Origin of the sequence: Paenibacillus sp. OSY-SE, from assembly GCF_000283315.1 — a bacterium.
Classification (GTDB): domain Bacteria; phylum Bacillota; class Bacilli; order Paenibacillales; family Paenibacillaceae; genus Paenibacillus_B; species Paenibacillus_B profundus.
This window is the reverse complement of record NZ_ALKF01000202.1, coordinates 115,344-205,553: the sequence shown is the minus strand read 5'-3', so window position 1 is coordinate 205,553 and position 90,210 is coordinate 115,344. Positions and strand designations below refer to the sequence as shown.

Annotated in this window: 80 protein-coding genes, 2 tRNA genes, 9 pseudogenes and 1 other annotated feature (1 of these 92 cut by a window edge); of the genes and pseudogenes, 25 read left to right on the top strand and 66 right to left on the bottom strand. The window is 45.8% G+C overall.

Going from position 1 to position 90,210, the window contains the following annotated elements; all coding sequences use genetic code 11:
• Nucleotides 1-122: 122 nt before the first annotated feature.
• The 4 genes and pseudogenes from A372_RS0128830 to A372_RS39690 all read right to left on the bottom strand — a co-directional run.
• Entirely contained in the window at nucleotides 123-326 is a 204-nt protein-coding gene (locus tag A372_RS0128830) for a hypothetical protein (RefSeq protein ID WP_019424409.1), read from the bottom strand.
• 80 nt (nucleotides 327-406) lie between these two features.
• Nucleotides 407-715 (bottom strand): hypothetical protein, encoded by a 309-nt coding sequence (locus A372_RS0128825; RefSeq protein ID WP_157259779.1) that lies wholly within the window; start codon nucleotides 713-715, stop codon nucleotides 407-409.
• Between the two features lie 630 nt (nucleotides 716-1,345).
• A complete protein-coding gene (locus tag A372_RS0128810) occupies nucleotides 1,346-1,996 on the bottom strand; it encodes a Vat family streptogramin A O-acetyltransferase (RefSeq protein WP_019424405.1) in 651 nt (216 codons plus the stop codon).
• 491 nt (nucleotides 1,997-2,487) lie between these two features.
• Nucleotides 2,488-2,667: pseudogene (locus tag A372_RS39690) on the bottom strand (IS110 family transposase); the annotation flags it as partial.
• A 389-nt stretch (nucleotides 2,668-3,056) separates the two neighbouring features.
• On the opposite strand from A372_RS39690, the gene A372_RS0128805 reads away from it, so the two are divergent.
• On the top strand, nucleotides 3,057-3,761 hold the full coding sequence (locus A372_RS0128805) for an ABC transporter ATP-binding protein (protein ID WP_019424404.1): 705 nt from the start codon (nucleotides 3,057-3,059) through the stop codon (nucleotides 3,759-3,761).
• 2 nt (nucleotides 3,762-3,763) lie between these two features.
• Nucleotides 3,764-6,088, top strand: a complete 2,325-nt coding sequence (locus tag A372_RS0128800) for an ABC transporter permease (protein ID WP_026011346.1) — start codon at nucleotides 3,764-3,766, stop codon at nucleotides 6,086-6,088.
• A gap of 146 nt (nucleotides 6,089-6,234) precedes the next feature.
• Here the strand turns inward: A372_RS0128800 and A372_RS0128795 are convergent, their stop codons facing one another.
• The 6 genes from A372_RS0128795 to A372_RS0128765 form a co-directional block, all read right to left on the bottom strand.
• Nucleotides 6,235-6,834: an acyl-CoA-like ligand-binding transcription factor gene (locus A372_RS0128795; protein WP_019424402.1), complete on the bottom strand. Its 600-nt coding sequence runs from the start codon at nucleotides 6,832-6,834 to the stop codon at nucleotides 6,235-6,237.
• 372 nt (nucleotides 6,835-7,206) lie between these two features.
• On the bottom strand, nucleotides 7,207-8,709 hold the full coding sequence (locus tag A372_RS0128785; RefSeq protein ID WP_019424400.1) for an MFS transporter: 1,503 nt from the start codon (nucleotides 8,707-8,709) through the stop codon (nucleotides 7,207-7,209).
• Between the two features lie 1,100 nt (nucleotides 8,710-9,809).
• Nucleotides 9,810-10,841, bottom strand: a complete 1,032-nt coding sequence (locus tag A372_RS34935) for a permease prefix domain 1-containing protein (protein ID WP_051004554.1) — start codon at nucleotides 10,839-10,841, stop codon at nucleotides 9,810-9,812.
• 9 nt (nucleotides 10,842-10,850) lie between these two features.
• Entirely contained in the window at nucleotides 10,851-11,174 is a 324-nt protein-coding gene (locus tag A372_RS0128775; RefSeq protein WP_019424399.1) for a PadR family transcriptional regulator, read from the bottom strand.
• 102 nt (nucleotides 11,175-11,276) lie between these two features.
• The gene (locus A372_RS34930; RefSeq protein WP_019424398.1) at nucleotides 11,277-11,978 is read right to left on the bottom strand and encodes a CPCC family cysteine-rich protein; all 702 of its coding nucleotides are present in this window, start codon (nucleotides 11,976-11,978) and stop codon (nucleotides 11,277-11,279) included.
• A gap of 183 nt (nucleotides 11,979-12,161) precedes the next feature.
• Nucleotides 12,162-12,731 (bottom strand): SF0329 family protein, encoded by a 570-nt coding sequence (locus A372_RS0128765; RefSeq protein WP_019424397.1) that lies wholly within the window; start codon nucleotides 12,729-12,731, stop codon nucleotides 12,162-12,164.
• A 702-nt stretch (nucleotides 12,732-13,433) separates the two neighbouring features.
• Here A372_RS0128765 and A372_RS0128760 point away from each other — a divergent pair.
• Nucleotides 13,434-13,907 carry an NTF2 fold immunity protein gene (locus A372_RS0128760; protein WP_019424396.1) on the top strand — a complete coding sequence of 158 codons (474 nt, stop codon included), beginning with the start codon at nucleotides 13,434-13,436 and terminating at the stop codon, nucleotides 13,905-13,907.
• A 534-nt stretch (nucleotides 13,908-14,441) separates the two neighbouring features.
• On the top strand, nucleotides 14,442-14,663 hold the full coding sequence (locus A372_RS38070) for a hypothetical protein (RefSeq protein ID WP_019424395.1): 222 nt from the start codon (nucleotides 14,442-14,444) through the stop codon (nucleotides 14,661-14,663).
• Between the two features lie 250 nt (nucleotides 14,664-14,913).
• Here A372_RS38070 and A372_RS0128750 read toward each other — a convergent pair whose 3' ends face one another.
• From A372_RS0128750 to A372_RS0128725, 6 genes are all read right to left on the bottom strand, one after another.
• Entirely contained in the window at nucleotides 14,914-15,837 is a 924-nt protein-coding gene (locus tag A372_RS0128750; protein ID WP_019424394.1) for a response regulator, read from the bottom strand.
• Complete coding sequence (locus tag A372_RS0128745; protein WP_019424393.1) at nucleotides 15,815-17,107, bottom strand: sensor histidine kinase; 1,293 nt, start codon at nucleotides 17,105-17,107, stop codon at nucleotides 15,815-15,817. The genes A372_RS0128750 and A372_RS0128745 overlap by 23 nt, the downstream gene beginning before the upstream one ends.
• Before the next feature lie 96 nt (nucleotides 17,108-17,203).
• Nucleotides 17,204-17,854, bottom strand: coding sequence for an amino acid ABC transporter permease (locus tag A372_RS0128740; protein ID WP_019424392.1), 651 nt, complete (start codon nucleotides 17,852-17,854; stop codon nucleotides 17,204-17,206).
• Nucleotides 17,854-18,525, bottom strand: coding sequence for an amino acid ABC transporter permease (locus A372_RS0128735; RefSeq protein WP_019424391.1), 672 nt, complete (start codon nucleotides 18,523-18,525; stop codon nucleotides 17,854-17,856). Before A372_RS0128735 ends, A372_RS0128740 begins: the two co-directional genes overlap by 1 nt.
• 85 nt (nucleotides 18,526-18,610) lie before the next feature.
• Complete coding sequence (locus A372_RS0128730) at nucleotides 18,611-19,417, bottom strand: glutamate ABC transporter substrate-binding protein (protein WP_019424390.1); 807 nt, start codon at nucleotides 19,415-19,417, stop codon at nucleotides 18,611-18,613.
• Nucleotides 19,418-19,476: 59 nt separating this feature from the next.
• Complete coding sequence (locus tag A372_RS0128725) at nucleotides 19,477-20,205, bottom strand: amino acid ABC transporter ATP-binding protein (RefSeq protein WP_019424389.1); 729 nt, start codon at nucleotides 20,203-20,205, stop codon at nucleotides 19,477-19,479.
• A 255-nt stretch (nucleotides 20,206-20,460) separates the two neighbouring features.
• Here A372_RS0128725 and A372_RS39360 point away from each other — a divergent pair.
• Nucleotides 20,461-20,682, top strand: a pseudogene (locus A372_RS39360) (transposase); the annotation flags it as partial.
• A 169-nt stretch (nucleotides 20,683-20,851) separates the two neighbouring features.
• Here A372_RS39360 and A372_RS0128715 read toward each other — a convergent pair.
• The 6 genes from A372_RS0128715 to A372_RS0128695 all read right to left on the bottom strand — a co-directional run bounded on the left by A372_RS0128715 (nucleotide 20,852) and on the right by A372_RS0128695 (nucleotide 25,055).
• Entirely contained in the window at nucleotides 20,852-22,147 is a 1,296-nt protein-coding gene (locus A372_RS0128715) for a sensor histidine kinase (protein WP_019424387.1), read from the bottom strand.
• Nucleotides 22,140-22,835 (bottom strand): response regulator transcription factor, encoded by a 696-nt coding sequence (locus tag A372_RS0128710; RefSeq protein WP_019424386.1) that lies wholly within the window; start codon nucleotides 22,833-22,835, stop codon nucleotides 22,140-22,142. The genes A372_RS0128715 and A372_RS0128710 overlap by 8 nt, the downstream gene beginning before the upstream one ends.
• A gap of 112 nt (nucleotides 22,836-22,947) precedes the next feature.
• Nucleotides 22,948-23,640, bottom strand: a complete 693-nt coding sequence (locus A372_RS35670) for a WD40/YVTN/BNR-like repeat-containing protein (protein WP_019424385.1) — start codon at nucleotides 23,638-23,640, stop codon at nucleotides 22,948-22,950.
• A gap of 139 nt (nucleotides 23,641-23,779) precedes the next feature.
• A complete protein-coding gene (locus tag A372_RS39170; RefSeq protein WP_272943484.1) occupies nucleotides 23,780-23,911 on the bottom strand; it encodes a hypothetical protein in 132 nt (43 codons plus the stop codon).
• Complete coding sequence (locus tag A372_RS0128700) at nucleotides 23,908-24,687, bottom strand: alpha/beta fold hydrolase (RefSeq protein WP_019424384.1); 780 nt, start codon at nucleotides 24,685-24,687, stop codon at nucleotides 23,908-23,910. The genes A372_RS39170 and A372_RS0128700 overlap by 4 nt, the downstream gene beginning before the upstream one ends.
• Complete coding sequence (locus A372_RS0128695; RefSeq protein ID WP_019424383.1) at nucleotides 24,684-25,055, bottom strand: hypothetical protein; 372 nt, start codon at nucleotides 25,053-25,055, stop codon at nucleotides 24,684-24,686. Before A372_RS0128695 ends, A372_RS0128700 begins: the two co-directional genes overlap by 4 nt.
• Nucleotides 25,056-25,179: 124 nt before the next feature.
• Between A372_RS0128695 and A372_RS36770 the strand changes: the two are divergent.
• A pseudogene (locus A372_RS36770) lies at nucleotides 25,180-25,448 on the top strand (YitT family protein); the annotation flags it as partial.
• Here A372_RS36770 and A372_RS36765 read toward each other — a convergent pair.
• Nucleotides 25,442-25,750: a hypothetical protein gene (locus A372_RS36765; protein ID WP_443146853.1), complete on the bottom strand. Its 309-nt coding sequence runs from the start codon at nucleotides 25,748-25,750 to the stop codon at nucleotides 25,442-25,444. The pseudogene A372_RS36770 and the gene A372_RS36765 sit on opposite strands and share 7 nt — an antisense overlap.
• Before the next feature lie 141 nt (nucleotides 25,751-25,891).
• On the bottom strand, nucleotides 25,892-26,557 hold the full coding sequence (locus A372_RS0128685) for an MBL fold metallo-hydrolase (protein WP_019424382.1): 666 nt from the start codon (nucleotides 26,555-26,557) through the stop codon (nucleotides 25,892-25,894).
• A 241-nt stretch (nucleotides 26,558-26,798) separates the two neighbouring features.
• Here A372_RS0128685 and A372_RS36760 point away from each other — a divergent pair.
• Nucleotides 26,799-27,095, top strand: a pseudogene (locus tag A372_RS36760) (Tn3 family transposase); the annotation flags it as partial.
• A gap of 274 nt (nucleotides 27,096-27,369) precedes the next feature.
• Here A372_RS36760 and A372_RS0128680 read toward each other — a convergent pair.
• The 4 genes from A372_RS0128680 to A372_RS0128665 form a co-directional block, all read right to left on the bottom strand.
• Complete coding sequence (locus A372_RS0128680) at nucleotides 27,370-27,948, bottom strand: type 1 glutamine amidotransferase family protein (protein ID WP_019424381.1); 579 nt, start codon at nucleotides 27,946-27,948, stop codon at nucleotides 27,370-27,372.
• Between the two features lie 65 nt (nucleotides 27,949-28,013).
• Nucleotides 28,014-28,952, bottom strand: a complete 939-nt coding sequence (locus tag A372_RS0128675; RefSeq protein WP_019424380.1) for a helix-turn-helix transcriptional regulator — start codon at nucleotides 28,950-28,952, stop codon at nucleotides 28,014-28,016.
• Between the two features lie 240 nt (nucleotides 28,953-29,192).
• Entirely contained in the window at nucleotides 29,193-29,963 is a 771-nt protein-coding gene (locus tag A372_RS35665; RefSeq protein WP_019424379.1) for a DUF4362 domain-containing protein, read from the bottom strand.
• A 691-nt stretch (nucleotides 29,964-30,654) separates the two neighbouring features.
• Nucleotides 30,655-33,270 carry an adenosylcobalamin-dependent ribonucleoside-diphosphate reductase gene (locus A372_RS0128665; RefSeq protein WP_019424378.1) on the bottom strand — a complete coding sequence of 872 codons (2,616 nt, stop codon included), beginning with the start codon at nucleotides 33,268-33,270 and terminating at the stop codon, nucleotides 30,655-30,657.
• A 321-nt stretch (nucleotides 33,271-33,591) separates the two neighbouring features.
• Here A372_RS0128665 and A372_RS0128660 point away from each other — a divergent pair, with 321 nt between their 5' ends.
• From A372_RS0128660 to A372_RS0128650, 4 genes and pseudogenes are all read left to right on the top strand, one after another.
• On the top strand, nucleotides 33,592-35,583 hold the full coding sequence (locus A372_RS0128660; protein ID WP_019424377.1) for a DEAD/DEAH box helicase: 1,992 nt from the start codon (nucleotides 33,592-33,594) through the stop codon (nucleotides 35,581-35,583).
• A gap of 3 nt (nucleotides 35,584-35,586) precedes the next feature.
• Nucleotides 35,587-35,796: pseudogene (locus A372_RS39355) on the top strand (YqhG family protein); the annotation flags it as partial.
• A 210-nt stretch (nucleotides 35,797-36,006) separates the two neighbouring features.
• Complete coding sequence (locus A372_RS39350; RefSeq protein WP_337485158.1) at nucleotides 36,007-36,717, top strand: YqhG family protein; 711 nt, start codon at nucleotides 36,007-36,009, stop codon at nucleotides 36,715-36,717.
• A 289-nt stretch (nucleotides 36,718-37,006) separates the two neighbouring features.
• Nucleotides 37,007-38,191 carry a hypothetical protein gene (locus A372_RS0128650; protein WP_019424375.1) on the top strand — a complete coding sequence of 395 codons (1,185 nt, stop codon included), beginning with the start codon at nucleotides 37,007-37,009 and terminating at the stop codon, nucleotides 38,189-38,191.
• 161 nt (nucleotides 38,192-38,352) lie between these two features.
• Here A372_RS0128650 and A372_RS0128645 read toward each other — a convergent pair whose 3' ends face one another.
• Entirely contained in the window at nucleotides 38,353-38,643 is a 291-nt protein-coding gene (locus A372_RS0128645; protein ID WP_019424374.1) for a YqzE family protein, read from the bottom strand.
• 164 nt (nucleotides 38,644-38,807) lie between these two features.
• Here A372_RS0128645 and A372_RS34915 point away from each other — a divergent pair, with 164 nt between their 5' ends.
• Nucleotides 38,808-39,602, top strand: a complete 795-nt coding sequence (locus A372_RS34915) for an N-acetylmuramoyl-L-alanine amidase family protein (protein WP_019424373.1) — start codon at nucleotides 38,808-38,810, stop codon at nucleotides 39,600-39,602.
• Between the two features lie 76 nt (nucleotides 39,603-39,678).
• Here A372_RS34915 and A372_RS0128635 read toward each other — a convergent pair whose 3' ends face one another.
• From A372_RS0128635 to A372_RS34910, 4 genes are all read right to left on the bottom strand, one after another.
• Nucleotides 39,679-40,566, bottom strand: coding sequence for a divergent polysaccharide deacetylase family protein (locus A372_RS0128635; RefSeq protein WP_019424372.1), 888 nt, complete (start codon nucleotides 40,564-40,566; stop codon nucleotides 39,679-39,681).
• 260 nt (nucleotides 40,567-40,826) lie between these two features.
• On the bottom strand, nucleotides 40,827-41,231 hold the full coding sequence (locus A372_RS0128630) for a hypothetical protein (RefSeq protein ID WP_019424371.1): 405 nt from the start codon (nucleotides 41,229-41,231) through the stop codon (nucleotides 40,827-40,829).
• Between the two features lie 324 nt (nucleotides 41,232-41,555).
• Nucleotides 41,556-42,143 (bottom strand): DUF421 domain-containing protein, encoded by a 588-nt coding sequence (locus tag A372_RS0128625; protein ID WP_019424370.1) that lies wholly within the window; start codon nucleotides 42,141-42,143, stop codon nucleotides 41,556-41,558.
• A gap of 176 nt (nucleotides 42,144-42,319) precedes the next feature.
• Nucleotides 42,320-42,739, bottom strand: a complete 420-nt coding sequence (locus A372_RS34910; protein ID WP_019424369.1) for a YmaF family protein — start codon at nucleotides 42,737-42,739, stop codon at nucleotides 42,320-42,322.
• Between the two features lie 357 nt (nucleotides 42,740-43,096).
• Between A372_RS34910 and A372_RS34905 the strand changes: the two genes are divergently transcribed.
• The 3 genes from A372_RS34905 (at nucleotide 43,097) to A372_RS0128605 (ending at nucleotide 45,621) form a co-directional block, all read left to right on the top strand.
• Nucleotides 43,097-43,627 (top strand): hypothetical protein, encoded by a 531-nt coding sequence (locus A372_RS34905; protein ID WP_019424368.1) that lies wholly within the window; start codon nucleotides 43,097-43,099, stop codon nucleotides 43,625-43,627.
• A 194-nt stretch (nucleotides 43,628-43,821) separates the two neighbouring features.
• A complete protein-coding gene (locus A372_RS0128610; RefSeq protein ID WP_019424367.1) occupies nucleotides 43,822-45,009 on the top strand; it encodes a sensor histidine kinase in 1,188 nt (395 codons plus the stop codon).
• Between the two features lie 6 nt (nucleotides 45,010-45,015).
• Entirely contained in the window at nucleotides 45,016-45,621 is a 606-nt protein-coding gene (locus A372_RS0128605; protein WP_019424366.1) for a response regulator transcription factor, read from the top strand.
• Nucleotides 45,622-45,716: 95 nt separating this feature from the next.
• On the opposite strand, the gene A372_RS0128600 is transcribed toward A372_RS0128605, so the two are convergent.
• From A372_RS0128600 to A372_RS37735, 4 genes are all read right to left on the bottom strand, one after another.
• Nucleotides 45,717-47,606 carry a TolB family protein gene (locus A372_RS0128600; RefSeq protein WP_019424365.1) on the bottom strand — a complete coding sequence of 630 codons (1,890 nt, stop codon included), beginning with the start codon at nucleotides 47,604-47,606 and terminating at the stop codon, nucleotides 45,717-45,719.
• A gap of 2 nt (nucleotides 47,607-47,608) precedes the next feature.
• Nucleotides 47,609-48,109, bottom strand: a complete 501-nt coding sequence (locus tag A372_RS0128595; RefSeq protein ID WP_019424364.1) for an RNA polymerase sigma factor — start codon at nucleotides 48,107-48,109, stop codon at nucleotides 47,609-47,611.
• A gap of 675 nt (nucleotides 48,110-48,784) precedes the next feature.
• Nucleotides 48,785-50,467: a glutamine--tRNA ligase/YqeY domain fusion protein gene (locus tag A372_RS0128585; RefSeq protein WP_019424362.1), complete on the bottom strand. Its 1,683-nt coding sequence runs from the start codon at nucleotides 50,465-50,467 to the stop codon at nucleotides 48,785-48,787.
• Nucleotides 50,468-50,547: 80 nt separating this feature from the next.
• Nucleotides 50,548-50,801: a binding site (T-box leader), on the bottom strand.
• Nucleotides 50,802-50,927: 126 nt separating this feature from the next.
• On the bottom strand, nucleotides 50,928-51,071 hold the full coding sequence (locus tag A372_RS37735; RefSeq protein ID WP_157259776.1) for a hypothetical protein: 144 nt from the start codon (nucleotides 51,069-51,071) through the stop codon (nucleotides 50,928-50,930).
• A 405-nt stretch (nucleotides 51,072-51,476) separates the two neighbouring features.
• Here A372_RS37735 and A372_RS0128575 point away from each other — a divergent pair, with 405 nt between their 5' ends.
• Together A372_RS0128575 and A372_RS0128570 are read left to right on the top strand one after the other, a co-directional pair.
• Complete coding sequence (locus A372_RS0128575; RefSeq protein WP_019424360.1) at nucleotides 51,477-52,493, top strand: MBL fold metallo-hydrolase; 1,017 nt, start codon at nucleotides 51,477-51,479, stop codon at nucleotides 52,491-52,493.
• A 5-nt stretch (nucleotides 52,494-52,498) separates the two neighbouring features.
• Nucleotides 52,499-52,735 (top strand): DUF3006 domain-containing protein, encoded by a 237-nt coding sequence (locus tag A372_RS0128570; RefSeq protein WP_019424359.1) that lies wholly within the window; start codon nucleotides 52,499-52,501, stop codon nucleotides 52,733-52,735.
• A gap of 219 nt (nucleotides 52,736-52,954) precedes the next feature.
• On the opposite strand, the gene A372_RS0128565 is transcribed toward A372_RS0128570, so the two are convergent.
• The 6 genes from A372_RS0128565 to A372_RS0128540 all read right to left on the bottom strand — a co-directional run bounded on the left by A372_RS0128565 (nucleotide 52,955) and on the right by A372_RS0128540 (nucleotide 58,668).
• On the bottom strand, nucleotides 52,955-53,983 hold the full coding sequence (locus A372_RS0128565; RefSeq protein WP_019424358.1) for a Gfo/Idh/MocA family protein: 1,029 nt from the start codon (nucleotides 53,981-53,983) through the stop codon (nucleotides 52,955-52,957).
• Nucleotides 53,984-54,081: 98 nt separating this feature from the next.
• Nucleotides 54,082-55,218, bottom strand: a complete 1,137-nt coding sequence (locus tag A372_RS0128560; protein ID WP_026011341.1) for a glycoside hydrolase family 18 protein — start codon at nucleotides 55,216-55,218, stop codon at nucleotides 54,082-54,084.
• Nucleotides 55,219-55,220: 2 nt separating this feature from the next.
• On the bottom strand, nucleotides 55,221-56,321 hold the full coding sequence (locus A372_RS0128555) for an acyltransferase (protein WP_019424356.1): 1,101 nt from the start codon (nucleotides 56,319-56,321) through the stop codon (nucleotides 55,221-55,223).
• 42 nt (nucleotides 56,322-56,363) lie between these two features.
• Nucleotides 56,364-57,689, bottom strand: a complete 1,326-nt coding sequence (locus A372_RS0128550; protein WP_019424355.1) for a glycosyltransferase family 2 protein — start codon at nucleotides 57,687-57,689, stop codon at nucleotides 56,364-56,366.
• Between the two features lie 453 nt (nucleotides 57,690-58,142).
• Nucleotides 58,143-58,229: transfer RNA gene (locus A372_RS0128545), tRNA-Leu, on the bottom strand.
• A 133-nt stretch (nucleotides 58,230-58,362) separates the two neighbouring features.
• On the bottom strand, nucleotides 58,363-58,668 hold the full coding sequence (locus A372_RS0128540) for a hypothetical protein (RefSeq protein WP_019424354.1): 306 nt from the start codon (nucleotides 58,666-58,668) through the stop codon (nucleotides 58,363-58,365).
• 327 nt (nucleotides 58,669-58,995) lie between these two features.
• Between A372_RS0128540 and A372_RS0128535 the strand changes: the two genes are divergently transcribed.
• Nucleotides 58,996-60,096 carry a hypothetical protein gene (locus tag A372_RS0128535; RefSeq protein WP_019424353.1) on the top strand — a complete coding sequence of 367 codons (1,101 nt, stop codon included), beginning with the start codon at nucleotides 58,996-58,998 and terminating at the stop codon, nucleotides 60,094-60,096.
• A 6-nt stretch (nucleotides 60,097-60,102) separates the two neighbouring features.
• Nucleotides 60,103-60,222: pseudogene (locus tag A372_RS37730) on the top strand (IS3 family transposase); the annotation flags it as partial.
• Nucleotides 60,223-60,268: 46 nt separating this feature from the next.
• On the opposite strand, the gene A372_RS0128530 reads toward A372_RS37730, so the two are convergent.
• The 8 genes from A372_RS0128530 to glyA form a co-directional block, all read right to left on the bottom strand.
• A complete protein-coding gene (locus A372_RS0128530) occupies nucleotides 60,269-62,014 on the bottom strand; it encodes an ABC transporter ATP-binding protein (RefSeq protein ID WP_019424352.1) in 1,746 nt (581 codons plus the stop codon).
• Nucleotides 62,007-63,803: an ABC transporter ATP-binding protein gene (locus tag A372_RS0128525; RefSeq protein ID WP_019424351.1), complete on the bottom strand. Its 1,797-nt coding sequence runs from the start codon at nucleotides 63,801-63,803 to the stop codon at nucleotides 62,007-62,009. Before A372_RS0128525 ends, A372_RS0128530 begins: the two co-directional genes overlap by 8 nt.
• 18 nt (nucleotides 63,804-63,821) lie before the next feature.
• Nucleotides 63,822-64,616, bottom strand: coding sequence for an energy-coupling factor transporter transmembrane component T family protein (locus A372_RS0128520; RefSeq protein ID WP_019424350.1), 795 nt, complete (start codon nucleotides 64,614-64,616; stop codon nucleotides 63,822-63,824).
• The gene (locus A372_RS0128515; RefSeq protein WP_019424349.1) at nucleotides 64,613-66,340 is read right to left on the bottom strand and encodes an ABC transporter ATP-binding protein; all 1,728 of its coding nucleotides are present in this window, start codon (nucleotides 66,338-66,340) and stop codon (nucleotides 64,613-64,615) included. The genes A372_RS0128520 and A372_RS0128515 overlap by 4 nt, the downstream gene beginning before the upstream one ends.
• Nucleotides 66,341-66,345: 5 nt before the next feature.
• The gene (locus A372_RS0128510; RefSeq protein ID WP_237728645.1) at nucleotides 66,346-66,966 is read right to left on the bottom strand and encodes an ECF transporter S component; all 621 of its coding nucleotides are present in this window, start codon (nucleotides 66,964-66,966) and stop codon (nucleotides 66,346-66,348) included.
• A 66-nt stretch (nucleotides 66,967-67,032) separates the two neighbouring features.
• Nucleotides 67,033-68,031 (bottom strand): helix-turn-helix domain-containing protein, encoded by a 999-nt coding sequence (locus A372_RS0128505; protein ID WP_019424347.1) that lies wholly within the window; start codon nucleotides 68,029-68,031, stop codon nucleotides 67,033-67,035.
• A gap of 80 nt (nucleotides 68,032-68,111) precedes the next feature.
• Nucleotides 68,112-69,233, bottom strand: a complete 1,122-nt coding sequence (tnpB, locus tag A372_RS0128500) for an IS200/IS605 family element RNA-guided endonuclease TnpB (protein ID WP_019424346.1) — start codon at nucleotides 69,231-69,233, stop codon at nucleotides 68,112-68,114.
• 324 nt (nucleotides 69,234-69,557) lie between these two features.
• Nucleotides 69,558-70,802, bottom strand: coding sequence for a serine hydroxymethyltransferase (glyA, locus tag A372_RS0128495; RefSeq protein ID WP_019424345.1), 1,245 nt, complete (start codon nucleotides 70,800-70,802; stop codon nucleotides 69,558-69,560).
• Nucleotides 70,803-70,974: 172 nt separating this feature from the next.
• On the opposite strand from glyA, the gene pdxR (A372_RS0128490) reads away from it, so the two are divergent.
• Nucleotides 70,975-72,405 (top strand): MocR-like pyridoxine biosynthesis transcription factor PdxR, encoded by a 1,431-nt coding sequence (gene pdxR / locus A372_RS0128490; protein WP_019424344.1) that lies wholly within the window; start codon nucleotides 70,975-70,977, stop codon nucleotides 72,403-72,405.
• 202 nt (nucleotides 72,406-72,607) lie between these two features.
• Here pdxR (A372_RS0128490) and A372_RS0128485 read toward each other — a convergent pair whose 3' ends face one another.
• The 3 genes and pseudogenes from A372_RS0128485 to A372_RS0128475 form a co-directional block, all read right to left on the bottom strand.
• Nucleotides 72,608-73,837, bottom strand: a complete 1,230-nt coding sequence (locus A372_RS0128485; protein ID WP_019424343.1) for a benzoate/H(+) symporter BenE family transporter — start codon at nucleotides 73,835-73,837, stop codon at nucleotides 72,608-72,610.
• A gap of 21 nt (nucleotides 73,838-73,858) precedes the next feature.
• Nucleotides 73,859-74,602: a YggS family pyridoxal phosphate-dependent enzyme gene (locus A372_RS0128480; RefSeq protein WP_019424342.1), complete on the bottom strand. Its 744-nt coding sequence runs from the start codon at nucleotides 74,600-74,602 to the stop codon at nucleotides 73,859-73,861.
• Between the two features lie 65 nt (nucleotides 74,603-74,667).
• Nucleotides 74,668-74,856, bottom strand: a pseudogene (locus tag A372_RS0128475) (phosphoglycerate dehydrogenase); the annotation flags it as partial.
• A 214-nt stretch (nucleotides 74,857-75,070) separates the two neighbouring features.
• Here A372_RS0128475 and pdxR (A372_RS34895) point away from each other — a divergent pair.
• Nucleotides 75,071-76,497, top strand: a pseudogene (pdxR, locus tag A372_RS34895) (MocR-like pyridoxine biosynthesis transcription factor PdxR).
• Between the two features lie 126 nt (nucleotides 76,498-76,623).
• Here pdxR (A372_RS34895) and A372_RS39345 read toward each other — a convergent pair.
• The 4 genes and pseudogenes from A372_RS39345 to A372_RS0128450 all read right to left on the bottom strand — a co-directional run.
• Nucleotides 76,624-76,901: pseudogene (locus tag A372_RS39345) on the bottom strand (MazG nucleotide pyrophosphohydrolase domain-containing protein); the annotation flags it as partial.
• Between the two features lie 112 nt (nucleotides 76,902-77,013).
• A complete protein-coding gene (locus tag A372_RS0128460; protein WP_019424339.1) occupies nucleotides 77,014-77,412 on the bottom strand; it encodes a GNAT family N-acetyltransferase in 399 nt (132 codons plus the stop codon).
• Nucleotides 77,413-77,459: 47 nt separating this feature from the next.
• Nucleotides 77,460-77,630 carry a hypothetical protein gene (locus A372_RS37720; protein ID WP_019424338.1) on the bottom strand — a complete coding sequence of 57 codons (171 nt, stop codon included), beginning with the start codon at nucleotides 77,628-77,630 and terminating at the stop codon, nucleotides 77,460-77,462.
• A 110-nt stretch (nucleotides 77,631-77,740) separates the two neighbouring features.
• Nucleotides 77,741-78,277 (bottom strand): pyridoxamine 5'-phosphate oxidase family protein, encoded by a 537-nt coding sequence (locus tag A372_RS0128450; protein ID WP_019424337.1) that lies wholly within the window; start codon nucleotides 78,275-78,277, stop codon nucleotides 77,741-77,743.
• Nucleotides 78,278-79,521: 1,244 nt separating this feature from the next.
• On the opposite strand from A372_RS0128450, the gene A372_RS36755 reads away from it, so the two are divergent.
• Both A372_RS36755 and A372_RS0128440 read left to right on the top strand, forming a co-directional pair.
• Entirely contained in the window at nucleotides 79,522-79,926 is a 405-nt protein-coding gene (locus A372_RS36755) for a tyrosine-type recombinase/integrase (protein ID WP_202803277.1), read from the top strand.
• A gap of 389 nt (nucleotides 79,927-80,315) precedes the next feature.
• Nucleotides 80,316-80,756 carry a DUF3888 domain-containing protein gene (locus tag A372_RS0128440; RefSeq protein WP_019424335.1) on the top strand — a complete coding sequence of 147 codons (441 nt, stop codon included), beginning with the start codon at nucleotides 80,316-80,318 and terminating at the stop codon, nucleotides 80,754-80,756.
• 155 nt (nucleotides 80,757-80,911) lie between these two features.
• Here A372_RS0128440 and A372_RS36750 read toward each other — a convergent pair whose 3' ends face one another.
• The 5 genes from A372_RS36750 to A372_RS0128420 all read right to left on the bottom strand — a co-directional run bounded on the left by A372_RS36750 (nucleotide 80,912) and on the right by A372_RS0128420 (nucleotide 82,593).
• The gene (locus A372_RS36750) at nucleotides 80,912-81,073 is read right to left on the bottom strand and encodes a hypothetical protein (protein ID WP_443146851.1); all 162 of its coding nucleotides are present in this window, start codon (nucleotides 81,071-81,073) and stop codon (nucleotides 80,912-80,914) included.
• A gap of 163 nt (nucleotides 81,074-81,236) precedes the next feature.
• Nucleotides 81,237-81,323, bottom strand: a tRNA-Leu gene (locus tag A372_RS0128435).
• Between the two features lie 169 nt (nucleotides 81,324-81,492).
• On the bottom strand, nucleotides 81,493-81,837 hold the full coding sequence (locus A372_RS0128430; RefSeq protein ID WP_019424334.1) for a carboxymuconolactone decarboxylase family protein: 345 nt from the start codon (nucleotides 81,835-81,837) through the stop codon (nucleotides 81,493-81,495).
• A 103-nt stretch (nucleotides 81,838-81,940) separates the two neighbouring features.
• Entirely contained in the window at nucleotides 81,941-82,180 is a 240-nt protein-coding gene (locus A372_RS0128425) for a hypothetical protein (RefSeq protein ID WP_019424333.1), read from the bottom strand.
• An 89-nt stretch (nucleotides 82,181-82,269) separates the two neighbouring features.
• Nucleotides 82,270-82,593 carry a hypothetical protein gene (locus A372_RS0128420; RefSeq protein WP_019424332.1) on the bottom strand — a complete coding sequence of 108 codons (324 nt, stop codon included), beginning with the start codon at nucleotides 82,591-82,593 and terminating at the stop codon, nucleotides 82,270-82,272.
• A 258-nt stretch (nucleotides 82,594-82,851) separates the two neighbouring features.
• Between A372_RS0128420 and A372_RS0128415 the strand changes: the two genes are divergently transcribed.
• Nucleotides 82,852-83,493 (top strand): hypothetical protein, encoded by a 642-nt coding sequence (locus A372_RS0128415; RefSeq protein WP_019424331.1) that lies wholly within the window; start codon nucleotides 82,852-82,854, stop codon nucleotides 83,491-83,493.
• Between the two features lie 40 nt (nucleotides 83,494-83,533).
• On the opposite strand, the gene A372_RS0128410 is transcribed toward A372_RS0128415, so the two are convergent.
• Nucleotides 83,534-84,148, bottom strand: a complete 615-nt coding sequence (locus A372_RS0128410) for a DedA family protein (protein ID WP_019424330.1) — start codon at nucleotides 84,146-84,148, stop codon at nucleotides 83,534-83,536.
• Between the two features lie 127 nt (nucleotides 84,149-84,275).
• Between A372_RS0128410 and A372_RS0128405 the strand changes: the two genes are divergently transcribed.
• Complete coding sequence (locus A372_RS0128405; RefSeq protein ID WP_019424329.1) at nucleotides 84,276-85,406, top strand: YkvI family membrane protein; 1,131 nt, start codon at nucleotides 84,276-84,278, stop codon at nucleotides 85,404-85,406.
• Between the two features lie 85 nt (nucleotides 85,407-85,491).
• Here the strand turns inward: A372_RS0128405 and A372_RS0128400 are convergent, their stop codons facing one another.
• Both A372_RS0128400 and A372_RS0128395 read right to left on the bottom strand, forming a co-directional pair.
• Nucleotides 85,492-88,977: an AAA family ATPase gene (locus A372_RS0128400; RefSeq protein ID WP_019424328.1), complete on the bottom strand. Its 3,486-nt coding sequence runs from the start codon at nucleotides 88,975-88,977 to the stop codon at nucleotides 85,492-85,494.
• Nucleotides 88,974-90,210: the 3' portion of a metallophosphoesterase family protein gene (locus tag A372_RS0128395; protein WP_019424327.1), read on the bottom strand. The gene runs 128 nt beyond the window's last position; 1,237 of the gene's 1,365 nt are visible here — the last part of the coding sequence; its start codon lies off the right edge, out of view; it ends in the stop codon at nucleotides 88,974-88,976. The genes A372_RS0128400 and A372_RS0128395 overlap by 4 nt, the downstream gene beginning before the upstream one ends.

Genomic DNA, 90,210 nt, shown 5'->3' with positions numbered 1-90,210 from the left:
CCGTCAAGTAGACAGTACAAATAAATAAAAATAACTGAGCTGCCTTAGTTCGAACTTCCATCGGACTAAGGATTTAGCTTGCACGTTATCAATGCATTTGACGACTTGAGACATACTTTGAGTCAATCCGTGGGCTTAAGCTGATGAACCGCTTCTTCTATTGGATATTGTTTATAAACCGCATTAGCGGTTTTCTTACGTAATGTTAAACGGCCTTTCACGATATTTAAAATATTTTGACCTGACGAAGTCTCCGTGATCATTAAATGGATATAATTTTTATAATTTTTGCTCGGTTTTGTAAGCAATATTCTCTTCAGATTCAATTCTCTTTCCTCCGTATAGATTTCATAAACGTGATCGGCAAATTACAAATTCCCTTCAATCGCAATTTCATCCACATGCTCTAGCGTTGCCATAAGCCAACACCCAAATTTTCACGCCAACGCCCCTGCCCATCTTCTGCATACGGAAGAAAATGATAACCAATTTTCCCATCCGCACGATGATGAAATTGCCGTAAATCGATGTATTTTCCCGTTTGCTTGATATGAAGTGTTACAATGAGCCGTGCCATATGTTCTTTCATTTGCACAACTATTTTCTGCCTGCCTGTATTTATCCACTCCAAATAAACGGTTTCCTCTTGTACGGCTGTTATAGAAAAGCCCGTTTCAGCAAGAAAGAAGTGAGCTGTACCAAAATAATCTATCAAAAACGACTTGATCCGTAGCTTTTGTTCGTGAAGTGTCAAATAAGATGTGCAAGCATTTTCGTGGTTTCTTCTGATGACCGAAGTTGGACAGAATTGCCTTTTTCATCTATCGTAAAATGTCCTTTGAAAGCATCTGGCATTTGATGTATTCCTCCATAATATAATTGTTCTACGTAATCATTATACAGTGTCTCCAAAGAACAAGATTGGGAGCGTGGTAGGCTTGCAAGTACAACATCCGTTCGTTATTGAAAGTGATGCTCCCTATTCCTTGAATTTTTTGGTATATATTCAAAATGCATATTTGAACAGTAAAAATGATGAAAGCAAAAATCCTAAATTTCCATATATCGATGTATCAAATGGGTAAAGAGGAACGTTAGCGAAAAATCACGTGACCTCACTATACCTAATGGGTACATATTTTAGTTCAAGAATTAAAATAGTATCATAGCGGACTTAATAACAAAAAGAGGGGTTCGCCGCCCCTCTTTACTATTTCCGCCAATACATCCCTTATTTAAGTATCCTGCTTCACCAACAGTGAGCAACACTCCACATGTGTTGAGACGGTCAATGGGATATAAAAAATATGCCCATTTGCAGGAGCGTGACCTGCTATTAATTATATTATCCCTCATTCAATAGCTTCTTTAATGTGGCAATATCGTTACTCGAAACTAATTGCTCAAGATTTTCAAATATCTTTTTCTCATCCCAGTTCCACCATTGAAGCTCCAACAATAATTTAATCGTCTCATCACTGAAACGCTTCTTAATAGCATTTGCAGGATTGCCGCCAACAATTGTATATGGTTCAACGTTTTTCACAACAGTTGAGTTCGCAGCAACAATTGCACCGTCGCCAACTTTTACCCCCGGCATAATCGTGACATGTTGTCCCAGCCATACATCATTACCAATCAAAGTATCGCCTTTGAAAGGCAATTGTTCTTTCGTTGGAGTGACCTTTTCCCAGCCTCCAGCAAAAATATTGAAGGGATATGTTGTAAAACCATCCATCTGATGATTAGCACCATTCATAATAAAAGTAACCCCTTCAGCCATGGCGCAGAACTTACCGATAATCAGCTTATCACCTAAAAAGTCATAATGATGCTGAATATTGTCATAGAAATTCTCTGGTGAGGTTGTATTGTCACTGTAATATGTATAATCGCCAATCTCAACGTTTGGTCTACTTGGTAAATTTTTAATGAAACAAACTGTTCTAATATTTTCATTTGGATAAAGCTTATTTTTATCCGGAGCTAGCATCATACTTACACTTCCTCTCTAATACGTTATTTAACCTTCCCCTTCAAATAGGCTTAACTGTTTTCTAACATAATAACATACCACAAAAAAACAATTTAATATTAATGTACTCGAGCCATACTGTCACATCTCATCTATTCTTTCAGTACTATCAATATTAGACACTCCACATGTGTCGGGTAAGCAGAGTCAATATAAAATCATCCATCAAATTCTGCACCACATGCCACCTCCGCCCGCCGCTGCCCCTCGCCCTAACCGCCTTCAGCGAAGGGCATTTTGCGGCGGGGATACGCTTCTCGCCCCTCAGACCGACCGCCTCCCCAACCTAGGTCCAGTCGCAAAAACCATCGCTGGTCGGTTTTTCGAATCGCGGAATCGCCTACAATAAGAACATGAAGACAAGAGGAACAACGGAGAGACGGTAAAACAAAAATGAAGGTAAACAGGGGCACCGGTTTCGCCTATCGTATTCGGCAAGTTGTCCGGACTGATCGGCCGAAACGCAGGTGGTCTGCAATTACCGAGGCATCAACGCGATCGTTTTTGGGAAGAGTGTCATCCCCTTTTTAAAAACGTGCGACTTTTCTTGCATTTAAGACGTAGATATGGGCTTTCACCTCTGGTTCATAGCCTTCTAATTGATCTTTCAAGTAATGAGCGAGGTGCCACGTCAATCCCAACCAGCATTTAAGATTACCTCCTAAGTATTAATCAAGCTGATCTCAGACCTGGGTGCCCGTCGGAACCACCTACTGTATCCTCGTCATCAGCACTCATATCCGAACATGACGATAATTTGGGCGCTACCCCCATCAGTTCAGCGGTGCAACTAGCGGTTAGAAATTGAGTGGTGGATCTTGGGTAACAGGCTTTCCTAATCACTGTCATTAAACCCGCAAAGAGAAGAAATATCCTGAGAAGAAGCTTGTTGATCCGATTCTCCTACGGACAGGTCCAAGATACTAGAAAGAAATTCAGTTTGACTATTTCCATCTCTCTAGAAAACTGGAAATCGCGTCAAACCAAGCTTCAAAAAATACGATACGAGGAGATGTAATAAGTGAAAAAGTTAATCGAATTCAAAAAAGTAACGAAAGAATACAAAATAGGAGAAGTGCCAATCAAGGCCCTTGATGGTGTTGATTTATCCATATCAGAGGGAGAATTCGTCGTTATTTTGGGTGCAAGTGGTGCGGGTAAAAGTACGATTTTGAATATACTTGGCGGTATGGATACAGTTACCTCAGGTCAAGTGTTTGTTGGTGATCAAGAAATAACAAGATTCAACGAAAAAAAATTAACAGAATATCGCGGTGAGAAAGTTGGCTTTGTATTTCAATTCTATAACTTAATTCCGAATTTAAACGCTCTAGAAAATGTTGAATTTGCCACTGAAGTATGTAAAAACCATCTGGATGCTAAAGATATTTTACATAAAGTTGGATTAAAGGATCGTATCAAAAACTTCCCTTCCCAGCTCTCTGGAGGAGAACAACAAAGAGTTGCTATTGCTAGAGCTGTTGCAAAAAATCCATTACTTTTACTCTGTGATGAACCAACGGGAGCTTTGGATTATGTTACAGGTAAGTCCGTCTTAAAGCTTCTTCAAGATTTGAACAAGGAAACGAAAAAGTGCGTCGTTTTGGTCACACATAATTCCGCAATTGCTCCTATGGCCGATAAGATTATTAAGGTTAAAAGCGGAATGATCAAGAGCGTTACGATTAATGATGAGAAACAAAGCGTTGAAGGGATTGAGTGGTGATTATGAAATTATTCTCGAAATTATTAAGGGATATTAAACAATCGCTCGTTCAATTCATAGCCTTAGCTTTGGTTGTCGCAGTAGGCGCTTTTTTCTATGCGGGGCTGAATAGTTATAGCAATAAGCATCGTACTTATTCTGAGGCTTACTTTAAAGAACATAATTTAAGCGACTTAAATGTATATTACAGTCAAATTTCCAAAGACGATGTAGCTGGTTTAAGCGAAGTTAAAGGTATACATAAAATAGAAGGACGTTATACCTTTGATGCCACGCAAGTCTTGGAAAATTACAAAGCCTCATTAAAAATTCATTCGATCCCTGTAAACAATGAAATCAATACGCCTACTATGATTGAGGGTAGTATCCCGTCAAAAAAGGGTGAAATCTTATTAGATTCCCATTATGCCAAAGAACATCATTATCGTGTCGGCGATGAAATCAATATACGTACGGATGATAAAAATTTGAAGTTTACCATTAGCGGCTTGTGCGAGAATGTGGAATATTTAAAAAAGAACCCCACACAAGACCATAAAACCCACGGAGTCGCTTATATTGCCGAAGAGACAATACCTGAAATCCGGGACAGCTTTTACTATAATGAAATCATGATTGATGCTCAAGAAGGTTACGATATTGACCAATTAGGCAAATCAATTGAAGGACAATCCAAACATCTTCCTTATTTAGACCAAACAAGTAAGGAACGGACTTACGGTTATTCTCAAATAAAACAAACGATATATAACAATAGTATGATGAGTAAGGTTATACCTCTAGTTCTCTTTTTGATTTCAGCTATCATCCTATTTCTTACCATGTCGAGGACGATCGATTCTGAGCGAAATCAAGTAGGTATCATGAAGGCTTTGGGTGTAAAGAACCGAAACATCATGCTTCATTACATGGGATACCCTGTGCTGGTAGGTATAGTAGGCTCAATCATAGGCTGTATCATGGCCGCTCTTGTATTTATTCCATTAGTAACGGCGTCGAGTGCAAGGTCCTACACTCTGCCTGACATTACATTCTCACTTTCTTGGTATTCGCTCATTCCTTCCATCATTTTTTCTAGCGCTTTTGGACTTCTGTCCTGTTACTTGAGTGGCAGAACGATATTAAAAGAACGTGCGGCTCAGGCTATGCGTCCTAAACCGCCTAAGAAAATGAAAAAGCTGTTAATAGAAAGAGTTCCAGGTATTTGGAGTCGTATTTCCTACAGCTACAAACTCATTTTGAGAAATATATTTTTAAATAAACAAAAAGCTTTAGCGAGCTCAATCGGTGTTGTTGTAAGCACGGTGTTATTGATAACTGCTTTGGGCACTCAATCGTCCTTGATCAAAATAGCGAACCAAATTGAAGATGTTTATACGTATGATTTAAGAGTAGATTATAAGCTGGGTACATCTTCCGATACGTTACAACTACCCTCCGGCATTAAAAATAGTTATTTTACATCCACCTTTCCTGTTGAATTCATCAAAGGGGGTGAAAAAGAAAATGCCACTTTAGTTGTTACGGAAAAAGAAAACAATCTCATTCATTTCTTTGACAAAAATGACAATCGACTATCTTTAGAAAATAATGGTGTGCTGGTACCCCAATCTTACGCGGACAACTATCATATTGCAGAAGGGGATATCATCCAAATAAAGTTCACAGCACCAGAGCTTAAAAATAAATCTGTGGACATGAAGGTTTTAAACATATCTACACAGTATACGAACCCGTCGTTTTATATCACACCAGCCTATTTAAAGAGCTTTAACATAGACTACAGTCCAACCTCGCTTTTAGTTGAAGCAAATAGCTCTACAGATCTTGTAAGCGTTCGTAGCTTCTTTGAACAAGATCATCATGTAGATACAATTACAGACAAGAATGATCTAAAGAAATCAGCTCAATATATGTTGAAACAAAACAGCTTTATATTTATCATGTTTATCATTTGTGCCGTCGTACTCTCCTTTGGCGCCATATATACGATATCTTCCATAAACATTTATGAAAGGAATCGTGAGCTTGCAACACTTAAGGTATTAGGCTATCAAAAACATAAAATAAACAGACTTATATTTTTTGAAAACATCATACTAACCACATTTGCGGTAATTGTAGCTTTACCGATAAGCGGCTATATTTATACAATGATTGTAAAGGCACTGTCTAGTACCCATCAACAAATCCCAGATAAATTAAATATTTTTATAATGTTGGTATCTGTTATTCTTGCATTCTTACTTACCATTCTATCTAACTTACTACTTAGGAGAAAAGTTACCAAAATAAATATGATTGAATCATTAAAAAGTATAGAATAATGGAGAAATAGCCTTAAGTTCTTGGAACTTAAGCTTATTCAGCCTGTTGAGAAACCTCAACAGGCTGAATAAGCTTAGTTTTTTTCAAAAAGGGTTTATTCAACAATCCATTCGGTTTAGGCATCCCCGTTATTTGGCGAGTATTATCATATCAGCAGGCCATTCTCCACTACTACTAAAGCTTCATCCAATAATTTAGCAAACTCTGATTTTGTAGCCTCAGCACTGTATTCCATTAACGATATATTTACCCCAACAACCACCCCGGCAAAGGTTCGTACTGCTAGATCATCAGAATTACTACCTACTCGTTTGGCGACAATCTGTGTTAACAGCTGCATCATCTGTGTTAAGTTGTTCAGCGCTGCCGCGCGTAGCTCCGGGACCGCCATGATCAGTTGATTTCGCTGACGTGTTGTTTCCCACTCATCGTCAGTGATCTCGTTAATTCCCAAAATCATGGCATTTCGAACGGCTTGTAAGGGATTCAACTCTGACGGTTGATTTTCAAATGCAGCAACGAGAAGAGGATCATAATTATCGGTTAATACCACGTCCTCTTTTGTAGCAAAATAACGAAAAAATGTACTCGGTGAGATTTCCGCAGCTTCAGCAATTTGTTCAACCGTTGTCGCATGATAACCATTTTCTCGAAAAAGCCTTAATGCATGCGTCTGAACATTGGCCATCGTTTTCGCTTTTTTTCGCTCACGTAATCCGACTTTTTGTTTCGCACCCTCAGACATCTTTTGCACTCCTAACAAAGTCAAATTAAACTCAATGTGATGAATTCAAGCATATTGTCACTTAAATTAGAGTCAATGTCAACTTACACTCAAGTTCATAACCCATCAACTATCACTGATTACCGACCAAGAAAGTGTCGTTTTCCTAATCGACGCCAAGGACATAGTTCTTCTGGTTAATCCGTTTTTGCCGCCCCTTTACCGTTTGTTTCATTTAATTCCCGAACAATTTCAAAGAAGCTTTGTTGAACAAGGGGATCAAGCCCAGAGTGGGTTCATCCATGATAAGCAATTCCGGCTCATTCAAAAGTGCCCACCTTTTTTTACGGCTAGATTTAAATCTGTCACCCGCGTTTCGAACCATAAGATTTATTAACATTGTTCATGTTTACTCTCTACCGTGCGCGCTTTTAAAAGACCGAAGGTAAAAGCAATTCCAACAACCGCAGCTCCTACACATACCCAGAACATATTGCCCATGCCGCCGACAAAAGAGGTTTTAACAGAATGAACGAGCGAATCTGAACCGATTTGACGCGCGGCCGCCATACCGGCAGATACATTTCGTTGCGCGACTTCAAAAGCATCCGCAGGCCATTCATCCAGGTTGAGATTATTTCGATAACCAGCGCTCAGAACAGTCCCTAGAATTGCGACTCCTAACGTTCCTCCAACCTGTCTGATGGCCATAAGAAGTGCCGATCCCACACCGCTTCTCTCGGGTGAAAGCGCTGAGATAGCTACATCCATCGCAGCCGGGAGTGCAAATCCAATGCCAAGCCCCACTGCAGAAATCCAAATGGAAGTAAATCCGTATCCGGTCGAGATATCTGTAGCGCTACCCATCGCCAAACCAATTCCAAGCAGTAAAGATCCAAGAACAATTGCCGTCCTGGTTCCGAATCGTGACTGCAGGGCATCCGATATAGGCGATCCAATCACTAGCCCGATAACGAGCGGCAATAGTCTCAAACCGGCGCTTAGCGCGTCTACTTCTAACACGGCCCGAAGATATTGAGGCAAAGCGAACAATACGCCGAATAGAGCAAAAGAGATGATAGAGCCTATCAAGATTCCACCTGTAAAACTTCGAGATCGGAATAACGAAGGGTCAACCAATGGTTGAGCGGTACGAGTCTGATATACAACAAACCAGAATAATAGAAGTATACCTGCAATAACTGACGTTAATGTTATTGCATCGCTCCAGCCTCTTTCACCCGCTTCAATAACACCATACGTTAAACCGATCAACCCTATGCTTGAAAGCAACATCCCCGGAAAATCCACAGCGCGGCGTTCTTCGCTCCGAGATTCAGGCAAGAGGAAAGTTACTGCTATTAGCGATAAAATAACCAGCGGAATATTGATGATAAATACCGAGCCCCACCAATAGTTGTTAAGGAGCCAACCTCCAAGAATAGGACCAAACGGTATTCCAATCGCATTAGCCATCATCCAAATTGCAATTGCTTTCGGCCTTTCCTTTTCTGAAAACATCACTGGAATAATCGCCATGGACAATGGCACAAGCATGGAAGCGCCTAAGCCGAGAAAGACGCGCGCTGTTATAAGTTCCCATGGCAATGTGGAATACGCGCACGCAAGGGAGGCTGCACCAAAAATGAGCAATCCGGCAATAAGCATCCTCTTGCGCCCGATTCTATCCCCTAGCATCCCCATCGGAAGCAGCAACGCGGCAAAAACAAGATTATATGCATTGGCAAACCATTGAAGCTCGGCATTTGTTGCGTGCATATTTTCGGCCAAAATCGGCAAAGCCAAATTTAAAATCGTCATGTCCAGTCCAACCGCAAGAATTCCGAATGCAAGTGAAGCCAGTACCCACCATCTTTGTTTATATTGCGAATTCATACTGAAAGCACCCTTTCTTATTATGACATCAACTTTCATTTAGTAGTTTATATACTTTGACTCTAACTGTCAATATTTAATTTATCAAATGTTCAGTGCTGCTGCTGCTGATATATCTCGCATCGCAGCGCGCAACTGAGCAAGAGAAGTTGATTCAAAGCCGTGTTCCCATGCTTTCTCATTTTCGATTCAATAACCCCATTGTCAAACAGCTATGCATTGACGCTGAACTGATCACCCGGTTTTTCGCCGGTGTATCTACCGGTGCTGCATGGGGGATGATCGTCGGTTACGCGCGGCGTATTGTACCGATGCCTTAAGTGGCTGTGGCGATGGTAGGAACGCAAATTGCTCTTACATTCGGAGTGCCGGTCGGCACCCTGATCGGTTTCTTGAGCCTTTGGGACTCGCAGAACGTGTTGAACTTGTCTAGCTGATCTTCGGTGTAACGGTTCTTGTTTCTATCTGAATTGTTGGTCTGTTGATAGACCGTCACCTACTCCTGCTTGTATTGGCCAGTCTGCTCGGCTTCCTACTGGTGGCTGAAGCACTATGGACGGGAGCCACAGCCCGCGCTTGCCCAAGTTTACGTCCATGGTCTTTGGGCTATGGATTTCGTCTTGTGTTGGAGACTCATCCGCCATGAACGCCTCAATTTGGATTCGTGTACCTCAAGCCGTGCGTTTGCCTCCGGCTTCCCTCAGACCCCGCCTCACGGCGGGCGCCCTTGCCTTTGGCTAATGGCAGGCGCTCGCCAGCCCCCATTCCGGACTTTCACCGTAGAGATGACGCCAATGCTGGACGTACATACAACAATCAGGCTCATGCTTCTCAGCATGAGCCAGTTCGAAGTCTGCAATTGCAGAAATACATATTGACACTACTGCCCCCATATGTCAGGGTGCAAATAAAGACAAAAACAGTATCTTTACCGTCTGTGTTTAAGATAATACTTTTAAGTGAATACTGTCACATCTCATCTATTCTTTCAGCACCATCAATATTGAGCACTCCACATGTGTGGTCCTAGGAACAGGTAGACAGTCTCCCCTTGAATTTCCTTGCGGCTTTTTTAATGTGTTGTCTTCCCATTCACAGCATTATGAAACCCGTTCTTGTTTCGGCACCAACAATAACACCATGGAAAGCACAATCAGGAGACATTTTTGCGATTCAGGGTATGGTAGACATTGCTGAACATGCCGTACAAAATTCCGGCAATTGGGAATACGGCCCAGTTGACGGCCCATCGATGATAGACAAAGCCTGTGAACAGAAACACTACCGTCGCCAAAGGCCACACCACAGTCCCCACAACTCCTATGATCCGCTCCTCTCCTTCTTCTCTGCCGCGATGTACGGCTCCTCCAGAAGCTTCGTATAAGCTCCCTGGATATTGCCGTAATAGACAAACACAGAAACACCGCTAAAGCCGCCATCAGCAGAAAAGCAGCAACTCCGTAAGGAGCGAAGTCATCATTGACATATGCAGCCACGAAGATCAAGACGGGCGACAACACGCACAGACAGACGCCCGTGATTAGAGAAAAGCGATAAGTAGGAGCGTAAAGGGCTTGGTTGCGCTGAAGCTCCATCTTTAGCGCATATGACAACTGAAAACCTTGCTCCAGACTCTTGTAGCGATCAAGCTTCATTCCGCTGTGAATGAACATCCCGACTGCCACAGCGATTAGCACAAACATTCCGATCAGCCCCAGCATCGTGCCCGGTTCCATCGAACTGTTATTAGACATAATCGTAATATTTTCGAACAGTGTATCAAGAACAAGCAGCAGTGCTACCCCGCTTGCGCAAAGAAAAACACCAAGACCGGTCCATAGTCCGGAGCTTCGTCTTGCAGCCGTATAGGCGTAAACTTCTTTTTCCGTCAGCACAGGTACTGCTTGCTCCAGTCCAGTTGAATGGATGCCAAGTTCAGCAGTCAACTCCTCAATATTGCCGAATTCCGAAATAACGATGCCGATCGCCTCATTCTCCGACTTGCCTCCCCGCTTCAGCTCCACATACTTCTCTTCCATCCCGAATAGCAACTCCTGCTTCAGATGCTTCATTTCTGAAGTCTTTGGCAGACCGGCAAACATATTATCCAGATATACAATGATCGTTTCCATGCTCAATCATCACTCCCTGATAAATTGATTTACAACTTCCTGCGTAACCTTCCACTCTCTGCACTTTTCCTTGTAGTAGGAAAGACCAAGCGGAGTAATCTGGTAATACGTGCGCCGCTTCCCGAGGCTCTCATCCCGGTAAAAAGATTCAATGTACCCGTTCTTCTCCAGCCTTGTGAAGGCGGAATACAGTGTTGTCTCTTTCATAACATACTTCTCCTGTGTCAACTGCCTAATATTTTTGGAAATCTCGTACCCGTAGGATTCCCCGTCCAGCAGCATGTAGAGGATCAGTGTATCATTGTAGCCACGTATAACATCACTGCTGATCAATTATGGTATCCCCCTTGATTACTTCATCTGTCGTAGTAATGGCCATGGTGCATTACCCACCCCACCATAAAAAACGCCTCAGAGATAATCTCTGAAGCGTGATTACTTGCAAAACCTATTTATATCATCCAAAGCTGAATGAGCATGCCCTCTAACAAACTTACTCTCATCATTCAATGCATCATTAATAAGTGGAATAATTAGTTCCTTGTTGACGGTTCTGTGTATTCTTGCAATATGACCAAAGCAAAGAATTGCTATTCCTCTTATATTTTCGTTTTTGTGCTGACTATATCGGACCATTAGATCTTGTACAAACTCTCCATCGTCCGCATTTAATGCTAGGGAAAGCAATCCTTTTACTTTTGTATCAGGGTCATCAGCATTAATTAGGTTTATGCTTTCTTGATTTTTTTCTATATTGTTGCTGTATCGCTCCACTCGCTCGTGAACAATATCATCTAGTCCCTTTTCGAAGGAGTCGATTTCCTGCCATATTTGTTGAGCAGATTCATTAGTTGCGGTTCTAAGTTTTTCAAATGCATGTATTAAACTTTTCTTTGTTTGAATTTCTTTATCCGTTTGTTTTAGGATCCTTTGTCTATCTCTATACATGATGTAGTGTTTTTTGAAGTTCTCACGAGCCTCTGTAAGTGAATAATCTTGATTTGGACCGCCCCTAACTTTTTCTGCATGGGGATCATCTTGTCCATCATCTTCCCAATTACATAAACAACAAATCTCCCAATCCCGTCTTTCCTCTAGTGTAGGATAGCCACAACAGGGACAATTATGCCGAATCATTTGACACTTACCTTTCTTTGTTAGACATCAATGATTACTTGTCGCTCTTCAACCTTAACTCTGTTTTCACAGACTCGCCTTTTTACACGTTCAATTATGAAAGTTAATGCAGCAGAGCATGATATCTGTATAATGAGTAAAAGAAAAAGCAGCCCCTGGTATAGGTGAATGCGTAACTTATTACTATAACGTACTACGCCGTAGTTCATAAAAATACTGCACAATGGAGTGCTTTAACTTCATCTTCTCGGTCATATTTAAAATTCGCTTTTTGCCAACTCGTCTGTCCACCAAAGCTAGAATATTCAATAAGATATCATCGCTCTCTATGCTTTCCTCTATAGAAATGGATAAAAATTTATTAGCTGTAACGACAAAATTTGATTTACTTAATGATGATTGTGCCGACAAAAGCTCTTTTGCATATTCTGTTATTTTTCTATTTCTTGCAATTACTTTTAGCCGATCCTCCGGCACTGTTCCCTTGGTATCTTTTCTGACTGCTTCAATTTCTTCATTGCTAATCGGAATTTGGATATTTGCATCATTCTTAATTTCCAGCTCCGTCTGATACCATCTGATTAAGTTAGTTGTATCACTCATATTAAATACGTTCTTTTTATCTACTGCAATATAACAAAGCCCTGCTTTATCGGGTAAATAACGATAGCTCGTTGCACGGTATTCGACCCTTCCATGTAACGCAGGACATAGAAAACTCTCCAGATTTTGTTTCAATTTGCTCCAGCTCATGTACTACTCCTTGTTCTATATTTTTCGTACCTGAAAAATAGACCTACTCCCTTGAGTCTGTAAGAATAACTCTATTACAATTGTTCATCTTGACAAAAAAACACCACCTCGCTTGTTTGGTATCATGGAAGTACGACCAACCATGCCAACAAAAAAGATGGATAGCTCTAGGTTACAACAACATTCCTTGTCTGAACAGTCTCGTTTTTCCAAACTTTTTGCCTCGCTTCACGTCAGGAAAGCTCTGCGACACGAAGGCATTTCCAAATCGTTAGGTCTTACCCTACCATTATTACCAGCAAATACATACATGATTGGCTTCTGTTCATGCATGAGACACATACCATCAGTATCGACATTTGTTTCAATTATAACACAGCAGAATAATCTGACAGCACATATTGAATTACCTCTGCACAGGAGATAGTGTGTCGTGATTGTTTAGGCATTGTAGAGATCCGCTCCTTAGCATGATAGTTATATTCTTCAAGCCCTTGTTATTCTGTCTAACCTAGTGTAGCCGATCCACTTGTATCAAAGAATGATTGTATAAGTCATAAATTGAGGTTAATATTTCATGTATGAGAAGCTATGGAAGAGGCCATAAGAGTCTTGCTAAGGCTGATCCATTAATCGAGAAGGGTATTAAATAACTTGTCGGACAAGTAATAACTAAATTCATATTTGTAGAGGTGTTACCCCATGGATCAACAAGAGTTGAACAAGCATTTAGTTCATATCGTCCAAGAATACGGATCAAAATGGAACAACATTGAAGATCACATCTATAAACAGTATGAACAAGAAGAAGCTGAATTAAGAGAAAAATATACAGGTGATGAATATCATTATGTACAACGAACAGATTGGCACGAACAATTCTCTGGGCTGATCGGTCCTATTTTTGTTGAATACTGTACCGATAAAAAGAGGGTGTATGGCGGTAGAAGCAGACAGAGCTTTGGTTTTCCGGTGAAGTTCAATGGGATAGAGCACTTTATTGAAACAAATGTTGAACTTAAGAATAAAAACCGTGCAGAAGTTTATTTCAAAACAGAAACTAACTTTAATGATGAATACCTGTTTGTGTTATTGAGAAAAGCCGACACATGGAAAATTGATAATTATAAAAATAGGCGTTATGGCAATGAAAAGTGGAATACTTGCATACTCTGAATTACATTCAAATTAAGCACTTTATCGACATTGTAAATAGAAGGGTTCAAGAATCTTTTACAGAATCTCGAACCCTTTTGCTTATTCTTTACTTCTCACTATCAACGCACAATACTCCACATGTGTCACAAGTATGTAAAAAAGAGAAATCTTAATATATTCTCAAAAATCCCGCTTCTTTAATGGAAAACAGCGACTTTGAATAAAGTGAACAGAAAAAAACAAATTTATACTTTCTTGTGAAATGAAAAATAATACACATGCCACGACCGAAACCTCGATTTTGTCCTTCAACACCTTATTTTTGAAATCTGCGCCATCCTTCGTGAAGGTTATAAAACCCGCAAAGTGTTGAAAAGAAAGGATTTCTACGTATTTATTCGTTGCATTCCTACTACGACCTCCACATGTGCCGTATGCGGGAACATATCAACCGGATGCACCCAAGCGAGGCGGTAGCCGCTGCCGATCTGTACCTGGCAGTCCTTGGCCAAGGTGGCCGGGGCTGCACGATACGTACACGAGCCTTGCTGGATGGGCTTGCGCTACCGCCTGCAGCAGCGAGCGTTCGCAGCCGGTACGCGGCGGGTCGACGACAACGACGTCAGGCCGGATGCCGCGCTTGACCCACTCGGGCAGCAGCTGCTCGGCGCGGCCCTCGAAGAAGCGCGCGTTCTCGATGCCGCTTGCGCGCGCATTGTCCCGGGCATCCTGCACCGCCTCGGGAATGATCTCGATGCTCTGCTAGACTCGTAAGCTTTGCGAATGTTAAAACGGAGCTGGTATGAACGTGCACGCATCTGAATTCCACGTCATTGACTACTAGATAGATATTTCGAAATGAATGTTCTTGATGAGTTATAGGTAGGTAGTGTTGCACAATCGCCTATCGAGCGAGGCCGTGAACGAGATTTGACAACCTAATTCTTGCTAATCGTGAGACTGCGGATGCAGGGTATGGGAGTGAAGAGCTCAAGTTTGAATCTCATATGTAATTACAGCTATATCAATGACTAGAGGAGCAGGACTCTATATAAAAAACATACAAAAACTTTCGAAGATTTAATTTGGAAGCGGATGACTTGCTTTGTTCCTCCAGCTCCCGCATACGGAGGCGCACTTCCTGAAAATCGAACAACCGCGAAGCATAGTATTCAAATGTCGGGTTCCCATAGTCGGTTAAGCCTAAAGACGATAGATGGGTAAGCGCTTGCAAGGCTAACCGGCGTATTCTCTGTTCAATCGCACGCACGTCCTTTTGCAGATTTGTCTCAGGCTGCTGACGGCTGCATATCGCCACTTGTTCGTAAATGGTTTTGAGCGGCGGCAAGTCCGGCAGTATACTTTGCTCTTGCTCCTGCTGCTGATCTTTCAGCCATTTCATAATACGGATGAGGTCAGAAGTGCCCGCTTCGCCAGCAATTCCTAATTGCAGCAATAAGGAGCGGGCTTGTTGTTCGATCGATCTTTCCTTTTGCAGAATCATTCCTGCCTTGATATCCGCGGTTCCGGATACCTCCAGCAAGCTAAGGGAGTTACGGATCGTCCGCACGGATTTCTCCAACAATAGGTGTTCGGATACACGCCGCAGCACCGCCAGAACTTCCAAGCGATTGATTGGTTTCTGTATAAAGGTATCGACTCCTTGCTGATAAGCTTCGCCGATCATCTCCTTGTTCTCCACTTGGGAGATCATGATAAATCTGCCACCGTAATTTTCTTCGCGCAGCGCTTTGACGGTCTCAATCCCGTCGCGGCCCGGCATTAACAGATCAATGATCACTACGTCCGCATCTTGAACATCTATCACAGACGCGCAAGATCCGTCTCCCGCTTCGCCGACTACCTCGCCAAGACCACTTTCGTTTACGATGCGCGATAACATTTTGCGGACGGCATGGTCGTCTTCAACCAGATAAAATTTCAGCATGTTCGACACCCTCTCTCTCAGTTAAACGTTCCACAGAAATTCGGATTTCAAAGCTTGTGCGTCCAGGACTGCTGCAAACGCTAATGTCTCCACCAAGCAAACGAACGATATCCGCAGCGTGCGAAAGACCGATGCCTGTTGACGAGTTTCCTTCGGCATCGAATTTGGTCGTAAATCCGGGATGAAAAATCAATTCCAGCTCATCGGCCAATATGCCCGGACCGTTGTCCGTGACAGTGAACAAGATAGAATCATCGTGGAGATCAACCTGCATCTGGATCTGACCTTGGTGTGGAATCGCTTCTACAGCATTAGACACGATGTTGTTTAGTACGGAGAGAAGCGGATAAATTTCGTTGGTTGAAAGATTGATGTCGCATCTCGCATCGATTTCGACGTTTTTTCCGAGCAGCAAGCTGTAATTCGTATTGGCACGCTTCACCATTGCACATAGATCTGAAACGGTTATGCGCTTCGACAGCATCCGTTCCTGTTGGATGATCTTAAATAAACCCGATAAAATCCGTTCCGAATCCTTTTTGATTTCATGCACATGTTCCGCAATATGGAGAGCCTGTGCCGCGTCCGGGTACGACTGGTTTTTGAGTGATTTGTATAACCAGTAGCTTTCACGTGTAATTTCTTCAATATGAGACATGGACTTCCGGAGATAAAAGGCCTCTTCAAACAAATCCGCATTAATCATCATTAAACGCTCTAATTCCAACCGCCTCTGCTCTCCCAGCGCCCGAACCTGACGAATCGCCAGCATATTGCACAGTCCTACGGCAAAAAAACTGCGGAGCAAACCAACGAGAACGATCAACATTATCTCATGAGACGTCACGTGTGACGCTTCGCCAGAAGCCATACGAATCAGCAATTCCGCTCCATTGGATGCCATATCCGCAAACGCGCCAAAAAATGCGACTTTCAAGTGATATTCAACATTCGTTTTAATTTTAAGCAGTGAGATGACAAAAGCGAACGTGACATAATAGAAAAATACAGGCATATGCTGCACAAACCCTTCGTGCAAAGGGATACCGTGCAGCACCCCCCCCATCGCAATCCGGAACAACACGACGAATATTCCCGCGGAAATGCCTGTCCCAAGCACGGGAACAGAAAACCATAGCATCCCGAAAAAAAACGCCATAATACCGAGGGAAAACCGAAAATCTCCGCCGAACGGGGTAATTTTCATTTCTCCGAGCAGTCCCGTCGACAATAGAATCATAATCCAAATGAACAGTCTATGGTCCCGCATGCTGAATTGCGCGCTCCTTTCCGCTCATGATGCCCCCCAGCCCTCCTTCTTATCGTACCGGAAGAGGGGCATTTTGTCGCGCAAAAACAACCGTTTTCAGGAATGTTTATTTTCAAGCTTGCGCGAAGCGATCGAGAGCAAATAATTGATCGCAAAATAAAGCAGAGCGGCAAACAGAAACGTCGGAATGACGTAATTGATATTATGTCCGTTGATGATCTGCACATGGTTCATCAATTCCGGCAGAGCAATGACAACTGCTAAAGACGTGTCTTTCAACAACGAGATGAATTGGCTCACCATTGGCGGCACCATGCGGCGCAATGCGATCGGAAGCACGATGTGCCTAAGTGTCTGCACAGCCGTCAATCCGGATGAACGCCCTGCTTCAATAAGGCCCTTCTCGACTGAGTTCAGTCCGCCCCGCACAATCTCGGAGATCATGGCTGACTCAAAGATGACAAGCGCAATCACCGCTGCAGTAAATTTATCCAGCTTGATACCGATCTCCGGCAGGGCAAAGTAGGTAAAAAAGATAATCAAAAGAAGCGGCAGGTTGCGGATGATCTCTACGATGACCGCGAATAACTTGCCCAGCACAGGCACTTTTGCGTACCGGACCGTACCCACAAGCACGCTGATTATAAAGCTGACCGCAATGGATATAAGGGCAACCTCGATTGTAATAAGAAACCCATTCAGCAAAAATTGCATATTTACAGGGGACAATGCTCCGATAAAATCCATTACGCCTCAACTCCTTTTACGTTCTGAAACCTGCGTTCCAAGTAACGGATGCCAAAACTAAGCGGAATCGTCAAGATCAAGTAAAACAGTGCGGCAAAAATGTATGTGCTGAACGTGTCAAATGTATCTGAATTAATTAAATCAGCTTGATACATTAGGTCCGATGCCGATAATATCGTAAATATGGAAGAATTTTTGACCAGGTTCAAAAATTGATTGCCTAACGGCGGAATAACCAATTTGACGGCCTGCGGCATGATGACGTGCCGCATAGCTTGAATATAGGTTAATCCGGAAGAACGGGCCGCTTCCATCTGTCCTTTGGGAACTGCCTGAATTCCAGCACGGATCGCTTCCGCAATAAATGCGGAAGTGTACACAGTCAAGGCGGTCAGGCCGGATACAAACGGCACAAGAATAGCACCCGTCAAGAGCGGGAGTCCGACCAGAACAAAAAATGCGATGAGCATGAGCGGAATATTGCGGAAAAACTCGACATAGGCGGTGCCGATCCATTGAAGCGGCTTAACGGGGGTAATGCGGAACACCGCAATGATTGCGCCAAGAATAAAACTCGCAATGAGAGAAATAACGCTTGCTGCGACGGTCCCCCCCAATCCGATCAAGTAACGGTCGAGATGCTCAGTAAGGACCGAAAAATGGATAAACATATTTTTACCCTCCCTAGATTCGTTAGCTTCGTTAATAAGAAAAGAGGAGACGAGCGGCCAGCGCTTATCCCCTCGGCATCTGCGTTTAGATCGGTTTTTTGCCGATCCATTTCTCATAAATTTGAGCGTATTCGCCGCTGTCCTTTAGCTCTTTTAATGTATCGTTGATCAATTCCGCAAACTCTTCATCGCCTTTTCGGATTCCGATGCCATAAGGCTCTTCTGTGAAAGTCTCATCCAGGACGCGAAAGTTATTGTCTTGCTGCGCCATTCCGTAAAGCAGGGCATTATCTGTCGTCAATGCGGAGCCTTGGCCCGCTTTTAATGCCGTAAACGCCTCGGCATAGTTTTCAAATTCCAGAATTTGCGCGTCAGGTGCCGCCTCGCGAACGTTTTTTGCGGATGTTGAACCTTTTGCGGTCAGCACTTTTGAATCCTTCGTCAAATCTTTGATGGAGTTGAGCGGGCTGTCAGCGGGTACAAGCAGCGATTGGCCTGCCGTAAAATAAACGTCCGAGAAATCGATCTCTTTTTTCCGTTCTTCCGAAATTGTCATTGTCGCAACGATCATATCGATGTCACCGTTTTTAAGCATTGGAATTCGCGTTTTTGACGTAACCTCCATGAACTCGATTGCATTTTCGTCCCCGAGTACTTTCTTCGCGACCCGCTTCGCGATGTCGATGTCTAAGCCCTGCACTTGCCCGGTAGCCGGATCCTTTAGTCCGAACAGATTCAGATCATACTTCACGCCCGCAATGACTTTCCCTTGCTTTTTAATCTTGACAATCGTTCCCTCGTCTTCGGAAGCCTGTTTTACACACCCTGATAAAGCGCTTACAAATAATGCGACGGCTAATGATATACCGATTACTTTGCTCCAACGTTTCATGCAGAACTCTCCTTTTTTATTAGTGCGTGATCAAAAGCGAACTTATTGAACAACCTCTATTAGTGGTTCAATATCCGACTGAGGAACATCTGAGCCCGCTCTTCACGCGGGTTAGTAAAAAATTGTGCCGGTTCCGCCTCTTCAATAATTCTCCCTTGATCCATAAATACGACACGGTCCGCCACTTCTTTGGCAAAGCCCATCTCGTGAGTGACGACAACCATCGTCATTCCTTCCCGCGCCAGCGTTCTCATGACATCCAGCACTTCTCCGATGGTTTCCGGGTCCAGTGCCGAAGTAGGCTCATCGAACAGCATAATTTTAGGCTTCATCGCCAGCCCCCGCGCGATGGCGACGCGCTGCTGCTGGCCACCGGACAACTGAGACGGGAAAGCATCTGCTTTATCAGCGATGCCTACTTTCTCAAGGTACAACATCGCCGCCTGTTCCGCTTCCTGTTTAGACATTGCGGCTACTTGCGTGGGAGCAAGAGTAATGTTTTGCAGCACCGTTTTATGGGGGTACAAGTTGAAATGTTGGAACACCATCCCGATATTCCGACGCAATCGATTGATGTCGGTGGACTTGTCATTTACTCGTATGCCGTCTACAATCAACTCGCCGTCCGTAACCAGCTCCAATCGGTTAATACAGCGAACCATCGTGCTTTTTCCGGAACCGCTCGGTCCGATAACGACTACAACTTCACCTTGCTTAATCGATAAGTTAATATCCTTCAGCACATGGAAATTGCCGTAATGTTTATTGATCTGATGGAAATGAATCATTGCTTTCCCCCTTTTCGTTAGGATTAAAGATGTGATTACACCAAGTTAATAGGGAAACAACGAAAAACTACAAAATCCGACAGAATTGAATATTAAAAATTTTAGGGAATGGGCAGCCATTACGTGTCGTAGAAACGGTGGGGTCTAAACATGATGGTCCGATCAGCGAACAGTTGGCGGATTCCGCTTTCATTTTGGTCATGGACCGTGCTTATGGAAAACTGGAGAGTCGCAACTGATTGGATGCAGGTTACAGCGGAGCAAATTGCGCAGATGTATAAAGCTAGTTGGCAAATAGAAGTCTTTTTCCGATGGATCAAGCAACATTTGAACGTGCCCACTCTATTTGGCACGACCGAAAATGCCGTCTATGGTCAATTGTACACGGCCTCTTGGACACTGCCCGTTGAATGGCGCTTACGTATATCTCATCTTCTTCAAACGTATAGCCAAAACATGCTTAGTTGTGTTACATAATTTGGTTAATCAACAGACGTGGTATCAGACACACTTTAAACCAATTATGAGGAGATATTTGATATTTACATGAACGAACAAAAAACTTCGTCTGTTAATATAGCCCCCCGCCCAGTTCAAAACCACTACCGAAGGGCTATCATCAATAGTTACAACGTATATAGGCTGCTTATAATCCAAGTGTGAAAGTAAAGGTTGCGCCATCATTCTCCTTACTGTCGGCGTAAATTTTACCGCCAAGCCTGTCGATGATAGCTTTGGCTATAGGCAGTCCCAAACCATAACCGCCGTTCTCCTGTGTTCTTGCAGGGTCAACCCTGTAAAAACGGTCAAACAGCTTTGACAGATTTTTTTGGGGTATGCCTTTGCCGCTGTTTTTTATTGAAAAGGCAAGCTGATGCCTTGTTTTTTTCAGTGTAATATTAATACGGCCTTTTTTCTCCGTATACTTTATCGCGTTATCCATCAGGATAGTAACGACCTGTTTGATTTTTTCGCAGTCGCTTTTTATAATAATATTCGATTCCACCTCTTGTAAAAGCGTAATGTCCTTTTCAAACGCCACAGCTTCCATTGATAATAGGACATCACTCACAATTTCGCTGATATCAAAAGGGGTATCAAGCATTTTGATGTTTGTGTCCACTGTCTTAGCCAGATATAAAAGATCGTTTACAAGCTTGCCCATTCTGTCGGTTTGATTCTTTATATAATCAAGCCATTTTTTCTGGCTTTTGATGGTTTCTCCTTCGTTTGCAAGAAGGGCATCGGAATTGGCATTTATAATGGCAAGAGGTGTTTTCAGTTCATGGGAGACATCTGCAATGAATTGTTTTTGTTTTTCCCAAGTCTCGGCAATAGGCGCAATCGACCGGCTGGCAAAGAAAAGACTGATTGCAAATATTACAAAAAGCATGATAATACCTACAAAAAACAATGTAGTAAACAGTTCCATCAATGTTTTGTGGGAATCCGTTATATCTAAAAATGTAATCTGAACATTTTCTCCATTCGAATTTATGATGAGTTTTTTTCCGTGTTCACGAGTTACAAGGGTGCCATTCATAGGAGATATTTTATATTGCCACCGTTTATTTTCAAGAGATATGATGGTATTCTTTTTCCCACTTAGGGCAAGTTCGGCTGCTTTAAAATATGTTTCCTCCGGCATATCAATATGTGAGATTACTTTAAGAATCTCGCAATCTGAATTTACAAGCATATTGAAAGAAAGGGAAGATTCAGAAGGGATTATACCTATGATTATCTTTTCTTTTTTTGTATCGTCCGGTAAGTTAAGATAGGCTGCGTTTGGTTTGGAAGATAACAATTCCAGTTTGTTTTGGTTTTCGGTTTGTATGTTGTTATAGGTTGTAAGATAAATAACGGCAAAGGCGCCAATCATCACTACAGAAATAATTGACATATTCAGTATAAGAAGTCGGTTGCGCAGTTTTTTAAACATAGGTTTTCCCATCTTTTGACGTTTTTAATACATACCCTGCACCTCTCACTGTTTGAATACGAACCGTAGATTTTAAATGGCTAAATTTTTTGCGTAAAAAAGAGATATACACCTCCACATGGTTATCCTCCGCATCGGTTTTGTAACCCCAAAGCTTCTCAATAATGGAATCCTTGGAAACAATAATACCTTTTCGACTGATTAATAGCTCTAACAATTGGCTTTCTTTTAAGGTCAGCTTAAAGTCTTTGTTCCCACAGTTGAGGTTTAAAGTGTGCGGATCGAGTTCAATGTCTCCATATAGTAAAATGCTATCGTGTATCATTTCATTTTTTCTGCGCCCCAAGGCACGCAATCGAGCCAGCAGTTCCTCAGTCTGAAATGGCTTTGCCAAATAATCATCAGCTCCACTGTCAAGACCTTCTACCTTATCTTCGGTTTCCCCCTTTGCCGTCAGCAGTATCACCGGAGTTTGAATGCCGTTATTTCGCAATTCTTTCAGTACGATGATGCCGTCCATTTTAGGCAGCATAATATCGAGAATGATAATATCATAAATACCGGAAAGGCCACAGTCTAAGCCATACTCCCCGTCAAACGCTAAATCAATACTGTAATTATTTTTCTTCAGGATTTGCTCTATGGCTTCGGCCATATATTTTTCATCTTCAACCATTAAAATTCGCACGTGCATGCCCCCTATAACATAAGCATAAGCGTTGATATAATCCAATCCGCAACAAATTGGCTGTCACACCAATTTGTTGCGGATGCTCTCTGGTTGCCGCTTTAACAAATGCTTATTTCATTTTTACAGGCATGCCTTCGGGAGCATTTTCACTCCATGTCTGACCTCCGTCAGTAGAGTAAAGCTTTACACCGTTTTCCGACTTTATCATTACCTTTGTTTTAATTCCATCTTTTGAATCGAAGTCGTTTTTGATTTTGATATTTCCAGCGCCAGGGTTGAATGTTGGCATACCTTCAGGAGCATTCTCACTCCATGTCTGACCTCCGTCAGTAGAGTACAACCTAACACCGTTTTCCGACTTTATCATTACCTTTGTTTTAATTCCATCTTTTGATTCGAAGTCGTTTTTGATTTTGATATTCCCGGCGCCAGGGTTGATTGTTGGCATACCTTCAGGAGCATTCTCACTCCATGTCTGACCTCCGTCAGTAGAGTACAACTTAACACCGTTCTCGGACTTTACCATAACCTTTGTTCCAATTACATCATTGGATGCGGAGGCATTTTTGATTTTGATTTTTCTATCTTTGTTGCCAAATGTCAGCACACCCTCCGGAACCTGTTCTCTCCATGTTTGACCGCCATCTGTGGAGTAAGTTTTGGCTCCGCCTTCGCTTTTCATAAGAACAGAATCAGTCGAATCGGCTGCAAAGGTAGTTCCTGTTCCTAATGTGAGAACAAGTGCGCCGCACAGGATGGCTGTGCCCGCTTTCTTTTTTGCTGTGTTCATAATGTTATTCATACGATACCTCCATGTTGATTTCTTGTAGGCAGCTACCTTACGAATTTATTATAAACACCATACCTTTAACGAACCTTAAATAAAAAAATTCATTCGCGAATCATTATAGAGTCTAATTATTAAGAGTATTTGCTTGAGCCTAACTTAAGCGGCTTGTTACAATGCAGCGGCTGGCCGAGAAGCCGAGGTCAGGTGATCGCCCGGGTGAACAGCATTGCTCCTCCTCAATTCTTTGCAGGTCCAGCATGAATTTCATCATTGTATCGCTCACTTTCCCATCCCCTTCAACATTATCATAATCTCCTCTATCACAATTTCCGGTTCATCGTGATGAATATAATGTCCGCTGCGACCAGCAATCCGGTGCTTGCTTGACGTTGACAGCCACTGAAATTCAGCTTGCAGCCTTTGCTCAATTCCGAGTATTTCCAGATGAGGCCATTCTTCGTCACCCATATCGGGTAATCCTCTTGTAATAATGGAGAGAGGAATGTCACTTTGTCGGGAATGATCAACGATTTGCTTATAGCTCTGTACCTTATCGATCTTCTCACTATTCAACATAGGGTTTTCAAGATATTCCCTATTTCCTGAAACCAGCTTTTCAGGCAAAACCTTTTCATACGCAACCTCTTTATATTCGGGCGCAGCGTCAACCAAAATCATACCGGAAATGAGCTGCGGATTAAGGCTTGCATACAATCTGGCGACCAAACCGCCAAAAGAATGTCCCACTAATACATAGGGCGGTTCCACGTCAAGCGCCTGCAACAATTCGGAGAGCTCCTCGACCAGACTATGGCAAGTCCGCGGGACGGACGCCGCTTGGCTCCTGCCAACACCCGCCCTGTCATAGGAAAAGGTTGATGTTTCCTGCGATATCCGGTCTTGGACCTCATTCCATGTCTCGCAGCTATCGCCTAATCCGGCTATAAAAATTACGCTCGGTGTACTTTTCCGTGAATATTTACTGTACAACTTAGCGTTAGCGCAGGTATGGAAGCTTTCAAAATAACGACCGTGGAATTTTGAACCGTCTAGTCTCATTCCCATGCTCTTGATGCAATAAATTCAGACATCAGTACCATTGCACTGCGGAATTTGTCAGGGTGAAGGCCAAATCTAACCCTGAAGTGTCCAGGCCGCTCGAAGACTTTACCGGGAAGAACAGATATCTCCGTACTCGCAACCAGCTTTTCTGCAAAATGTTGGCTGCTGATTGTTTTATCATTCAGAAACGGGAAAGCCTGATATAGAGTCTGAAATGCCGGAAAGGGAACAATGACATTTGCACCAGGTGTGAGCTCCAGAATTTCTCCCAATGAAAGGTCTTCTACACCACTTTCCCCTAGATTATATTTCGTATATTGATTTTCGATTAACCACGGTTCCATCAAATGCAGTGCCATTGGCATGCCAGAACCCCTCCTTTGTCAATTGAGTTTTCCAACATTATTCTAAAAAGCTTTGAGGTGCTTCCTTGTTCAAATACGATATGGCCGGAGATTTACCGCAGCATCCCTGCAGTTCTTTCTGGGAGGCTTGAACGAATCGAAATCGGTGACGATAATTACCAAAGACTTCGAGGAAGTGTCGGAGGCGATTATGAGCCGGCTCGGCCGGACGACCACCTTCATTTACGCCAGAGGAGGCTACAACAAGGAGGAAACGCAAGTCATCTACTGTGTCGTCATCAGGCTGGAGCTTGCCAAGCTATCGTCCAGGAAATCGATCCAAAAGCATTCATCGCTATTGAGCATGTCTCCGATGTGCTTGGCGGCGGCTTCGAGAAATCCGCTATTCACTGAGTTCGGGTGGAGCCTAGAAGGAGTCGCTTTTGCTGCCTTCTGGCGCGTAGTAAGTTTCTTCTCATTGAAGTAAAGCAACGGATGACGAAGACTCTGAACTTGGACGAATCTGGGATTTTGAAAGAGTTCAAATAATTGAGAATGTGCTCCTGCGGCGTTTCGAGCAGCCCTGCCAGCATGGACTGCAACGATCGCAACGTTTGGATATTGGCTTCGATTTCCTCAATCTTATTGCCCACCATCGTCTTCAACAACGTCTCGCTTTCCATATCTTGACTAAGCATTCGCAGCGTCTCCCGAATTTCTTTCAGCGAGTAGCTATGGTTCGTGGAAAACCGTATACACCCGGTTTCGAAATCGCAGCTAGAGTGAAGTTCAACTAACGTTCTTCGTTAGCGGAACAACATCGTTTCACCAAAAGATAATTTGCTGAAACTTTAACTTTATAATCCCTGGCTAAGTCCTAATATCTGATCATTAACATTTACATTACTTAATCCCCCGTGATAACAAACCACGGATGCAATGTCGAGATCTAAATACTTTTTCAATGAGAGACGAGCTGCATTCATATCCGGTGTGGTCGGGACATGAATTCCCCCGAGAATCCCGTTTACACTGTACATCGAATCCCCGGCAATGAGAGTCTTACTTTGCCTTAAATAAAGGCTGATATGACCAGGAGTATGCCCAGGAGTATGGATGATGCGAATCCTGCCGCAAAACGGCAGTTCCTGACCATCTATTAAGGTATCGTCCACTTTACCCTTCGGGGGATTCTCAAGGTGACCATCTTTTAAAAGAGGTATCTCCCCCTGAATATACGGCTTATCCAGTTCGTGTGCATATACTTTAACATTATTGCCACACTCCTGCAAAATCTCAGGAAGACTGCCTATATGATCCACATCCTGATGCGTCAAAATCACAACTTTTAGTTTGTCGAACGACACTCCTACCTTTTCCATTGCCACGCGTAAATCTTCAATTTGCCCTGGGAATCCTGTGTCTATTAAAACAGCCATTTCTCGATCCCACAAAAGAATTGGGTGAATAATATTCCCATGAAAATCTAGATGAAGCATTTCTACTCCCTTTGAAATTTCCATAATATCGGGCCTCCGTAAAATGAAATTTATACATAAAATAATATTAAAGTCCTCACTCTTGATCTTTCACCTCGAGCGGTTTGCTCGACAACATAAGGAACATAAACACACATTTTTTATACCCCCACTTTCCTGTTTTCAGTTGATTTCTCCTTGTAAACGAACTGAGACCGTAAAAAGATACGGAGGTTTCAATGGAAAAACTATTTGCGTAAATGGTGTAACTTTTACAACCACTTTCGTTGCGCTTCGGGAATTAGGACGTATTGAGCGCACGCTTTTCACGCTGGATTGGCTGCAAAATGTTGAGCTACGCCGCCGGGTACAGGTTGGCCTGAACAAAGGTGAATCCAAGAATGCACTGGCCCGCGCGGTATTCTTTAACCGACTGGGCGAACTGCGTGACCGCAGTTTCGAGAATCAACGCTATCGTGCTTCCGGCCTCAATCTGGTGGTAGCAGCCATTGTACCGTGGAATACAGTCTACTTGGAACGGTCGATACAAGCGTTAAGAGCGCGCGAACGGTCGATTGATGACATTCTTGCCATGTGTAATTCCTCCGTTTCGATTTTTTAGGGATGGGCAATCGAAACGGAGGGCGGCGGGGAGCGGCAACCGGGACAGTATGGCACTTCGGGCCATGTTGGCCCGAAGTTACAACCGGGCTTGTCCCATAGAATAGCGGTCAAAAAAGGGCACAAAAAAACACCTTTGCGGGAAAATCCCCGAAAGGTGTCGCATAAAAAATGGCCGCAAGAAACCGTATGCCACATGCCACAGCTGCGTTTTTTTATTACCGCAGGACATATTTTTATTCTTTATAAAAGCCCAATTTAAACATTTGATACCAATCTTCTAGTTTGTTTTCTTGCATTACCTGCAAATATTTAAGAATTTCTTTAGCAAATTCAACCGCTGATGTTCCGTTAGCAGTAATCAATCCATCTGTTGAAACAACTTGCTTTTCAATAAAGTGCTTCGAGCCTTTATAGCTTTGTGCATACTCCTCTAAATAGGCTAGTGAATTGCCTGTATGCTCTTTATCATCTAAATATCCTTTATCTGCTAAAAAAGTACACGCATCACATATCGCCGCAATCGGAATACCCTTTTTAATGCATAAATCAACCGCTTGCTTTACATCATCATTCTCACTTTTCAGCCATGAAGTTCCACCCACTAAGATAAGCATATGAAAATGTATTGGAATTTCAGCAATTGAATAGTCTGGAACAACCGTGAAACCACCCATTGATTTTATTGGATTTTTATTAACTGCCAATGTTTTAATGATGAATCCTGTTTCTGGTTTATTCAGCTCTGAACAAATAAAAGCACTTTCCCAGTCTGCATAGTTTTCCGAAATAAACACAAGTATTTCTTTTTTCATGCTTTTAGCCACCTTCCTTGTTTTTTTTATTTCTAGATATAATTTTACAGGTTAATAGATGACAGCTATATGTCATCTTTATAGAAGGAAAACATTTTTTCAAGTTTTTTCTTCACTGTATGACGTAGCGATGTTGGTTGAATTGCACGAACCTTCCCTTGAAGGCTAATAACTAAATCTGCGACCCAATCAATGTTAGAAGTATAAAAGCGAATCAAGCATTTTTTAACTTCACAGTCATCACTAGGCTGTAAATATTTTGAACCTATTTTGTCTACTATATAAAATTTGTCCTCATTGTCACACTCTAATAAAACTTCTATAGGGTATTCAGAGGTAGAAGAAATAGTATTATTTATATCGAAATTGATTTCACTATTAGGTCTGTAGCAAAATATGCTTTCCAATACCTTATAGGATAATATTCGTGATAATTTAAATAAGCGAAAATTATTTTTTTCTAGGCAAAAAGCATATAGATACCAATATGTCTGCTTGAAAACAAGTTTATGGGGCTCAACAATTCTCTTGGATTGAGAGTTCATTGATATATATTCCATTTCAATGCACTGCCTATTCAAAATTGCGGTATGAAATTTTTTGACCTTTTTTTGCATTTCGCTTTCTTCAAACCATGATGAAAGATCAATGATTATATCACTTTCAGCAATTATCAAACTTTCATCTTTAGGCAAAAGTTTGTTTATTAAATATTGTACTGAGCCTTCACTTTCAATGCTTCTCAATCCATTTAATCCGACATATAGGTTTTTAATATCCTCTTCTGATAAAATAATTCTATTTAACTTATATCCCTCTGATACTGAAATTCCGCCTCCAATCCCGGGAAAAGAAACAATTGGAATTCCAGCCATGTTTAATGTATCTAAATCACGAAATATTGTACGTTTAGATACTTCAAATTTATCCGCTAATTCTTGTATAGTAACTCGTTCTTTATTTGTTAATACACTAATAATACTTATCAACCTATCAATCTTCAAAAAAACACCTTCTACAAGCATTACTTTATTATGTGAAATATTATATCACAACGTCCTGACGATGTTATCTGTATTACGTTAAACAGTAATTAACTAGCATATTTTTGGTGTTTCCACATAAAAAATATGCTTGTTAAGGTCATACCAAGGCACCTTGCCCATTACAACCGAACTTGTCTCATTTTTCAATAGGTCACCACTGCTTTCCAGATTCCTCTTTTACCGTTCTATTAATGTCTTTCATATCCAAATTGCACAGTCTTTTTTGGAAATAATGATACACTGAATATTTTCCCCGACTGTCTTTTCAACTTTTGCAGTTTCCCAAATTGTGTTTACAAATAAATCAATTACAGAATTAACATCAAAAATGTCATTCTCCTGGTTGTTCATATATTCTTTTGCTCGCAATGCACCACTCCCAAAAAAGATAATCGAGTTTTCATGCTGAGTATAGCCGTCTCTACTATCATAAAAATACATGTAGGGTTTATCAGAAACCATATCATAACCAAACAATAAGACTTCACCGACAAAGCCATCCCCACAGGAGGAAAGCTTGTATTCCGTTCCGCGGTCCGTCTTTATCTCGTCGATCGACTTACAGAACTCCAAACGCTTCGTAGGCGTACCATATTGATCGTGTGTATTGTCGTACATATGCCTTATCGTCTCTCCGTCAAACGACAGATTATCGAAGATTGGTCCGCCTTCGATCGTATATTGGACAACTTGAATTTCGTCTTTGACGCCAACTTTCACATTCGTTACAAACTTCTCCCAAATGTCCAAATTGCTTAGCTTGCTATGTGCATTCACGAAATCTCCGTTGGTTGCAACTTGCTTGAAATCGTACCTTATGCCCCAGATAAGGTTATATAAATCACGGGTTGATTCTGTCGTCAGCTTATACCCTGTGCCAGTATCGGAGACGTAGGTATACATGCCGTACACATAACGCGCATCGATCCACAGGTGAATTTCCCACCGCTTTCTGCCTTGCTTAATCACGACGTCGTAATCTGGCTAGCTCACATCGAGCATGCCTTGCATTTTCTTAGCAGACTGAACCGCTTGTGTGAAGATCTCGATCTGCTTCTTTCTGTAAAAGTACCGTAAGGCGCTGCGTTGATGCTTCCGAAGCCAAGCGAGCGGCTCACCACAATTTGATCGCCTGTTCTTGCTACGTCCTAGGGATGCGACCCTGATACGTGTGAATAGTTTGATTTCTCAGGGATAGCCTTTCCTTGTTCAATCTCGCAGCTTGCCAAAAAAATAGTAATGCTGCTCCCAAGATGTTACTTGTCATCCGCATTAAAAACTCACCCCTCAGTTCCTCCGACGCTGTTATAGAGTGGAAAGATGCATCCTTGGGAAATGCACGAAACTACCCGTTAGTTCAGCGCCGCCCTGTGAGTCTAATACTTCATCAACAAAAGGCGTCAAACGGATTAATAAGGGTTGTGTCATTACTTTCACCTCGTATGAAAAAATAAAGAGTGAAGCACTTTAAGCACTCCACTCTTGTCTTCATATAAAGTTATTACACTCTTCTAATTATATATACAACATTTCTGTATGTTGATGTATATTTATACATTTCTCAATAAATACGAGAATCTTATCTTATTAATTTTAAAAATTTCCTCAATAATTATGACACCACACACACGCAACAACGGAATAGACTTGTCCTCACTACTTACGAGCAACGGCTATATCCGCAGTTCGCACACGTCTTGCAGCCTTCCACGTTCAAGAGCGAGGCCGTGCCGCAGGAAGGGCACAGGTCCCGAGACGTTACTTCGCCCTTCGTTGGCTCCTGACCGATGACAGGTGCGGCAATCGTCGCCGCGATTGGCGCGGGATCGGTTGCGGACCCATGGTCGCATGTCTCCTGCAGATGAATCTCCAGCGCCTTCGCCACGGCGTCGGCAATCGATTCTACGCGATTGGCGCCGAACCCGATAGCACCAGAGCCGCCGATGCCTTTCAAGTGCTTGATGAGCAGCTCGACCTTATTGCCATGATCCCCGTAACGCAGGAACAGGGAGCATACGCGGCCAAGCGCTTCCGCCATCGCGAATACGTCCGATCCGGCCTTCCCTACATTCAGGAAGATCTCTCCCGGAATTCCGTTCAAATCGTTGATCGTAATGTACGCCATGCCGAACGGCGTATTAATCTTGTACGTCGCGCCGCGCAGCACCTGCGGACGACGCTTGTAGACGTTATTCGATCCGTTGTTTCCGCTCAACTCTGGCTGAGATGTAACGGCAATGGTTTCCGATGTCGAGATCGAGCTGGAGGCCGCCTTCTCTGTCTCTTGAGCTGCATCTTCGGATGTCGCAGCGGCCTCCGCCTTACCTTCTTCCTTCTTCTTATCTCCCTTGTCTGTAGAGAGCACTTGAACGTCACGGCTGCCGTCACGATAGATCGTGACACCTTTGCAACCAAGGTCAAACGCCAGCTCATACAGATTCTTGGTCTCTTCTACGGTAAAGTCATTCGGGCAGTTCGCCGTTTTCGAAATCGAGCTGTCCACCCAGCGCTGGATAGCCGCCTGCGCACGAATATGATCCTCAGCGGACAGATCCATCGCCGTAATGAAGTAGTCAGGCAACGGTTCGCCCGGATGAGCGTTCATCCATTCCTGCGCAATCGGCACGAATTGCTCGTCGAAGCCGAGACGGCTCTGACGGAAATATTTGAATGCAAAGTATGGCTCAATCCCGGTTGATGTGCCGACCATCGTGCCTGTGCTGCCTGTCGGCGCCTGCGTAATGACGGTCACGTTCCGCATGCCGTTCGCGCGGATCGCTTCCCCTACTTCTGGATAGACGTCGACGATGTTCTTCATGAACCCGCTGTGAAGATAGGGTTCCGTCTCGAATGCCGGGAACGAGCCCTTCTCCGCCGCAACTTCAGACGAAGCCAGATACGCTTCGCGTGCGATGAAGCCGAACAATTTATCGAGGAACTCCAGCGATTCCGGGCTGCCATAACGAACACCGAGCTTAATCATAAGCTCAGCCAGACCCATGGAGCCGAGGCCGACACGGCGCTCGTTCTGCTGGTTCTCTTTATTTTTCTCAAAATGGTACGGTGTCTTGTCGATGACGTTATCCAAAAAGCGCACGGCATATCGCGTAACCATCGACAGATCGTCCCATGCGACATCATCGTTGTCTTCGTCGTAGAACTTGGACAGGTTGATCGCGGACAAGTTGCATACACCCCAAGCCGGCAGCCCTTGCTCGCCGCACGGATTCGTACAGATGATCGGGTTAAAGTACCAGCTGTTCGACATTTGGTTGTAGTGCTCCATGAACACGACGCCAGGCTCCGCCGATTTCCATGCGGACTCGATAATCGTATGCCAGATTTCGCGCGCTTTTACGGTACGATACGGTATAACCGCCCTGCCTGCCTTTTTCCATTTGTCCAAATCGCCGTCCCACAGCTCGTCATACTCCGGATCCGCTGTATCCGGGAACACCAGCTCCCAATTCAGATCTTCCTTCACGGCTTTCATGAAGTCGTTGCTCACGCAGACGGACAGGTTGGCGTTCGTCACTTGACCCATCGTTTGCTTCACTGTTATGAAATCGAGTACGTCGGGATGCCAGTCGTTAATCATGAGCATGAGCGCACCGCGCCGGCTGCCGCCTTGCTCGATCAAGCCCGTCGTGTAGCTGAACAAGCCGCCCCAAGATACGGCGCCGCTCGAAGATCCGTTCACGCCGCGCACCATGGCGCGCCGCGGACGAAGCGAAGACAGGTTAATGCCGACCCCGCCGCCGCGGGCCATAATTTCCGTCATTTCCGATAAGGTTTCCATAATTCCGCCACGGCTATCCTTCGGCGAAGGTATTACATAACAGTTAAAGAGCGTAAGCTCCTCGCTTGCCCCTGCTCCAGCCGCAATGCGTCCGCCCGGAACGAGCTTCCAGTCATCCAATATATAGCGAAACTTTTCAGTCCATTCGGTTTGTTTCTCCGGAGTTGCTTCTACCGATGCCATCGCAGACGCGAGTCGGTCCCACATTTCTTCCGGCGTTTTTTCGATCGTTAGCGTCAGCTTCTCTACCGTGGATTGCACCACTTCGCCGCTGCGCACCTTGACCGATACAAAACGTCCGTCACGCGCAATTACTTCACCGACTTCTTTGGCTGGGAACTTCGGATCGTCCTTCGTCAACACCAATACGACGTCACCGACCTTCGTATTGTTCGTGTCCGCATCCTTCCATGCGTAGCGATCCAAAAATATTTTTTCGCTTAGCCCTTCCAAGCGTTGCTTCTGCACCGTTTTCAAAGAAAACAACCTCCTAATTCAATTTCACTGTAAGCACACTTGTAATCAAACCTCTCGATATTGTATGTATCTTCCACAATATATTGTGTGCGAAAACCATTGTACTATACTATATATAGAATTTCTAATGTAAAAAGGTGAAATAACCCGCAAAGAATGGAGACTGAGTTTGCCAAGCTTCTTTTTTCTCTATGAATCTCCCTTTTTTACTCCTTGCACTCTGTCCATTTTTGCGTGCAAGCCACCTTCAACTACATCCAATCAGGTTATGAAACCTTCGAAAAAGGACCATACTACAGCTAAAGCAAGGAGGTCGAGTGGATGCCAACGTACGAATCGCCGAAATCCAATACTGTGCAGCCCGCAACCAACAATGCGGCGCCCGTATCTTCCATAAATGCTGCGTCTGCAATGGAAATCGCGCGGCAGCCAGACGGAGACCATGTACATGATGGTCATGCGAGTGCTGCTCATAGCTTTGCCCAGATCGCAGCCTCGTCCCAAGCGACGAAGCCGTCGCTTGACGCCTCAGCTCCCGAACCGCATGAATCCCTGCCGACGCCGGACAGGTTAGTCGGCCAAGTACCGCTCTATCTGGATCACGAATGGACGGAAGATTTGTCTGCAAGGCTCGAGAAGAACGGCCCGTGGGATGACTTCACGCTGTTTCAACTTGCCTATGAAGCCGAGCAAGCGAAGCGGATTCACGCCTTCGACGAGTTGCTCTGTCTCTCGCATGTCCAAAACGTCGAGCCGCTGCCCCATCAAGTGGAGACCGCGCGCAAAGTGCTGCACGAGATGCGGGGACGCGCCATACTCGCGGACGAAGTCGGGCTCGGCAAGACGATTGAAGCCGGGCTCGTGCTAAAAGAATACATGATTCGCGGTCTCGTCAAACGCGTACTTATTCTGGTGCCTGCATCGCTAGTCCTGCAATGGGTGCGGGAGCTGAATCATAAATTTGGCATCCCTGCCATCGCGCAGAAGAAAGCATACCAGTGGCAATCAGATGTCGTCGTCGCCTCAATGGATACGGCCAAGCGCGATCCGCATAAAGCATTCTTGATGGAGCAAGAATTCGACATGCTCATTATCGACGAGGCGCACAAGCTGAAAAACCGAAAAACGACGAATTACCAGTTCATCCAGCACTTGCGCAAGAAATATTGCTTGCTGCTGACCGCCACCCCCGTTCAGAACGACATGAACGAGCTATATAACTTAATTACGCTGCTGAAGCCCGGTCAGCTCGGCGGACAAGACGAATTCAGCACTAATTTCGTGGCCGATAAGCGGATACCGAAGAACGAGAACAAGCTCCAGACCGAGCTGTCCAAGGTGATGGTCCGCAATCGGCGCGGCGAAGGCAGCGTGCAGTTCACGAAGCGCATCGTCAAGAATGTGCCGCTGACGCTGTCTCCAGAGGAGCAAGCGCTGTACGAAGGCGTGACCCGCTTCGTCAAAGAGCAGTATCAAGCGAACGGCGGCGATATCGGCAGCATGTTCTCCCTCATTACGCTGCAGCGGGAGGTATGTTCAAGCCGGGATGCCGTATTTTTGACGCTGGTCAACTTGTCGAAGAAGCTGCCGGAGGATTCGCCGGTGCGGAACCATATATGGGACTTAGTCGATCTGATCAAGGGCATCACCGCGAATACGAAAGCCGAGACGGCCATTCAGCTCATACGCGAGATGAACGAGAAGGTCATTGTCTTTACCGAATACCGGGCGACACAAGAATATTTACTGCAATATTTTCGCAAGCACGGACTCGTTGCGGTACCATACAGCGGCGGTATGAATCGCGGCAAAAAAGACTGGATGATGGATCTGTTCCGAGGCCGCGCCCAAGTGATGATTGCGACCGAGGCCGGCGGCGAGGGCATCAATCTGCAGTTCTGCCATCATATGATCAACTTCGATTTGCCGTGGAACCCGATGCGCGTCGAGCAGCGCATTGGCCGTGTCCACCGTCTCGGGCAAATGAACGACGTGAAAATATACAATCTGTCCACACATGGAACGATTGAGGAACACATTCTTAATCTCCTCCATGAAAAAATCAATATGTTTGAATTGGTCATCGGCCGCCTCGACATGATTCTGGAACGCTTCGAGAAACAAGATTCGCTGGAACGAAGCTTATCCCGCATCCTGCTGGAAGCCGGTACCGAGGAGGATATTAGACAACAGGTCGACCGCCTTGGACATTCACTGAACTCCATTCGTGAGGAAGTGGAGACGGAAAGCGGGAATTCGACGGAGGCCCTAGGCCGGTTGCTTGATCAAATAAGTACGGAAGCGGAGGCCTAATAGATGAATACCGAACAAGTCCGCCGTTATGTTATGCGCTACTTAGAGGCAACGGACTGCCATATCCTCGAGAAGTCGCCCGCGTACACGACCGTGAAGCTGTCCGAACGCGCCGACCGCGTGCTGACGAACCGCCCCTATTATTGGGGCTTTGTCGATCGCACGGGGGCAGAGCCGGAAACGATGCGCTTCACGTTCGTGTTCGACCCGGCGGCAATGCCGCAGGAGCCGCCGCGAGGCCCTGGCGGCGCACCTATGGCGCCAACTGTGGGTGACGCGGCGCCATATGCTGCCGTGCCGGCTGCGGCTCCCGGCAGCACGCCCGCGGCGGGCGCTGCCGCCGCAACGCCGCCCGTGCCCGGCACGGCGCCGGATTCGCCTGCGATCGCGCCCGGGGATTCCATCCTCGGGCGCTACTTCGGCGTGGCGCCGGCCTTCACGGGAGGCGGTGGCGGCCCCGGGCGCATCCCGCGCGAGGACGTCACCCACGGCAGCCGCCGCCTCGAGCAGATTATGCAGGCCGCCCACAGCGAGGGCCGCTTCGTCAGCCTGTTCGTGGAGCCAGCTGCGGACGAAGCGGCAGCGCGCCCAACACGAGGCACGCGCCGTTCTGCCCCCTACGAACCGTGGCTGCTGCTCAACCTGAAGCTCGAATTCGCCTGCGATCTGAAGCGCGAGGAAATTCACAGCTACGGCATTTCGCTCGTCAGCGGCAAAATGCGCACCTCTTATATGGAGGAAGCGCTTGCAATGCAGCTTACGCCGAAGCTGCCGCCCCACGTGCATGTGCTGCCTTGGCGTATGACGATCCAACAGGCCCGCTCCACCGTCGAGGAGCATCTTGTCGAGATTATTTCACGCTATGACGACACTTGGGCAAGCGAAGCGAGCGCAAGACTTGAGGAAGAGCTTGCCAGGCTCGCTGCCTACTATGAGCCGCTGCTGCAGGAGACGGCCGCAGCGAAGCGGAGTACGCGGGAAGCAGCGGAGACTGAACCAACAGACAAGCTGACTCAAATCAAACAGCAATACGACATGAGGAGCCAGGAGCTTCGCTGGCAGTTCGAACCGAGGATACACCTGTCGCTTATTAATGCCGGAGTGATTCATGTGCCGTCGACGGTGACGCGATAATGTTGGATTTTACACTTTCGATGTTCCCTATTGTATGCGCCGACAAAAGCTCTGTCTGACCATCCCCGCACTTTTCGCTTAATCGCCGAATATATGCGGGGAAACGTCAGAAAGCGGCAAAAATAGAACTGTTCCGAACGGCCTCTCGAAACGATCGTCCGACAGTCTTTTCAGAGCTTGTCCGCTACAATGAAATGGTTGAAACGTACCGCAGGTTGGTTAATAGACGCACAAATAGAAAAAAGGCCGGACAAACTATTATTTTGGAACATAAGAGAGGTGAACGATCATGAAAAAACAACCGTGGTGGACCCAGTTCGCGAGACTGACGACGGCAGCGGCACTTACCTCGCTCGTTGCGGGCGGCGTCACATGTGCCGTATTGATCGCATCGAACCAATTCAGTTCCTCGGGCGAAACACTTCCGCCCATATCGGTATCGAAAGCGCATTCTACCGCTCAACTAGCAGAATTCTCACTCACGACGAAGCCCGCTTACTCCAGCACTAATCTTCAGCTTATATCTGACGGCTCACAGTTGCAGGCAGAGCAGGATGTGATAGGACCAACAATTAACGAAGCGGTCCAACAATATAAAGCCCAGTTGGCGAAGGATAAGCCATTCGAAGCATGGCGTCAAGCGATAACCGAGTTAATGCCGTTAGGTCCGGGGATGCACGGTTGGTTCGTTCGCGTCATGGATCACGATAAGCAGATTGGCTACATGATATTGCAAACGACCAACAAGGGTGAAATACGCTTAGAGGAATATGGGCAAGGCGAGAACCTGCCTTACGATGAGGCGACATTGCACCAAGCCATTGCCGATGTGCTCCAATCTGGTGACTTAGGAGATAAGACAGTGTCGAACGTTCAACCGTTGTTCTTGCAGCCGCTCTTCACGGTCTGGCGCGTAGACTGGCAGGATGGCACGGCAGGTTGGTTGGATGCGCAGAGCGGCGAATGGCTGCCAGAGCAATTCAATCCTGATATGAAGATCAACTCACAATCCGTAATGAACAATACAGAGCCTGCCCAACTTACCCATATGGCGAATGACCGCCTACAGATTGCAACTTCGCATGACAGGAAGCTGCTCTCCGAAAAGGCAGATCGGATAGATCAGGCAACACCATCGCCCAGCCAAATGCGCACACCATTCGATCCATACGGGAACATTTTATGGATGGCGGAGCAACCGCAAAAGCGGCTCAGCGGTAAAGTCCCGGACAACTTTCAATTCAAACGATGGATTTATGTACAGCAAGACGCAAGCACATCTGTAAATCAGCCATACGCGCTTATCGGAATGCAGCAGTGGCAGCAGTCTCCCCTGACCTCACTCTTTACCGATACCAAGGAGTCACTCACGGCCAGCACGTATATCGTTGTAAATTCAGCCGATATGAAAGCATTGCGTTGGATTTCGGCAGACAACGCGCTGCAGCACGGATCCTTCATACCACAGTCCTAACAAATTATGCAAAAGGCCCTCTTTTCGAAAGAGTGCCTTTTTTAACTTTAAGTAATGTTTATGTTGTATGAAGCGATTAAGAGAAATCAATTATTCCTATGGCGATAAAACCTATTACTAATGCAGTCGATCATCTTTGAAAGGACTCGATATAGGTATTCTCATCGTTGCTGCTGTTGTGAAGATGATTTTGAGGATTTCGAAGAAGATTTCCACCAGCGAACGAGCGTAAGCTGGCTGGCTCGCTTATACAGCGGCTTGCTTGCATTTCTCCATTGACCGACCCACATTTTCATACCGAGCGGCATCATTCCGAACCATTTCGTTCCCCATGGCTCTTTCACACGATTTTTCCGTTCCATTTTACGCTCCCGTCGCGCTTCCACCGGTGTGTCGATATATGTGACGACGCGCTGTGTAATGAATTTAATTAAATCTTCACCTTTAGCCACAGACGGTCACCTCCTTTAACACCTCATCATAGCTGCATGGACTCGTCCCTTATTAGCATCCCCATCATAAGCTTCAATCAAACCTTGCCCTTGTTCGAATGAAGGAAAGCATCGTTGCGCACGCTAAGTACAGAACCAATGCAGAAAGAAGGTTAGAGCTGTCGATGACACGAAATTCCTTGCCAAACTACCTCAAATGGATTATCGGAGCCCTATGCGTGCTGCTGCTTGGCACTGCTGTTATGATGACCGGCACTGCTGCTTATGCTCATTCCACATCCATTCGCACCGATGAACAACATATCCTCCGCATACCGGATAATCATATAGCGGTCGATACTGTACTGCCGGGGGAACAACCGCTTCCTACTGTATTTCCTTCCAAATTAGTGCTGATCGATGCAGGTCATGGAGGAATTGACGGTGGAACGAGTCACGGCGACGTGTTGGAAAAGCATATTAATCTGGCCATTGCCCAGAAGCTGTATCTGCATCTGAAAGCACGCGGGATTCCTGTTATTCTGAACCGGACCGGGGATTATGCGCTTAGCGATGACAATCGATGGTCTGCCACCCGTTCGAGACACCGCAAGGATCTGGCGCAACGGCGCCAATTAAGCGAAGAGATTCCTGTATCGATGTTCGTTAGTCTTCACGTCAATTGGGCCAAAAATAATGCCGCACGCGGTCCAGTCGTTCTTCATCAGAACGAGGGACGGAGCCGTATGCTGGCAAGAATCATTCAGGACTCGCTGAATCCTATGTTCGGAACCCGGTTCGAACCAGAGTTTGGCAAGACCTACTACTTGCTTCGTCGTGTCCAGCAGCCTGCGGTCATCGTGGAGGCAGGCTTTATAAGCAATGCTCGGGATCGTGCCCTTCTTACTCATCCCCGTACACAAAGCCAAATTGCTGCCCGGATAAGTGATGCGATCGTTCATTACCAAGCACTGTTCTAATGCTTATTTCATCGTCTGCAAGCAAAAGCGCCCTCTATCGTAATCATCGTAATGGACGAGAAGGGCGCTTTTCATTTCATTTTTTTTGATTCGTCTTCGACTCCAGTTCTTGAAGCTGCTGCTTTTTTACCAAATATGAGATGTGCACGAACGTAGCCTTCTTCGAAATTCGGGGCACGTATTGACGAAGCACTAGCGCTGTCTTCAATCCCGGTCTCCCTACATGGCCAATCGTTACACAAGAATCGTGCTGGGCTAGATGATCTTCCAGCAGCCTGCATTGCTTCACGATATGGGACTCTTTGTACACATCATCTAAGAATAGATGATTTTGGACGATAGGGATACCCATTTCTTTCCCAACCTCGCTTACGACGGAGCGATAATTCGTCTTGCTGTCCAGAAAATACAGTCCGCGCTCCTTGCACACCTTCAATACGAGCCGCATTACACGCCGATCCGCAGTCGCCTTGGACCCCATATGATTATTCATACCTACCGCATGTGGAACTTCATCGATGGCTGCGTTGACGCGCCGTACAATCTCTTCATCGGATAAGCTCGTTAAGATTGCTCCCGGTCCAAGCCAGCTTGCCTTGCCTGAAATAGGCTCCATCGGCATATGGACAATGACCTCATGACCCCGTTGGTGCGCTCGTTCGGCATCCTGCTTCGTAGAGGGAAGAAACGGCATAACCGCGACCGTAAGCGGAATTGGCAGGCCAAGCATTTCCTCCGTTCCGGCCATATTATTGCCGAAATCATCAATAACTACCGCTGCCGTCCGCCCGGATACGGGTTCCAGAGAATGTGCAGGAGATGGAAGCGGATTATGTAACTCGTCCCTGCCTTTTGCCCCGGCCGCTCCACCGGATCCAAGACCTGCCCAGAGTACGAACAGAGCCGTACTGATTAAAGCGTATTTGCGCCACTGATTGCGCAACATACTCGTCGACTTCAACATATGCTGCCTCCCCAAATAGTCACCTCACGAGATGAGGCTGTTCATTGCTTCCATACTAATATGCGCCAACCAATGCCAAGCTACTCTGATACCTGTATACAAACATGAATAAACCCCTTAAGATGTATATCCTTAAGGGGTTATTATAGTTCCTGATTCATATGCTCACCCAATACTGTGAAATGAGATGCGGGAACGGACGATAAAGACCATCCGTGAGATGATAGCTCTACCTAACAATATTCTGCTTATACGACGGTTTACGCTGTACGTTGATGTACATATTGCAAAATAACATAGCCTTCAATGACACGGAATTGAATCACCCCGGATTTCTCCATCTGGCTCAACACGTTGGTCAACGCATCGATCGCTTCAGAGATCACTTCCGGTTCAATACCTCGTTGATCATGAACGTAGCGTGTGGTCAACGCTTCACGGTAAGGTGTGGACAATTTCGCACATGCAATGTGTAAAATCATCTCCTGCTCTTTCGCACGATGAATCGCGTGACGGAGCTTATCCTGCTCGCGGCGACCTGCCAAGTTCTTCTTCACATCCTGCACATAAGACATACGGTACGACAAGCGGCGTTCGTTGAGCGCACGGCTCGCACGGTATCCTCCCATGTGATTCAACCAATTATTAACCAATACTGTATTCATTTGTAATTACCTCCAACTAAAAAGACCTACCGGCTGTACTTTATACGTAAGCCCTCCTCATTACGATATTCATTTAACCTGAAATCAAACATACGAAACAATAAACATACTACACAATCGAACCTATTCATTAGAAACTTGATTCAACGGAATAACGGGCGCGTAGGGAAAATTCCGAAGGAGCGGTGGACAAGCTGAAATGATGGTGAAAGATGAAATTGTTCTGTTGAGGAAGTGCACAACAAGTGATGTACAACCTGTTAACTAAGTATTATACTCGCCCACTTTTAAGATGTCAAGCATATTTTCGCATCATCTCCTTCCTTACTCCAAATGGATTGAATCGGCTTCCTTCTTATCTGACTCGTGATATTGAAATACTTCCTGGAACAAATCGTTCTTCGGTTTGGCTTTCGCCGGCTGCACCAGACCATATTGCGCCAACAGCTTCTCGAGCTCTTCCACGGTAAGCGGTTTAGACTTGCTTGTTAACTCATAACCCAGCTCACCGCTAATTTCAATTGTACCCCATTTGATGTCTTCCATAGAAGAAATGCCTTTCTCTCTCATCCTTGCTTCGAGCTGATCTACGGACATGCGCAGTCGTTTTAAATTGACGGGAATGAGCTGTCCGTCTTTTATGACAGGTGTAGCTTTTCCAATAATTATATTCTCAATAAAGTTAAATTTAATCGCCAAGTATTGAACCGTAATAAGCAATGCGACGAACAAGCATAACGTAATAATCGTTCTGCCTAATCCGTCCTCCGATACCGCGTGCCCTGTTACAGAAGCCATCGACAGCATCGTGATAAGCTCTAATCCCGTCATTTCAGATACTGTCTTTTTGCCAAGAATGCGCAACAAGCAAAACCCTACACTCAATATAATTAATGCCTCGACAAAAAACATGGCTTCCCCCGCTCCACTTAACATCTATGACGATGCCGAATTCCTGTTTCTAGTTGGATTACAAATATACTGTACCCTCGAAGTCATATTTTTATCACCTATACCGTTATGGTTAGAGTTCTAATTGAATTAAAAAAAAGATTTCAGCTGGTTATGCTGAAATCTTGTCGCTCTCATTAGATTCGCTGTATGCTCTCCACAATTAATCCATGCCGGTGCTTCGCCGATCCGCTCACCCGAATAGGCACGCTCGTTCGTCCCGATATGATGTGGGTATGGCCGTCGGCCACTTGGGTTACTTGACGGAAACGGTGGAAATGGCGCGGCCCTTGACCATTGATCGCTGGTCCGGTAATACCGGAATAAGCATGCCGATGGCCGTCGGCAATTCGGGTAATCCCGTTAAATGTATGCCGATGGGTGCCTCGTCCCGGAATAAATCGATCCGTTAAATTGCGAAACCGATGCCGGTGGCCCTGTGTCAACGACGTTCGGCCGCTCATGCGGTGTTGGAACCGCACTTGTGACGCATGGCCTTGTTTACACAAGCAGGACAGTTCTTTCGATTTAACTTTTCTGCTTAATCGATTTTCCAACCGTTCTCATCCCCCTACTTTGTATTCACATCCTATTTTACGAGCATACCGACTGCTTGGGAACGGCGATAGTCTACGTTCAGCCTAATTTATTAATTTATAGCGGCATGCCAGTGCATCCTAGGAAGTCACGAACATCGGCGTTCTTTCCCCCCATAACCCGGGAGCACTCCGTTCATGTTTGCTGACATTTGTCATATCGAGAAGATGACATTACACACTAATGCGGCATGCCCTGCATTCGCTACAATGCATATGTAAGCCAGACGGATAAATAAAAGGATGATGAACAATGACATATGCAATCGAATGTAGGCAAGTAATGAAACAATTCGGCGGGAGGAGAGGCTTAATTAAATGAACTTAATATTTCTCGCTATCATTATAGGTGAAATAGCCTTTTGGATATTCTTAGTAAGCGGATTACTACTTCGATACGTATGGGGGTTAAATAAATTATCTATCATTTTATTAGCATCAACTCCGTTAATTGATATTTTTCTTTTGATTATCACGTTTATCGATTTATCTAATGGTACCAAGCCACATTTTTTTCATGGCCTATCAGCAACGTATATCGGTTTTTCAATTACGTATGGTCATAAAACTATTAAATGGGCAGATCAATGGGCTGCTTATAAGTGGGCCTCTGGAGAGCGTCCTGAAAAAAAGAAGCTGCATGGTAAAGAGAAAGTAAAATATCAGTGGCGAGAATTCAGTCGTTTTTTTGTATGTGCTGTAATTATATTAACTCTGGTTGGAATAGCTTTTTTCATTGTTCCATTTGAAGATACTTTTTGGCTAATTTATTGGGTTGTGAATATTATAGGTACTGTGATAATTTGGTTAGTTTTCGGACCAGTTAAATCCATCCTAAATAATAAGTAACACCAGTTAACAGCATACAATAGGGCATACACATATTTAACTAACGGATTGCAAGATTTAAGAGCAAGGGATCAAACGCTCATGGCGCCTTGAATAGCGCCCCTGCAGCGCTTGATTGGCTCATTCATACAGGCTGTGGAATCGTATTTATGATAATATCAAGTTATACCCTAAACAGACGGGAAGCGATGTAAGTGACTACATATAATTGGAGACCGTTTCCCGCGGCAGAAGGCTTCGTTCCGTACCTTCTTCTCGCCAACCTCATCATTCCATTATCATTCTTATTTCGCGAGCCTGTGCAGCGGTTGCTGCCCGGGCTTGCCTTGCTCGCCCTGTTCGTCATCTTGTACCGCCAGTTGTACTGGACGGTGCGATGGGTGCCGCTGCTGCTGGCGCTTCAAGTGTTGATTACATTAATATTGGCGGCTGTGTATCACCCGATGTATTCTTTTATCAGCTTCTTGTTTATTAACCAGCTCAGCCAACAAAAAACGGCATTCATCGTATCCATCGCCTCTGTATTCACGCTTGGGATGGCGGCATGCGCCGCCCCATATATCGGCACAGTCGGCTGGGAGCTATCGATCGGTCTGCTGCCGCCTTTGTTCGGTGTATTCAGCATGCTTCCGTTCACGATTCGGATTTATGCGCAATACAAGCAGATGGCAGAGCGACTACAGGCTGCCACAGCCCAAGTGGAACGTATGGCACAGCAGGAAGAGCGGCAGCGGATTGCGCGCGAACTGCATGATACGCTCGGTCACACGCTATCACTCATTGCCTTGAAGGCTGAGGTTGTAGAGAAGATCGTCCCCCGCGATCCGCAGAAGGCCGCACAAGAGGCGCATGACATTCGCCAGACCGCCCGGTCTGCGCTCAAGCAGATGCGGGAGCTTGTCACCGAGATGAAGGTGGTCCGTTTAGTAGAAGAGTTCGGTCACGCGCGAACATTGTGCGCAGCCGCGGGAATCGAAATATCGCTGCCAGAGCGGCTATCCGAATGGGACGGACGTGTCGATCCGGCAACGGAAGAGGCCCGATCGATTGCAGACGATCCACTCCCGCTTACGGCTCTGCAGGAAACGATATTGGCCATGTGCTTCCGGGAAGTGCTGACGAACGTTGTCCGTCATAGCCGCGCAGCCTCCTGCCATGTCGATCTTGAAGTAGAAGAAGGCTGCGTGCGGCTCGTCGTGAAGGACGACGGCATCGGACTTACGGCGGAACAGACTCTAAAAGCCAAGAGCAGAGGGCTTGCTGGATTACGGCAGAGACTGGCACTCGTGGATGGAAGCTTGGAGCTCGATTCCCATCCAGGTGCGGGCACGGAGCTGACGCTGTACATGCCATGCGTCATACGAAACGTGGAAAGCAGGTGAAGCAGTATGATCCGCATCATTTTAGGAGAAGATCAACGATTGCTGCGCGGGGCGCTGGCAACGTTATTATCACTCGAAGATGACATCGAAGTCATCGCCCAAGAAGAGAACGGCGAAGCCGCACTGGCGCTCATTAAGCAGCACCAGCCGGACATCGCCGTGCTGGATATCGAAATGCCGCTCATGACCGGGTTGGATGTCGCCGAAGCAATTAAGGAAAGCAGGCTGCCTTGCCAAGTCATCATCCTAACGACATTTGCCCGGCCGGGATACTTTCAACGGGCGATGGCAGCCGGCGTTGCCGGATATTTGCTGAAGGACAGTCCGAGTGATGAGCTGTCCGATGCCATCCGGCGCGTATATGCTGGCAAACGGGTCGTCAGTCCTGAGCTATCGCTTGCGGTATGGGATAATCCGTGCCCGCTCACCGCACGCGAACGCGAAGTGCTGCAGCTTGCGGCGCAAGGTCTGACCATGCAGGACATCGGGGCCCGCTTGTATTTGTCGCACGGTACCGTCCGCAACTATATGTCAGAAGCCATCGGCAAGCTTGGTGCGAGCACGCGCATTGAAGCGATCCGCACTGCCCGCGACAAGGGCTGGCTCGACTGACGCACTCGGGGGAAGCGCCTGGCCGCTGCTGTTCATCCGGCGCTTCGCTTCCCTCGGCAATCGTTCGGTCGTTCGGTTATTCGATTGCTGATGCACTATTGTGCTGCGTTGTACTTAAAGAAGAAGTCACGTCCATCCACTGAAATGTAGAAGCTCAGCATACTTCCATCCCATAGACGGGTACCCATCTCTTCGTAATTCGGGCCTTGAAGCTTATCAGACAAGTACATAGGAGCCGTATCTGTCCCATCTATTGACAGAATCGCGATATCTGCACGATTATCTTCTCGTGTTACATCTATCGCAGCCCGTTCCCCGTTACCATCGAGTATCATCATGGAGGAATGCTCGGCACCAGCCAGCCAGCCGAACTTCTCAAAGCTGCCTTGATTCCATTCGTAGCTCATAAGACGCAAGCGGGATTGCTCACCCTGCCGCTGTTTCACGAGGAACCATATTTTCTTGCCGCTGGCTGATTCCCTATAGACGAGATTGGCGAAGCCTTCATTTTTCCAGCCATCATCCTGCGGCACCTGCTCCAGCTTGAATATGAGGTCCCCCTTCTGCTCAGCTTCCGTCGTTGTCACGATTTCGCCGCTCCAGTCCGCAATTCGAATACTGCCCATCTCTTTCATCTCGTCGATTTTGTATCCATCTTTACTTTTCGTGAGGGTAAATTGCTTTTTCTCGACGGCGTAATACGGATCTTGATATGAATAATCGATCGCTGCAGTCACTACCGCCTTCCCCTTCGAATCTACGGATTTATTCAATATTGTATAGCCGACCTGACGCGGCGAGGTCCCTTTTAAATATCCGGGATCATAGCGGAAGAAGCTATGCGCGTAACGTTCATCCCGATAAATCAACGCCTCGATCGCTCTGCCCACCACTTGCTCTGGCGCCAGCTCATGCACGGACAACATATAGCGGACCAATTGGCGTCTCGTACTGTTCGTTTCCGTCACCTGATACAAGGCAATTTCCTTGCCATCGTTGCTCCAAGAAAGGTTCTGAAGCGTAAAATACGGTTGCTTTGCGCCCTCTTTCAATTCTCCGTTCTCCCATGCATCGGTGGGCTCATTGTGCGTAACCTGCTGCTCCGTCGTGCGGTCTAGATCTGCGATCCAAGCATCTTCCAGCTGCAGGCTGTCTGCTGCTGCGCGGACATACAGCACATAGCTTCCGTCCGGTGAAACGGCAGGCGAATGGCCTTCAGCCCACAGTTCGTCCTTGCCAGAATCCAGGTTCTTCGTGTAAATTCGGCCAGCGCGATCGTACATCAGCTTCTCTGCATGCGGAATGTAGGATGGCGCAGCTCCCTTCGTAATAAACCGCTGTTCCCCCGTCTTCAGCTGCGCTTCCCAAATCGTGCCGGCCGCCGGTTCGTGACGCTCGTAAGCCAGCTTCGACTCATCGGTCGACCAGACTGGGGCAGCGAGCTTTACTGTGGCTGAAGGCGCGGCTATTACAAGCTTCGTCTGCTTCGTCTCCGCATTCCAGACGAAGAGCTCATGCCCGCTCACATAGGCCAGCTGTTTGCCCGTCGGCGATATCGCAATTGCTGTGGCATCCCCTTGCGCAATGCGCTCATAGGACAGACCTCGCTGCATGTAAACGCCTTGCCCCGGGACGGCATAGTAGGTCGTATCACCGTGAATCGCGGCGGATACGCTCGGCTCTTGCCCGAGCTGCTGCACCGTATCGAACCGCAGCTCCGCCTTCAAGTCGGCCGCATATACCCGCGGCGCTGCCGGTTCGGCAAGCATGCTCCAGAGCAGCACGATGGCTGCGACTGCCGCAGCTGCAGTCGCCCACGCCCAATATCGCGGCTTCGGCTTGCTGCGCGTGTGAGAGGTCTGCTCGAAGGTTGAGCCTTCCTGTACTAGCCTGCAGCGCAGTTCCGCCTTGAACGACTCGTCAATGGCAAGCTGGTCATGAACCTTCTTCAAATCATTCACCCACTTCGGATTTGACTCGGACATGATTAGACCTCCCCCATGCAGCGTTCGATGAGCAGGGCCATCTTTTTGCGAATCCGATGCACGCGGTTGCGCAGCCACGTTTCTGTCCTGCCCACCATCGCGCTAATTTCCTCGTAAGCGAAGCCCACCATATACTTGAGATGCACTACCTCCCGGTCCTCGTGTTCCAATTCGAGCATCGCTTCTTCCAGACAGTCGTTCTGAACGGAGGCCTCCCGGAACATGTCTGGAATATGCTCGTAGCCGCCGCGCTCTGGATCGATTCCATAAGCCGTTTCAGATTTTCTGCGGTAATAATCAATAATTCGGTTTTTGGCGATCGTGAACAGCCACGCCCTCTCATGCTCCGGCATGACGCCGTGGTGCTTCTGGCTGTACTCCAACACTTTTCGAAAGATGTCGCTGACTAAATCATCCGCATCCCATCGATTTCCCACCCGGAACAACACGTAACGGTACAGATCATCAAAATAACGATCATATAAGTGCAGGAACGTTTCCATCGGCTCACATCCTCTCTTCATGTGTTAAACGATGGGAGGCCAGCATTTGTATCATTATCACATAAAGATTTCACACTCACTAACCAATTTTCACAGTATTCTATTTTTATGTCTATTTTTATCATATAAAGTAATAGATATAGAACCAAAGACTCATAAGCTCATGGTATAATATTCCTTACGTGAACAAAATGAGATAAGTTCATTTCATATTTGAGAATTGGAGGTTAGGGAAACGATGAGAGTAGAATTTCCTGTTACATTGGGAGAGGAAAATGATAAAATAATTCATTCCAATAGCGAGCCAATCCACTTTAGCGCGAACCTGAGCGGTTATGACCGTCTCGGCAGACGGGTAACGAACATTGTTGGTTTCGACGGAACGCACTTAATCAAGGAATGTCCTAAATGTGGAAGTGAAAAGACTAGCATTGAGTTCGGTTTGTCGGGACGAACAATGGAAAATGGCGAGGTACGGGATCAAAGCAACTGCACGAGATGCAGAGCTCATTACTCACGAATCGTCTGATGCCATATTCCATTTTTTCACGTCGGATGTTTTCCAATAAAATTATAAAAATTCGCTGAAGAACAATTTCGTAAGAAAACAGGAAGAACCGGATATCGGCTTAGACTGCCCGGTTCTTTACCCTGTGCCCCAGTTCACATGTGGTATTACGTATTTTTCCTCCATGTATCTTTCAGTGGTACGATTCTATTGAATACCAGTTTATCGTTCGTTGTATATTTTTTATCCACACAAAAATATCCATGTCGAATAAATTGAAACTTATCTTCGGGTAGCGCCTTTTCCACGAACGGCTCGACAATACAATCCTTAACGATCAGGAGCGAGTGAGGATTTATTGATTCATCCCAAGCTGGGCTGTCATCTTTCATGCGATCGTTATCCATTAACAGCTTCTCATATAGATGTATATCAGCTTTTATTCCGTGCTGCGCTGAAACCCAATGGATCGTCCCCTTCACCTTCCGTTCAGTAAAGCCGGTTCCACTCTTTGTTTTCGGATCATACGTGCAGCGGAGCTCGGTTATTTCACCTGTTTGTTCGTCCTTGATCACTTCATTGCACGTAATGAAATAAGCCCCTTTTAACCGAACTTCTGCATGTAGAGTCAGTCTGTGAAATCCTTTGGATGGCTGCTCCATAAAATCATCCTTTTCAATATAAACAATTCTTGTAAAGGGCACATTTCTCTTCCCTAAAGCATCATTCTCGCTATTGTTATCGATGGTTACACATTCAGAATGGTTTTCTGGATAGTTTGTGATCACCACTTTTAAAGGATTTACTACCGCCATAATACTGTTTACTTTTGCTTTTAAATCCTGCCTTACAGAATGTTCAAGCATAGCGATGTCAACCATGTTCTGATGTCTAATTAAGCCGATCTCTTCGATAAAGCTTCTTATACTTTCAGGAGTAAAGCCTCTTCTCCTGAGTCCGCGAATCGTAGGGAGTCTTGGATCGTCCCATCCGTCTACGTATTTCCCAGCAACCAATTGTTTTAAATATCGTTTGCTCGTAACAACACCTGTTATGTTCAGCCTTCCAAATTCCCTTTGTTGAGGAGCTTCACATATACTAAGCTCATTCATCACCCATTCATAAAGAGGACGATGATCTTTAAACTCGATGGAACATAAGGAATGCGTTATGCCCTCGATTGCATCTTGAATGGGATGAGCAAAATCATACATGGGGTAGATGCACCACGTCTTGCCCGTTCTGTAATGCTCCGCATGAATGATTCTGTAGATTACAGGGTCCCTTAAATTTATATTGGGAGAACCCATATCTATTTTAGCCCGCAGAACTTTTGCCCCTGAATGATAAATACCGTTCTTCATGTCTGTGAATAAATCGAGGTTATCTTTGACGGATCGATTTCTGTATGGGCTGTTCTTGCCAGGTTCCGTAAGGGTTCCTCTGTAAGTCGTTACTTCTTCTGGCGATAAATCGCAAACATATGCTTTTCCTTTCTTGATCAAAGCAACAGCCGCATTGAATATTTCATTCGAGTAGTCTGATCCATAAAATATATTGTCGCCCGGGCTGTTACCCAGCCAATTGATATCATCAATGATGGCATTCACATATTCCATATCCTCTTTTAAAGGATTCGTATCATCAAAGCGCAAATGAAACTTCCCTTTGAACTTTTTAGCTGTCATATAGTTCGTGTGTATGGCATACGCACTTCCAATGTGAAGGTATCCATTAGGTTCTGGAGGAAACCTTGTGCAAATATCTCTGTTATATGTTCCGGCTTGAAGATCGTCATGAATCAGCTTATCTATAAAATGTTCAGAGACAGTCTCATTTTCCTTACACATAGTCATACCCTCCTATTTATGGTCAATAGCAGTTCTATATTGTTACAAAACAAAAAAATCTCACCTCCAAGACTTAGCGTCTTGGGGACGAGATTCTCGTGGTACCACCCCAGGTTTATTAATATGTCGCCATATTAACCTCATCAAGTACGGCATTGCAATGAATGCTTATACTCTAGCTCTGTAACAGGAGCTCCTGTCATCTCATCCCCTTCATCAGGTTCCGACATGCTGCTCAGAGGCTTGGTTCAATAAATAATTCTTGCTCCTTTTCAGCAACTGGAGCTCTCTGTGAAAGAATTCATTTATTTACTCTTCTCTTCATCGCGTTTAAATATTTTGTATATGATAACAAATTATCCTCAATATTGTAAATAAGTTCTTATAACTATTCGCTGAATTGTTTCTTCTTATACGCTACGAAGATGACGCGCACGCGTTCACACCCTCGGACATCAATTTATTTGCTGTCGGTTCGTTTTTCGTTCGGGATGGCTGTAACCGCATCCGCATTGGAATAGCTGTAATTGTTGACAGTGAAGCTTCCGAGATCGGTCATCGCCCCGAAGCTATCCATCGTTCCATAGCGGACAAATCCGGTCATCGGAAAGGTATTGGAAAAGTAATGAGATGAGTCGGAATCTTCGGCTTCACTCCTTTTTGCTCCGCATATTTGTCCGTTTCTCCTTTTTGATTCCCATCGGCGTCAGCATAACCGTTGTATTGTCTTCGGGAGACCAGCTCACCCTTCCTCCAAGCGCTAAATTACATAGCATTCCCATAAAATAAAACGCGTCAGATACCGGAAAAGCTTCTTCTGTCTTATTTATTAAAATATGAAGCGACCCGATTGTGAATTATTCTTACAGCTTGCCAATATGTTTTCCATAGCGTACAAGCATTGTTGCCAATTAATCGATACAAGCACCCGTTATATGCGAACATTTGTTTTCAACTACCATGTAGTTATGGTAATATTGGTTCTATGACACACAGTAGAAGGAGCATCATGAGAAGACATCTGATTCCACTATTCCTAGTTTTAACGTTGATCGTTGCCATCCTTCCTGCTTCAGCCATCGCACATCCAGGTAAGACCGATGCCAATGGGGGGCATACGTGCCGTACCAATTGCCAGCAATGGGGGCTTACAGATGGAGAGTATCATTATCATAACAAGGATGGCAGCATAAGAAGGGCCACCGACAAAAAATCAGCTCAAAAAAGCACTGGCGCGGCAATGATTCTCCCGAAGAAACAAGCTGCCGGTACGCTGCAAGTCTACTATTTAGATGTAGGACAGGGAGATTCCACTCTCATTCGAACACCAAAAAACCAATACATATTAATTGATGCGGGTGACAATGACAAGGGAAAAGACGTCGTAACCTATCTCAAGCACCTCGGGGTAAAGCAGCTTGATGTAGTAATTGCCACCCACCCGGATGCCGACCATATCGGTGGCTTGGATGATGTTATTCATGCATTTCCAGTCCAAGCCGTCTATGCACCTAAAGTATCACATACAACACAAACCTTTAAAGACTTCCTATTGGCTGTGAAGAAACAAAAGCTCACGATAAAAACGGCAAAAACCGGTGTTGATATACCGCTTGCTGGAATGACAGCCAAGTTTGTCGGACCAGTTAATGAATACGGAAATGAGCTCAACGAATGGAGTGCGGTTTTGCGCCTGCAATACAAAGATACTTCCTTTTTGTTCACCGGTGATGCGGAGCAGAAAAGCGAAGCAGATATGATAAAAAGCGGGGCCAACTTGTCTGCCGATGTACTCAAGGTAGGACACCATGGCTCTACTACATCTACATCACAGAAATTTCTGAATGCGGTCAAACCTGCACATGCCATTATTAGTGCAGGAACAGGCAACAAGTATGGACATCCAACGAAGGACATACTCACTCGTCTAAAAAAAGCGAACTCCAAAATATATCGAACCGATCAGCAAGGAACGGTCACTGCAATCAGTGACGGGAAGAAGATAACATTCGTAACAGCGAGGTGAACGATGTGAAAAAAGGGATAATTGACCGTATTGAGGGAGATATTGCGGTCATTGAGCTTGATGGAAAGACGCATGACTTCCAAAAGTCATTACTCCCGGATGGCGCTAAAGCTGGGGATGCTGTAATCATCTGCAAAGATAAAATAACAGTCGACCCAACAGAAACAGCAAAGCGAAGGCAGGAAGCAGAAGATTTGATGTCCGAGCTGTTCAATGCTCCATCTGAATCATCGGGAGAGTGAACATAAGGCTACTTCGGCGACTTTTAACTTGCTCAATCTGAGCCATTGGAAGAGTGGATATAAGAGCACATCGAGGTTGAAGAACACGAGAGGGCGAACTGACATCCACTAACGAGGACCCATTCTAAAAAAGAAGAATCGCCTGATAGATGTTGGCATCTAACAGGTGATTCTTCCTCATTAAGCTATAGCAACTTCACTTGATTTTTATTCACAGGCTCAAAATTGAACCTTTAGTCCCGTCTTCCCGGATTCATATATAGCCGCGACCATCTTCTGAGTTTTCAAGGCTTCTTCCCCTGTAATATGCAACGGCTCACCATTGATTACAGCATCGTAGAAGTTCCCGATTTGATGGATGTGGCTTATCCCCCAGTATGTTTTTACCCCTTCGCCGTAATCGATTACGTTGTTGCGATCGGTGTCCCGGCTAATTTCAGTGCCGTCTTCATAATGAATGGCGCCTTGCTCGGCCTTGATATGCGCGGTTCCTTTCTCGCAGTGCAATTCAATCTCCACTGGAGCATCATAGCTATGATAGTTCATCGCGTAGAAGGAGGCCATCGTCCCGTTTTTGAACTCGATAACTCCATCAGCCACGTCTTCAACGTCGATTTGTCGATGCGTGCGATTTTCAATGTGAGCGGATATCGCAGCAATATCGTCTCCGATGAACCATCTCATCAAATCCAATGTATGAATGGCCTGATCGATAATGACGCCGCCGCCTTCTTTATCCCAGGTGCCCTTCCAGTCGCTCTTGCTGTAATATTCGTCTGTTCGTTTCCAGGTGACAGAACAGCGAGCCCCAAGCACGCGCCCCAGCTTGCCGCTGTCGAGAGCTTCCTTAATCAACACGGAGCCTGGATTATAGCGGTTTTGAAAAATGACTCCGAATGTGACATTGTGTGTGCGGCACGCCTCGATCATCGCCTCCGCATCCGCCACCGTAATGCTCATCGGCTTCTCCGTAATGACATGCTTGCCTTTCTCTGCTGCATAGATGACGACAGGAGCATGCATATGGTGTGGTGTACATACATGCACAACGTCCAGGTCGGCCTCATCAATCATTTGTTTATAATCCAAGTAATAAGCACAGTTGTATTGATTGGCTGCTTTCTGTGCCCGATCTTCTTTGACATCACATATAGCCACTAATTCTGCATGTTCATTCAGCTCTACGGACTTGGCATGCATTGGAAAAATATTTCCACAGCCCACGATACCTACACGCTGTTTCTTCATTAATACCAACCTCCATCCTAGTAACACCTCTATCATAGCTTGGCATCGCTTACTTGCCCATGAATGATTTAAGCGTTACCTGAATTATTTGGCTGATATTACTCATTCAAGTGCTCACCCAAAAACTTTACAATTCCATCCTCGGAGTCTTGAGAGTATTCCCAAACCATTGCCCCTCCCAAGTCTTTACCTTGAATGTACGCTATTTTTTCCTTTAACGCTTCTTTATCCTCATAGGTGATGAACATATCCCCATCATATAAAAATGCGGTCTTTGCCTTCTCGTCATAATAACGCTTAAATCCTTTTTTACTCCTATATTTTTGTTCGATGGTTTTATAACTCAAATCCACTTTGTCTATATCGATTGGATTTCCGGCAGCAAACGCTCCGTTTCCTCCACCTTCGTTTTTCACGCCTTCCCATCCGTACGAATAGGCCGGAATGCCCAGAAGCAGCTTCTTACTGTCAATGCCGTGCTGCAAATACATATTGATAATTTCATCCACGCTATCTTTGGCCTTCTCGTTGGCATCCTTGTACAGATTGGCATTGTACCCTGTCGTATCAGACCATCTGCCCGTCAAGTCATAGCTCATAACGTTGATGAAATTGGCGTATTTCTCTACTTGTTTAACCTCTACATTGTTGAAATACCAGTCTTGCGTTCCCGCAGCAAAGGTCAACACATATTTTTTATTTTTATGGGGCAGCTTATTAAGCTTTTCCCTTAATTCTTTCATCAGATACGTAAAGTTGTGAGTATCTTCGGCTCGTGCCTTTTGCGTCCCCCAAGCATCAAAAGCCGGAAATTCCCAGTCGATATCCACTCCGTCCAAATCCAGCTCCTGCACCATCCCGACAATGCTTTCAGTAAATTGATACCGATTGGCGTCCAGCGAGGCATCCGAAAATCCATCCACATTATACCCTCCGACGGCCAGCACAAAACGTGTTTGCGGATGACTCTCCTTCAGCCGTTTGATATTTGCTTTGATTAGATCGTTTTGAGCGGGATCTTCGTGAAAAAAAATATTGTTTTTATCTATTTTTGCGAAGGCGATAAATGCAATATCCACCTTCTTATCCTGCAGCTTGATATCGCTTAAATTTTTCCATATCGGAATATAAACAGTATTCATTTTATGGTCTGTAATGTGCAAATTATAAAAATAGAAGCCCATCCCTATTATTAACATCACGATAAACGCTTTTGTATAATGGCTTACACGCATCATTAACCTCTTCCACCAAATAGCACTTTGGTTATGAATTTATTGAGATTCAACAATTTGACCGTAATGTAACTGATTGCAAAGATGGCAACTACATTAAACGCAAGGTTGAACGAAGTTTGCAGCAGCGTTCCCTCGGTGTCAGCCCGGCGGGATACGAGCAATTCGATTAGCAAATGAATAAGATAAATGCTGAAGCTCGCTTTTGACACGGAACCGATCATTTTTTTGATTTTGTGATTTACTTTTTCCCTTAATGAGCTGTCTTTCTCTTGAAAGTAAATAAACATGGCTATGGCCATAAAGAACGTCGTGATGGAATAATTCCCGTAAAACATTTCATCCAGCACGCCGTTGTACAGAGATGCAAAATAAGTCGCCACCGGAGTAACAAAAAACGAGATAATGCCCAAATTAAAAAATAATCTTTTCGGTCTCTCCGGCAGCCCATATGTAAACATATAGTATCCCAATACAAAATACCCCAAAAAACCCGTAAAAAAAGGAATGTTCAAAATAGGTATATTTATATATTGCGAAGTTGCTTTAAGCACGATATCAGATATCAAGCGATACAGGATGCTGATAATGAACCAGAGCGTCAAATAATAACGCAAATCCTTCTCGCTGCACGCCTTCACCAATTTGCTAATCAAAGGAACCGTCATATAAATAGCGATGATAGCATACAAAAACCATAAATGAATATAGTTCCCGTCTGTCAGTAATTTATAAGCGAAATCTCCGAGAAATTGATAGACGTTCATGTGGCTGTTAACGATAAAATATTGCGTGTACAAGGCATAAATCAAAGACCAGCTCACTAGCGAGATGACTAAAGGCAATACTCTTTTTATGTAGAAGTCCCTGTATGATTGGACGTCAATCCGCAGTATCATCGCTCCGCTAATCATGAAAAATACAGGAACCGCAAATCTCGAAATGGAATTGAACACATTGCTGACCCACCATGACGGGGTGTCAAAATCGTTCGTTCTGGTCAGCAAATCCGCGGTAATATGCAGCACAATAACAGCTATAATGGAAATGATCCGCAATATGTCAATGTATATAATTCTATTATTTTTGAAAACACTCTCCATGGCAGCCTCCTAAGTTAGCCTATATGATCTGTTTGGGCAAAATTAACTGATGGTTGCAACCCCTTTGCGCTCTACATAACCCCAGCCTTCATCATTGTCGAAATATTTAAAGGTTCCGACAATATTTAAATAAAGCAATAAATTTCGGTACGTTAACAATTCATACTGGCTGAATAAGAACATTTTCAAATAATCCTTGAACGCATAACTGCTTTCGTATTTTTTGCACAGGTACAGCGAGATGATAATTTGTGTGGCATTCACGATTAATGTGATGCTTAACATCATAAGCGCTTGAATGATGTCGCCGCCAAAAAGCGCGATTTGCAGCAAATAAAAAATGGTTGTGAAGGCGGTCAGCGTTCCCAATACAAAACCGTCAATCGCAAAAAACAGGCTGACGCCCAAGCTGAACTTTTCCGACAGTTTGGACCAATATATTAAGATGCAATCGACAAAAGCCTTTTGCCATCGGATCCGCTGCTTATAGAAGTTGGGGATATTTTCCGGACATTCCGTATAGCATACCGCTTCCGGGGCATACACCAGCTTCTGCTTCAACTTATTCGCCTTCAAATACTCATGAATTTTCAGGGTGATGTCGATATCCTCTCCAACAGTGCTTCTGAAGCCATTAACTTGGATCAAGATCTCTTTGTAGAACGCGCCGAATGCGCCTGAGATGACAACAATGGAATTAAATACAGATTGCGTTAATTTCCGGACATAGAAACCATGAATGTAATTGATAATTTGGCTTTTGATAATCCCTTTGCCCGCAAATTGCTCTACGATGACTCCGTTCTTTTTTTGGGCGCCTTGCACGATTTTAACGGTGCCGCCCAGTGCGATTATATCCTTGTCATGGAAATATTGATTGACATATTTAAGCGAATTGACTTCGAGCATGCTGTCCGCATCCAGCGTTATGACAATGTCGGATTGAGCACAATCGATGCCCGCATTTAAGGAATCCGCTTTTCCACCGTTCAATTTGTCGATGACGAATATATTTTGATAGATTTTCGAGCCATATATCCCTTTAATCTCCTTATAAGCAAGCTTTTGATCCGGTTTTCTGTCAATGGGCTCCAACTCCAGCAGCTCATGAAGCCGCCGGAATGTATCATCCTTCGAACCGTCGTTTATGATGATGACTTCATGGTTGCCGTAATTCAGCCCCTCCATCGCTTTGATGCAATTTGCAATGGTAAGCTCCTCGTTATAAGCGGGGACCAGCACCGATATTGATTTTTCGGAAAGATTGTTGTCTAATTTTTTTACTTTGCTGAATAATAAGGGGACGATGGTATATAGCAATTGAAATACTAGAAATACAGTTGTCGTTACATAAAAAAAGTATTGCATAGCGCCCACTCCTTCTTATCTTTCTACACGATAATGCATGATACAGTAATGGCGTTAGGCGGAAGTTCTCTATATTCTGCAGGCACTATGGATGTATGTTCTTCCACTGTGAAAATGCGGGTTATCTCTTAGATGTCTTATTGATGGGGAGTAAATGCGTGAGCTGCCGGAGAGAATGTCACCGGTATTCTATTTGTTTCACCTTCTTTCTGAAAACGAGCATGAAATCTTTTCTATTATCAAACTATCCTATTCATTACCCAAAAGTAAAACCGCTTTAATTTTAAAGAAAACGAATACATCGCTTTCATTCGGGTACGATCTTCCATTTGTTCCATTTTACATGGTATCAAATTTTCAACTCATCTTTACCATTTTGAGGCTTTCCGAGGGAAAAGAGCGCGGCACAACAAAAAAGCCCTTGCTGCTCGCAAGGACTGTCGTTTACATTGGTGGTGCGGTCAAGAGGACTCGAACCTCCACGTCATTGCTGACACTAGAACCTGAATCTAGCGCGTCTGCCAATTCCGCCATGACCGCAAACTATGATTATGTTATCGTTCTGAGACCTGATGCGGCCTCAACACTTCATTAGTATATAATGATGTGTTAACCGTGTCAAGCGTGTTGAAACGAATGAACATATGCAATTTTTTCTATCTGAGCTTCTTGCTCATTTTTTTCTATTTAACTCATTCAGCTTTCTATAGGCTTCTATAAATTGAGTCGGATCGTCTTTTACGTAATACGTCTGAACGCCTCGATTGGTATGCAAGTAGAGGAAACCGATAGCATCTTCTTCTCGGCTTTTTCGGTAGTACGAAATATCGTAAATTCTATCCATTGCAATCCGTTCCTCTTTCACGGTAATCTCATGGCTGTACAGCTTCATATGGAAGGAGGTCTCCGTAATTCGCTCCACTGTGCATTCAATTTTTCTCCTGATCTCGATACACCTCTGAGCTGCCAATGCTTTCATAGATGACATCCTCCTTTCCGGCAACCGTGCCATGCGATGCTTTACATTATACATGATTCTCTGCCGATACATGAAATGCTTGGGGAATAGGGAGCACAGGCTCGATAACATTGCTGTACCAAGTTTGCGATTTTTTTCTCTACTTGTCACGTGCTTGTTCTGAAAATTATGAACATTATTCAAACGAATGAAAATCATATTGCAATCCGACAGGATGAAGTCTACTATAAATGGTACATATAGGTATTAATTTACTTTATATTTCCACATGATGGATGTCATCTTAGCTGGGTTGCCTAAAATAATCTGAAAAAGGAGAAGGTTTAAATGAGAAAAAGACAAAGTTCCAAAGCATTAAGCGTTATCATGATATTGGCTTTATTTTTCAGCGTTTTTACTGTACCCGTTTCAGCAGAATCGGCACCAGAAAGTGCAGAGGCCATTCAGCCGCTCACTCCGGAAACCGTAAATCGGTTTTCTGTTCCAGCATTCCCGGATTTGCTTGATATGACTGCTGTTGATGCACTCATTGAACAGAAAGACGACAACATCACCCTTGAGCCTTCCTTTTCAACAAAGTCTTCCTATAATGTTGCCGACGCGCTCATGAATTTTAATGACACCCTAACTGCCGAGGACCCTGATGATTTGTGGTTTTTTAAAGTTCCTAGTGACAGAAGCATGATCATGAACCTGGTGTCCAGCAACTCCGCTTATGTGGCGCGGCTGTATCTGGTTGATTGGAACACTGGAGAAGCTGCAGCGACTAACGTGTCAGTCTCTGCAGGCCATCAAGTCTCCTTGAAAGAGCTGCCTGCAGGAGATTACGCCATTCGCGTCTATTCCGATGGAACAGTTGGCGATTCTTATACAATTCGGATGAATGCCCTGAATAAGGCAAATTATTCAAGCATATTGCACGCTTCCGCTTCCTTATTGAATGTAGTGGCAGAGTATCCGGATGGCGCCGTTTATTCCAATGGGGTTTACGTTGGTACGGGAAAGGGAGAAAATCCACATCTTGATTGGAAGCGCGAGTTTACTAACTCTTGGGGAAGTGGATATACCCATCGCTCGCATGACATATCTAGCGTCAAAATAAAGTCCATTTCCGCTCCGGTCAATTATTCTTCATCATCCGCGTCTTCCAATAAGGCGATTCTTATCTATGTGGATAAAGGGACGCTATTTACGTATTTCGTGTCCGCTTATCAATCCGGACCTAACCATGAATACGATAACTCATTTGTAGATACGCTGGGAAAAACAACTCCGAGACGGATTGACGAGGACGATTTGGAGAATTGGGGCGACCACATTCTCGTGTATGATTTAAACGAAAACAAGGCAATTGACTTTTTTAGCGTTCTTAACTTCTACTATGCAAGCGGAGTCGAAGCCATACCTACCATCACTTATTTAAATTAACCAAGATATACGTCTCAGGCTTATCAGGAAGCCGTAAAAGGAAAAGGCATTATCATGAGCATGTCCCGCAAGGGAACGCCCGCTGATAATGCCCCCATTGAATCGTTTCATTCTACGCTAAAGTCACTGGTGAGAGGGCTCGAACCTCCACGATCATTATCAAACCTATTAATCATAAACTCCAACCTTCTGCTCTTTTTCTTATTTGCAAAAAGTTCTTATAAATTCCGTCTTCTTTTATTAAGTCTTCATGCGTTCCCCTTTGAGCGATTCCGCCATTATCAAGCACAATAATTTGATCCGCATTTTGGATGGTCGCTAAACGGTGCGCAATAATAAGGATCGTCTTGCCTGCAACTAGCGCACTGATCGCTGCTTGAATTTCATGCTCGTTTTCCGGATCAATACTTGCCGTTGCTTCGTCCAGAATAATAATAGGCGCATCTTTCAGCATCGCCCTTGCAATGGAAAGCCGTTGTTTTTCACCGCCCGACAACGTTGATCCGCCTTCTCCAACCATCGTGTCATAGCCATCCGGCAATGCCATAATAAACTCATGGCAGCGTGCCTTTTGAGATACCTCCACGACTTCCTCCAAGGTGGCATCCGGCTTTCCGAAGCGTATATTGTTTAGTATGGTATCATGAAACAAATACACCTTTTGGAATACGATACTCATATTTTTCAACAAGCTTTCACTCGTAACCTCGCGGATATTTACTCCGCCAATTTCGATCTGCCCCTGATCCACATCATAAAATCTCGCGATCAGCTTGCATAGCGTTGTTTTCCCGCTTCCGGAAGGTCCGACGATTGCCGTAGTTGTATGTTCCGGAACCGTAAAGGAAACGTCCCGAATCACCTGCCGTCGCTCATAGCCAAACGATACATTCGTGAATTGAATATCAAATTTCTCCAAATGGATTTCTTTACTATGCTTATCCAGAACCTCCGTCTCATTCATCTCTTCCAGCTTGTCCAGCGTTGCGTCAATCACCTTCAATACATGGGAGGCGTTATTCATCGCTTCAACCTGACTAAAGATCACGAATGAAAAAATAACCATCATGATCATCGTCGATAACGGAATGATTTCATTCATCGCCAGCCATGCTGAGACGGCAACGATGCCAGTTGAAGCAGCATGAAGGGAGAGCAGATGCAGGCTATTGTACGGCATATAATTTTTTTCGATTTTGATATTGATCTCTTTGCCCATTTCATACGCCTTATGAATACTTTCTTTCGTAAAGCCCTGCTGATGATAGGCTTTCACTTCAGGCATTCCCCGAATATACTCAATCGTCGCTGAAATCATGCGATCCTTGGCTTGCTGATGAATCGGCGCATTCTCTTCACTTTTGCTGCGCAGCAATTTTAAGAATAGTGCAGAACACGCAATGCCTGCAATAGCCGCAAGCGCAACTGCATAATGATAAAAAGCCAAGCACAGAACTAGGGTAAATACACTGATGTAGCCGTTTACGATGACATCGATCATCTTCATGCCGTGCATTTCGATAAAGGATAAATCTGTCGTTACAGCCGAAGTAATATCTCCCGCTTTTTTACGATGAAAAAAACCCAATGATACCCGCTTTAAGAGTCCGCCAATGTGAATTCGTTGTTCAGCCGTCACTTCATACCCCACACTTTCTTGCGTGGATGCACGAAGATAGCCAAACATAAAACGGCCGGCCACAGCTATCACCATAGAAATGGCGATATACACGATAGAGCTTGTCGCGAGCGACTCCTTGCCATTCATATCTTCCAGAATCAGCTTTAAACTATAAGCGGCAATGATGACAGGCAAGGCGGTGAAGAGAGTATGGAAAAAAGAATAGACAAACCCGATATAGATACGCTTTCGCCGAGTACCCGTCCAATTCAGCAAACGCTGGATCGATCTAACCATTGGCATGCACCTCCTTGGCACTGCTGCTCGCTGCCCATGCTTTTGCGCCGATATGGGCCTCCCACATATGCCGATACAATTCGCATGTCTGAAGAAGCTGGTTATGACTTCCTGTTGATTCAATCTGTCCATGATTGAGCACGATAATTTGATCCGCATGCTGAATCGTTGACAATCTATGGGCAATGACGAACAAAGACTTTCCTTTTGTTAAAGCGGCAATCGACTTCTGCAGTTTCTCTTCATTCTCGGGATCGGTAAAAGCGGTCGCTTCATCCAAAATGATAATGGGAGCATTTTTTAGCATTGCTCTGGCAATTGCCACTCGCTGCTTTTCTCCTCCGGACAGCCTGCCCCCTACCTCTCCGGCAAGAGAATGATAGCCATGCTCTAATTGCTCGATAAAATCATGGCAGCAAGCGGCCTTAGCCGCTGCAATCACCTCTTCGTCTGTCGCATTCGGATCGCCGAGCCGAATGTTGTCGATCAAGGAGCAATCGAACAGGAAATTGTCTTGCGATACGAAGCTGACGGTATTCGCTAATTGATCCAGGGGAATTTGTTTGAGCGGAACATTTCCAATCGAAATCTCCCCATCCGTTACATCCCAAAACCTCGCAATCAATTTGGCAATGGTCGATTTCCCGCTTCCCGAAGGGCCTACCAGTGCCGTAAAGCTTCCTTCCGGAAACGTTAGATTGATCGAATTGAGCACCTTGTTTTGTGCGGACACTGTGTCTTGCGAATGCGCTGAATACGAGAAGGAAACATCGGTAAAGATTACTCCGTATTGATCGAATTGGACTTGTTCTGATGCATTCTCCAGCTCTTCTAACTGTAAAAATTCATTGACTTCCATAACGGCATATTCGATCGTCTTCGCGTTATTCACAAATAAGGTGAAGCTCGTGAGCGGCCCAACAATTCCCAAGGATAAAATGAAGCAAATCGCCAGCTCGGAAGGACCCAATGTCCCCGTCTGATACAAGTACATCCCGACAGGTACAGTACCGAGTAAGGTTGAAGGCAAGACGGCATTGGAGAAATTCATCAGCTTCCAGGTATTGCGAAACCAGCTCAGCGTATAGTCTTTAAAGGATTGAATGGCTTGCTCAAACTTTTCATAAGAGGACGATGATTGATTGAATGTTTTGATGACTTCAATTCCTTCTACATACTCCACAATGACACTATTGACGTGATTGCTTGATTCCATGTAAGACGCATATTGCTTATTAAAGGATTTCATTAAATAAGCAAAGGCGATTGCCGCAATAGGTACGGTTAGCAGGGATGCAAATGCCATCCGCCAATCGATAAACAGCAAATACGCAAACACGCAGACCGGCAATAAAAGGTTTGAAATGCCTTCAGGGATGATATGCGCAAGCGGCAGCTCGATCGTTTCTACCCGATCGATCATGACATTCTTCAGCTTGCCTACCGATTGGTTCTGTACAGTTCCTAACGGAGCTTTCATTAACCGTTCAGCAATCCGAACACGCATGGATTCCAGGATTTGATAAGCTGCATGATGAGCCAACGTCGTTGAAACAGCATGAAAAATGATTTTCACCCCATAGCCGCCAAGACAAACACCAGCCCAAAAAACAATGTCGCGAAACTGAACTTCATGAGTCATGAACAAATGAATGATCTGATAGACGCCGAAATAAGGGATAATTCCTCCAGCAACACTAATGATTGCACACGCTACAGATAGCGCCAGCCGACTTTTACAGGCATCGGCAAACGACCAGACAATGGAAACCCAATTTGAATTTTTCATTAAGATTATTCACACCCGCTAATGATATGTTTTGAATAAAGAAAGCTTGCCAAGCATGTCAAAGTGAAACAGGATGAGGACTGCCAAGGTTGATCCGATCCAAAAAGCTCCTATAAAGATATAATCCTGCCTTGCCATTGATGATCGGCGAAAATACGTACGAGTTCGGTAAGCTCCGAAGGCACGCGAATCCATCGAATAGGCCATACGTTCTGCGTGACGTAAGGATGAGGATAGGAGAGGCAGCGCATATCTTTGAGTTCGTTCCATGATTCTGCGAGACCCCTTCCCTGTATAGCCGCGAACCTGGTGAGCCATTTTGACAAGCTGAAACTGCTGCATCAGAATAGGAATGAAACGAAGAACAGCCAGTGTACCGAATCCAAAGCGATAGTTGACTCTCCATTGTTGAATGAGCGCGCGAATAAAATCCGCTGTGTCTGTCGTCAAGGTGAATAACAGCGATAGAACGAGCATGGCAAGCAATCGCAATCCTGTAGCTAACCCAAATAATACCCCCGATTCATATACATCAACGAATCCGAAAGAAAATAATAGTTCCGAGCCTTCGTTGATCCGATCGCTGACCAAGAGCGGATACAGAAGAATGAATCCAAGAACAATGAGCAGCATGGGCGCACATACTTTGGCATAACGCATCAATGGAATTCTCCCCAGCATAAGCGTGATGCCTATCGTTAGAATGATAAACAGCAGCGGTGTCCAGACATTGGTCGTCAAAGCCAGGAACATGGCTGGCGGGCCTATTGCCAGTAATTTGCTAAGGGGATTCAGACGATGCAGATAACTCATACAGATGCCGCCCGAAATTGCCGTTCGATTTCCACAGATGGCGGCAAGTTAAGACCTGCTTCGACAAGCAACTCCTCCCGGTCAAACAAAGCTTGTACCGTTCCGTGGAAGATTAGCCTGCCTGTCTTCAAAACTGCTGCGTGATCGGCATATTCAGCAATCAAGCCCATATCATGCGAAATGATGATGATGGTATGTCCCGTCTCCTGTAATTCCTTCATCAGTTGCATAAGCTGATGTGCATTGCGCCCATCTTGTCCGAATGTCGGTTCATCCAGAATAAGCAGCCTTTGTCCGGTAATAAGCATGGAAGCTGTGCTTAAACGCCGTTTCTCGCCATGACTTAGTTGAAATGGATTGGCTTCGATATATTTCTTAAGCCCAAATCGATCCAGCATCTGCTCAACTCGTGAGTAAATTTCATCTGGAGACTGCTGCATCCCTTTCAGTCCAAAGGCCAGTTCGTCGAACACGCGATTCGTGACAAATTGATGTTCGGGATTTTGAAAGACATATCCAACCTCTTTCGCTATGTCATGTACAGGCCATTCCACAAGGTCGCGTCCGTGTAAATAGATGACCCCTTTACCCACCTGTTGCAGCTTGATCATGTAGCGCGCCAGAGTCGACTTGCCCGCTCCGTTCTTTCCAACAATGGCCAGAAAGTCACCCTTGGGCACACACAAATGCATGGGCTGCAAGATGCATGCTTTCTTTTGAGTAAATTCGATCGGTCTGATTTCTATGGCAGGCTCATCTTCTGCCAGGCTAGCTTGTATCTTATCCACAAAGGTATGCGCGGTATCGTTAGCAGCTTCAGCATTCATTCTCGAAGCAATTCCTGCTGCAGCTTGCAGAGCAAATTCGTCGTTCTCTCCTGTCAAGCGGATCCTTTCCAGCATTTCTACCGTTTCATTCACGGTAAGCGGAGTTCCAGAAACAGCAATCCCCCGTTTTATTAGCTCACAAGTAAATGTAACGCTGTAGGGCAGCCAAACGCCCTCTTGTATTAATTCATTATATTTGTGGTAAAAAACTTCACGAGGATGACCATCCGCTATGATCCTTCCATTTTTTCCGAGAACCAGGACACGATCCGCCATATCCATTAAATCGTCAAGCTTATGTTCGATCATGATAATCGTATAATTGCCGCTCTTTCGAAGATTTCGCAGAACGGCAAACAATTCCCTCGTGCCCTCCGGATCCAGATTTGCAGTCGGTTCATCCAGGACGAGAATTCGCGGCTGCATACATAATACAGAGGCCAGCGCGAGCCGTTGTTTTTGTCCGCCGGAGAGCTTGTCGATCTGCCATTGCCTGAATTCCGACAAACCGGTTTGCTGTAACGCCACCTCAATTCTCCGCTCCATTTCGCTGGGACCTAGGCATAAATTTTCCATACCAAAAGCGACCTCATCTTCCACTTTCATGGTGACCAGTTGTGCTTCCGGATCTTGAAAAACAATGCCGACTTGTCTTGCCAGTTCCGCAATCGGCGTTATAGATGTATCTTTCCCTCCCACTCGGACGACTCCGCTGAACTCCCCATAAATACTATTAGGAATCAAGCCATTCAAGCAGAGCACAAGCGAGCTTTTCCCCGCTCCGGAAGCACCAAGCAGCAAAACCGTTTCATTATTGCCGATCATTACATCTATGCCGTCCAGTACAGGCTTGATTGTTCCCGCATAAGTAAAGTGAACATCGTGCATTTCAATCATGAGTTTCACTTCCTGTAAGTATGATCTAATGATGATCTGCGATAATCTGCTAACAAACCTAATTTCAACATCGACTCTGCCAACAATTTGGACAATATTCCACCGACCGCTCCGCCTACGGCACTCACCACGAGCATGGTGATTTGAACTCCAATCGATAATGCCGCATGGCCGTATAAGGGGTATTCAAGAAGAGTGCTTAAAATGGTGGCGACCGAGCCGCTTATCATCAAAAACAGAGTTGAATATTTTCTATACAGTACCGCTAAAAAAGGAACTTCGCACTCAAGCCCGGCCACGGCTGCCCATACAATTCCGATTAAACCATAGGGTGAAAATGGCAGCATGACCAGGCCGCCAATCGTCATAGAAACTAGAGCAGCACCAGGTTTTCTAATGAGATAAAGAGCCATGAGACCGGGAATCATAAAAATCCCGTCCGTTATTCTCGAATACGCCGGACCTAATATGGCAGCTAGGGGGAAATAAGCAAACGTCACGGCAAGCAAAACAAAAGCAAACACAACGCCAATCATTCCTGTGATCAAAATATCCTTTGTATTCCAAACAGCCCTCCTGCGCTGTACAGGCTTGCTATAAGCCAGATCTTTCTCCAAGCCGTCCACCATCCTTTTCTCATTGATAATCAATATCATTTTCATAGTTAATATCATAAATAAAAAAAGAGCGGTTTAACCGCTCCAATCCGTCTGAGTATGCTCCATTCGGACAACGTCTTTCTGATACATGGCTGGCGTCATCCCTTTAATCGCTTTAAATGCCGCTGCAAACTTGCTCGGATTGCTATAACCGACCTTTCCTGCGATGATCGTTATTGTATCATCGCTGTGCCTCAGTAAATAGGCAGCCCTTTCCATTCTGTACTTTCGTAAATAGGCATAGATGGATTGCCCGTAAATAGCCTTGAAGCATAGCTTCATCGCCGTTTGCGAAATATTAAATCGACTTGATAAGTCTTGCAATGTCATATGCCGATCCAAATGGTTACGAATATAATCCATAATCACTTTCACCGTCTCCACTTGCTTTTTAGGAAAATAGGGGCGGCTTTCCCCATCTTCGGAAATGTCTACGGCACCTAAAATGAGCAGCAGCTCTATAATTTTGATTCTAAAATACGGAATTCGGATCAGTTCTGGAACAGCATACAACTCTGTGAAAATTTGTCGGATCGGTTCTGTAGTTCGCATTAGAAATGAGCGGTCTTCATTGCAAAACTTTGCACACAGCAAACGCAGATCGACTGAAAATGGTTCAAATATAGAAGCAGATGCTGTCATGGCTTCATCCAGATAAATACCGATAGTAATGCCTCTATATTCATTCAGCGGAAATCCAAACGTCTGATCAGGATGATTTTTCGTGCTGATTTGCAAATCTCCTTCATCCAGGTACATATAAGAACCATTTTGAACTTCACATTCAATCCGACCTTCACGACAATGATCAATCGTAAGCATCTGTGCATACGGCCGGAACTCGGAAAAACAGCTTTTCATTTGAAAATCATTATACATGAGCTTAATGCCGGGAAACACATCGTAGCTCGTCATGACGCCTGTACCGCTATCATCCTTCATCATAAATATCGTACACTCTTCATCCTGCCTATGTATCTCAATACTATTACCGTAAAATACGTGTTTATCGTAACCGCCGGCTATAATCATCTGCCTCCCTCTGCGTTGAACCTCTCATGGCAAAAGCCACGAGATTCCTAAGTACGAAAGACCTATCGGTCTCTAATTGATTAGGCTATCCCCGTAGTTCCTACGGTTAGAAGTCTTATCGCTTCTTTTTTTAGATTTTGTCCTGCGTTAAGATCCCTATCGTGATGCGTCCCACAAGAAGGGCAATCCCATTCACGAATGTTTAGTTTCTTAACGTCTTTATTTTGGTAGTCACAGCACGAACATAGCTGAGAACTTGCGAAGGTTTTAGATACTACAACGACTTGCTTGTCGTACCATTTCGCTTTGTACTCAAGCATGGTTCTGAATTGTGACCAAGACACTTTACTAAGTGCTTTGGCTAACTTGTGATTTTTCAACATATTGGATACTTGCAAATCTTCAATACCAATTACATCGTGGTTTTTGATGATGTCAGTAGAGATTTTTTGCAAGTAGTCTGTTCTGGCATTGGTGATTCTTTCGTGGATACGCGCAACTTTAATGCGTTGCTTATTCCAGTTCGAACCGCCTTTCGTACGTCTGGACAGAATGCGCTGTGCGTTCGCTAATTTTTCTTCAAGTTTACGAAACCATTTTGGGTTAGCGAATATTTCTCCTGTACTCAAAATGGCAAGGTCTTTTAATCCAACATCAACGCCAACCGAAGAACCTGTTTTTTCTAAGGGGCGCACTTCTGTTTCAGCAAGAATGGACACAAAATATTTACCGCTTGGATTACGTCTAACGGTAGCATGAATAATACGACCATTTACTTCGCGACTGTTCGCAAAGCGAACGAGACCAAGTTTCGGCAATTTTATTTTATTACCTAAAACCGCAATATTTCCGTTGGTTTGCTTTGTCGTATAAGACTGTACTTTGTTGTTTTTTGATTTGAAACGTGGCGCATCGTTTTGCTTCTTGAAAAAACGAGTGAACGCATCCGCAAGATTCTTAAGTGTAGATTGTAGGGAAATGCTGTCCACTTCTTTCAGCCACTCTAATTCCTTTTTCAATTGTGTTAATTCCGCTGAACAAGAACTGTATGTTAATCCCTTGCCTGTTTCCTTGTATGTTTCATTCCATTGTGCTAAAAAGCGATTGAATACAAAGCGAGAACAACCGATTGTTTTATGGATGAGAGTAGCCTGTTCTTTTGTTGGGTAAATGCGAAATTTATATGCCTTTTTTACGGTCACTGTTTCACCTCTCTTTCTGATTTTGGATGTATTGTCGGACCTAGCACCTCAAATATAGGATAGCATATGTCGGATAATTTAAGTGTCAATAGACACGTTTTATCCGAAGTCGAGAACACTCATGATTAAAATCACGAGTGTTCTCGGCTGATTAATAAAAAACTGTACAGTTCTCATATATGGCCCAAAGAGCTTCTATTCTGGAAAAAGCCTTATTCTTTGATAACTGTTCTTAAAAAACAAAAGGAGGACATGACCGTCATCGTCCCATCAATGGTCATCGTTCATCACTCCTGTAATGAACCGAATTTACATGCTATCAAACTATTGAAGTCCTTCATATAAAGGAAACTGAGACGTAATTTCACTCACACTTCCTAATATTTGATCTTTAACCGTCGAACTCTTGGGATTTTTAAGGGCAAGTCCAATAAGCTGGGCAATTTCTTTTATTTCCTTGGGTCCTAATCCTCTTGATGTCATAGCAGGGGTCCCGAAGCGAATGCCACTCGTTACTAACGGGCTTGCCGTATCATGAGGAATTGCGTTTTTATTAGCCGTAATCCCCACTTCATCGAGTATTGTTTCAGCTTCTTTGCCCGTGAGTCCAATCGTGCGCAAATCAACCAAAACAATATGATTATCCGTTCCTCCCGATACAATAGTTAACCCTTCATTCATTAATGCCTCCGCCAATACGTTAGCATTTTCAAGAGTTTTTTCCATATACGTTTTGAAATCCGGTTGCAATGCCTCGCCTAGCGCAACCGCTTTTGCCGCGATGACATGCATAAGCGGGCCGCCTTGTGACCCGGGAAATATCGCTTTATCAATGGCTTGCGCCCATGGTTTACGGCACATGATGATACCGCCTCTTGGTCCTCGCAACGTTTTATGCGTTGTCGTCGTAACAAAGTGTGCGTGCGGCACCGGGTTAGGGTGCAAACCTGCCGCGACAATTCCCGCAATATGTGCCATATCCACAAAGAAAAGGGCCCCAACTTCGGCCGCAATTTGGGCGAACAACTCAAATTCAATCGTTCGTGGATAGGCGCTGGCTCCAGCAACGATCATGCGCGGAAGATGCTTATGTGCGAGTTTTCTCACTTGGTCAAAGTCAATGCGCCCCGTTTGTTCATCGACACCATAAGGAACAAAATTGTAAAATCTTCCGGAAAAATTCACCGGACTCCCGTGTGTAAGATGGCCACCATGGGATAGATTCATGCCCAAAATCGTGTCACCAGGTTTGACTGAAGCAAAATAAACCGCCATATTCGCCTGTGCGCCGGAGTGAGGCTGCACATTGGCATGTTCAGCACCAAAAAGCTCTTTGACACGGTGAATGGCAAGTTCCTCGACCATATCGACATACTCACATCCACCATAATATCTTCTTCCCGGATACCCTTCAGCGTATTTGTTAGTCAGTACCGTACCAGTGGCTTCCATGACAGCCCTGCTTACAAAGTTCTCCGATGCAATCAGTTCTATTTTATCCCGCTGCCGTACAAGCTCTTGCCGAATAGCGTTGGCCACTGCTTTGTCTTGTTGTTCCAAATGTTCCATGAACATCTTCCTTTCTGTCTGCATATTTCGTAAATTCGTTTGTCTAATTCTGTCGTGTTGCAAAAGCAATTATTGTCATGATAGTATATCAATCAATGGATTGTTATTAAATATCCATACATCATCATTTTACTCAATCCATAATTCCAATAGAAACACTGAAGGTGAATGAATGCTAAAAGTAAACCGAGATGATGAACGTCCTATCTGGCAGCAACTTCTGGACCAAGCGATACATAATATTACAACCGGAAAATGGCCGCCAGGCGAATTGCTGCTTCCATCCCGCGAACTCGCTCTATTGATTGGCGTTTCCCGTTCTACCATACAGATAGTTTACGAGGAATTATTCAGCCGCGGGTATACCGTAACCTCTCGTCGCGGCGGTACTAGAGTTAGCGAATGGACATATGAGGCTCGTCCTTCAGAGGATGCTGCCACACCAGGACCCGTCCCCCCCGAATTGCCTTTATTAAACACTGCAGTCGGCCATTTACACAGTTGGTTCGGAGACAAAGAACATCGAAAAGTAGAGATCGATTTCAGTCCTCATGAGCCTTATTTAGACGAACATTTTCAAAAGAATTGGAGACAATCATTTTTACAGGCCTCCACAGAAACAGACCTGGACAGTTGGGCTTACGGCGATGCCTATGGATTCCTGCCGCTACGGGAACAGATTCAACGTTATTTGTCACTTGAACGGGGCGTTCATGTGAATGTCGATCAAATCATATTAACCTCAGGCGCACAACATAGCATCGATTTGATCGCACAAGCTCTTTTACATGAAGGAGAAACGGTTTCGGTTGAAGATCCCGGCTTCCCTGCTGCCTGGATGGCAATGAAGTATCGGCGTATGCAAGTTGTCTCCGTTCCGGTTGACGAGTACGGGCTATGCGTCGACCGCATTCACCCTCAATCCAAACTTGTGTTTGTTACGCCATCGCACCAGTGTGCGGTTGGAGTTATTATGTCGGAGCCTCGCAAGCAACAATTGTTACACATGGCTGCTGGGCAGCGGTTTTGGATTGTTGAGGATGATTATGACAGCGAATTTCGATATCGCGGTGACCCACTTCCAACCTTGTTCAGTCAGCGACCTCAGAACACGTTGTATATGATGAGTTTTTCCAAAATGGTCGCTCCTGGTATTCGGATATCGGCAATCATTGGTCCCAAAGAGGCCATTCGTCAGCTTGCCCAAGTCCATGAATTAACCTATCGTCATCTTCCTATTATGGAGCAATTAACGCTTACTCATTTTATCGAACATGGTCATTTCATGCGCCATATGAGACGAGTTCGAAATGTATATCGGCGCAGACACGAAGCCATGACGAAGGCCATCATCACGACAGGTCTGAGTGAACACTTCACACTAAGCGGCGTAGAAACGGGGCTGCATATGCTTCTTGAGGCGGATAAATCATTTGACGAAGAAGCCGTGACGAACCTAGCACTCGAAAAAGGAATCCGTGTTTATCCGCTTAGCACGTATTGTTTGGAAAGCGATCGAAAAGGATGGGTACTGGGTTTTGCTAAAGTAGATGAAGCAGCCATTGAAGAAGGCATTTATCGTCTAGCGGGGATGCTTTTATAATACAAGCATCCTCGCCAGAATTTGCTCTTTCTTACAGTCAATTCGTGCTGCCATCCAGTTCCCTCAGCACATGACCTAGTATGTCGACCGCTTGATCTATTTCATTGTTGGTTATGTACAAGCTTGGCATAAATCGGATGACATGGGTTCCTCCCGGCAAGACAAGTAGTCCGTTCTGTACCTGTATTCATTTTCACGCCTCCTATTGTTTTTGTTCGGCTTGTTGTACTCCACTCGGCCTGTATTGTTTTTTATGAAATTTCCCATGAATCAATAGATGTGCTGCCAAACCCGCGACAAGTCCCCAAAATGCGCCGCCGACGCCAAGCAAGGTCACATTCGCGGCGGTTGCTAAAAACGTAATCAATGCGGTTTCACGACCCTTCGGATCCGTTAAAGCGTTAGCTAGACTGCCGCCAATTGTGCCAAGCAATGCCAATCCCGCTAACGTTGCGATAAAGGTAGCAGGAAGAATCAAAAACAGAGTAGCCAACGTCACGCCAAAAATGCCGACAACAATGTAGAAAATGCCACAGGCAATGCCTGCAATATAACGTTTTGTCGAATCCTCATGCGCGTCTTTCCCTGTGCAAATCGCTGCTGTAATGGCTGCTACATTAAAAGCGTGCGAGCCGAATGGTGCTGCAAGGAGCGAACCCAAACCCGTTATGGTCAAAATCGGATTCGCGCTCGTCTTGAACCCGTCATTCCGCAATACGAGCATTCCAGGCATGTATTGTCCCGTCAAGGTAATAATAAACAGCGGCAATGCAACGCCCAATAAGGCATGTAACGAAAACTCCGGAACGACAAATACCGGTGATGCGATCGCCAATTGGATCGTACTGAAATCCGCTTTCCCCATACAAATCAAATAAATCAATCCGATTGCCAGTATGCCAACAATCGCATAGCGGGATGTAAACCGTCTTAGCACGATATAAGCGGCAAACAGTACAACGACAAGCAAGGGGTCAACTTTCGCTCCTCCAAAGGCTGAAATGCCAAACTGCAGTAAAATGCCTGCTAACAACCCGGAAGCGATGCCTGGAGGAATAAGCCGGACGAAACGTTCAAACATACCCGATAGTCCTAAAACAATAAATCCTACTGCAGATATCATGTAAGCACCAATTGCTTCCGGATAAGGGGTTACCGCTAATGCCGAAACGAGAAAAGCCACGCCTGGTGTTGACCAAGCCGTAATAATCGGTTCCCGGTATCGATAACTTAGCCATATCCCGGTTACACCCACTCCAATGGAGATCGACCAAATCCAAGAAGCGGTCATTTCGGGACTTAAACCCGCGACTTTTGCTGCCTGAAACACGAGAATAAAGGTGCCCCCGTAGTTGACAATGACAGATATTAAAGCGGCAATGGTCGGCGATATCAAATCGCGGCCGCGCAGCGAAGGGGTTGTTGTGTTCATAAGCGTTCTCCTGCCTCTCTCCTAATCGTCCTGGCGCGCGTTTTCGTTCCAGTAATAGCTATCCGGCAAGTAACGTTGGCCAAATACGCTTGTCCCTACGCGGATGATGGTAGCTCCTTCTTCGATGGCCACCTTGAAATCACCGGACATGCCCATCGAGAGGATATCCATTTCAACACGCGGAAACTTTTTCTCCCTAATTTGTGTTTGAATAGATTTTAATAATCGGAAGCAATGCCGGGTCTCGTCGTTTGTAGCATTCAGTTTTCCAATCGTCATTAAGCCTTTCACGTTTAACGTTTCGAACTGGGACAATTGTTCCACCAACTCCACTGCCGTTTCCGGAGAAGCACCAAATTTACTTTCTTCGTAGGACGTGTTGATTTGTACCAGAATATCCATGGTCTTGTTCTCTTTGACGAGCTGACGGTGCAGGGCCTGCCCCAATTTCAAACGGTCCACAGAATGAATGAGCGTAACATATTTGACAACGTCCTTCACTTTATTCGTTTGCAGATGTCCGATAAAATGCCATTCCACCTGATTATTCTGCTGCATAAGTGGAAATTTGTCCCGAAGTTCTTGCGCTTTGTTTTCCCCAAATAGAGTCTCACCCGCTTGTATAGCCATTTGCAATTTTTCAAGCGGTACGGTTTTGGTCGCCAACAACAATTGCACGCCCTCTATCTTGCGCCCCGAGGCTTGGCAAGCCAATTCCATCTGCTGCCTCACGGTTTTAAGATTCTCTTCAACTAGATGACCCATGTCTCCTACCCTCTTTCTGCTCCACATTTTAAGTCCATAATTACTTCCCTGTACGCTGATTGAACACCGGCCTCTATGACACGCCGAGTGACTTTCGTTTGAGAACTGACGAGCAGCGCATCATAGGGACGGATGATGGAAGTGAGTTCCTCCTCGCTCAACCCCATTATTTGGGCGACCTCCACATCTTCAGCACGCGTCAGTTGCTGCAATCCAAAATCACTTATGGGATCCGATACCAAAACTTTAAACATCGACCTTCCTCCTTCTCTATGTGAAGACTGTACGGCAGTTGAATTGTGGACTTGCATTTAGTGATTGATTCAGCCTGTATAACATTGCATGGTTGAAGAGCGCTATGCTAGTATATCAATAGATGGATTGGTTATATATATCCAAAAACGATGTATTTGAACAATCCAAAAAAAGTACTAATTTCATTCCACATATAAAGGGGGGGGAATCTAATTGATGAAAATAAATCGCGCCGACAAAAGGCCCATTTGGCAGCAATTGCTCGATCAGGCCATCGATCATATTACAAATGGCGTTTGGAAGCCGGGTGAACTCCTGACGCCTTCTCGGGAGCTCGCTCAGCAGCTAGGAGTGTCCCGTTCCACCGTGCAAATTGTGTATGAAGAACTGCTAACCCGTGGTTATACGGTGACATCACGCCGCGGCGGAACGCGTGTCAATGATTGGATTCAGTTCACTGATAAACGGAAAGAAAATACTCCCCCTCTTGTTCCGCCACAGCTTCCTGAACTGCCTCTACTGGTTGAACAGTCGCAACAGTGGTTTAGAAGTAAGGATAACCGGGAATCGGTCATCGACTTTAGTCCCTATCAACCTTATATGGATACGCAGTTTCTAAAAACGTGGCGCAAATCATATTTGAATGCCTCTTCGGAATTAAAGGTATCCTCTTGGTCATACGGCGATGCTTATGGTTTCGAGCCTTTGCGGAGGCAGATCCAACGTTATTTATCGCTAGAGCGGGGAATTCATGTTCAAATGAATCAAATCTTGTTGACATCCGGAGCCCAGCATAGTATTGATCTCATCGCACAAACGCTTTTGACCAAAGGAGACATCGTGACGGTCGAAGATCCCGGCTATCCCGTCGCTTGGATGACAATGAAGTACCGACAAATGAAGATTGCTCCAGTTCCTGTTGATGAGTACGGCCTTGTCGTAGAGAAAGTACCGTCTGAAGCGAAACTCATTTTCGTTACCCCCGCTCACCAATGCGCCGTAGGTGTGATGTTATCGGAACCACGCAGGCAACAGCTTTTGCATCAAGCCGCTCAGCAACGTCATGGATTATCGAAGATGATTACGACAGCGAATTTCGATACCGCGGAGATCCGATGCCTACTTTATTTAGCCAACTTCCACAAAATTGTCTCTATTTAATGAGTTTCTCTAAATTGACTGCGCCAGGCATTCGCATATCCGCTGTTATTGGACCTGCCGAAGCGATTGCTCAACTGGCTCGCGTTCAAGCGTTCACCTATCGTCATCTTCCCGTCATGGAGCAAGTGACATTGGCACACTTCATCGAGCACGGGTATTTTATGCGCCATATGCGACGAGCCAGAAATATCTACCGACGGCGCCACGAAATCATGCAAAAGGCGATTGTGGCAAGTGGTCTCGGCAACAAGTTTACGTTGCGAGGGATTGAAACCGGCTTGCACGTGCTACTGGAAGCGGATGAATCGTTTGACGAGGATACGATGACCGTTCGGGCGCTTCAAGGCGGAGTTCGTGTGCATCAACTCCATTCCTATTGTTTGGTGAGTAAACGCAAAGGGTGGGTATTAGGCTTTGCTAAGGTGGACGAGGGACTAATTGAGGAGGGTATGTACCGACTTGCTGAAACGGTCTTATAGAATGGATGGGGATTCATTCATCAAGGCCATGCCGTAATAAATTTCGTTTCCTTGCTCAAAAGTCAATAATAGAGCCACCGTCTCTGCTATCAGGACTCGTGGCTCTTTGTTGTTGCTCGACTTGGTTTATCTTTCAGCCCAAGTTCTGTGCTTGTTGAGCTCCATCTTTTTCTGACATGCTTCTTCCAATTCGATTTCGAGTTGGTTGGCGAAAGCTAAAATATTGAAGATGACATCATACATCTCCAAGCCTATTTTGCCAGCCGCACTTTTTCCTCCGTTGGATGGAATGAAATGCTTAAAATTTCTTTTGCCAACTCTCCAACTTCCGTCATTAAATACAGGGTTCGGGTCTGGATCGTATTGACGCCGAATCCCTTTTCTTCACTGAACTGCTTGGCATATTATTGCATGCTTGAAATATCCATTGATTTGTCCTCAACCTAATTTTTAGTGTTTTCAGAATTGAAGTCAGGTGCCTATCTTATGAATGCGCACGAAGTGTTCCATCTGCCCTTATTTCTTGCGCTTAATCATAAAACCATTCTCTATTTTCTCAAAGCCGACTTTAGGGTAGTACGCCATTGCACTTGGTGCGGCTAATAAAATCAGTGCGACTTCTTCCCCAATTTCTTCTCGTACCTTGGCAATGAGTTCCTGTCCTACTCCGGATTTCTGAACTTCTTTGTCAACAGCCAGATCAGACAGATAACAACAATAACTCCAATCTGTTAGTGCTCGGGCCACACCGATCATTTTATCCCCAAGCCAGGCGGTCAGCAGGATATCCGCGTTGTTCATCATCGCTTGGATTCGTTCAGATTGATCAATTGGTCGTACAATCCCGCTATTTTTAAACACCCGAATCACATCTTCAACGTTCACATCTTTATTGTTCCTGTAAGTGATATTCAACTCTTTTCGTCTCCTTTCAGCTATGGAAAAGTTGTATTTCACACAAATTAGCTTTCTGTCTTGGCCGCGCGACAAAATTGTTCCAGCGCACGTTGCAAGGTAGCCCGGGGACACGCCAGATTGATTCGCAAAAATCCCTGTGCCTCTTCCCCGAAAACGGAACCTTCGGAAAAAGCAACCCGGGCTTGATGATACATCAGATGCTTCAATTCTTCCACGTTGCGTCCCCTGCATATGGCAAACTTTTTTCATGTCGATGCTGTCATTGCGGCGTAATTCGATGATTTCGGAGAGACTCTACAGGTTCTTATGTATAAATAAAAACATCTTACATGGTTTTTCCAGGTTTGAACATTTTTTCTTCTTCAATCGGATTTTCTTTCGCGGTGATATGATGTGGATCTATTCGGTACACCTGAACCGGACCCCCGAATACTGCTGACCGGTATTTGTCTACATGCTGCTGGGGTAACGGCCGATTATAGTAACCAGGCACATACTTATAAATCATTTCTTGCAACATGTGTGTAGCTTCATCCAGATCGACGATGGGCTGTGCCTTGCCAAAAATCATTACACTCATATACGCTGTGTCCGTCTTGGCTGGCACCGGATCAGTAATAGTTCCATATTCTTCACAAACCGTAAAACAGACCTCCGGATTAGCACCCATAACCTGATTTCTTCTCCCACCGGTGGCTCCATGGAAATAAAGCTTCCCATTTGTCCAAACAAAATTGAGCGGAACAACATACGGCAGATGACCATCGACCATTCCAAGATGTCCAATTCGAGCTTGCTGCAGAAATGTCTCAATCTTGCTCTTGTCCAACACTTCTCTTATCTTGTAACGCACTCCATTCATTGTTATCACTCCTATTGTATTGAAGTATTATTATGTAAGTTTATCAGTCATTGGAATGAATATAAAAGTCCATAAATACAGAATTGTGGCAATCCATATCTGACATTAAGCAATGCTCCCCTAAGTCAGACCTTATAATCAGCGCATACGTATTTAGTCTGTTCCATTTTCACAGTCAATGACGTGAGCACTTGCGTGTCGGGTACCGTCACTTGACTGTGTAGTCTATGCCATTCACATAGGTGTAAGAAAATCGGCAGCAAGGGAAAAGATCATTCAATATCTAGAACGCTATGAACAGGAGGGTAACACCCGTTTTTTTCTAAGTTCATTTTTTCCGCATCTCACCTTAGCAAGGAAGCCGTGGAAGGCGGAAATGATTACATCGCCAAACTGGAAGAATTGTTAACCGAATACTTTCGACAAGCCGCCTCATAAAATTTAGTTAGCTTGCGCTAACTCCGTTACTCAGTCTTCTGTAACTATATCCAGCGTCCTTTTTTGTTAAAGCTATGAGGTAGTCTGTTTTTCGGATTCAATTTATTTGATGTTGGCAAATTTCGTTCTGTTCAATTATTTTCAGTTGTGTAAAGAATGTCTATCAATATGAGAAGACGTCCTTGTTCCTATATCACAAAATAACCGATATTGGTTGCTTTTTTAGGTGTTACTCCCCAACACGGTATTGGGGGCAGCCCGCCCGGATGAGGGGGAGTTCCGGAAACAAGCTGGAACTATGATGCGGACTAACCATCCGCAACTTGAAACAGTTTTAATGTTGCTCTAAATGCAGCCTAAATTTCAATGTACTGTCATTCCTCTTTTACTACTTACATACTCACTGTTTCAAGGAAGGGAGGAATAAAATCAATCATTTTAGGATCGGAAGAACGTATAAAATCCCCAAAGTGGATGTCCTCACCTATATCTCTAGTGTCATGACACCCCAATCCGCCTTCTTACTTTGACGCTTTAGTGCATTGAACTGATTATTGCACTATGATATATTTAAAGAGTCAATGGTAGAAGATAGGGCTGCTAACCAAGGAGGGACAATTTCTAAAGGGTAGCAGCCCACCTACAACAAAAAAAAGGAAACTTTTATATCGTTTTGAATTACAAAGATAAGGCGGGTAAGCGAAAAAGTAAATGGATGGCGACCGGGAACGCCATTAACTTTCAGCATCAAACGATTACCATTAAGCATACGGTCATCCCTGTTTCGTACGAGGGCAAACAAATAATTGTGGAAAAAGGATCGGGCAAAAAACAAATCGAGCTATCGCACCTTGCCGCTCGTTCCCGTCTTCTTGGATCTGCTGCTGCGACTTATGGAAGAGCAACAAACGAACCAGGCCTTGTATAAGGACTCTTACAGCAACCAATATCAGGACTACATTTACGTCAATAAGCTGGGAGAGCGAATCAAGCCGAGGTATATTACTCAACATTTTCCGCTCATCCTTAAGAAGCATAACTTGCGACGGATTCGATTTCATGATCTTCGTCATAGTTGTGCCAGCTTGCTTCTTGCTAACGGTATCAGCTTGAAGGAAATTCAGGAGTGGCTGGGGCATAGCATTATTCCACTACGGCGAACATTTATGCTCATCTCGACTACAGCTCGAAGATTTCTTCGGTGCAAGTGATGAGCAGTACATTGCAAATCCCAAGTATACAAAAAGCCCCTGAATTGTCGGAAAGACAAGTTCAAGAGCTCGTTCATTGTTAGGTTGGTGCGGTCGAGAGGACTCGAACCTCCATGGGGGGTTAGCCCACATGGACCTGAACCGTGCGCGTCTGCCAATGGCATCATTGTCGGGGCTTTTTCGGTAGTACGAAATATCGTAAATCATATCAATTGAAATCCTTTTCTCTTTCACGGCAATTTCATTGCTTGTACAGCTTCATATTTAAAGATGTCTCTGTAACCTCTGTTCATATAATCTTTCGCCTGATCTCGACACACCTCTGTACATGAAATGTTGAGCGAAGAGGAAGTATAGGAAGTAAGCATCTATTTGAGAAGGTAATGGACATGAAAAAAAGCCACATAGCTGTCTCTTTACTCATTATCATGATCATAAGTTTCCCTGCACAATCTAATGCCGCCGGGACACAAGGCTTGCCCCAAGAAGACTCGAAAATACTGCTATACCAAGATATGCTGATGCTCTTTCTCGGTCCGAAGATCGATGCGGCAGTGGCCGGCTATTATGCAAAAACGTTATCCGCCGCTCCGACCGTGTACCCTTATCAGATTGATGTGGTGCAAGCAAAAAGATTGGGAGGATTTCGACAATTTCATTTCATGATCGAACTTGAAGTTACTCCTACTATCGGACCCCATATTACGGTAGGCAAGGATCGGTTGACTTTTGAAGTGGCTCCGACGATACATGGCACAGGAAAGCTGGTTAAGTTCGAGCATTTGGAGACGCATGCGCTCCCGCCTAATTGGCAACACCTGATGAAATGACCTTGAGCGCAGCAAAAAGTCCTCGGAGCAATTCAGGGCTTTGCAATAGACATTTATGAATAAAAAAAGGCTGCCCTAAAGTAGTCAGCCTATCTCTAGCGCAGCCAATGTAAGTGCCACATCCTATTCCAATGGATGTTGGCAATATTATTAGGTTACAACAAATTCCACCATAACTGGGACAGCAGGGTCAAGTGCATCGCCCCCGGGATTGACAGCGTTGTTATGGTTGCTGTTGAAGTGCTGCTCAATTGGGGCACGCTAGTAATAAAAAGGTTGTAATAGGCAGGTGAAGCAGGAAATGCCGCTGCAGCCATGCCAGCGTCATTTATAAATGCTGTGGCTACAATCGTAAATGCGGCCCCCCCCCGTCCCCACCTTAACCTGATAAGAAGTTAGAGCAGATAAATTATAGTCCAAGTTCTATTCCATATACAAAAAAAACCCTTCTGCATCAAGGATTTCGGGATGTATGAGTTATGGTGCGGTCAAGAGGACTCGAACCTCCACGGGTGTTACCCCACTAGAACCTGAATCTAGCGCGTCTGCCAATTCCGCCATGACCGCATATTTAGTAACTTTCATTTTGTAATCATTTTTTCTTAGCGACAAAAAATATAATACCATGTACACAAAGCTACGTCAAGCATTTCTCACAAAATATTTTTAAATCCCCCTGGACCAACCATAATCAGGGGGATTTTTCGCTTGATTTTTTTGTTCTCTTTTCGTTCGCTTAGGTTAAATAGGTGCCGTTAAGCGCCTGCTGCACCCGCGTAACGCCTTGAGACAGCGCGTGTCCGCCTCCGAGGGCGGCTGCGACGGCTACGGCCTCCATAATTTCTACATCGGCCGCCCCTTTGTGCCTAGCCTCGTTCACGTGATATAACGTGCACACCTCGTTATTGGCGAACAATCCGATGCCGAGGGCGATAAGTTGCTTCGTCTTCGCATCCAATGCCCCGTCTGAGAAGCAAGCGCCAGTAAAGACATGATAGGCTTGTACGACGTCAGGCAGGGTAGATTCCAATTCTGATATTTCATTCTTGTAAGCTTGTACCTTGTTATCCATCTCGGACATGTTCGTTACCTCCCCCGCTGTCTCCCGAGATGATGAGTCATTCTCAGGCGCAGCGACCGATCTTTACGTATCCTAGGATAACCTGTCCAAGCGTACTTCATCCCTACTGGCTTTCTTGTTCCGAATCCAGCAGCTCAAGCTCCAAGCGTGGCTCACTGGATGGCTGAATCGAGTATGTGCGGCTCAGCTTGACGACACGCCGGTTTCGTTTGCGAATCATGACCTGTTCTTCATCCCAAGCGACGACCCAGCCGATGATATCATTCATTTTTAGCATATCTCGAACGATACGCACCAGTGTGCCTTCCTGGCGGTAACGGTCCAACACCTGTTCTTCCATCATCCCCTGTAACCTCCATCACTTCATATGTTGTAAAAAGACCTGCAGCACAACCGCTGACAGGTCTTTACGCACGTTTCGACGATATCGGCTTATCCGACGTGTTCCTTCGAATCATTCGTCTCAAACCAATAATCCAACACTTTGGCAGACATGACGCGCTTATGGATGTATTCGACTTGCTGAGTGGTGAACTGTTCCTTCCAAGTAACCTGCAGCTGTTCGCACAGCTTCACAATCGTAAGCAATTCGGACCAAGCCACATATCGTTTGTACCAGAAAAATTGAGGGTGCTCAATCATATAGGGGTACAAATCATCAAACTCCGTATGCTTACATGCCAGCGCCCGCTCAAAATGGTTTTTGGCCTCCGTCAATTTTTCTTGCAAAAATCGAGCTGTTGGTTCATCAACCATATTCGTCGCCCCCTCTCACCTTCTTATTCTTTATTATATGCCAAACAGGTGAATGGAGAAAAGCGGGCAATTCCTGCAATCAACTGCAACAATTGGTTCTGAGCCACGTCTAAGTATAATAGAAGCAGCAAAACGTCATTCTTTAGGATATAATAGTCCTAATTAGCCTCATAACGCTTGTCTGCCTATTTGATTCAGCTATTTAAGAAAGGGTAATATGTTCTAAGCCCGCCGCGAGGCGGTAAAGGAGGTCAGACCATGCAGCGCCCCTTATTTCGACCAAGTCTAACAGCCGCTATTCTGTTAATTAACATAACCTTGCTATTGTACGGATGTTCGGCACAAGAAGGAAGCATGCCGCCGACCAGCACGGAACCTTCCTACGCCAAGCATAATGGAACGGATTCGCGTTCTGCCACAAAGAAGAAAGATAAGAAAAACGAACAGACCGTTATCGCATCTCCTAAGGAAAATTCATCAGAGGGTGAAGGTTCAGTTGCAGAGCAAACATTTGACCGCACCCAGCCGAAGCTGAAGGGCATCTCTCTGAAATCAACGGATAAGGATATCCGCACCTTATGGGGAGAGCCGGATAACCACTTCGTGATGGACGAAATTGATCCGATCGACGTACTCGAATATGGCGGCTTCTCTTTCGGATGCCATCAGAGCGGTGATGTCGTATTCGTCGAAGTCTCAGGAGAAGGCCAATCTACTGGCATCAAGGGATTGAAAATCGGAGACAACGAAGACCAGGCCGAACGCACTCTCGGTAAACCAGACCATGACACCAATTATGTATGGAGCTATGAAATAAAGAGCGCCCTGCTTCGATTAGATATGGATCCGAAGACGAACAAGATTCAATCCGTGAAGCTGTTTCCGAACAACAACGTATAGTATCATTCATACAAGCAGAACGCCTTGATTCTTAATCGAATCAAGGCGTTCCTTTTTCCCGCGTGCGACGCCGCATCATCAAATAAACAGCACTTCCCGTAATAAGAGCGAACACGATAAAGCCAAATAAAAACGGGGTGCCTTTGGCGTGCAGCCAACGCACAGCCGACTGCCAGTGGTTGCCGACCATATGCCCCAAGGTAAGAAACGTTGCTACCCAAATCAATGCGCCCGTACCGGCAGCAATAAAGTAAGTCGACCAGTTCAATCGGGACATTCCCGCCATATAACACGTCAGGTGGCGCAACCCCGGAACAAAATAACCGAATACGATACCCCAGGGGCCGTATTTTTGAAACCAGCGTTCCGTTCGTTCCACCCGTGCCGGAGTTAACTTGAATGTCTTACCGTAGCGGTCTAAGAGCGGCTTGCCAACCTTGCGTCCGACAAGATAACTGATGAACATTCCGCTCAAGCTCCCTGCCAGACAGACGATGAAGGCAGGCATGAATCGAAACGGCCCGTCTACCGTAAGACTCCCCACAAACACCATTAGCGTTTCATCAGGTATAGGGATGCCGACGATTCCCAGCGCCAGTAAGAAAAACAATGCAATGTAGCCATAATGGGATAGCGCCCACATAATTCCGCTCATCGCAAGCCTCCCTTTCACTTGATAACTCTTCCTATATTACCATAACAATGATAGTCATGTCCGACCTTTCTCCATCATACCTTGTATTAATGCGTACAAGCCATGCAAGTTAGGAGGCGGCATTTCATTGAAAAATATGCTGCGAGTATTACAAATTGCGTTTACGTACACAGGGACCGTTGTCGGCGCTGGATTTGCCACTGGCCAAGAAATTTTGCAATTTTTCACCGTATACGGTTGGTGGGCGCCGCTGACGATAGGACTTGCCACCATGCTGTTCGTCTGGCTGGGCACCAAGCTGATGGTCTTGTCCCATCACATTCAAGCGAAGTCTTATGAAGACGTGAATAAGCTGTTGTTTGGAGAACGGCTGGGCGGATCCATCAGTCTATTTACGATGGTCGTCATCATTTGCGTGAACAGTGTCATGCTTGCTGGCGCTGGCTCAGTCTTCGTCGAGCATTTGAATATGAATTACCAGACCGGACTATTGCTGACGCTCTTCGCTTCTTTCTTGGTTATCAGCCGGGGAATGAATGCCATCATCAAGTTAAATTCCTTCGTCGTACCGACGATGCTTGTCTTCACGACGCTTATCATGATCCATACGCTGCAAATGCCCAACGCCGGTCAACTGCTAACGATTTCAACGGATAAGCCTTTCTATGCCGCTTGGACTGCTCCTTTTTTATACGGCGCCTTCAATTTGGCTATGGCTCAAGCCGTGCTCGTCCCTTTGGGCGCCACTATGCCGAGCAAAAGCGTCATACGGATGGGCGGCATCATTGGAGGCATCATCATTGGACTGATGCTGCTGGCAGGTCACTTCGCGCTCTCTGCCCAGATGCCGGGAATTACTCAGTTCGATATACCGATGGGACAAATTGCATCGGGTCTAGGCTTAACGATACAGCTTATTTATATTCTGCTTATTTTCTCAGAAATCTTTACGACCCTCGTATCTGACGTGTATGGCGTGACACTGCAGCTTCACCAACGTACCCGGGCCAATAAAAATCTGATCATTTTCTGTATTATGCTCTTCTGCTATGTCGTCAGCCAATTCGGCTTCCGATCGTTGATGTCATTCTTGTATCCATTATTCGGCATGTTCAGCTTAGTCTGGCTGTACTTGCTTATGCGTACATCCAATCCGCCTAACTTGCCTGCGGATAACAAGCCCGCACCGAATGGCACATCCCATGCCATGACACCGCTGCAGCCCAATCCATCCCGGGCGGACAGAAAAAAAGCGTAATACCGTTATGACTCGGCATTACGCATCTTATAACAAGCCATAAATAAGCAAATACGAGCAATTCCTTATATGTGCCTGCCTAGCGTCACAAGCTCCTTCGTTCCAGCTCGACCAACTTGACATCGGGAATCGCCTCACGAAATATATCTGCGATATGCGGATGACAAGTCGTCATGATAACTTGATGGGTAACGGATAAAGCAGCAAGTGCCTGCACAGCCGATCTGAGCCGTTCACGGTCGAAATTGACCAGAATATCATCCAATATCAACGGAATGGCAACCTTGTGGGACATTGCTTCGGCCAATGCACAACGCATCGCTAAATATAACTGCTCCGCCGTACCTCGGCTGAGCTCCGAGCTCCAGACAAGCTCCCCATCCTTGCGTTCTAGAGCGATGCGCTTCGTTCCGAGAGGCGCGACCACACGCGCATAACGGCCTGCCGTCAGCCGCTCCATATAGAAGCCAGCCCGCTGCAATACGAGCGGCTGCTTCTCCTCCTCGTACAGATGCCGCGTACGCTGAATCAATGTCTTGGCGAGAGACAACACCGCATAGCGGGATGCTTGTTCATCCAGCTTCGCCTCATGCACGGCCGCTTCCTGACGATATGCGGCCCCCTCAACCTCCGTCTTCAGACGCTCATACTCTTGTCTTAAGCGACCTCGACGTTCTTCTCCCTCGCGAATACGGCGATCCAGTTCATCGACCTGCAATTGCTGTTCAGAACAACGTTGCTCCAGCTCGCGTGTATCATATTGCTTCAAGAGCTCGTCCATTGCCGCGAAAGAACTGCGTTCACCGCCGCGGTACAGAATGGCATCCATTTCCCGGATCCGCTGTTCAAGCTCCATCTTCCGTTCGAAATCTGCCGTTCTTTGCTTGAACTGCCCGTCGTCTCTAACCTGCGCTTCCTCAAGCAGCTTCTGCTTCGCTTGGTCAACATGTTCAAGCTCAACCGCCTTCTCATCCCGTTCCTCCAGCAACGTTACCCGCTGCTGCTCAAGATGTTCATATTCCCGCAGCATGTTCTCTTCCTGCTCGATTCGTTCCACGAGACGATAGAGACCGCCCAGCACAGAGCCCATAAACATCGGGTTGTCCGAATCGGTATCCAAAGAACCACTAAGAGCAGGTTGTTGGGAAACCATTGCTGTGGCAGGTTCACTTTCTCGATCGAACGACGTTTGTTCCGCTGCTGCAGCTACCTCTGGATTGTGAACCGTTGTCTTCCCTCGAGGTTCTTCTTCCGTCTCTGTCTTGCCTATATTTACTGAATTGACTGCTGCCATCTGCTGCGCTTGCTGGAACAAGCGCCGGCAATCCTGCTCGAACGATTCAATTTGCCCGCAGAGGCGCTCATGTCGCGCATACAGCCGGTCCGATTGCCGCTTCATTTCAGCTGCCTGTTCAGCGCGCCGGAAATGCTCCAGAACGCCAGCAGGACTCAACCCCGCCGGAAGACCCGACATGTACAGCCACGCTTGCCATCCGGCGACACGCTCTGCTTCCTTCTCCGCCGCTGCTTCCGCTTCCAGAGCTGCCGTCCGCGCCCGGCGTTCAGCGACGGCCAGTGCTTCTGTCGTCAAGCGCATACGTTCCAGCAGAAGTGAACGCTCATGAGCCCATTCGTCCAGCGCCGCGAGCGCCGCGCGTAGAGCAGGGAGCTTCGCTTCCAAGCCCGATTGCTCTCGCAGAGACTGTCCTATGTGGACACTTCCTCTGCCTTCTCTGGAGTGCCCTGCTCTCGATGCCATCCGGCCGCTGCCCATATGGAGTGTGGACGCCGGCATAAGCGGCTGCATCAGCTCAGTAAGCGACTCGACCTGCACGGCCGCTTGATGCTCCGCACCGTCAGTAGCGTAATAATCAGCCACTGTCACTTGTTCATTATTCCGTCCATCTGCGCTGCTCCGGCCAGACGATAAGTACGCCATAGCTGCCACGCCAGCGATGCCGACGAATGCCACCGCTCCGGCTGCAAGCCACTGACCTGCCAGAGCGCCTAATCCGATAGCAGCTGCCAAAGCCAGCACACCGAACAGATAGGCGGCTCCCGACTTCCCGCCTATTCGCGCCGACCGTGTACGTGAATGCCGCTGAGACGGTAAGGGAGCAGAGTCTGCAGCAACGTTCGCCTTCCCGCGCGATGCTTCAGACGACCGCCATGCATGCAGCGCATCCTGCAGCGCCTGCTCCCTGCGCTTGATTTCTTCGACGCGGGCCGCCGGAGGGGCGAAGCCCGTCCCATTGACCCCCGCCGCTTCGCAGCGCTCCAGCGCCGTGTGCGCTTCCTGCCGCTCCGCCTCTGCCGCAGCGGCTTCACGAGCCGCCCTCGCCGCGGCGTCTTCGGCTTGCGCCTTCGCGATACGCAGCGCGTCCGCTGTCGCGAGCTCGGCCTGCACGCGCTCGACGAGGGCGGACGACGCGCCACAGGCAAGCAGCTGCTCCGGCGTCCAGGCCGGGTCGCTCTGCCGCGCGAGGCGCCACAGCTCGGCTTCCGCCAGGCTCGCTTCGGCTTCGGCTTCGCTGACGGATTCACGCCAATGCTGAACCGTATCCGCCAGCTGCGCCAGCCGCCTCGCTTCCGGCGCCAGCTGCAGCAGCGCCGTGTGCGGGCGCTTCGCCGCGAGCCGCTGCTCCATCAGGCGCAGCTTCTCCTCCGCCCGCTTCCGCGCAAGCTCGGCTTCCGCGAGCCGCAGCTCGGCGGCCTGCCAGCGCGCGCCACCATCCGGCGGCCATGCCGATACATCCGGCAGGCCCTCCAGCTCCTGCTTGGCGGCCACGTAGCGCAGCCATGTTCCGCTGACGCTCGCGGCGCGCTCGGTCAAGGCCAGCCGTTCGCGAAGCTGCCCGCGCTCATGGACGCTGGCCTCCAGCTCCACTCCCGCTGCCTCCAGCTGCTGCACGAGCTCATCCACCCGGGCTGCATGCTTCATCCCGGCGCGGCGCGATCGCTCCGCCTGTTCGATCGCCTGCAGCGTGTGGACGATCTCCTGTGTCCGCCCGCGAGGCTTGTACAGCTGCTCGAGCTCCTGCTGCAGCCAACGCTCCGCATCTGCAACGCCGCGTCCGCCGTTCAGCCCCGTGTCATACAAGAAGGCCCCGACGTCCTCGCCCTGCAGCGTCTGAAGCTCGTGCAGCTCATCCAGCGTGATGGCGAACAGGCGGCAGAACAAATCGCCGTTAAGTCCGCCGGCAAGCTCAGCCTCTAGCTGATGCTGATTCATCAACTGGACTTGCCCATTCGCGTCACGTTTATGTATCGCTGTCTGCATCGAGCCGTTCCGTTCTAAGCGTTCAATCGTCCATTCAGAGCCTTCGGCATCTTGGACGATCATCCGGCCGCCATAGGCGCCTCCATGGGCCGGTTCATACCGGGCACTCCCGCTCCTACGCTTCGGAAAGCCATACAGCATCCCGCGAATGAAGGCGGTAATCGTGCTCTTCCCCGCTTCATTCGGGCCAGCAATGAGCGTCACCGCCTGCGAAGTTGATGCATCTGCCAGCGTAAAGACAGCATCTTTCATTTCACCGAAGCCGATAAGATGCAGCTTGATGATTTTCATGCATCCTTCACCTCGCTTTGCAGCCATTCCAATGACAGCAGCATCGCTTCGCGCAGCCAGTCGTTCCGGATGTCGTCTGGCTGCGCGGCAAGCCATTGCTGCAAGCGCGGCTGCTGCCGGAAAGCGCCCAGCGCTTCTTCGAGCAGGTCATCCCGCTTCGCCGCATCGCGCAGGCTCTCATCCGCCAGACGGACAAGGTCGCCTGGGAAGCTGTCCGACGCACGCCATGCGTCTACATCCATATCCGGACTGCATTCTGAGCGAATGCCGACAGGCCATACAATGTCCGTTTCGCCAAAGCGCTCCAGCCGTTCCAGCTCTTGCTGATTCCATGACTCGATCCACTGCTGCACGAGCAACGTCCGCTGAAGCTCGGAGTATAGCGCCGTTCTGCCCGTGAGCGTGAGGCGAACCAGCGTCAGCCGCTCTTCTGCCTCCTGGCGCCATTCATTCATCTTGACATCAAGCAGCTCCATGATAGACTGCAAGTCAGGCAGATCGGTTACCTCAAGCTGCTCATTGCGCCAACGCACGCTATCCAATGCCCTGAATTGCAAGGATGCATGTCCGTGAGCGTCCACATCGACTACATAAGCGCCTTTGGGCCCTGTCTCCTTCACATGTCTTCCTTGAGTATTGCCCGGATAGACGATAAACGGATATTCATGCAGCACCTCGCGCAAATGAATGTGACCAAGCGCCCAATAGTCGTATCCCTTCTCGATTAACTCCCGTTTGGAGCAGGGAGCATACGGATCATGCCCTGCCCGCCCGTCTACGGTAGCATGCAGAAGCCCGATACGATATAGCCTGCCATCTGGAGATCTGTGTGATGAGCGAGAGAAGCCGCCTTCCCTGCCAACCGATTGCTCCGCCTCTGCTGCCTGTTCGGGCACATCCGGATACATGGATGCCAAATTGTCATACACCGCTGAATCTCGATAGGACATGCCGCTGATGACCGCTGCCGGCTCCCCATCTCTACGGCAGGCAATGACCGTACGGGGCTTATCCGCTTCGAATACAACGACGCCTTCAGGCCAATTCCAGCGCACATCTTCATGCAGCGGATCATGATTGCCGTGAATGAGATACACCGGTATTCCGTGTGCGCTTAGCCTTTCCATACCGCGCTGCAGTCGCCATTGCGCCTTTAAGGATCGGTCTTTGCCATCGTATAAGTCACCGCTGATAACCACGAAATCGATATCAGCCTGTATCGCCAGCTCCACC

Excerpts from the sequence above, each read along its gene's own strand:
- A372_RS0128650 (WP_019424375.1), top strand. The coding sequence starts at position 37,007 with ATGAAAAAACAACCGTGGTGGACCCAGTTCGCGAGACTGACGACGGCA.
- A372_RS0128635 (WP_019424372.1), bottom strand. The coding sequence starts at position 40,566 with ATGTTGAAGTCGACGAGTATGTTGCGCAATCAGTGGCGCAAATACGCT.
- A372_RS0128535 (WP_019424353.1), top strand. The coding sequence starts at position 58,996 with ATGAGAAAAAGACAAAGTTCCAAAGCATTAAGCGTTATCATGATATTG.
- A372_RS0128565 (WP_019424358.1), bottom strand. The coding sequence starts at position 53,983 with ATGAAGAAACAGCGTGTAGGTATCGTGGGCTGTGGAAATATTTTTCCA.
- A372_RS0128785 (WP_019424400.1), bottom strand. The coding sequence starts at position 8,709 with ATGAATTCGCAATATAAACAAAGATGGTGGGTACTGGCTTCACTTGCA.
- A372_RS0128410 (WP_019424330.1), bottom strand. The coding sequence starts at position 84,148 with ATGAGCGGAATTATGTGGGCGCTATCCCATTATGGCTACATTGCATTG.
- A372_RS34905 (WP_019424368.1), top strand. The coding sequence starts at position 43,097 with ATGAACTTAATATTTCTCGCTATCATTATAGGTGAAATAGCCTTTTGG.
- A372_RS0128560 (WP_026011341.1), bottom strand. The coding sequence starts at position 55,218 with ATGCGTGTAAGCCATTATACAAAAGCGTTTATCGTGATGTTAATAATA.
- A372_RS0128520 (WP_019424350.1), bottom strand. The coding sequence starts at position 64,616 with ATGAGTTATCTGCATCGTCTGAATCCCCTTAGCAAATTACTGGCAATA.
- A372_RS34930 (WP_019424398.1), bottom strand. The coding sequence starts at position 11,978 with ATGATTCGGCATAATTGTCCCTGTTGTGGCTATCCTACACTAGAGGAA.
- pdxR (WP_019424344.1), top strand. The coding sequence starts at position 70,975 with ATGCTAAAAGTAAACCGAGATGATGAACGTCCTATCTGGCAGCAACTT.
- A372_RS0128795 (WP_019424402.1), bottom strand. The coding sequence starts at position 6,834 with ATGTCTGAGGGTGCGAAACAAAAAGTCGGATTACGTGAGCGAAAAAAA.
- A372_RS34935 (WP_051004554.1), bottom strand. The coding sequence starts at position 10,841 with ATGGAAACGATCATTGTATATCTGGATAATATGTTTGCCGGTCTGCCA.
- A372_RS35670 (WP_019424385.1), bottom strand. The coding sequence starts at position 23,640 with ATGAATAACATTATGAACACAGCAAAAAAGAAAGCGGGCACAGCCATC.
- A372_RS0128735 (WP_019424391.1), bottom strand. The coding sequence starts at position 18,525 with ATGTTTATCCATTTTTCGGTCCTTACTGAGCATCTCGACCGTTACTTG.
- A372_RS0128725 (WP_019424389.1), bottom strand. The coding sequence starts at position 20,205 with ATGATTCATTTCCATCAGATCAATAAACATTACGGCAATTTCCATGTG.
- glyA (WP_019424345.1), bottom strand. The coding sequence starts at position 70,802 with ATGGAACATTTGGAACAACAAGACAAAGCAGTGGCCAACGCTATTCGG.
- A372_RS0128760 (WP_019424396.1), top strand. The coding sequence starts at position 13,434 with ATGGATCAACAAGAGTTGAACAAGCATTTAGTTCATATCGTCCAAGAA.
- A372_RS0128440 (WP_019424335.1), top strand. The coding sequence starts at position 80,316 with ATGAAAAAAAGCCACATAGCTGTCTCTTTACTCATTATCATGATCATA.
- A372_RS0128740 (WP_019424392.1), bottom strand. The coding sequence starts at position 17,854 with ATGGATTTTATCGGAGCATTGTCCCCTGTAAATATGCAATTTTTGCTG.
- A372_RS0128515 (WP_019424349.1), bottom strand. The coding sequence starts at position 66,340 with ATGATTGAAATGCACGATGTTCACTTTACTTATGCGGGAACAATCAAG.
- A372_RS36750 (WP_443146851.1), bottom strand. The coding sequence starts at position 81,073 with ATGGCTGCAGCGGCATTTCCTGCTTCACCTGCCTATTACAACCTTTTT.
- A372_RS0128625 (WP_019424370.1), bottom strand. The coding sequence starts at position 42,143 with ATGTTTTTTGTCGAGGCATTAATTATATTGAGTGTAGGGTTTTGCTTG.
- A372_RS0128715 (WP_019424387.1), bottom strand. The coding sequence starts at position 22,147 with ATGTTTAAAAAACTGCGCAACCGACTTCTTATACTGAATATGTCAATT.
- A372_RS0128505 (WP_019424347.1), bottom strand. The coding sequence starts at position 68,031 with ATGATTATAGCCGGCGGTTACGATAAACACGTATTTTACGGTAATAGT.
- A372_RS0128530 (WP_019424352.1), bottom strand. The coding sequence starts at position 62,014 with ATGGTTAGATCGATCCAGCGTTTGCTGAATTGGACGGGTACTCGGCGA.
- A372_RS0128425 (WP_019424333.1), bottom strand. The coding sequence starts at position 82,180 with ATGATGGAAGAACAGGTGTTGGACCGTTACCGCCAGGAAGGCACACTG.
- A372_RS0128400 (WP_019424328.1), bottom strand. The coding sequence starts at position 88,977 with ATGAAAATCATCAAGCTGCATCTTATCGGCTTCGGTGAAATGAAAGAT.
- A372_RS0128575 (WP_019424360.1), top strand. The coding sequence starts at position 51,477 with ATGAGAAGACATCTGATTCCACTATTCCTAGTTTTAACGTTGATCGTT.
- A372_RS0128525 (WP_019424351.1), bottom strand. The coding sequence starts at position 63,803 with ATGAAAAATTCAAATTGGGTTTCCATTGTCTGGTCGTTTGCCGATGCC.
- A372_RS37735 (WP_157259776.1), bottom strand. The coding sequence starts at position 51,071 with ATGACCGGATTTGTCCGCTATGGAACGATGGATAGCTTCGGGGCGATG.
- A372_RS0128700 (WP_019424384.1), bottom strand. The coding sequence starts at position 24,687 with ATGAGACTAGACGGTTCAAAATTCCACGGTCGTTATTTTGAAAGCTTC.
- A372_RS0128810 (WP_019424405.1), bottom strand. The coding sequence starts at position 1,996 with ATGATGCTAGCTCCGGATAAAAATAAGCTTTATCCAAATGAAAATATT.
- A372_RS0128630 (WP_019424371.1), bottom strand. The coding sequence starts at position 41,231 with ATGAATACAGTATTGGTTAATAATTGGTTGAATCACATGGGAGGATAC.
- A372_RS38070 (WP_019424395.1), top strand. The coding sequence starts at position 14,442 with ATGGGCTTGCGCTACCGCCTGCAGCAGCGAGCGTTCGCAGCCGGTACG.
- A372_RS0128680 (WP_019424381.1), bottom strand. The coding sequence starts at position 27,948 with ATGAAAAAAGAAATACTTGTGTTTATTTCGGAAAACTATGCAGACTGG.
- A372_RS0128695 (WP_019424383.1), bottom strand. The coding sequence starts at position 25,055 with ATGCCAATGGCACTGCATTTGATGGAACCGTGGTTAATCGAAAATCAA.
- A372_RS0128745 (WP_019424393.1), bottom strand. The coding sequence starts at position 17,107 with ATGCGGGACCATAGACTGTTCATTTGGATTATGATTCTATTGTCGACG.
- A372_RS0128800 (WP_026011346.1), top strand. The coding sequence starts at position 3,764 with ATGAAATTATTCTCGAAATTATTAAGGGATATTAAACAATCGCTCGTT.
- A372_RS0128555 (WP_019424356.1), bottom strand. The coding sequence starts at position 56,321 with ATGGAGAGTGTTTTCAAAAATAATAGAATTATATACATTGACATATTG.
- A372_RS0128450 (WP_019424337.1), bottom strand. The coding sequence starts at position 78,277 with ATGAATGGAGTGCGTTACAAGATAAGAGAAGTGTTGGACAAGAGCAAG.
- A372_RS0128420 (WP_019424332.1), bottom strand. The coding sequence starts at position 82,593 with ATGGTTGATGAACCAACAGCTCGATTTTTGCAAGAAAAATTGACGGAG.
- A372_RS0128605 (WP_019424366.1), top strand. The coding sequence starts at position 45,016 with ATGATCCGCATCATTTTAGGAGAAGATCAACGATTGCTGCGCGGGGCG.
- A372_RS0128750 (WP_019424394.1), bottom strand. The coding sequence starts at position 15,837 with ATGCTGAAATTTTATCTGGTTGAAGACGACCATGCCGTCCGCAAAATG.
- A372_RS0128765 (WP_019424397.1), bottom strand. The coding sequence starts at position 12,731 with ATGAGCTGGAGCAAATTGAAACAAAATCTGGAGAGTTTTCTATGTCCT.
- A372_RS34915 (WP_019424373.1), top strand. The coding sequence starts at position 38,808 with ATGACACGAAATTCCTTGCCAAACTACCTCAAATGGATTATCGGAGCC.
- A372_RS0128685 (WP_019424382.1), bottom strand. The coding sequence starts at position 26,557 with ATGGAAATTTCAAAGGGAGTAGAAATGCTTCATCTAGATTTTCATGGG.
- A372_RS0128660 (WP_019424377.1), top strand. The coding sequence starts at position 33,592 with ATGCCAACGTACGAATCGCCGAAATCCAATACTGTGCAGCCCGCAACC.
- A372_RS0128485 (WP_019424343.1), bottom strand. The coding sequence starts at position 73,837 with ATGAACACAACAACCCCTTCGCTGCGCGGCCGCGATTTGATATCGCCG.
- A372_RS0128585 (WP_019424362.1), bottom strand. The coding sequence starts at position 50,467 with ATGTGTAAGGAAAATGAGACTGTCTCTGAACATTTTATAGATAAGCTG.
- A372_RS0128730 (WP_019424390.1), bottom strand. The coding sequence starts at position 19,417 with ATGAAACGTTGGAGCAAAGTAATCGGTATATCATTAGCCGTCGCATTA.
- A372_RS0128415 (WP_019424331.1), top strand. The coding sequence starts at position 82,852 with ATGCAGCGCCCCTTATTTCGACCAAGTCTAACAGCCGCTATTCTGTTA.
- A372_RS0128600 (WP_019424365.1), bottom strand. The coding sequence starts at position 47,606 with ATGTCCGAGTCAAATCCGAAGTGGGTGAATGATTTGAAGAAGGTTCAT.
- A372_RS0128480 (WP_019424342.1), bottom strand. The coding sequence starts at position 74,602 with ATGGGTCATCTAGTTGAAGAGAATCTTAAAACCGTGAGGCAGCAGATG.
- A372_RS0128540 (WP_019424354.1), bottom strand. The coding sequence starts at position 58,668 with ATGAAAGCATTGGCAGCTCAGAGGTGTATCGAGATCAGGAGAAAAATT.
- A372_RS0128595 (WP_019424364.1), bottom strand. The coding sequence starts at position 48,109 with ATGGAAACGTTCCTGCACTTATATGATCGTTATTTTGATGATCTGTAC.
- A372_RS0128430 (WP_019424334.1), bottom strand. The coding sequence starts at position 81,837 with ATGTCCGAGATGGATAACAAGGTACAAGCTTACAAGAATGAAATATCA.
- A372_RS0128550 (WP_019424355.1), bottom strand. The coding sequence starts at position 57,689 with ATGCAATACTTTTTTTATGTAACGACAACTGTATTTCTAGTATTTCAA.